General features: G+C 60.9%; 107 protein-coding genes (2 of these 107 cut by a window edge). 60 read left to right on the top strand and 47 right to left on the bottom strand.

Going from position 1 to position 115343, the window contains the following annotated elements; all coding sequences use genetic code 11:
* Positions 1 to 1008, bottom strand: the 5' portion of a protein-coding gene (gene crtB, locus H147_RS0105495; protein WP_019954352.1) for a 15-cis-phytoene synthase. It extends 15 nt beyond the left edge of the window; only the first 1008 of its 1023 coding nucleotides appear in the window; its start codon is at positions 1006 to 1008; its stop codon lies off the left edge, out of view.
* Positions 1005 to 2543 (bottom strand): phytoene desaturase, encoded by a 1539-nt coding sequence (locus H147_RS0105490; RefSeq protein WP_019954351.1) that lies wholly within the window; start codon positions 2541 to 2543, stop codon positions 1005 to 1007. The genes crtB and H147_RS0105490 overlap by 4 nt, the downstream gene beginning before the upstream one ends.
* 107 nt (positions 2544 to 2650) lie before the next feature.
* On the opposite strand from H147_RS0105490, the gene crtA reads away from it, so the two are divergent.
* From crtA to bchO, 4 genes are read left to right on the top strand one after another with little or no spacing between them, the layout of a single operon-like run.
* Positions 2651 to 3352, top strand: coding sequence for a spheroidene monooxygenase (gene crtA, locus H147_RS0105485; RefSeq protein ID WP_019954350.1), 702 nt, complete (start codon positions 2651 to 2653; stop codon positions 3350 to 3352).
* Positions 3349 to 4353: a magnesium chelatase ATPase subunit I gene (bchI, locus tag H147_RS0105480; protein WP_019954349.1), complete on the top strand. Its 1005-nt coding sequence runs from the start codon at positions 3349 to 3351 to the stop codon at positions 4351 to 4353. The genes crtA and bchI overlap by 4 nt, the downstream gene beginning before the upstream one ends.
* On the top strand, positions 4346 to 5995 hold the full coding sequence (locus tag H147_RS0105475; protein WP_026352275.1) for a magnesium chelatase subunit D: 1650 nt from the start codon (positions 4346 to 4348) through the stop codon (positions 5993 to 5995). Before bchI ends, H147_RS0105475 begins: the two co-directional genes overlap by 8 nt.
* Entirely contained in the window at positions 5995 to 6831 is an 837-nt protein-coding gene (bchO, locus tag H147_RS0105470; protein WP_019954347.1) for an alpha/beta fold hydrolase BchO, read from the top strand. The genes H147_RS0105475 and bchO overlap by 1 nt, the downstream gene beginning before the upstream one ends.
* A 54-nt stretch (positions 6832 to 6885) precedes the next feature.
* On the opposite strand, the gene H147_RS0105465 is transcribed toward bchO, so the two are convergent.
* From H147_RS0105465 to bchF, 15 genes are all read right to left on the bottom strand, one after another.
* Entirely contained in the window at positions 6886 to 7362 is a 477-nt protein-coding gene (locus H147_RS0105465; protein ID WP_019954346.1) for a c-type cytochrome, read from the bottom strand.
* Positions 7363 to 7473: 111 nt separating this feature from the next.
* Positions 7474 to 8691, bottom strand: coding sequence for a 5-aminolevulinate synthase (gene hemA / locus H147_RS0105460; RefSeq protein ID WP_019954345.1), 1218 nt, complete (start codon positions 8689 to 8691; stop codon positions 7474 to 7476).
* 5 nt (positions 8692 to 8696) lie between these two features.
* Complete coding sequence (gene puhE / locus H147_RS0105455) at positions 8697 to 9482, bottom strand: putative photosynthetic complex assembly protein PuhE (RefSeq protein WP_019954344.1); 786 nt, start codon at positions 9480 to 9482, stop codon at positions 8697 to 8699.
* Between the two features lie 82 nt (positions 9483 to 9564).
* Positions 9565 to 10683 (bottom strand): magnesium-protoporphyrin IX monomethyl ester (oxidative) cyclase, encoded by a 1119-nt coding sequence (gene acsF / locus H147_RS0105450; RefSeq protein WP_019954343.1) that lies wholly within the window; start codon positions 10681 to 10683, stop codon positions 9565 to 9567.
* Complete coding sequence (locus H147_RS0105445) at positions 10680 to 10976, bottom strand: O2-dependent cyclase accessory protein (protein WP_026352274.1); 297 nt, start codon at positions 10974 to 10976, stop codon at positions 10680 to 10682. Before H147_RS0105445 ends, acsF begins: the two co-directional genes overlap by 4 nt.
* Positions 10977 to 11027: 51 nt before the next feature.
* The gene (gene puhC / locus H147_RS0105440; protein ID WP_019954341.1) at positions 11028 to 11465 is read right to left on the bottom strand and encodes a photosynthetic complex assembly protein PuhC; all 438 of its coding nucleotides are present in this window, start codon (positions 11463 to 11465) and stop codon (positions 11028 to 11030) included.
* A gap of 45 nt (positions 11466 to 11510) precedes the next feature.
* Positions 11511 to 12149 (bottom strand): photosynthetic complex putative assembly protein PuhB, encoded by a 639-nt coding sequence (gene puhB / locus H147_RS0105435; RefSeq protein WP_019954340.1) that lies wholly within the window; start codon positions 12147 to 12149, stop codon positions 11511 to 11513.
* A gap of 53 nt (positions 12150 to 12202) precedes the next feature.
* On the bottom strand, positions 12203 to 12976 hold the full coding sequence (gene puhA, locus H147_RS0105430; protein ID WP_019954339.1) for a photosynthetic reaction center subunit H: 774 nt from the start codon (positions 12974 to 12976) through the stop codon (positions 12203 to 12205).
* A 19-nt stretch (positions 12977 to 12995) separates the two neighbouring features.
* On the bottom strand, positions 12996 to 14426 hold the full coding sequence (locus tag H147_RS0105425) for a PucC family protein (protein WP_019954338.1): 1431 nt from the start codon (positions 14424 to 14426) through the stop codon (positions 12996 to 12998).
* Positions 14423 to 15115 (bottom strand): magnesium protoporphyrin IX methyltransferase, encoded by a 693-nt coding sequence (gene bchM / locus H147_RS0105420; RefSeq protein ID WP_019954337.1) that lies wholly within the window; start codon positions 15113 to 15115, stop codon positions 14423 to 14425. The genes H147_RS0105425 and bchM overlap by 4 nt, the downstream gene beginning before the upstream one ends.
* The gene (bchL, locus tag H147_RS0105415) at positions 15115 to 16011 is read right to left on the bottom strand and encodes a ferredoxin:protochlorophyllide reductase (ATP-dependent) iron-sulfur ATP-binding protein (RefSeq protein WP_019954336.1); all 897 of its coding nucleotides are present in this window, start codon (positions 16009 to 16011) and stop codon (positions 15115 to 15117) included. Before bchL ends, bchM begins: the two co-directional genes overlap by 1 nt.
* A gap of 37 nt (positions 16012 to 16048) precedes the next feature.
* Positions 16049 to 19591, bottom strand: coding sequence for a magnesium chelatase subunit H (locus H147_RS0105410; protein WP_019954335.1), 3543 nt, complete (start codon positions 19589 to 19591; stop codon positions 16049 to 16051).
* Positions 19581 to 21104, bottom strand: a complete 1524-nt coding sequence (bchB, locus tag H147_RS0105405) for a ferredoxin:protochlorophyllide reductase (ATP-dependent) subunit B (RefSeq protein ID WP_019954334.1) — start codon at positions 21102 to 21104, stop codon at positions 19581 to 19583. The genes H147_RS0105410 and bchB overlap by 11 nt, the downstream gene beginning before the upstream one ends.
* Positions 21101 to 22381, bottom strand: a complete 1281-nt coding sequence (locus H147_RS0105400) for a ferredoxin:protochlorophyllide reductase (ATP-dependent) subunit N (protein WP_019954333.1) — start codon at positions 22379 to 22381, stop codon at positions 21101 to 21103. The genes bchB and H147_RS0105400 overlap by 4 nt, the downstream gene beginning before the upstream one ends.
* Entirely contained in the window at positions 22378 to 22890 is a 513-nt protein-coding gene (bchF, locus tag H147_RS0105395; protein ID WP_019954332.1) for a 2-vinyl bacteriochlorophyllide hydratase, read from the bottom strand. The genes H147_RS0105400 and bchF overlap by 4 nt, the downstream gene beginning before the upstream one ends.
* A 268-nt stretch (positions 22891 to 23158) precedes the next feature.
* Between bchF and H147_RS0105390 the strand changes: the two genes are divergently transcribed.
* A complete protein-coding gene (locus H147_RS0105390) occupies positions 23159 to 23959 on the top strand; it encodes a cobalamin-dependent protein (protein ID WP_245541106.1) in 801 nt (266 codons plus the stop codon).
* 35 nt (positions 23960 to 23994) lie between these two features.
* The gene (ppsR, locus tag H147_RS0105385; RefSeq protein ID WP_019954330.1) at positions 23995 to 25419 is read left to right on the top strand and encodes a transcriptional regulator PpsR; all 1425 of its coding nucleotides are present in this window, start codon (positions 23995 to 23997) and stop codon (positions 25417 to 25419) included.
* Here the strand turns inward: ppsR and H147_RS0105380 are convergent, their stop codons facing one another.
* Complete coding sequence (locus H147_RS0105380; RefSeq protein WP_026352273.1) at positions 25420 to 25971, bottom strand: ActR/PrrA/RegA family redox response regulator transcription factor; 552 nt, start codon at positions 25969 to 25971, stop codon at positions 25420 to 25422. It abuts the gene before it with no gap.
* A gap of 143 nt (positions 25972 to 26114) precedes the next feature.
* On the opposite strand from H147_RS0105380, the gene regB reads away from it, so the two are divergent.
* The 8 genes from regB to trxA all read left to right on the top strand — a co-directional run bounded on the left by regB (position 26115) and on the right by trxA (position 37924).
* Entirely contained in the window at positions 26115 to 27518 is a 1404-nt protein-coding gene (gene regB / locus H147_RS0105375) for a sensor histidine kinase RegB (protein WP_026352272.1), read from the top strand.
* Positions 27519 to 27594: 76 nt separating this feature from the next.
* Positions 27595 to 29154 (top strand): PAS-domain containing protein, encoded by a 1560-nt coding sequence (locus H147_RS0105370; protein ID WP_019954327.1) that lies wholly within the window; start codon positions 27595 to 27597, stop codon positions 29152 to 29154.
* A gap of 41 nt (positions 29155 to 29195) precedes the next feature.
* Positions 29196 to 29660: a tRNA (adenosine(37)-N6)-threonylcarbamoyltransferase complex ATPase subunit type 1 TsaE gene (gene tsaE / locus H147_RS0105365; protein ID WP_019954326.1), complete on the top strand. Its 465-nt coding sequence runs from the start codon at positions 29196 to 29198 to the stop codon at positions 29658 to 29660.
* The gene (locus H147_RS0105360; protein WP_019954325.1) at positions 29653 to 30621 is read left to right on the top strand and encodes an aminoglycoside phosphotransferase family protein; all 969 of its coding nucleotides are present in this window, start codon (positions 29653 to 29655) and stop codon (positions 30619 to 30621) included. The genes tsaE and H147_RS0105360 overlap by 8 nt, the downstream gene beginning before the upstream one ends.
* Positions 30618 to 31289: a nucleotidyltransferase family protein gene (locus H147_RS0105355; protein ID WP_019954324.1), complete on the top strand. Its 672-nt coding sequence runs from the start codon at positions 30618 to 30620 to the stop codon at positions 31287 to 31289. Before H147_RS0105360 ends, H147_RS0105355 begins: the two co-directional genes overlap by 4 nt.
* Positions 31282 to 34206 (top strand): double-strand break repair protein AddB, encoded by a 2925-nt coding sequence (gene addB, locus H147_RS0105350; protein WP_019954323.1) that lies wholly within the window; start codon positions 31282 to 31284, stop codon positions 34204 to 34206. Before H147_RS0105355 ends, addB begins: the two co-directional genes overlap by 8 nt.
* Positions 34203 to 37544, top strand: a complete 3342-nt coding sequence (gene addA / locus H147_RS0105345; protein ID WP_019954322.1) for a double-strand break repair helicase AddA — start codon at positions 34203 to 34205, stop codon at positions 37542 to 37544. Before addB ends, addA begins: the two co-directional genes overlap by 4 nt.
* Before the next feature lie 59 nt (positions 37545 to 37603).
* A complete protein-coding gene (gene trxA, locus H147_RS0105340) occupies positions 37604 to 37924 on the top strand; it encodes a thioredoxin (RefSeq protein ID WP_019954321.1) in 321 nt (106 codons plus the stop codon).
* A gap of 3 nt (positions 37925 to 37927) precedes the next feature.
* On the opposite strand, the gene H147_RS0105335 is transcribed toward trxA, so the two are convergent.
* Positions 37928 to 38845 (bottom strand): hypothetical protein, encoded by a 918-nt coding sequence (locus H147_RS0105335; protein WP_019954320.1) that lies wholly within the window; start codon positions 38843 to 38845, stop codon positions 37928 to 37930.
* Positions 38846 to 38947: 102 nt separating this feature from the next.
* Between H147_RS0105335 and hslV the strand changes: the two genes are divergently transcribed.
* The 5 genes from hslV to H147_RS0105310 all read left to right on the top strand — a co-directional run bounded on the left by hslV (position 38948) and on the right by H147_RS0105310 (position 44301).
* A complete protein-coding gene (gene hslV, locus H147_RS0105330) occupies positions 38948 to 39502 on the top strand; it encodes an ATP-dependent protease subunit HslV (protein WP_026352271.1) in 555 nt (184 codons plus the stop codon).
* A complete protein-coding gene (locus tag H147_RS0105325) occupies positions 39499 to 40581 on the top strand; it encodes a hypothetical protein (protein ID WP_019954318.1) in 1083 nt (360 codons plus the stop codon). Before hslV ends, H147_RS0105325 begins: the two co-directional genes overlap by 4 nt.
* Positions 40578 to 41876, top strand: coding sequence for an ATP-dependent protease ATPase subunit HslU (gene hslU / locus H147_RS0105320; protein WP_019954317.1), 1299 nt, complete (start codon positions 40578 to 40580; stop codon positions 41874 to 41876). The genes H147_RS0105325 and hslU overlap by 4 nt, the downstream gene beginning before the upstream one ends.
* 353 nt (positions 41877 to 42229) lie before the next feature.
* Positions 42230 to 43006, top strand: a complete 777-nt coding sequence (locus tag H147_RS0105315) for an SDH family Clp fold serine proteinase (protein WP_162561635.1) — start codon at positions 42230 to 42232, stop codon at positions 43004 to 43006.
* 59 nt (positions 43007 to 43065) lie between these two features.
* Positions 43066 to 44301 carry an MFS transporter gene (locus H147_RS0105310; RefSeq protein ID WP_019954315.1) on the top strand — a complete coding sequence of 412 codons (1236 nt, stop codon included), beginning with the start codon at positions 43066 to 43068 and terminating at the stop codon, positions 44299 to 44301.
* Here H147_RS0105310 and H147_RS0105305 read toward each other — a convergent pair.
* The 3 genes from H147_RS0105305 to H147_RS0105295 are packed head-to-tail and all read right to left on the bottom strand — an operon-like array spanning position 44284 to position 46532.
* Positions 44284 to 44868, bottom strand: a complete 585-nt coding sequence (locus tag H147_RS0105305) for a Smr/MutS family protein (protein ID WP_019954314.1) — start codon at positions 44866 to 44868, stop codon at positions 44284 to 44286. The two genes, H147_RS0105310 and H147_RS0105305, sit on opposite strands and share 18 nt — an antisense overlap.
* Entirely contained in the window at positions 44868 to 45827 is a 960-nt protein-coding gene (mltA, locus tag H147_RS0105300; RefSeq protein ID WP_019954313.1) for a murein transglycosylase A, read from the bottom strand. The genes H147_RS0105305 and mltA overlap by 1 nt, the downstream gene beginning before the upstream one ends.
* Before the next feature lie 45 nt (positions 45828 to 45872).
* Entirely contained in the window at positions 45873 to 46532 is a 660-nt protein-coding gene (locus H147_RS0105295) for a Tim44/TimA family putative adaptor protein (RefSeq protein ID WP_019954312.1), read from the bottom strand.
* A 112-nt stretch (positions 46533 to 46644) separates the two neighbouring features.
* Between H147_RS0105295 and H147_RS0105290 the strand changes: the two genes are divergently transcribed.
* Both H147_RS0105290 and secB read left to right on the top strand, forming a co-directional pair.
* Positions 46645 to 47124, top strand: coding sequence for an FxsA family protein (locus H147_RS0105290; RefSeq protein ID WP_019954311.1), 480 nt, complete (start codon positions 46645 to 46647; stop codon positions 47122 to 47124).
* Between the two features lie 58 nt (positions 47125 to 47182).
* The gene (gene secB / locus H147_RS0105285) at positions 47183 to 47689 is read left to right on the top strand and encodes a protein-export chaperone SecB (RefSeq protein ID WP_019954310.1); all 507 of its coding nucleotides are present in this window, start codon (positions 47183 to 47185) and stop codon (positions 47687 to 47689) included.
* On the opposite strand, the gene dnaQ is transcribed toward secB, so the two are convergent.
* Genes dnaQ through H147_RS0105265 form a run of 4 tightly spaced genes read right to left on the bottom strand, consistent with a single transcriptional unit; the run spans position 47686 to position 50374 of the window.
* The gene (dnaQ, locus tag H147_RS0105280) at positions 47686 to 48372 is read right to left on the bottom strand and encodes a DNA polymerase III subunit epsilon (RefSeq protein WP_019954309.1); all 687 of its coding nucleotides are present in this window, start codon (positions 48370 to 48372) and stop codon (positions 47686 to 47688) included. The genes secB and dnaQ overlap by 4 nt on opposite strands.
* Positions 48373 to 48375: 3 nt before the next feature.
* A complete protein-coding gene (coaE, locus tag H147_RS0105275) occupies positions 48376 to 48954 on the bottom strand; it encodes a dephospho-CoA kinase (protein WP_019954308.1) in 579 nt (192 codons plus the stop codon).
* The gene (locus tag H147_RS0105270) at positions 48951 to 49778 is read right to left on the bottom strand and encodes a shikimate dehydrogenase (protein ID WP_019954307.1); all 828 of its coding nucleotides are present in this window, start codon (positions 49776 to 49778) and stop codon (positions 48951 to 48953) included. The genes coaE and H147_RS0105270 overlap by 4 nt, the downstream gene beginning before the upstream one ends.
* Positions 49775 to 50374, bottom strand: a complete 600-nt coding sequence (locus H147_RS0105265) for a Maf family protein (protein ID WP_019954306.1) — start codon at positions 50372 to 50374, stop codon at positions 49775 to 49777. Before H147_RS0105265 ends, H147_RS0105270 begins: the two co-directional genes overlap by 4 nt.
* Before the next feature lie 408 nt (positions 50375 to 50782).
* On the opposite strand from H147_RS0105265, the gene hemJ reads away from it, so the two are divergent.
* The 7 genes from hemJ (at position 50783) to H147_RS0105230 (ending at position 58113) form a co-directional block, all read left to right on the top strand.
* The gene (gene hemJ, locus H147_RS0105260; protein WP_026352269.1) at positions 50783 to 51232 is read left to right on the top strand and encodes a protoporphyrinogen oxidase HemJ; all 450 of its coding nucleotides are present in this window, start codon (positions 50783 to 50785) and stop codon (positions 51230 to 51232) included.
* A gap of 116 nt (positions 51233 to 51348) precedes the next feature.
* Positions 51349 to 52620, top strand: a complete 1272-nt coding sequence (rho, locus tag H147_RS0105255) for a transcription termination factor Rho (protein WP_019954304.1) — start codon at positions 51349 to 51351, stop codon at positions 52618 to 52620.
* Positions 52621 to 52650: 30 nt separating this feature from the next.
* Positions 52651 to 53931: a tRNA uridine-5-carboxymethylaminomethyl(34) synthesis GTPase MnmE gene (gene mnmE, locus H147_RS0105250; protein ID WP_019954303.1), complete on the top strand. Its 1281-nt coding sequence runs from the start codon at positions 52651 to 52653 to the stop codon at positions 53929 to 53931.
* A gap of 12 nt (positions 53932 to 53943) precedes the next feature.
* Positions 53944 to 55815, top strand: a complete 1872-nt coding sequence (gene mnmG, locus H147_RS0105245; RefSeq protein WP_019954302.1) for a tRNA uridine-5-carboxymethylaminomethyl(34) synthesis enzyme MnmG — start codon at positions 53944 to 53946, stop codon at positions 55813 to 55815.
* Between the two features lie 4 nt (positions 55816 to 55819).
* Positions 55820 to 56434, top strand: coding sequence for a 16S rRNA (guanine(527)-N(7))-methyltransferase RsmG (rsmG, locus tag H147_RS0105240; protein ID WP_026352268.1), 615 nt, complete (start codon positions 55820 to 55822; stop codon positions 56432 to 56434).
* On the top strand, positions 56424 to 57221 hold the full coding sequence (locus H147_RS0105235) for a ParA family protein (protein ID WP_019954300.1): 798 nt from the start codon (positions 56424 to 56426) through the stop codon (positions 57219 to 57221). Before rsmG ends, H147_RS0105235 begins: the two co-directional genes overlap by 11 nt.
* A 4-nt stretch (positions 57222 to 57225) precedes the next feature.
* Positions 57226 to 58113, top strand: a complete 888-nt coding sequence (locus H147_RS0105230) for a ParB/RepB/Spo0J family partition protein (RefSeq protein ID WP_019954299.1) — start codon at positions 57226 to 57228, stop codon at positions 58111 to 58113.
* On the opposite strand, the gene hemW is transcribed toward H147_RS0105230, so the two are convergent.
* The 3 genes from hemW to rph are packed head-to-tail and all read right to left on the bottom strand — an operon-like array spanning position 58110 to position 60566.
* Positions 58110 to 59258 carry a radical SAM family heme chaperone HemW gene (gene hemW, locus H147_RS0105225; protein WP_019954298.1) on the bottom strand — a complete coding sequence of 383 codons (1149 nt, stop codon included), beginning with the start codon at positions 59256 to 59258 and terminating at the stop codon, positions 58110 to 58112. The two genes, H147_RS0105230 and hemW, sit on opposite strands and share 4 nt — an antisense overlap.
* The gene (gene rdgB / locus H147_RS0105220) at positions 59251 to 59859 is read right to left on the bottom strand and encodes an RdgB/HAM1 family non-canonical purine NTP pyrophosphatase (protein ID WP_019954297.1); all 609 of its coding nucleotides are present in this window, start codon (positions 59857 to 59859) and stop codon (positions 59251 to 59253) included. Before rdgB ends, hemW begins: the two co-directional genes overlap by 8 nt.
* Positions 59859 to 60566, bottom strand: coding sequence for a ribonuclease PH (gene rph, locus H147_RS0105215; protein WP_019954296.1), 708 nt, complete (start codon positions 60564 to 60566; stop codon positions 59859 to 59861). Before rph ends, rdgB begins: the two co-directional genes overlap by 1 nt.
* A 115-nt stretch (positions 60567 to 60681) precedes the next feature.
* On the opposite strand from rph, the gene hrcA reads away from it, so the two are divergent.
* Together hrcA and H147_RS0105205 are read left to right on the top strand one after the other, a co-directional pair.
* On the top strand, positions 60682 to 61746 hold the full coding sequence (gene hrcA / locus H147_RS0105210) for a heat-inducible transcriptional repressor HrcA (RefSeq protein ID WP_026352267.1): 1065 nt from the start codon (positions 60682 to 60684) through the stop codon (positions 61744 to 61746).
* Positions 61747 to 61758: 12 nt separating this feature from the next.
* Positions 61759 to 62313, top strand: coding sequence for a nucleotide exchange factor GrpE (locus H147_RS0105205; RefSeq protein ID WP_019954294.1), 555 nt, complete (start codon positions 61759 to 61761; stop codon positions 62311 to 62313).
* Between the two features lie 9 nt (positions 62314 to 62322).
* On the opposite strand, the gene mutS is transcribed toward H147_RS0105205, so the two are convergent.
* Positions 62323 to 64938, bottom strand: coding sequence for a DNA mismatch repair protein MutS (gene mutS, locus H147_RS0105200; protein ID WP_026352266.1), 2616 nt, complete (start codon positions 64936 to 64938; stop codon positions 62323 to 62325).
* A gap of 121 nt (positions 64939 to 65059) precedes the next feature.
* Between mutS and H147_RS0105195 the strand changes: the two genes are divergently transcribed.
* The 4 genes from H147_RS0105195 to H147_RS0105180 are packed head-to-tail and all read left to right on the top strand — an operon-like array spanning position 65060 to position 69785.
* The gene (locus H147_RS0105195) at positions 65060 to 67315 is read left to right on the top strand and encodes an NADP-dependent malic enzyme (protein WP_019954292.1); all 2256 of its coding nucleotides are present in this window, start codon (positions 65060 to 65062) and stop codon (positions 67313 to 67315) included.
* Complete coding sequence (locus tag H147_RS0105190; protein WP_019954291.1) at positions 67315 to 68187, top strand: ribokinase; 873 nt, start codon at positions 67315 to 67317, stop codon at positions 68185 to 68187. The genes H147_RS0105195 and H147_RS0105190 overlap by 1 nt, the downstream gene beginning before the upstream one ends.
* A 3-nt stretch (positions 68188 to 68190) precedes the next feature.
* On the top strand, positions 68191 to 69090 hold the full coding sequence (locus H147_RS0105185) for a D-amino acid aminotransferase (RefSeq protein WP_019954290.1): 900 nt from the start codon (positions 68191 to 68193) through the stop codon (positions 69088 to 69090).
* Positions 69087 to 69785 (top strand): sulfotransferase-like domain-containing protein, encoded by a 699-nt coding sequence (locus tag H147_RS0105180; protein WP_019954289.1) that lies wholly within the window; start codon positions 69087 to 69089, stop codon positions 69783 to 69785. Before H147_RS0105185 ends, H147_RS0105180 begins: the two co-directional genes overlap by 4 nt.
* On the opposite strand, the gene H147_RS0105175 is transcribed toward H147_RS0105180, so the two are convergent.
* The 3 genes from H147_RS0105175 to H147_RS0105160 all read right to left on the bottom strand — a co-directional run bounded on the left by H147_RS0105175 (position 69782) and on the right by H147_RS0105160 (position 71978).
* Complete coding sequence (locus tag H147_RS0105175) at positions 69782 to 70069, bottom strand: SCP2 sterol-binding domain-containing protein (protein WP_019954288.1); 288 nt, start codon at positions 70067 to 70069, stop codon at positions 69782 to 69784. The two genes, H147_RS0105180 and H147_RS0105175, sit on opposite strands and share 4 nt — an antisense overlap.
* Positions 70066 to 71325 (bottom strand): argininosuccinate synthase, encoded by a 1260-nt coding sequence (locus H147_RS0105170; RefSeq protein WP_375342049.1) that lies wholly within the window; start codon positions 71323 to 71325, stop codon positions 70066 to 70068. Before H147_RS0105170 ends, H147_RS0105175 begins: the two co-directional genes overlap by 4 nt.
* A gap of 218 nt (positions 71326 to 71543) precedes the next feature.
* Entirely contained in the window at positions 71544 to 71978 is a 435-nt protein-coding gene (locus H147_RS0105160; RefSeq protein WP_019954285.1) for an NUDIX hydrolase, read from the bottom strand.
* A 76-nt stretch (positions 71979 to 72054) separates the two neighbouring features.
* Between H147_RS0105160 and hslO the strand changes: the two genes are divergently transcribed.
* The 7 genes from hslO to H147_RS0105125 all read left to right on the top strand — a co-directional run bounded on the left by hslO (position 72055) and on the right by H147_RS0105125 (position 80277).
* On the top strand, positions 72055 to 73047 hold the full coding sequence (gene hslO / locus H147_RS0105155) for an Hsp33 family molecular chaperone HslO (protein WP_019954284.1): 993 nt from the start codon (positions 72055 to 72057) through the stop codon (positions 73045 to 73047).
* The gene (locus tag H147_RS0105150; RefSeq protein WP_019954283.1) at positions 73040 to 73624 is read left to right on the top strand and encodes a CoA pyrophosphatase; all 585 of its coding nucleotides are present in this window, start codon (positions 73040 to 73042) and stop codon (positions 73622 to 73624) included. Before hslO ends, H147_RS0105150 begins: the two co-directional genes overlap by 8 nt.
* On the top strand, positions 73621 to 74763 hold the full coding sequence (locus H147_RS0105145) for a CCA tRNA nucleotidyltransferase (protein ID WP_019954282.1): 1143 nt from the start codon (positions 73621 to 73623) through the stop codon (positions 74761 to 74763). Before H147_RS0105150 ends, H147_RS0105145 begins: the two co-directional genes overlap by 4 nt.
* 56 nt (positions 74764 to 74819) lie before the next feature.
* Positions 74820 to 76655, top strand: a complete 1836-nt coding sequence (locus H147_RS0105140) for an ABC transporter ATP-binding protein (RefSeq protein ID WP_019954281.1) — start codon at positions 74820 to 74822, stop codon at positions 76653 to 76655.
* Positions 76652 to 78484, top strand: coding sequence for an ABC transporter ATP-binding protein (locus tag H147_RS0105135; RefSeq protein WP_019954280.1), 1833 nt, complete (start codon positions 76652 to 76654; stop codon positions 78482 to 78484). Before H147_RS0105140 ends, H147_RS0105135 begins: the two co-directional genes overlap by 4 nt.
* Positions 78485 to 79687, top strand: a complete 1203-nt coding sequence (locus H147_RS0105130) for a class I SAM-dependent RNA methyltransferase (protein ID WP_019954279.1) — start codon at positions 78485 to 78487, stop codon at positions 79685 to 79687.
* A 107-nt stretch (positions 79688 to 79794) separates the two neighbouring features.
* Positions 79795 to 80277 carry a L,D-transpeptidase family protein gene (locus H147_RS0105125; protein WP_019954278.1) on the top strand — a complete coding sequence of 161 codons (483 nt, stop codon included), beginning with the start codon at positions 79795 to 79797 and terminating at the stop codon, positions 80275 to 80277.
* An 18-nt stretch (positions 80278 to 80295) separates the two neighbouring features.
* Here H147_RS0105125 and dalA read toward each other — a convergent pair whose 3' ends face one another.
* The 5 genes from dalA to H147_RS0105100 all read right to left on the bottom strand — a co-directional run bounded on the left by dalA (position 80296) and on the right by H147_RS0105100 (position 84754).
* Entirely contained in the window at positions 80296 to 80835 is a 540-nt protein-coding gene (gene dalA / locus H147_RS0105120; RefSeq protein WP_019954277.1) for a divisome-associated lipoprotein DalA, read from the bottom strand.
* 110 nt (positions 80836 to 80945) lie between these two features.
* On the bottom strand, positions 80946 to 81947 hold the full coding sequence (locus H147_RS19365) for a serine/threonine protein kinase (RefSeq protein WP_245541110.1): 1002 nt from the start codon (positions 81945 to 81947) through the stop codon (positions 80946 to 80948).
* Between the two features lie 532 nt (positions 81948 to 82479).
* Positions 82480 to 82764 (bottom strand): DUF6522 family protein, encoded by a 285-nt coding sequence (locus tag H147_RS0105110; protein ID WP_019954275.1) that lies wholly within the window; start codon positions 82762 to 82764, stop codon positions 82480 to 82482.
* A 12-nt stretch (positions 82765 to 82776) separates the two neighbouring features.
* On the bottom strand, positions 82777 to 83865 hold the full coding sequence (hemH, locus tag H147_RS0105105) for a ferrochelatase (RefSeq protein ID WP_019954274.1): 1089 nt from the start codon (positions 83863 to 83865) through the stop codon (positions 82777 to 82779).
* A gap of 52 nt (positions 83866 to 83917) precedes the next feature.
* Complete coding sequence (locus tag H147_RS0105100) at positions 83918 to 84754, bottom strand: methyltransferase domain-containing protein (RefSeq protein WP_019954273.1); 837 nt, start codon at positions 84752 to 84754, stop codon at positions 83918 to 83920.
* Between the two features lie 10 nt (positions 84755 to 84764).
* Here H147_RS0105100 and H147_RS0105095 point away from each other — a divergent pair, with 10 nt between their 5' ends.
* The 4 genes from H147_RS0105095 to H147_RS0105080 are packed head-to-tail and all read left to right on the top strand — an operon-like array spanning position 84765 to position 87050.
* The gene (locus tag H147_RS0105095) at positions 84765 to 85490 is read left to right on the top strand and encodes a ComF family protein (RefSeq protein WP_019954272.1); all 726 of its coding nucleotides are present in this window, start codon (positions 84765 to 84767) and stop codon (positions 85488 to 85490) included.
* 32 nt (positions 85491 to 85522) lie between these two features.
* Positions 85523 to 85780 carry a glutaredoxin 3 gene (grxC, locus tag H147_RS0105090; protein ID WP_019954271.1) on the top strand — a complete coding sequence of 86 codons (258 nt, stop codon included), beginning with the start codon at positions 85523 to 85525 and terminating at the stop codon, positions 85778 to 85780.
* A complete protein-coding gene (locus H147_RS0105085; protein ID WP_019954270.1) occupies positions 85777 to 86607 on the top strand; it encodes a carbon-nitrogen hydrolase family protein in 831 nt (276 codons plus the stop codon). The genes grxC and H147_RS0105085 overlap by 4 nt, the downstream gene beginning before the upstream one ends.
* Positions 86607 to 87050, top strand: coding sequence for a MarR family winged helix-turn-helix transcriptional regulator (locus H147_RS0105080; protein ID WP_019954269.1), 444 nt, complete (start codon positions 86607 to 86609; stop codon positions 87048 to 87050). The genes H147_RS0105085 and H147_RS0105080 overlap by 1 nt, the downstream gene beginning before the upstream one ends.
* 49 nt (positions 87051 to 87099) lie before the next feature.
* Here the strand turns inward: H147_RS0105080 and ubiG are convergent, their stop codons facing one another.
* Positions 87100 to 87885 carry a bifunctional 2-polyprenyl-6-hydroxyphenol methylase/3-demethylubiquinol 3-O-methyltransferase UbiG gene (gene ubiG / locus H147_RS0105075; protein ID WP_019954268.1) on the bottom strand — a complete coding sequence of 262 codons (786 nt, stop codon included), beginning with the start codon at positions 87883 to 87885 and terminating at the stop codon, positions 87100 to 87102.
* Positions 87886 to 87904: 19 nt separating this feature from the next.
* On the opposite strand from ubiG, the gene pip reads away from it, so the two are divergent.
* The 9 genes from pip (at position 87905) to infB (ending at position 99901) form a co-directional block, all read left to right on the top strand.
* The gene (gene pip / locus H147_RS0105070) at positions 87905 to 88900 is read left to right on the top strand and encodes a prolyl aminopeptidase (RefSeq protein ID WP_019954267.1); all 996 of its coding nucleotides are present in this window, start codon (positions 87905 to 87907) and stop codon (positions 88898 to 88900) included.
* A 58-nt stretch (positions 88901 to 88958) separates the two neighbouring features.
* The gene (locus tag H147_RS0105065; protein WP_019954266.1) at positions 88959 to 89951 is read left to right on the top strand and encodes an ABC transporter permease; all 993 of its coding nucleotides are present in this window, start codon (positions 88959 to 88961) and stop codon (positions 89949 to 89951) included.
* Positions 89948 to 91144: an ABC transporter permease gene (locus H147_RS0105060; protein ID WP_019954265.1), complete on the top strand. Its 1197-nt coding sequence runs from the start codon at positions 89948 to 89950 to the stop codon at positions 91142 to 91144. Before H147_RS0105065 ends, H147_RS0105060 begins: the two co-directional genes overlap by 4 nt.
* Before the next feature lies 1 nt (position 91145).
* The gene (locus H147_RS0105055) at positions 91146 to 92807 is read left to right on the top strand and encodes an ABC transporter ATP-binding protein (protein WP_019954264.1); all 1662 of its coding nucleotides are present in this window, start codon (positions 91146 to 91148) and stop codon (positions 92805 to 92807) included.
* A gap of 49 nt (positions 92808 to 92856) precedes the next feature.
* Positions 92857 to 94398: an ABC transporter substrate-binding protein gene (locus H147_RS0105050; RefSeq protein WP_026352262.1), complete on the top strand. Its 1542-nt coding sequence runs from the start codon at positions 92857 to 92859 to the stop codon at positions 94396 to 94398.
* 180 nt (positions 94399 to 94578) lie between these two features.
* The gene (rimP, locus tag H147_RS0105045; RefSeq protein ID WP_019954262.1) at positions 94579 to 95154 is read left to right on the top strand and encodes a ribosome maturation factor RimP; all 576 of its coding nucleotides are present in this window, start codon (positions 94579 to 94581) and stop codon (positions 95152 to 95154) included.
* Entirely contained in the window at positions 95154 to 96758 is a 1605-nt protein-coding gene (gene nusA, locus H147_RS0105040; protein ID WP_019954261.1) for a transcription termination factor NusA, read from the top strand. Before rimP ends, nusA begins: the two co-directional genes overlap by 1 nt.
* A gap of 21 nt (positions 96759 to 96779) precedes the next feature.
* Entirely contained in the window at positions 96780 to 97412 is a 633-nt protein-coding gene (locus tag H147_RS0105035) for an RNA-binding protein (protein WP_019954260.1), read from the top strand.
* The gene (infB, locus tag H147_RS0105030; protein ID WP_026352261.1) at positions 97409 to 99901 is read left to right on the top strand and encodes a translation initiation factor IF-2; all 2493 of its coding nucleotides are present in this window, start codon (positions 97409 to 97411) and stop codon (positions 99899 to 99901) included. The genes H147_RS0105035 and infB overlap by 4 nt, the downstream gene beginning before the upstream one ends.
* Before the next feature lie 46 nt (positions 99902 to 99947).
* On the opposite strand, the gene mutT is transcribed toward infB, so the two are convergent.
* Genes mutT through H147_RS0105015 form a run of 3 tightly spaced genes read right to left on the bottom strand, consistent with a single transcriptional unit; the run spans position 99948 to position 102406 of the window.
* Complete coding sequence (gene mutT, locus H147_RS0105025; protein ID WP_019954258.1) at positions 99948 to 100346, bottom strand: 8-oxo-dGTP diphosphatase MutT; 399 nt, start codon at positions 100344 to 100346, stop codon at positions 99948 to 99950.
* Complete coding sequence (gene argJ / locus H147_RS0105020; RefSeq protein WP_019954257.1) at positions 100343 to 101557, bottom strand: bifunctional glutamate N-acetyltransferase/amino-acid acetyltransferase ArgJ; 1215 nt, start codon at positions 101555 to 101557, stop codon at positions 100343 to 100345. The genes mutT and argJ overlap by 4 nt, the downstream gene beginning before the upstream one ends.
* A gap of 6 nt (positions 101558 to 101563) precedes the next feature.
* Entirely contained in the window at positions 101564 to 102406 is an 843-nt protein-coding gene (locus tag H147_RS0105015; protein WP_019954256.1) for a peptidylprolyl isomerase, read from the bottom strand.
* A gap of 195 nt (positions 102407 to 102601) precedes the next feature.
* Between H147_RS0105015 and secA the strand changes: the two genes are divergently transcribed.
* Together secA and H147_RS20270 are read left to right on the top strand one after the other, a co-directional pair.
* The gene (gene secA / locus H147_RS0105010) at positions 102602 to 105295 is read left to right on the top strand and encodes a preprotein translocase subunit SecA (RefSeq protein WP_019954255.1); all 2694 of its coding nucleotides are present in this window, start codon (positions 102602 to 102604) and stop codon (positions 105293 to 105295) included.
* Between the two features lie 106 nt (positions 105296 to 105401).
* Positions 105402 to 106373, top strand: coding sequence for a hypothetical protein (locus tag H147_RS20270; protein WP_162561634.1), 972 nt, complete (start codon positions 105402 to 105404; stop codon positions 106371 to 106373).
* Between the two features lie 2 nt (positions 106374 to 106375).
* Here H147_RS20270 and radC read toward each other — a convergent pair whose 3' ends face one another.
* The 4 genes from radC to H147_RS20930 all read right to left on the bottom strand — a co-directional run bounded on the left by radC (position 106376) and on the right by H147_RS20930 (position 110606).
* The gene (gene radC, locus H147_RS0105000) at positions 106376 to 107113 is read right to left on the bottom strand and encodes a RadC family protein (RefSeq protein WP_019954253.1); all 738 of its coding nucleotides are present in this window, start codon (positions 107111 to 107113) and stop codon (positions 106376 to 106378) included.
* A gap of 34 nt (positions 107114 to 107147) precedes the next feature.
* Positions 107148 to 108296, bottom strand: coding sequence for a molecular chaperone DnaJ (gene dnaJ / locus H147_RS0104995; RefSeq protein ID WP_019954252.1), 1149 nt, complete (start codon positions 108294 to 108296; stop codon positions 107148 to 107150).
* 72 nt (positions 108297 to 108368) lie between these two features.
* Positions 108369 to 110273, bottom strand: a complete 1905-nt coding sequence (dnaK, locus tag H147_RS0104990; protein ID WP_019954251.1) for a molecular chaperone DnaK — start codon at positions 110271 to 110273, stop codon at positions 108369 to 108371.
* Between the two features lie 18 nt (positions 110274 to 110291).
* Positions 110292 to 110606, bottom strand: a complete 315-nt coding sequence (locus H147_RS20930) for a hypothetical protein (protein ID WP_162561633.1) — start codon at positions 110604 to 110606, stop codon at positions 110292 to 110294.
* 13 nt (positions 110607 to 110619) lie between these two features.
* Between H147_RS20930 and H147_RS0104985 the strand changes: the two genes are divergently transcribed.
* Together H147_RS0104985 and H147_RS0104980 are read left to right on the top strand one after the other, a co-directional pair.
* The gene (locus H147_RS0104985) at positions 110620 to 112215 is read left to right on the top strand and encodes a phosphate ABC transporter substrate-binding/OmpA family protein (protein ID WP_019954250.1); all 1596 of its coding nucleotides are present in this window, start codon (positions 110620 to 110622) and stop codon (positions 112213 to 112215) included.
* A 31-nt stretch (positions 112216 to 112246) separates the two neighbouring features.
* Positions 112247 to 113293, top strand: coding sequence for a hypothetical protein (locus H147_RS0104980; protein WP_019954249.1), 1047 nt, complete (start codon positions 112247 to 112249; stop codon positions 113291 to 113293).
* 46 nt (positions 113294 to 113339) lie between these two features.
* On the opposite strand, the gene H147_RS0104975 is transcribed toward H147_RS0104980, so the two are convergent.
* The gene (locus H147_RS0104975; RefSeq protein WP_019954248.1) at positions 113340 to 114161 is read right to left on the bottom strand and encodes an ABC transporter permease; all 822 of its coding nucleotides are present in this window, start codon (positions 114159 to 114161) and stop codon (positions 113340 to 113342) included.
* Positions 114162 to 114263: 102 nt separating this feature from the next.
* On the opposite strand from H147_RS0104975, the gene cysQ reads away from it, so the two are divergent.
* A complete protein-coding gene (gene cysQ / locus H147_RS0104970) occupies positions 114264 to 115061 on the top strand; it encodes a 3'(2'),5'-bisphosphate nucleotidase CysQ (protein ID WP_019954247.1) in 798 nt (265 codons plus the stop codon).
* Positions 115061 to 115343: the start of a 3-deoxy-manno-octulosonate cytidylyltransferase gene (locus tag H147_RS0104965; protein ID WP_019954246.1), read on the top strand. It continues 518 nt past the right edge of the window; 283 of the gene's 801 nt are visible here — the first part of the coding sequence; its start codon is at positions 115061 to 115063; its stop codon lies beyond the right edge, outside the window. The genes cysQ and H147_RS0104965 overlap by 1 nt, the downstream gene beginning before the upstream one ends.

Raw genomic sequence — 115343 nt, 5'->3', positions numbered from 1 at the left:
GGTGTTTCCAACCCCTCCCTCGCGGGTGCGCAATTCGGCAAGAATATCGAGCACGGCGAGCGACCGGCTTTGGCTGGGTTTGTTGCGGCTGGCGGCATCGACCAGAAAGGCGACCTCTGGCAGTGGTTTGGCATAAACGATGGGGGATCTCGGCGTCAGGCCGGACCATGCGGTGCGCATGGCGGATTGTCCGACCCAGCCCAGTTTCTGCGTGACCGACGTATGCGCGCGCATTGTGATGCTGTCATAGCCATTCTGCCGGACCTGTTTGCCGATGCCCGCATAGATCAACCGCGCAGCCCATATCCCCGTCCGCGCCTTGAGAGGCAGGACGTTGATGCCGGATTCAGACCGCAGATAGAGCCTGTCAGCCTCGGCCAGCAGGCGCTTGACCATGCTGCGCACGGCGTCGCTGGGCAGTGGGTCGCGGACAAAGTTCAAGGGGTCGATGCCTGCCTCTGCCAGCCAATCAAGCGGCAGATAAATCCGGCCCATGCGGGCATCTTCGCCAACATCGCGCGCGATATTGGTCAGCTGCATCGCAACACCCAGATCGCAGGCGCGCGCCAGCGCATCGGGGTCGCGCACGCGCATCAGCACGCACATCATCGCACCGACTGTACTGGCGACACGTGCGGAATAATCGCGCACACCGGACAACGTGGTATAGCGATATTCGGCTGCGTCCCATGCCAGCCCTTCCAGCAGCGCCTCTGGCAAGGCGCGTGGCATGTCGAATTCCTCGATGATTGCGGCAAAGGCGCGGTCTTCGGGCGCGTTGCGGGGACGGCCTGCATAGGCAAGGTCCAGCCGTTCCTGCAGGCGCAGCACGGCGCCCGCCTGATGCGTGCCTTCGTCCACCTCGTCATCGGCCAGACGACAAAAGGCGTAAAGTGCCAGCGCCGGATCGCGGATAGAGGCGGGCAGCAATTTCGATGCAGCGTGGAAAGACAGTGATCCGTGGCGGATCATGTCATGACAATGCGCGAGATCGTCCGGCCGGATCATTCTGCCGCCACCTTCAATGCGACGCGCGGGGCGGCGTCAGGAACCAGTTTCGCAAGCACTTCGGCGCTGGAAATCACGCCCGGCACGCCTGCGCCGGGATGGGTGCCCGCACCCACCAGAAACAGGCCCTTGGCCTCTTCGCTGATGTTGTGGGGGCGGAAATAGGCGGATTGAAGGATGCGCGGTTCAATGGAAAACCCCGATCCGTTGGGCGACAGATACCGGTCGCGGAAATCCTCGGGCGTCAGGATCATTTCGGTGCTGATGCGTTCGGCGAAACCCGGGATGGTCTTTTCCACCTCGGCCATGACCTTGGCCTTGTAGATATCACGCTCTTTCTGCCAATCGACGGCATGGTCGAACCCAAGGTGCGGCACGGGTGAGAGGACATAGAAGGTATCGTCCCCCTTGGGAGCCACGCTGGGGTCGGTGACACCGGGGCGATGGATATAAAGGCTCATGTCGTCGGACAGTTTGCCCTTGATGAAAATGTCGCGCAGCAGGCCTTCGTAGCGGGGGGCGTTGGTGATCGTGTGATGGCCCACGTCGGGCCACATCTGCGCGGTGCCTTTCGTGCCGAAATACCACACGAACAGGCCCATGGACCAGCGACGCGACTTCAGCTTGGCATCGGTCCAGCGCTTGCGGGGATGGTTGCGCAGCAATCGTTGATAGGTATGGCCTGCATCGGCGTTGCTGACGACCAGAGGGGCATGGATGACAGTGCCATCGGTCAGGCTGACGCCTTTGGCGGCCCCGTTTTCGATCAGCACCTCATCGACTTCGACATTCTGCCGGACGGTGCCACCTTGGCCATGGATCACCTTGACCATCGCGTTCGCAATCGCCTGCACGCCGCCCATCGCGTAATGCACGCCATAGGTCTTTTCCAAGTAAGCCACGAGCGAATAGATCGACGTCACCTTGCGCGGATCACCCCCGATGAACAGGGGATGGAACGACAGCGCCATGCGCAGGCGGGCATCCTTGACCCGCGCCTTGGCCAAGCCAAGGATCGAACGGTCCGCGCGCAGACGCGCGAATTCGGGCAGCACCTTGACCGTGTCCATGATGCGGTTCATCGGCTTGGCGACCATGCCTTCGAAACCGACCTTGTAGCAGGCTTCGCTGTCTTTCAGGAAACGTTTGTAGCCAGCCAGATCACCGGGGCTAAGGCGGGCGACCTCTGCCAGCATCGCATCGGTGTCCTGCCGTGCGGTGAATTTCGATCCGTCCGGCCAGCGCACCTCATAGAAGGGGTCCATCGGGCGCAGGCTGATATCCTTGTGGAAATCACGCCCACAGGCGCGCCAAAGGTTTTCATAGACCTGCGGCACCGTGATGATCGTCGGCCCCAGATCGAACCGATGCCCGTCTTGGGTAATCGACGACCCGCGTCCGCCGGGGCTGTCGAGCCGGTCCAGAACGGTGACGGCATAGCCTTTTGCGCCCAGTCGCATCGCAGCGGCCAGGCCGCCAAGCCCAGCGCCGATGACAATGGCCGCGTTTGAATCGGGGTGATCATTTGTAAACATGACGCCACCCTAAATGTGTAAACGAAAGTTGACAAATAGTATTCGCACTCCCTTTTCAAAAGATGGTTGCTATGTCAGACTAAGTTTACACTGCCGCAGGTAAACCTTTGACCCAGATTGTCACATTATCGTTCTTTCGCTTTGCCGGGCCTTTGGCGCGGGCATGGGCGCTGACGATGATGGGCGGTGCGCGGTGGCCACTGTCGCGGACGCGGGACATCGGGTTCTGGAAACTTTGCGGGTCCGGCACCGGCGAAGGGTTCACACCTGTCCCCAACACCGCCGTCTATGCGATCCTTGCCACATGGCCCGATATCGAAACCGCCAGAACACGGACGAATTCAGGCATTTTCGCACGTTACATATCGCGTGCAACAGAACATTGGACAGTTTTCCTGCAAACGCAGACCGCGCGTGGGCAATGGTCCGGTCAGGAACCTTTCGCGCCGCGCGCGACAACAGCGCCCGGTCCTTTGGCGGCACTGACCCGCGCCACAATCAAGCCGCGGATCCTCGCGCGGTTCTGGGGGCGGGTGCCCAACATTTCCGCAAGGATCGGCGCAGACAGCAACGTCATGTTCAAGATCGGCATCGGCGAAGTCCCGATGCTGCATCAGATCACCTTTTCAATCTGGCCGTCCGAGGCTGCCATGGCCGCTTTCGCCCGGACCGGCCCGCATGCCGACGCGATCCGCGCCGTGCGGGACGAAGGCTGGTTCAGCGAAGAGCTTTATGCCCGCTTTGCGGTGCATTCCGATGCCGGCACATGGAACGGCACCTCACCCCTTCTCAGATCAGAGGCCGCATGAAACACCCTTTTCCATTTTCCGCCATCGTCGGTCAGGACGAGATGAAGCAAGCCATGATCCTGACGGCGATCGACCCGTCGATCGGCGGCGTTCTCGTCTTCGGTGATCGCGGCACCGGCAAATCCACCGCCGTGCGCGCGCTGGCCGCGTTGCTGCCGCCGATCATGGCTGTGGATGGCTGTCCCGTGAACAGTGCAAAAGCGGCGGATGTCCCCGATTGGGCCATGTTAGAGACCAAAAAACTGGTCGAGATGCCCACGCCCGTGATCGACCTGCCGTTGGGCGCGACCGAGGACCGTGTCACAGGCGCGCTCGATATCGAAAAGGCGCTGACCAAGGGCGAGAAGGCGTTTCAACCCGGTCTGCTGGCACGCGCCAATCGCGGCTATCTCTATATTGACGAGGTCAACCTGCTCGAGGATCACATCGTCGATCTGCTGTTGGACGTCGCGCAATCGGGTGAAAACGTGGTGGAACGTGAGGGGCTTTCGATCCGCCACGCCGCGCGCTTTGTGCTGGTCGGGTCCGGCAACCCGGAAGAAGGCGAATTGCGTCCGCAATTGCTTGACCGATTCGGCCTGTCGGTCGAAGTCACGTCGCCCAAAGACATCGCCACGCGGGTCGAGGTCATCAAACGCCGCGATGCGTTTGAGAATGACAACACCGCGTTCATGCTGCGCTGGCAGGCCGAGGATGCCGCGATCCGTGACGGAATCCTGACTGCGCGCAAGGCGCTGGCCCAGTTGAAAACACCCGAAAAGACCCTGCATGACGTCGCAGAGCTTTGTCTTGCGCTGGGCTCGGACGGTTTGCGCGGAGAGTTGACGCTGCTGAAGGCCGCCCGCGCCTATGCCGCATGGCGCAATGACACGGCGCTGACCCGCGGACATGTAAAGGATATGGCACCCATGGCCCTGCGCCACCGCCTGCGCCGCGATCCCTTGGACGAGGCCGGCAGCGGCACGCGTGTCGCGCGAATCGTGGAAGAAACTCTTGGCTGAGGCCGTCTGGCACCGCGCCGTTCTGGCAATGCAGCTGCTGGCGATCGATCCCGCGCTGGGGGGGGTGTCAGTGCGGGCCAGATCCGGTCCTGTGCGCGACAGGCTGGTCAGCCTGCTGACATGGCTGCCGGAACCGCATCATCGCATCCATCCCGCGATCTCGGACGAGGCGCTTTTCGGTGGGCTGGACCTGTCCGCAACATTGGCAACAGGCCATTTTGTGCAGGAACAGGGTCTGCTTTCGCGGTCTGGTACGGTCATCCTGACGATGGCGGAACGCGCGGCGACGCAGCTTGCCGCGCGGCTTGCAGTGGTGCTGGATGCAGGGGCAACGCACCGGCTGATCGCGCTTGACGAAGGGGCGGAACCGGACGAGGCGCTGAACCCGAAACTGGCCGAACGGCTGGCCTTTGCCGTCGATCTTTCGGGGGTGAGCGTCACCGAAGCCGCCCTGCCCGATTCGGTCGACCTCGCCGCAGCCATCACCCATCTGCGGCAGGTCGCTGTCCCAGATGACATTTGCGAACAACTGACGCGGATCGCCGCGCAATTCGGTATCGACAGCCTGCGCGCGCCGCTGTTCGCCTTGCGTGCAGCAAAGGCGCATGCCGCCTTGTGCGGAAAGATGACGGTCGATGCCGATGATGTGGAAATTGCCTGCGTGCTGACGCTTGCCCATCGCGCGACACAGATGCCGAGCAGCGATGAAGAAGAACAGGACGCCCCCGAACCCGACCAGACCGACAGCGACGATCAGGATCAGACCGACACGCTTGATCTGCCCGACGAATTGCTGCTGGAGGCGATCAAGGCACTGTTGCCTGACAATCTGCTCGACCGGATCGCGGCGCAAAAGGCGCGGCAAGGTAAGGGCAGCGGCAGCGGCGCTGCCCGCAAAGGCAACCGGCGCGGCAGGCCGATGCCCCCCCGGCCCGGACGGTTGGGCGATGGCGCGCGGTTGGATATCGTTGCCACGTTGCGCGCCGCCGCACCTTGGCAGACGATCCGCAAACAGGCGACCGGGCGCGACGGGCTGCAAGTGCGCAGCGACGATATCCGCGTCAAACGGTTCGAGGAAAAATCCGACCGTTTGCTGGTGTTCACCGTCGATGCCTCCGGTTCCTCGGCGCTGTCGCGACTGGCCGAGGCGAAAGGTGCGATCGAACTGCTGCTGGCCCAAGCCTATGCGCGGCGCGATCACGTCGCTCTTGTGTCGTTTCGCGGAACAGAGGCCGAGGTTCTGCTGCCGCCCACACGGTCACTGGTGCAGACCAAACGCCGCCTTGCCGCCTTACCCGGCGGGGGTGGCACGCCACTGGCCGCAGGGATCGTCGCGGCGCTGGAACAGGCCGTCACGGCCACGCGCAAGGGTCTGACGCCGACCATCGTGATCCTGACGGACGGGCGCGCGAATGTCGCCCTTGATGGCGCAGGCAACCGCGTGCAGGCCGCTGCCGATGCACAGCGCATGGCGCAGGTCGTCCGCGCCCAAAGGATCGACGCGCTGGTCATCGACACCGGCAACCGCCCGGAACCGGCTCTATCAGCGCTGGCGCAAACCTTGGGTGCGATCTATCTGCCCCTGCCGCGCGCAGATGCGGCGCGCCTTTCCGCCAGCGTCGCGACCGCCTTGGGCGACTGATGCGCTGGCCTCCGCACGACTGGCCGCTGTCAGACCATTCCCGCCAGATCCTGCACCGCCCGCATCGCTGGCATGTGCAAGAGGCCGGAACCGGCCCGCTGATCCTGCTGATCCACGGAGCCGGTGGCGCCACGCAAAGTTTCCGGCACCTTTTCCCGATCCTGATGCAGACGCATCGCGTCGTGGCAATCGACCTTCCCGGCCAGGGGTTCACGCAGATGGGCGCGCGCCAACGCTGCGGCCTGGATCACATGGCCGAGGATATCCTGTCGCTGTGTCGTGCCGAAGGCTGGAACCCCGCGATCATCCTAGGCCATTCGGCGGGTGGCGCGATTGCCCTGCGGCTTTGGGAACTGGGATTACGGCCCGCCGAGATCGTCTTGGTCAACGCAGCGCTCAGCAATTTCAAGGGCGTCGCGGGCCTGTTGTTTCCTGTCATGGCCAAGGCACTGGCTGCCACACCTTTCAGCGCCAGCATCGTGACGGCCACCAGCAGCCGCACCACGATCCGCAACCTGATCAAGGGAACGGGTTCAACGCTCGACGATGCCGGGATCGACCTGTATTATCGGCTGATCACCGACCGGGCCCATATTGACGGGACGCTTTCGATGATGGCGCAATGGACGCTGGACGCGTTGCTGGCCCGCCTGCCGCAGATCACCGTGCCCGTTCATCTGATCACCGGATCTGACGACAAGGCTGTGCCGCCATCCGTAAGCCGTACAGCCGCCGCGCGCCTGCCACAGGCGCGCCTGACCGAACTGGCGGGTCTCGGTCATCTGGCCCATGAAGAAGACGCAGCCCTGATCGCGGGTCTGACCAGAGCAAACTGAAAAAGGCTGCCAGCTTTCGCTGACAGCCTTTTGTGATCAGTCAAGTGCCCGGTGTTACTGGGTCACTGTCTCTTCTGCGCTTGCTTCCAGGTCAGAGAACGTCGCGAGGTAGGCGTAGAGGTCATAAGCATCCTCTTCTGCGCGGACCTGATACGCCATCCGGCCACGGGCGCGGCGATCCTCGAGCTTTTCGCGGATCCAGCCTGTCGGGTCCTGTACGTAGCCGACAAAGTTTTCCTCGTTCCAGATTTCGCCGGCCTCACCAAGCGCGACAAGCCCGTCGCTGTAGTTGCCGAATTCGGGATCAGTGCCAATCAGCCTGCCGATCAGACCATACTGGTTCGGCCCTGTGCGAGAGTTGCGGCCGGCAAGAACATTGCCGTCAGCGTCAGCGACGATGTGGCAAGCCACGCACTGACGGTTGAATTGCTCTTCGCCCCTGGCGACATCACCAAGTGTTGGCGTGAGATCTTGCGCGAAAGCCGGCGCGGCCAGAACGGCGAACGCTGCGGCGATTGTGAACTTTTTCATGATCGTATTCCTTTTCGATCTGATTCTGTGACCGTTGCCCCAGTCGAGGTGCAAGGTAATGCATCCTGTGCATCGGTCTACCCCCGCATACAAAAGAATGTGTGAAGATTTTCAGGCGACGGCATGGGCCAATGCACATTGTTTCCATAACACCCGCAGCGCATTGATCAGGTGGTCGATATCTTCGTCAGAATGCAACGGCGATGGCGTAAAACGCAGTCTTTCCGTGCCCTTAGGCACCGTGGGATAGTTGATCGGCTGCACGTAGATATCCCATTCCCGCATCAGGTAATCGGCCAGCATCCGGGTCTTGACCGGGTCCTTGATCAGAACCGGCACGATATGGCTGTCGTTATGCATGTGCGGAATGCCTTCGCGGTCCAGTGCAGCGCGCAGACGCGCGACCTGCCGGCGCTGGCGGGCACGTTCCATCTCTGATTCCTTGAGATAGGCGATCGACGTCCGCGCCGCCGCCGCGACGGCTGGCGGCAATGCGGTGGTAAAGATGAACCCGGACGCAAAGCTGCGGATGAAATCGCACAGGGCGGCTGATCCGGTGATATAGCCACCGACCACGCCAAAGGCCTTGCCCAGCGTGCCTTCGATCAGGGTGATCCTGTCGGCCAGACCCTCGCGTTCGCTCACACCGCCGCCGCGCGGACCATACATGCCGACGGCATGGACTTCGTCCAGATAGGTCATGGCGCCGTATTTCTCGGCAACTTCGACGATCTGCCGGATGGGGGCGATATCGCCGTCCATCGAATAGACGCTTTCAAAGGCGACGATCTTGGGGACATCTGCGGGCAAGGCGCGCAGCTTCATTTCCAGATCGCGATAGTCGTTGTGTTTCCAGATCACCTTTTGCGCGCGCGAATGACGGATGCCTTCGATCATCGACGCATGGTTGCCCGCATCCGACAGGATCACGCAGTTTTCCAACCGACTGCCCAGGGTCGACAGCGCCGCCCAGTTGGACACATAGCCCGATGTGAACAACAACGCCGCTTCCTTTCCGTGCAGATCGGCCAGTTCGCGTTCCAGCAACAGATGATCGTGGTTGGTGCCGCTGATGTTGCGGGTGCCACCCGATCCGGTGCCGGTGCGCTGCACCGCTTCGCACATCGCACCGATCACCGCAGGATGCTGCCCCATGCCAAGGTAATCGTTCGAACACCAGACCGTCACATCCCGCACGGCACCATCGGCTGCGTGGTTGGCCGCGCGCGGAAACTTGCCGCACTGGCGTTCCAGTTCGGCAAAGTAACGATAGTTGCCATCGGCCTTGAGCTGGTCGAGCTGCACATTGAAAAGGGCGTCAAAATCCATCGGTCTTATCTTTCTTCTTTGGGCATCGTTTTGGGCGCGGGCAACATCCAACGCCAGAGTTTCGCATCAGGCAGAGGGATCACCATCAACCAGTGTTCGAGAAGGGCAAGTGCTGCCAGCGCGGTCAACAGACCATAGCCCACGATGGTCGCATCAGACCCTGCGAACCAAAGCCGCTCTGTGCAGACCGCAAGCAACGCCGTCAGCGCGGTGATGGCAACCGGAAAGGCCAGTGTCACCGGACCACGCCGGAAATAGCTTTTGAGATGCGCCAGGCGTTGCGGCACGAATTCCATATTGATCCGTGGCACCCCGAAGAAGAGGTTCAGCTTGGCAAAGATACGGGCAAGATACAGGATCAGATAGGTCGCCACCGCCATCCGGTTGTCCGCCCCGCCAGAGGCCAGAACCAGCCCCAAAAGCCCCACAGTCAACAGCAACTCGTGGTGGGCAACCGTCCCAAAGGCGCGAAAGAAACGCGGCTTGCCCGACAGGCCAGGAAGGCAGGCATCGCGCACCGGGCCTGTCACGATACCCGCGAGAAACGCAAGCTCGATCCAGCCCCAGATGGCCAGCGCCCCGAGAAACCCCATATAGACGCCCGCCACGTCGGTCCGTGTCAAGGACATCGCGACGGCCCAAACACCCACGATCAGCAGCGGCAGACCCGCCAGAACGGTCTCCAGATGAAACCCGCTGCGGTCGGCTTTGCGCACCGCAAGCAGGATTATCCCGGTGGAAAACCACCAAAGAAAGATCGCCGCGATGATGGCTATCACCGCGCCGGTCATGTTTCATCTTCCGAGCACAAATATCCCGGAGGTGTGGAGGCAGCGCCTCCACCGGTTTTCAGGATGGAAACCGTCCACGCCATCAGTAGGCCGGGGCCATGATGGGGCTTTCCGGAACGTCGCTTTTCACGACCGGGATGGTAAGCAGCGCGACAAAGGCCGTCGCCGCCTTGGCCGATCCGGCCATCCGTTTCATCCACCCGCCGACACCGCCCTGCTTGCGCCCTGCCGCGATCTGCACATTGGCGTCCTGCATCCGGTTCAGCGCAGGAATCCAGCGCGGGTGGTCGATATCCAGCACCATCGGGAACACCTGACGCGAAATGTCGGATGTCTTGCGGAACACTTCCTGCCCGTACCAGGCGGGGTCGACGCCCAGCGCCTTGTGGAATTCAGGGCGCTGGTGGTCGCGCACCCACATGGTGGAAAACACCGCCGTCAGGAAGAATTTGATCCACAGCTTGTTCATGCGGCTTTCGGTCAACTTCGGGTCGGTTTTCAGCAGCAGGGCAAACGCCTCGCCATGCGAAAACTCGTCGTTGCACCATTCACGGAACCATTTGAAGATCGGATGGAACCTGTATTCGGGATGCGCCTCAAGGTGGCGATAGATCGTGATATAGCGCGCATAGCCGATCTTTTCTGACAGATATGTCGCGTAATAGATGAATTTGGGCCGGAAATAGGTATATTTCTTGGCTTGCGTCAAAAACCCGAGGTTCACGGCGATCCCGGCCTCGCGCAGGGCATCATTGATGAAACCGGCATGGCGGGCCTCGTCCCGCGCCATCAGCTGGAACAATTCGGTGATGTCCTTGTTCGACCCGCGGCGTTTCATTTCCTTATAGAGCACGCAGCCCGAGAATTCAGCCGTGCAGGACGAGATCAGGAAATCGATGAATTCCTTTTTCAGCTTGGGCTCCATGCCGTCCCAATCGACGTGATCCCAGTCTTCATTCTTGCGAAAATGCCCCTTGTTGGGGTCGGCCTTCATCTGACCGATCAGCGCGTCCCAATCCTTGCGCACGGGCGTCACGTCGATCGCATCCATTTCGGCGAAATCGGTGGTGTAGAACCGTGGTGTCAGCAGCGTATTGGACATCGCGACCTTGGTCGCTTCTTCGTTGGTCAGCGGTGGCAGGGCCTCTTGTGCGGCAATCGCCTCTTCGGCGGTGGCGGCAGTGGATGAATGCATGTTCATGACAGCACCTCGTCGCTAAAGGAAAACTCGCAGAGTTCCATGAATTCGAAATCGCCCGTCGCGCGGGTCCAGAGCTGTTCGATCTTGCTGGCACGTGTGATGACAGCGGTGCGCTTTTCCTCGATCAGTTCACCGAAGGCGGCCATGATTTCCGGCCCCTGCACCTGCACGGTATCCCCCGGATAGATCACAGCGCCGTTGTCCAGCCGGACATGCGCCGACAGTTCCTCGAAGCGGTGCGAAATGGTCACCGTGCAAGGCGCGGTTTCCGTCTCTCTCAAAAATAGTCCCATGTGAGTTCCCTTTCACATCATCGCGCGCAGGGGGCTAGCCTGCCCGCAGTTTCAGTCCAGCAGCTTGGCAAAAGCTGCAACGTTGTCTTTGCCATAACCGATCAGTTCGACGGTCAGACCGACGCTGTCGTCGATGATCGAAATGTTGCCGTTGTCGCGGCGCACGACCATCATTGACGGGTTGCCCGTGACGCCACTGACCTTTCTGTCGCGTTCGATCACGCGCCCGATGACGCCGATAAATCCGGCCAGATGATCCGATGACGTCACTAACAGGTTTCCGTCGGTGTCATGCACAGTATAGACGCCAACACGGTCGCCGGTCACGACAATCTCGAGCTGATCGACAATCGGTGCCTCGACAAGAACGCCGACTTTCGGCACGTCGTTTTCCTTTGCATAAGCGACCAGCGCCACACAAAGAAACATCAGTGCAAACATCGTGAACGCGAGGCGCTTTGGCACCATCTCGCCGGGATCGGCGCGCATTTGCCGCTGAAGTTTCGCAAATTGAACGAGCTCTGACATTGTCGATTACTCCGCTGCGACGGCGTTGCCGCCATCTGGTTGAACACGCGCGACAATCGGCTGGGAAATGCGTGTTTCCGCCGCCGTTGCAAACATGCGCGCGACGTTTTCAGCATCGGGAATGCAGCGCAGGGCAGGTTGGGTCCGCGACATGTACCAAGGCCGGACATGCGGCCAGGTCATCAGATAGGATACCCGTGTATCACCGATAAGTTCAAAGGCCAGCGTGCCCGTGCCCCCGGAGCGCAGGTCAAGCTTGGCAGTGCCGATCCATGTATAGGGCAGGTTCAGCGTCATGGTCAGCGCCGCACCGATGCGCATCGCCACGCGCTTGTTCGTCAGCGTGTAGATCGTGGCACGCGCCTGCACATAGGCGATCAGATACAGCAGACCGCAAGCGACAAGACCCGCGATCACGAAGGGGACGCCATGCATCACCGACACACCCAGCGGATAATCCGCCGAAGATGCGCCGACGCGCCAGATCGTCAGCAGGACAAAGTAGCCTGCCACCCAGCGCAGCGACAAAGCCTCGCGCGCGAGGGCGTTGTGGTCGGGCGATCCCTGCCAGATGATGTATTCGTCGGCGGGCAGCTTTTCAGGCAGCCCTGGGATAGGTTCAACTGCGAAATCGTCGTGGCTCATTTTATGTTCCCTCAGGTTGGTGGACCCCGGTGGCGAGCCGGGGCCGGACTTGTTTACAGAGCAGGTTCCAGACGCTCGGCCGACGCGTAAAGCGTGCCACCGGCGAAGTAGCCCATGATCTTTTCTTCTTCGAGCAGGGTGACCAGATCAGGTGACTTGGTCACGGGAATGCTGTCCCAGTTATGCGCATAAAGCGACCGGACGACGACGCGATCCCCCTTGATCCGTGCCATGTTGATCGGGATCAGGCGGGTTTTGCCGCTGCCTTCGGGGTTCAAATCGACAGTCAGGAAACGCACCAGCGATTCAGGCACGTCGACCCACATGTCGGTCACCCGTCCGACGATTTCACCATCACCGCCCACGACAACCTTGCCGCGCGGATCGCGCCCTGCGGACAGGATGAAGTCGGACAATTGCGACATTGGTTTGATCTTGGCATGGCCATGAGCATCGAGTTCGGGTGTGTCGCGCCGTGGAGCCCAGGACGCCGGGCCGACACCGTCCATCATCGGGTCACCGGTCGGAATATAGGGCGAACCCGCCGCGCGGGACGATTGCACCAGCGCCAGATCGGGACGATCACCGCGCTGACCGCTTGGCACTGCAAGCTCGCCACGACCATCGCGCAGGTGGAATGTCTTGTCGGAAGGGACCGGGAACAACCCCTGGTTCGGCGCGGCTTTTCCTTCTTCATCGACCAGCGGATAGCCTTCGCGCATGTTCTCGGTCTGAAGGTAGTAGATCAGTCCGGCAAAGAAGATCCAGAAAAGCCAGATTGCTGCGCTCGCCAGATCGAAGTTTCCAAAGAATGTGTTGCCAACCATGGTGTGGTCCTTTCGGCTTTCAGGTCGGGAAGTCTGACAATTCCAGCTTGGCAGACCCCCGTGAGGTTATCGGCTGCAACCGCACAAGCGGCCCCAGCACAATCAGGGTGATGAACAAAAGGGCGATTTCGGTATGATAGACGACCGAATACCCCGTGGCAGGCGTGGCGAGCGCCTCTCCCAAGGTGCCGTTCCCGGCGGCATGGTTTACAAGGTCACGCAGGGTGCCCCCGATAAAGATGGACAGCCCGGCACCGGTGGCTTGTGCAGCCCCCCAGGCGCCAAGGGCCAGACCGCGACCGGCGCGACCAATGGTCGGCATGGTCATCGCGGCGGTCAGGGTGGACACTCCGAACAGGCCGGAACCGAAACCGATCAGACCGGCACCCAGATAGAACAAGGCGGACGAACCGACGGGCGCGGCAAAGATCACAGCGCAGAAGGCCACGACACCGGCCAAGATGCCGCGCGCGCACATCCGGAACGGATCATCGCCCCGCGCAAGCCAGCGCGCGGCGACCGCGAAACCGACCAGTGCGCCGCAGGCCCACATCGCCGTCAGCAACGTCGTGGCAGAGACAGACAGGCCAAGGATCTCGCCGCCATAGGGTTCGAGCAGCACGTCCTGCATGTTGAAGGCCATCGTCCCAAGAAACACGACCGCGAGCAGACGGCCGGCATCACCGCCTTTGGCCAGATCAGCCCATGCATCGCGGAAGGTCGGGCCGGGTTCTTCGCGTTGGGCCTTGGTCATGGGGGTGACGCGTTCCTGTTTCCAGAGCGCGATCAGGTTCAGCAGCAGCGTGATGACGGCCGTGCCCTGCACGACCTGCACCAACCGCAAGGCGCTGTAATCGCGCAACAGCGCGCCGATGATCAGCGCGGCAAAGGCCATGCCCACAAGGTTCATGACGTAAAGCAGGGCGACGACCTTGGGCCGCGTTTCCTCGGTCGCGCGGTCGGCGGCCAGCGCCAGACCGGCGGTCTGCGTCATATGCATCCCGATGCCGGTCAACAAAAACGCAAGGCCCGCACCGACATAGCCGGCCCAATCGACATCAAGCGTCCGATCGCCGGACAATACCAGCAACGCCATCGGCATGATGGCAAGGCCACCGAACTGCCACATCGTCCCGAACCAGAGGTAGGGAATACGCTTCCAGCCAATGGCGGAACGGTAATTGTCGGACCGGAACCCCACCAGTGCGCGGAAGGGTGCGACCAGCACCGGAATGGCGATCATCATCGCCACAAGCGTCGAGGCGATGTTCAGTTCAACGATCATGACACGGTTCAGCGTGCCCAGCAGCATCACGGCCGCCATGCCCACCGACACCTGGAACAGCGACAGGCGCAACAGCTGGCCCAGCGGCAGGTCATCGCTGACCGCGTCGCTGAAGGGGAGCAGGTTGACCGAAATACGCTTGAGTGCCGACGCCTTGAAAATCATTTGCGTGCCCTTTCAAAGACCAACGCGGTTGAGATGTAAAAACCCGATTTGACCCGCTCGACATCGCGCAAGGCACCTTTGACGCCCGCCATGCGCAAGGCGTCGGCGACGCCTGCGGTCGTGTGCGGGATCATCACAGGGCTGCGGTCGGCGGCCGGGAACAACTTTCCCGCGCGCCACATCAGCATCAGCGCGGGCGTCCGCGGCGCAAGGGTGAACACGAATTTGCCGTTGATCCGGGGCGCGGCGCGGTCCAGCAGCGCCGCGATATCGGGGGCGGTGTAGTAGATCAGCGAATCCATCGCCAAGGCATGGTCGAAACTGCCCTGGGTCGCATCCAGCATATCGCCCGCGACCCAGGTGATCGTGCCTGGCAAATCCTTTGGCATCCGCTTTGCGCCAATCTCCACGAGCGCAGGCGAGATATCGACCGCCACCACATCGGCCCCGCGTTGCGCCAGTTCCACCGCCATCGCCCCCGTGCCGCAACCGGCATCGAGGATCCGCGCGCCGCGCAGATCGCCCGGTAATTGCGCCAGCATCAGCGCGCGCATCCGGTCGCGGCCTGCGCGCACGGTCGCCCGCACGCCCGACACCGGCGCGTCGGACGTCAGCCGTTCCCAGACCTTGGTCGCGGTGCGGTCGAAATAGTGTTCGACCCGGTCACGTGTGGCGGCGTATTCGGTCATCAATCGAACCCAAGCAATTCAAAGATTTCACGATCAGGCAACGGTGCCGGGGCCAGCGCCTCTGTCCCGTTCCAGAGCGTTTCGGCAAGGCGGATGTATTCCGCACGCACCATCACGACGTCCTGGTCGTCGGGCATTTCGAACAATGTTTTCTTTTTCAGGCGGCTGCGGCGGATCGCATCCAGATCGGGCATATGCGCGATGCGGTTGAAACCGACGGTGGCGCAATAGCGGTCCACCTCGTCCGTGGCCTTGGAGCGGTTGGCGACACAACCGGCCAGACGCACCTTGTAGTTGGTCGATTTCGCCTGCACCGCTGCGATGATCCGGTTCATCGCATAGATGCTGTCGAAATCATTGGCAGTGACGATCAGCGCACGGTCGGCATGTTGCAGCGGGGCGGCAAAGCCACCGCAGACCACATCGCCCAGCACGTCAAAGATCACGACATCGGTGTCTTCCAGCAGGTGATGCTGTTTCAGCAGTTTCACCGTCTGGCCAACGACATAACCGCCGCAACCGGTGCCTGCGGGGGGGCCGCCGGCCTCCACGCATTTCACGCCGTTATAGCCTTCAAAGATGAAATCTTCGGGGCGCAATTCCTCGGCGTGGAAATCGACCTCTTTGAGGATGTCGATCACCGTGGGGACCAGGGTGCCGGTCAGCGTGAACGTGCTGTCATGTTTGGGGTCGCAACCGATCTGCAGCACGCGCTTGCCCAGCTTGGAAAAGGCCGCCGACAGGTTCGATGATGTCGTCGATTTGCCGATGCCACCTTTGCCATAGACGGCAAAGACCTTTGCGCCTTCGATCTTGGTGTCGTCGTCCTGATGGACCTGCACCGATCCTTCGCCGTCTTGACCGCGCAGGTTGGGGATTTCGTCTCTGGGGCTCATAGGAGCCTCCTTTCCGTTACATTCATTGCGAAAGGGGTCATTCTGCTGCGATCCCTTCCATACGATCTTCGAGCGCGTCGGCGGCGTTTTGCAGCGCTGCCAGCGTTGCGGCATCCGGCGCCCAGTATTTGCGGTCCGAGGCTTCGAGAAGGCGGTTGGCCATCCGCATCGACGCCTGCGGGTTCAACGCCGCCAGCCGTTCGCGCATGACATCGTCCAGCACAAAGGTTTCCGACAGGCGCTGGTAGACCCAAGGCTCCACTTCGCCCGTTGTCGCCGACCAGCCCATCGTGTTGGTGACCTGCGCCTCGATTTGGCGGACACCTTCGTGGCCATGCTTGAGCAGGCCTTCGTAGAATTTAGGGTTCAGGCTGCGGCTCCGGGTTTCCAGTGCAACCTGATCCTGCAAGGTACGGACCTTGGCCGATCCGCGCGTCTGGTCGCCGATATATACGGGGGCAGACACGCCGCCCTTGGCACGTTTCACGGCGCGGGAGATGCCGCCAAGCGTGTCGAAGTAATGGTCAACGGTTGTCACACCCAATTCGACGGATTCAAGGTTCTGATAGGCCAGATCAACGTCTTTCAGCGCCTTTTGCAGCAGACCGGGGTTTTGCGTGGCCTTGCCGTTGACGCCGTAGGCAAAGGATTTGCGGGCCTCGTAGGCATCGGCCAGCTCGTCCTCGTCGCCAAAGGCGGAACTGTCGACCAACTGGTTGACGTTGGAGCCGTAGGCACCTTCAGCGTTGGAAAACACGCGCAAGGCGGCGGTTTCCAGATCGCAATTCATGTCGCGGGCATAGGTTAGCGCATGGGCGCGGATGAAATTCTGGTCAAGCGGTTCGTCGGCCTGCGCGCATTTCAACGCAGCCTCTGCCAGCATGCGGGTTTGCAGGGGCAGCAGGTCGCGGAAGATGCCCGACAGCGTCATGACGACGTCGATGCGCGGACGGCCCAGTTTTTCCAAGGGCACAAGATCGGCCCCGGCCAGACGGCCAAAGCTGTCAAAGCGCGGAACTGTCCCCATCAAGGCCATCGCCTGACCAATCGGTCCGCCGTCGGATTTGATATTGTCGGACCCCCACAGCACCAGCGCAACAGTGCGCGGGAAGGTGGGGTGGGTTTCCAGCAGCAGATCAGCCTGCTTGCGGCCTTCGGAAATCGCAAAGGCGGTGGGCATGCGGAACGGGTCAAAGGCGTGGATGTTGCGCCCCGTGGGCACAATCTGCGGCGACCGGATCAGGTCACCACCCGGCACGGGGGCGATGTAGTGGCCGGACAGCGCCCGCATCAAGGCAGGCAATTCGTGGTCTTCTTTCAGCAGTTCGGCAGCACGATTGGCAGCCTGGCCCTTTGGCATCAGGCGGATCATGTCGGCGCGCGCAGCATCCGACATCGGCTTGCCTACGACGTGGAAGCCTTCGGTGATCAGCGACCCTTCGGTTTCCAGCAGCTTCAACCAGAGCGTGCCGATATCGCGTGCGTTCATATCGACCGCATTGGCCTGATCACGGATCAGTTGTTCCAGATCGCCGCGCTGATGGTCCTCGGCGGGCATTTCGCGCCAGCGGGTCAGGCTGTCTTTCAGCTCTGCCAGACCTTTGTAAAGGCCCGCGGTGGTCAAAGGCGGTGTCAGATGGGTGATCGTGATCGCATTGGACCGACGCTTGGCCAAGGACGCCTCGGACGGGTTGTTGGCGGCGTAAAGATAAACATTCGGCATCTCGCCGATCAGGCGGTCCGGCCAGTCGCGCGCTCCAAGGCCTGCCTGTTTGCCGGGCATGAATTCCAGCGCACCATGCATGCCGAAATGCAGCACGACATCGGCCTCGAACGTGTTGCGCAGCCACATATAGAAGGTCACGAACGCATGGGTCGGTGCAAAGCCGCGCTCGAACAGCAGGCGCATCGGGTCGCCTTCATAGCCGAAGGCAGGTTGGACCCCAACAAAGACGTTGCCAAAATTATAGCCCAGAACGAACACACCGCGCCCGTCGGACTGGATCTTGCCGGGGGCGGGGCCCCATGCCGCCTCGATCACCTTCAGCGGTGGCGTCGTGCGCACGATCGTATCGACATCGACATGGGCAGCGACGTTGGCTTCCTGGCCATATTGCTGCGCATTGCCTTTCAGGATCAAGGCACGCAGATGATCCACGCTGTCAGGGACATCAACCTTGTACCCGTCCGTTTTCATCCGCGTCAGCGTGTTGAACAGACTTTCAAACACAGCCAAGTACGCCGCCGTGCCAACGGCACCGGCATTCGGCGGAAAGCCGAAAAGGACGACAGCAACCTTTTTGTCGGCATTTGCCTTGCGGCGCAACTTTGCCAGACGCAAGGTTTTCTCGGTCAGACTTGTGATCCGTTCCAGACATGGCGCCATTGCTTTGCAGTCAGACTGGCCAGGACACATATGCGAACAGCCCTGACATCCATCGCCACCGTGACGACCAGCAAAAACAGTCGGATTGGTAGCGCCGTCGATTTCCGGCAAGGCCACCAGCATGGTGGTTTCAATCGGACCCAAGCCCTGCGCGTTGCTGGCCCATTGGCCCAGCGTCTGGAATTCAAGTGGCTGCGCTGCAATATAGGGGACGTTTATTTCGCTCAGAAGAGAGACCGCAGCATCGCTGTCATTATAGGCAGGCCCGCCAACAAGCGAGAAACCGGTGAGAGAGACCATGGCGTCAACGCGCCCGGCAAAATACGCCTCGATCGCGGGACGACCGTCAAGGCCACCTGCAAAGGCGGGGATGACGCGCATCCCTTTTTCCTCGAAAGAACGGATCACCGCATCGTAATGCGCGCAATCCGACGACAGGATATAGGACCGCAGCATCAGGATGCCGACTGTGGCAACCGGCGCGGCAGGGCTGGGCAAATCAGCGATATCGGTGCTGATGTGATGGCCGGGCAGATCGGGATGATAGACGCCGACATCGGGATATTCGATGGGGGCTTTGACCTTGACGGGTTTCCAGTTCTGCCCTTTGGCATACCGTGACACCAGCATGCGGATCATCTGTTCGATATTGTCGTCCGACCCACCCAGCCAATATTGCATCGACAGGAACCAGTTGCGCAGATCCTGGCTTTTGCCGGGGATCAGGCGCAGGATCTTTGGCAGGCGGCGCAGGGTTTTCATCTGGCTTTCGCCGGATTTGCTGGCCTTGGCAGTGGGTTTCAGCCGCTTGAGCAGACCCATCAACCCGCTGGCGGGCTTGGACATGTCCAGATCGCCCATTTTCGTCAGTTTGACGATATCGCTATCGGCAATGACATTGATCATCGCGTCGCAGGCGTCACGACGCGCAACAAGCGATGGGATGATCGCGGCGGTATGTTCTTCAAGGAACAGCAGGTTCGTGACGATGATGTTGGCATGCGCTACCGAGTATTGCGCATCAAGCAAGGCTGCGGGGTTCTCGCCCCATTCGGCAGCGGCATGGATCGAGATTTCAAGACCGGGAAAGTCATCGACCAACCGCTGTCTGACCCGCGTTGCAGGACCGGCGGAATGCGAATCCAAGGTCAGGATCACGAACCGGAAGGTGTTATTGTCTGTACTATCGCGCATAATGGGCCTTTGCCTCATAAAGCGTATCGAGGCTGATCTGGCTAAGACCTTTCTCCGCCGCATAGTTTTCAGTGTTTCTCCGCGCCTTCCCACGCACGAAAAATGGAATTTTCTTTAGTTCCTTTTCGGCATCGGACAGCCAGATGATGTTGTCTTCCTGCGGCGCGGGGGCTTCTTCTGCGACCGCTTCGACCTTGGCTTTGGCCTTGCCGCCGTGGTGGCTGGCACCCGCGTCGTCGTGAAATTCGAAATCGTCGCGGAACATGGTCAGCAGGTGTTCTTCCAGACCCATGACTAACGGATGAATAAGCGTGTCGAAGATGACGTTGGCACCTTCGAACCCGACTTGCGGGGAATAGCGGGCGGGGAAATCCTGCACATGGACGGGCGCGGAAATGACGGCACAAGGGATGCCCAGACGCTTGCCGATATGACGTTCCATCTGGGTGCCAAGGATCATTTCGGGGCTGAGCGCCTCGATCGCGGCCTCGACCTCCAGATAATCGTCGGTGATGAGCGCTTCGAGGCCATAAGCCTTGGCCAATGCACGCACAGGCCGCGCCATTTCGCGGTTGTAGCAGCCGATGCCGACCACCTCGAACCCCATTTCATCGCGCGCGATGCGGGCGTGGGCAGCGACATGGGTGCCGTCGCCAAAGATGAAGACGCGCTTGCCGGTCAGATAGGTGCTGTCCACCGACCGCGACCACCACGGCATCCGCAGGCGGGATTCGTCGATCAGGACGGGTTTGCCGATGATGTCGCCGACTTCGGCAATGAAATCGCGGGTGGCACCGACACCGATGGGCACGATTTTCGTGAACGGCTGGGCATAGGTCTTTTCCAGCCAGCGCGCGGCGGCTTCGCCCGTTTCAGGCGACAACAATACGTTGAAATGCGCGGCAGGCAGGCGGGCAATATCGGATGGCGTCGCACCCAAGGGGGCCACGACATTCACCTGCACGCCAAGGTCGGACAGAAGGCCGGTGAGTTCTTCGACATCGTCGCGCGCGCGAAAGCCGAGTGCGGTGGGGCCCAGAATATTACAGGTCACCCGCCCTGTCCGGTCCTGCGGTTTGGCCAGCGCCTTGACGATCTGGTAGAATGTTTCGTCCGCGCCGAAGTTTTCCTTGCGGCTGTAGCTGGGCAGTTCCAGCGGGATGACGGGAATGGACAGGCCCATCGTTTCCGACAGGCCTGCGGGATCATCCTGAATCAGTTCGGCGGTGCAGGACGCACCCACGATGATCGCCTCGGGCTGGAACCGGTCGACGGCATCCTGACAGGATTTCTTGAACAAGGTGGCAGTATCTGCGCCCAGATCGCGCGCCTGAAAGGTCGTGTAGCTGACAGGCGGGCGGTGGTTGCGCCGTTCGATCATGGTGAACAGAAGATCGGCATAGGTGTCGCCCTGCGGGGCGTGCAGGACGTAATGCAAACCCTTCATCGCCGTGGCGACGCGCATCGCGCCGACATGGGGCGGGCCTTCATATGTCCAGACGGTCAGCTTCATTCGGCGGCCTCCAGATGCAGGACAGCCTTGCGGCGCAGCGGGCGCGAGAAGAGACCGGCCAGATCGCCCGCCTGTTCGTAGAAATGCACCGGCGTGAACACCAGTTCGATGGCCCATTTGGTGGACAGGCCTTCCGCCTCCAGCGGGTTGGCAAGGCCAAGGCCGCAGATTGTCAGATCGGGCCGTGCCGCGCGGGCGCGGTCAAGCTGTTTGTCCACGTCCTGCCCTTCGGAAATCTGCGGACCGGCAGGCAACAGGTCAAGGTCGGGACCGTGCAGCGCGTCGTGGATATAAGGGCTGCCCACCTCGATCGCGGTCATGCCACATTCGCGGGTCAGGAAACGCGCGAGCGGGATTTCCAACTGGCTGTCAGGGAAGAAGAAGACCGATTTGCCGCGCAGCACCTCGGCGGCTTGCGCAATCGCCTTACGGGCGCGTGCACGCGGGGCGGCGGTGACGGCCTCGAACGTTTCGTCGCTGACGCCGAATTCGGTGGCGATGGCACGCAACCAGGCGGTTGTGCCTTCGTCGCCAAAGGGGAAGGGAGCCGCCAGATGGCGTGCGCCGCGCCGCTCCAGCGCGGAATGGGTTTCGCCAAGGAAAGGCTGGACCAGGGCGAAAACAGTATTCGGGCCAACCGCCGTCGTGTCGTCGATGCGGCGGGCAGGCAGCAGGCGGACAGGACCAACGCCCATATCCGACAGCAGCGCCAGCATCTGGTCTTCGACCACATCGGGCAGCGCGCCGACGACCAGCAATTCGCGGGCTTCGGTCGTTTTCAGCACGGGAACCATGCAGGCAAGACAGGCGTCTTCGCCTTCGGTAAACGTTGTCTCGATCCCCGAGCCGGAATAGTTCAGCACCCGCACATGAGGGGCATGGATCTGGCTAAGGCGTTCCGCAGCACGTGACAGGTCGATCTTGATCACTTCGGACGGGCAGGACCCGACAAGGAACAACTGCCGGATGTCGGGACGGCGGGCGAGCAGGCGGGCAACCTCTCGGTCAAGCTCCACATGGGCATCCTTCATCCCCGCCAGATCGGTTTCTTCAAGGATCGCGGTGCCGAATCGGGGTTCGGCGAAAATCATCACGCCAGCCGCCGATTGCAGCAGATGGGCGCAGGTGCGCGAGCCGACGACCAGAAAGAATGCGTCCTGCATCTTGCGATGAAGCCAGATGATTCCCGTCAGGCCGCAGAACACTTCGCGCTGGCCGCGTTCCTTGAGAACGGGTGCGCTCCGGCAACCGCCGTTGGAGGGGGTCAGGTCGTTCATGCGCGGCCCTCTGCATCAAGGCGGGCCATCCGCAGTTTCCACAGGAACTGGCCTGCGTTGATGACGTATGTGGCATAGGCCGCAAGCGCGACATACATCAGCGCGTCAGGTGTCATCGCGCCCGTCAGCAGCGCCACCATGTACCAGGTATGCAGCGCGATCACGACAAAGCTGAACACGTCTTCCCAAAAGAAGGCAGGGGCGAAAAGGTATTGACCGAAAACGACTTTTTCCCAGATCGCGCCGGTAATCATGATCACGATCAGAAAGAATGTCTTGACCACGATGGATATGGTCGCCGCCTCGTATCCTGCGCCGGTGGCCAGATACCGCAACACGAGACCCAGCGAAATCAGGAAGACAAGGAACTGCACCGGCGCAAGAATCCCCTGCACCAAGGTCCAGCGGGTGTTGTCCCGCCGCGCCCGTTCGGCATCGGAATAAAGCCGGACCGCCGCAGGGCGAGCGCGACCAGAGGCGCTTTCTGATGCGGTGACTGACACGGACATGGACGGGGCTCCTGATATTGACTGAACCCAGATTAGGGGCGTTTGGGGGCATGTGTCAACTTTAACTTACACCTTTATCACCCCTTGTGTCAGTTCGTCGCGCCACCCCTCAAAGAGTAATTTATAACATACAAATCAACTATTTATATGAACTTCCCAGCGTAGTTTTTGCTATAGTGTCAATTTACTTTGACATTATGTCTCACAAGACAGACAATGTCGCTATACTTTAGACACGCGCTTTCGCGAGTCAAAAACGGGAGCGGACATGGCTGATCGCCGGAACATAGACGTCTTGGCGGAAAACATTTCTCGCCAGCTTCCGGACCCGATTGCACAAATGCCCGGTGCCGGGCTGACACTGGTGCCCTTCGCAACGCGAAAGCTGGATATGCAGATCATGGCCGCGATGCGCGCCGCCGCCCTGTCGATCAGCCGCGAAGATTGCAGCGCCGTCCTGCAAACGGCGCTTCAAGCAGGCATAGCGCGGGATGATCTGGCCGATTTTTATATTCCCGAACTGGCCCGCGAACTGGGCGAAGATTGGTGCACTGACATGTTGAGCTTTGCCTCGGTCACGATCGGGGTATCACGGCTGCAAGCGATGCTGCGCGACCTCGGTCCCGAATGGGCGGGCGATCAATCAGCGAACCCCGCCGCGCCGTCGATCCTGCTGATCGTCGGTCAGGATGTCCACCACACGCTGGGCGCAATGGTGCTGAGCGGGCAATTGCGCCGCAAGGGTTTGTCGGTGCGGCTCATGCTGGGCGCAGACCTGAAAGACCTTGCTCAGAAATTGTCAAACACCAGCTATGATGCTGTGTTCATTTCATCTTCTTCCGGCGAAAGTCTTGAATCGCTGCGACGTATTGTCTACGTCATTCGCACCGCCTCCAAGACGACTACTCCTATCGTGATAGGTGGAACCATCCTCGAGGTCGAAACTTACTATGACGTCACGGCTTTGACGGGTGCGGATTATGCGACAATTGTGCCAAGCGAGGCGTTAGAGCTTTGCGGGCTGACAACAAAATATCTGACCGCCGCGCCACCGCTGCGCGAGGTCTAGACAATGCAGATCACTTTGCCCGAAGGGACACTGCCATGACTTCGCGTGGTGCGAAATTCTGGAACAGTGGGGCAATCCCGTTGATCGCGCCCGAAATTCTTGGCGATATCATCGCAGATGTGGCCGACCTTGCCATCGTGATTTCCGAAAGCTTCAAGGTGCTTTCTGTCATCGTCAATCCAAATCATCCGTCTTTTCTGGTGCTCGAACATTGGGAAGGCAAGGACATCCGCGACTCGCTTGTCGCAGAGGACCGGGCGAAATTTGAACGCCGTCTCGCGGAATTCCTGGCCGGCAAGGCGGATGTCAGGCCGGTCGAGCTGAACCATTCGCGCGAAGTCAGTGATTGGGATGCGCCTGTCCGCTATAGCTTTCACCGGATCGCCCCGGACGGTTCGGTGCTGATGCTGGGCCGCGACCTGCGTGCGATTTCAGAAATGCAGCAGCAGTTGATCAAGGCGCAGCTTGCGCTGGAACGCGACTATGAGGTGCAGCGCGAATTCGACACACGGTTCCGCGTCCTGTTGGGCAGCATGAGCGAACCCGTGCTGTTCATCTCTGTCCAAAGCGGCGAGATCACCGAGGCCAATGCCGCCGCCGCGACCCTTCTGGACAGATCCCGCGATGATCTGATCGGCAATTCCTTGACCAGTTGTTTCGACAACCGCAAGCGTGGCGATCTGATTGAATCGCTGACGACGCTGGCGATGTCGGAACGCGCGGACGGGTTCAAGATCGAACTGCGCGGCAAATCCAAAACCGTCAGGCTGGCGCCGACGCTGTTTCGCGCCGCCGGCGAACGCCTCTTGCTATGCCGGATCGTCCCGGACGACGACAACAACCTCAAGGCGGACAATCTCGCGCATAACATGCAGGATCTGTATATCAGCGGACCCGAAGCCATCGTCTTTGCATCCGAAAGCGGCGATGTCCTGTCGGCCAATGATGCCTTTCTGAACCTGATCGACGTGGCCCATGACATCAACGTGCGTGGTCATAGCCTGGCCGATTACCTGCAACGCGGCACTGTCGATCTGAAGATCATGACGGAAAACGCGACCCGCGCGGGCCGGATGCGGATCTACGCGACACGGATCGCAGGACAGTACGGCAGCCCCCGGTCGGTCGAGATTTCGGTAACCAAACTGCATGCCGGAACCCATTCCGTCTTTGCCTTCGTGATGCGCGATTCAAACCACGCCGACACAAGCCGTGGCGCGATGCTGCCCAGCAATGACGAAAGCATGCGGTCGGTCGTCGAACTTGTCGGCAGTGCCACTCTCAAGGACATCGTGGCCGAAACCACCAATGTCGTCGAAAAGATGTGCATCGAAACCGCCGTTGCCCTGACCATGAACAACCGCGTCGCCGCGGCCGAGATGTTGGGCCTGTCGCGCCAGTCGCTTTACGTCAAACTGCGCAAATATGATCTGCTGATACGCGAAACCGACGATACCTGATCATTTCGGGCTACGTTTGGCCAATATCCGCTGCAAGGTGCGACGGTGCATCGACAAACGCCGTGCGGTTTCCGACACGTTCCGATCACACAATTCATATACGCGCTGGATATGTTCCCAACGGACACGATCCGCGCTCATCGGGTTTTCAGGCGGCGGCGGCAGCGTGTCCGTCAGGGCGAGCAGCGCATTGGTCACGTCGGTGGCATCGGCAGGCTTGGCAAGGTAATCCGTCGCCCCGATCTTGACTGCGGCGACCGCTGTCGCGATGGCTCCGTAGCCTGTCAACACGACGATCCGGCTTTCAGGGCGCCGCGCACGCAGGACCTCGACTACATCAAGCCCGTTACCATCCTCCAGCCGGAGGTCAACGACGGCATAAGCCGGGGGCCGGGCCGTCGCGATCGCCTTGCCAGCTGCGACAGATCCCGCCATTTCCACCTCGAACCCGCGCTTTTCCATGGCCTTGGCCAATCGTTTGAGAAAAGCGTCGTCGTCATCAACCAAAAGCAGCGATTTGTCGTCGCCAAGGTCCAATGGTTCGGTAGTCATGCGTGCCATCCTTGATCTTTCTGCCCAATAAGTAGGCCGCGGCGACACCCCGTCAACGGCGACCTGCCGATCGCCGATTGGTCGCATTGCTTGCAGCGCAGGCAGGCATTATCACAGCGCTTTCAGGTGCAAGGTCGCTGCCGATGTCGATTTCCGAATTCCAGATGTTCCATGATCAGGAACGCAGCAACTGGGTGCGGTTGCGCACGCTCGTCACGCTGCGCTGGTTCGCCGCACTGGGTCAAGCGGTTGCGGCGATCGTTGCGGCGAATGTCTATCAACTCGAATTCCAGTACGGGCTTGTCGGCATCGTCATCGCGTGTTCCGTTCTTGCCAACCTGATATCGCGCTACAGCAACCCGGAAAACAAGCGGCTGTCGGAACGCGAAGCGCGGCTTTGGCTGTTCTTCGATCTTATCCAACTGGGGCTGCTGCTGTTTCTGACCGGGGGGCTGAACAACCCGTTCGCCTTGCTGCTGCTGGCCCCTGTCACCATTGCCGCGACCGTCCTGCATCTGCGCAGCACGATCTTTCTCGGCGTCGCAGCGATTTGCATGATCACGCTGATCAGCAATTTTCACATGCCCCTTCAAATGACGGACGGCCGTCTTCTGGCGTTGCCTTTGCTGTTCCAGTTCGGGTTCTGGCTGGCGCTTGTCATCGGTGTCGTTTTTCTGGCGATCTATGCCCGGCAGGTCACGACCGAAATGCACGCCATGGGCGAGGCGCTGTTAGCAACGCAGCTTGCTCTGTCACGCGAACAGAAACTGACAGACCTCGGGGGTGTCGTGGCTGCCGCCGCGCATGAGCTTGGCACGCCACTGGCCACGATAAAACTGGTCAGCACGGAACTGATGGAGGAACTTGAAGATTATCCCGAACTGCTGGAGGACGCGAACCTGATCCGGTCACAGGCCGACAGGTGCCGCGACATCCTTCATTCGATGGGACGGGTCGGCAAGGATGACCTTCATCTGCGGCAGGCCCCCTTGGAAACTGTGGTCCGCGAAGCGGCTGAACCGCATCTCAGCCGGGGCAAGATGGTGACGTTCGAAATCGCGCCTGAACAGGGATCGACGCAAACCCAACCCGTCATCAACCGCAGGCCGGAAATCATCCACGGGCTGCGCAACCTGATCCAGAACGCCGTCGATTTTTCGCAAAGCGAAGTCTGGATCGAGATGACATGGTCCGACAGCGCGATCAGCATCCGCATATCCGATGACGGCAGCGGCTTTCCGCAATCCGTCATCGGGCGCATCGGCGACCCTTATGTCCGCCGTCGCAGATTGGCAGAAGACGGCATTCGCCGTCCCGGATACGAAGGCATGGGGCTCGGCCTGTTCATCGCCAAGACCCTTCTGGAACGGTCGGGCGCGCAACTGACCTTTGCCAACAGCCGCAGGCACGGCCACGCAAGCTGGACCGGGCAAGCGACAGGCGGCGCGATCGTCGATGTCGTCTGGCCACGCGAAAAGGTCGTTCCCATCAACAAGGGCAATGCACCGGCGCTGGGCCAGAACGTCCCCATCAGACCATGGCCGTGACCCTGTCTCAGGCTTAACCCTCAGTTAACTTTACTGGGCGAGGGTCGGGGCCTGAACAGGCAAGGACCACTGCACAATGTCGCTGATTCTTTTGACCATCGCCGCAATGGCGATCGCCGCTGGCCTTGGCGCAACGCTGGCGACGCAGTGGCGCAGGAAATCGGCAGATGCGCCACGCGATCAGGCGCATCCGCCGCCGTCAGGGCCGGTTTTCCTGTTTCATGGCGACGACCTGATCGACACGACGCCAGACGCACAACAGTTGATCGCGCCGTTCAGCCTGATGCCGGACCGCGATGCGATGATCCATGTTCTTGATCCGCAGTTTCCAGGCCTTGCCGCGTATTTCGAATCCGCTGCCCAAAAGCCATGCAGGATTGTGCATCGGCACCACGAATCCGTGTGGATCGATGTTGACTGGCCTAACGGCCAGCTCCGTGTCGCGGTCGGTGGCACATGGCCCGACGACGCGGCCAGCACGCCCGGTCAGTTTGCCGCAAGTCAGCAAACTGCCGAACTGGCGATGCTGCGCGATGTCCTGCGCCACGCCCCGCACCTGATCTGGCGGACTGATGTCGAGGGCAAGCTGATCTGGGCCAATCAGGCCTATCTTGATTTCTGGGGGCGGCTTGACCCTGATAAACAGAACGTCATCGCCGGCAAGACATTTTGCACCGCTGATGCCGTGATCCCCGCCATGCGCCGGATTGCGGTGCCGATGCCAAAGACCGGCGCCGAACACTGGTTCGACGTCGTGACTGTTTGCCAAGGCACATCGCGCTTGCACTTTGCGACAGATGCCAACGCAACCGTGCGTGCCGATCAGGAAAGACGTAACTTTGTCCAGACCCTGGGAAAGACCTTCGCAGAACTGTCCATCGGGCTTGCGATATTCGACAAACGTCGCCAGTTGGCGACGTTCAACCCCGCGTTGCTGGACATGACACGGCTGGGGTTCGAATTCCTGAGTACACGTCCGACGATTGATACCGTGCTGGACCGCCTGCGCGAAACCCGCATTTTGCCCGAGCCCAAGAACTATGCGTCATGGCGGGATCAGTTCACCGCCGTCGAAACCGCCGCCAAGAACGGCACCTACAGCGAGGTATGGAACCTCCCCGACGGGCAGGCTTTTCGGGTCACAGGACGACCGCATCCCGATGGCGCATTCGCCTTTCTGTTCGAAGATATCACAGCAGAGCTTTCCCTGACCCGCCGTTTCCGTTCGGATATCGAAACCGGGCAGGCGGTCCTTGACGCCCTGCCCGATGCGATTGCGGTATTCACCACTGCCGGTACGTTGGTGATGTACAACCGCGCCTATGCATCGCTTTGGGACATGCCGACGGATCTGGGCCTCGAACACCGTGCCTTTGCTGCGGAAATGGCGGTGTGGCACACTTGCTGTACCGCGGCGACCGACTGGACCGACCTGCAGCATTTCATTCATCAGCCCGGCCCGCGCACACCATGGTCAGATGATGCCCTGCTCGCCGATGGGCGGATGCTGCGCTGTCAGGCAACACCGATTTCGGGGGGGATGACGATGGTGCGGTTCACTCTTGCACCGCGCAACCTGCCGGTCCTGCGCAAGCTGGCACAAAACGATCCAGCAATCCGCGCGGTGAAGCGCTGATTTCGACTTGCAGGTGATCATACAGACCATAAGGTCTTGGCATGATTTCCACCACACGCCAGATCAGCCTTGTTGACGAAGCAGCGACCAACCGGTTTGCCGCGGCGATGGCCGCATTGCTGCGCCCTGGCGACACCATCCTGCTCCAGGGTCCCATCGGTGCGGGAAAATCCGCCTTTGCCCGCGGCGTGATCCGCGCCCGTCTGAACCGGATGGAGGATGTGCCATCGCCCACCTTCACGCTGGTCCAAACCTATGACGCGCCAGATGGCGACATCTGGCACTGCGATCTTTACCGGCTGACCGACCCATCCGAAGTGCTGGAACTCGGCCTTGAAGACGCGTTCCAGACCGCAATCTGCCTGATCGAATGGCCTGACAGGCTGGGCCCTGATGCACCCGGTACCGCGCTGACGCTGACTTTTGCCGCACGCGCGGATGATCACATTGTCACCTTTGACGCGCCACCCGCGTGGCAGGATCGCCTGACTGGCCTGCATGTCTGACCGGGACCGCGCCATCGCCGCTTTTCTGGGACGTTCGGGCCATGACCGCTGGACGCAACAGCCTATCGCCGCCGATGCATCCGGCCGCCGGTACCTGCGGCTGACGGATGGTGCGGACACCCTCATCCTGATGGACGCGCCACCCGAGGCAGGCGAGAACGTCACCCCCTTTGTCGACATCGCCACATTTCTGGCGGATGCCGGGCTGCACCCGCCCGCGATACTGGCGCAGGACAGGCAGGCGGGCCTGCTTTTGCTGTCCGACCTTGGCCGCAACAGCGTGGCGCAATGGCTGGACCAGCACCCGGGCGAGGCGCTGCCGCTCTACCGCGCCAGTGTCGAAGTGCTGGTCCATCTGGCCACGGTGGCGCCTCCCGCGCTGGCACGGCTCACACCCGCCGTCGCAGGCGAAATGGTCGCGATCACCGGCCCCCATTACGCGCAACGCCCGGTGCCTGAACTCGTCATCGCCGTGACCCGCGCGATGGCGGCGTTGGTACCCACCCCCGACACGCTCGCGCTGCGGGATTATCACGCAGAAAACTTGATCTGGCGGCCCGATCTGACGGGCCTCGCACGGGTCGGCCTGCTGGATTTTCAGGACGCCTTTGTCGCGCCATTGGGCTATGATCTGGCGTCGCTGCTGCGCGACGCACGGCGCGATGTGCCCGACGATATCTGCACCGCGATGGTCGCGCATTTCAGCGCAGCGACCGGGGCAGGCCGTGATTTTCCGGCGCAACTGGCCTGTCTGGGGGCGCAGCGCAACTTGCGTATTCTTGGCGTTTTCGCGAGACTCGCGAAGGACATGAAAAAAACCCGCTATATCCCGATGATCCCGCGCGTCTGGGCGCAGTTGCATAAGGACCTCGCACATCCGGCGCTGGCCGATCTGCGCGACGTGGTGGCTGACCTGCTGCCACCACCGGACGCAGCCTTGCTGGCAAGGTTGCAGCGATGAGGTTTCCGGCGCTTTTGTTCGCGGCGGGGCTGGGCACGCGCATGGGTGATCTGGTCAAGGACCGGCCCAAGCCGCTGGTGCAGGTCGCAGGCAAACCGTTGATCGACCATGCGCTGGCGCTGACGGACGTGCCAGAGGTCGGCACAAAGGTCGCGAACCTGCATTACCACGCCGACATGTTGCGCCATCATCTGGCGGGGCAGGATATCCTGTTTTCCGATGAAACAGATATGTTGCGCGAAACCGGCGGCGGCTTGCGCCACGCGCTGCCGCTTTTGGGTGCTGGTCCCGTCATCACGCTGAACACCGACGCGGTCTGGCGCGGGCGAAACCCCATTGTGCAACTGGCCGCCGCGTGGCGCGACGGGATGGAGGCGCTTTTGCTGATCGTACCGCGCGACCGCGTCCACGGGCACAAAGGCGCGGGCGATTTCACCCGCGATGCGGAAGGCCGCCTGCACCGCGCAGCGGATGCGATCTATACCGGCGTGCAGATCATCCGTACCGAAACGCTGGCCGATGTGGCGCGGGACGCCTTTTCACTGAACCTGATCTGGGACGCCATGGCAGCGCGTGGCGGGCTTTATGGCGTGGTTTATGACGAGCAATGGTGCGATGTGGGGCAACCATCCAGTATTCCGCTGGCCGAGGCCATGCTGCATGTTTGACCCGACCACCAGCCCGCGCATTTTCGTCGAACCCTGCGGGGTCGATTACGCCAAGGGCCTTGTCGCGGGGCTGATGGCGCGGGCGGAAGGTATGCCACCCGAGGATTTCGCGCGGGTCGAAATCTACGTCAACACAGCCCGCATGCAGCGGCGCATCCGCGCGATGTTCGATGAAGGGCCGGCGCTGCTGTTGCCGCGCATACGGCTGGTGACGGACCTTGCCCGCGACCCGATATCAAAGGACGTGCCCCCTGCCGTGGCCCCTTTGCAGCGCCGTCTGGAACTGTCGCAACTGGTGGCCCAACTGCTGGAAAGCGAACCCGATCTGGCCCCGCGTGCAGCACTTTACGATCTGTCCGACAGTCTGGCCAGCCTGATGGATGAAATGCAGGGCGAAGGCGTCAGCCCCGATGCCATCGCCGCGCTTGACGTCAGCGACCAGTCCGGCCATTGGGCGCGCGCGCAGAAATTTCTGACGATCATCGCGCAGTTTTTCGACACCACCGGCCAGCCCGATACCGAGGCCCGCCAAAGGCTGGTGATCGAAACGCTGGCCGCGCGCTGGGCGGATGTGCCCCCCGATCATCCGGTGATCGTGGCGGGGTCCACGGGGTCGCGCGGGGCGACCGCGCTGTTCATGCAGGCGGTGGCGAAACTGCCGCAAGGGGCGATCGTGCTGCCGGGCTATGACACCGACCTGCCCGATACCGTCTGGTCCGCGATGGATGACGGGCTGACACATGAGGATCATCCGCAATACCGCTTCAAACGGCTGATGGACCTGATCGGCTTTGCCCCTGCTGATGTCGCGCGCTGGTCCGACCTTGCGCCGCAGCGCCCCGCGCGCAACCGGCTGGTGTCGCTGTCGCTGCGGCCTGCGCCCGTCACCAGCCAGTGGCTACAAGAAGGCCCCGAATTGGGAGATCTGATCGCCGCAACCGAAGGGCTGACTTTGCTGGAGGCCGCATCCCCCCGGGCCGAGGCAGAGGCCATCGCCCTGCGCCTGCGCCAGGCGGTGGAGGACGGGATCACCGCCGCCCTGATCTCGCCCGACCGGATGCTGACGCGTCAGGTGACCGCCGCCTTGGACCGATGGGACATCAGGCCCGACGACAGCGCCGGCACGCCCTTGCAATTGTCGCCACCGGGGCGGTTGCTGCGCCATGTGGCGGATCTGTTCGGCACGCAACTGACGGGCGAGGCGTTGCTGACATTGCTGAAGCATCCTTTGTGCCATTCGGGCGATGCCCAGCGTGGCGATCACTTGCGCCTGACGCATGATCTGGAACTGCACTTGCGTCGCAAGGGGCCGCCGTTCCCCACGGCCGAAACGTTGCTGCAATGGGCCACTGATCGCCCAGACCGCCAGCCTTGGGCAGAGTGGGTGGCAGGGCTGATTTCGGGCCTTGATGGCGTGGGCGACAAACATCTGGCCGACCATCTGGACGCGCATCTGACGCTGGCGGAATCCTTTTGCGCCGGTCCCGCCCTGTCCGGAGCCGGTGGCCTGTGGGCCGAGGCCGCAGGCCGCGAGGCGCAGCGCATCTGCACCGACCTGCGCATTCATGCGGGTTCCGGTAGCACCATGTCGCCCCGCGATTACGCAGCTTTGTTCGGCAAGATCCTGTCAGGCGGCGTCGTGCGCGACCGCGATGCAGGCCATCCGCAAATCCTGATCTGGGGCACGCTCGAGGCGCGGGTGCAAGGCGCCGATCTGACCATCCTTGGCGGCATGAACGACGGTGTTTGGCCAGAAGCCCCCGCACCCGACCCGTGGCTGAACCGGATGATGCGCGCACAGGCGGGGCTGCTTTTGCCCGAACGCCGCGTGGGTCTGTCGGCGCATGATTACCAGCAGGCCGTGGCAGGGCGCGAGGTCTGGATCACCCGCGCCAAACGGTCATCGGACGCGGAAACCATCCCGTCGCGCTGGGTCAACCGGCTGACGAACCTGCTGGGCGGCTTGCCCGCCCAAGGCGGTGACACCGCCCTGAAAGCCGTGCGCGCGCGCGGCGATGACTGGCTTGCAAAAGCAGCCAAGCTTGCCGCACCCACACGTGAAACGCCAAAGGCGAAACGCCCCGCGCCTTGCCCGCCGGTCGCGTCACGGCCCGACCAGTTTTCCGTCACGCAGATCAAGACGCTGATCCGCGACCCCTATGCGATCTATGCGCGCAAGGTGTTGCGGCTGGACCCTCTCGATCCGCTGACGCCCAGCGCGGATGCGCCGCTGCGCGGGGTGATCATCCACGGGATACTCGAGGATTTCATCAGGCAGAACCATGCGCCTGACGATCTGGACGCCTTGCTGGATATCGCGGCACAGCAGTTCGCCGAAAAATGCCCGTGGCCCACAAACCGCGCGCAATGGATGGCGCGGTTCGCACAGGCGGCGGTGGCGTTCTGCGCCGCCGAGGTGGACCGGCACGCCCTGTCCGACACGCGTCTGGTCGAGGAAAAAGGCAAGCTTCTGATCCCTGCCGTGGGCGTGACGCTGACCTGCAAGGCCGACCGGATCGACTTGACGCCAGACGGCACGGCGATCCTTTACGACTACAAGACCGGCACGATGCCCAGCCAGCCGCAGCAGGAAAAATTCGACAAGCAATTGCTGCTTGAGGTGGCGATAGTCGAAAACGGTGGCTTTGAAGGTGTCGGCCCCGTGCAGGTCGCGGATGCGCTGTTTGTCAGCATCAAGCCCGATGCAGCAACCAAGCAGGCACCGATGAAAGACAGTCCGACGGACGTGACCATGGCGGGAATGATTGCACTTTTGCAACATTGGCAGCAGCCTGACAGTGGATACACCGCCCGTTATGCGCTGTTTTCCAAGAACGACAGCGGAAGCTATGACCATCTGTCCCGCTTTGGCGAATGGGACACCAGTGACCCCGCACACCCCGAGGTGCTGACGTGAACCGCGACGCCGCCACCCAGCGGCAGGTCGATGCGGCCAATCCGCGGATCTCGACATGGCTTACGGCCAATGCGGGGTCGGGCAAGACCCGCGTACTGACCGACCGCGTGGCGCGCCTGCTGCTGGAGGATGTATCGCCGCAGAACATCCTGTGCCTGACCTATACCAAGGCCGCCGCCGCCGAAATGCAGAACCGGCTGTTCAAGCGTCTGGGCGCTTGGGCGATGATGCCCGACAATGCGTTGCGCGACGATCTGCGTGGCCTGGGCGTGGACCGGTCCATCGACGCGGATCAGCTGCGCGCCGCGCGCACCTTGTTCGCGCGGGCGATCGAAACGCCGGGTGGCCTGAAAATCCAGACGATCCATTCCTTTTGCGCCGGTGTGCTGCGCCGCTTTCCGCTGGAGGCGGGCGTCAGCCCCCAGTTCCGCGAAATGGAAGACCGCGCCGCGCAACTTTTGCGCGCCGATGTGATGGACCAGTTGGTGCAGGGCGACGCGGCGGATGCCGTCCAAGGGATGCTGCGGCATTTCACCGGCGATGATCTGGCGAAACTGACCGCCGAGGTGGCGCGCCACAAGGCGGCGTTTGAACAAACCACCCAGCGCGCCGACATTTGCCGCACGCTTGCCATCGATCCGGCCATCACGGCGGAAAGCCTCGTTTCGCGTGTGCTCGATGCCGATGCCATCGCGGCCATCCGCCAGTTCCAGCAGATCTGCGCCACAGGCAGCGTGACGGACCAGAAGGCCGCGCACAAATTGCGCGCTGTCGCTGCCGATGGCACGGCACGGTTGTCGGACCTGCAGCTGCTGGAAGGGATTTTCCTGTTCGGGGATTCCGCAAAAGACCCTTTTGGCCCCAAGATCGGCAGTTTCCCGACCAAGGCGGTGCGCGCAGCCCACCCCGAGCTGATTGCGGATATCGACATCCTGATGGAACTGGTCGCCGAGGCGCGTCAGGACCGGATGGCGCTTGCCGCTTTGGACCGCACCCTCGCCCTTTACGCCTTTGGCCGCGCGTTCGTCCCCGCCTATGAGGCGCGCAAGCTGGCCATGGGGGCGCTGGATTTCGACGATCTGATCAGCAAGGCGCGCGCGCTTTTGACCGATCCGGCGGTCGCGCAATGGGTGTTGTTCCGGCTTGATGGCGGGATCGACCATGTGCTGGTGGACGAAGCGCAGGATACCAGCCCCGCGCAATGGGACGTGGTCGAAACGCTGACGCAGGAATTTGCCACCGGCGCGGGGTCGCGGCCCAACCGCGAACGCACGGTGTTCGTCGTCGGCGACAAGAAACAGTCGATCTATTCCTTCCAGGGGGCCGATCCCGCCGCCTTTGACAAGATGAAGGCGCATTTCCGTGCGGCACACAAAGCAATCGGCAAGCCTTTCGAGGCCACATCGCTCGACCATTCGTTCCGGTCGTCGCAGGCGATCCTGTCGGTTGTCGATGCCACGTTTACGGGCGAACAGGCGGCGGGGATGGACGACAGCCTGACCCATATCGCGTTCAAGGACCGGATGCCGGGGCGCGTCGATCTGTGGCCCGTGATCGAAGCCGCCAAGACCGAGGATAACCGCCCCTGGTATCAGCCTGTCGACCAACCGGGCGAGGCTGACCACAATGTCCAGATGGCCCAGCGCATCGCGGACCAGATCAGCCATATGATCGCAAATGAAACCATCCCTGTGGAGGACGGCAATTCCGGCACCTACAAGCGCCGCAGGGTGACGGCGGGGGATTTCCTGATCCTTGTGCAGCGCCGGTCCGACCTGTTCGCCGAGATCATCCGCGCCTGCAAGGCGGCGGGACTGAACGTCGCCGGTGCCGACCGTTTGCGCGTGGGGGCGGAACTGGCGGTCAAGGATCTGGCGGCGCTGCTGTCCTTTCTCGCGCTGGCCGAGGATGATCTGTCACTGGCGGCTGCCCTGCGGTCGCCGCTGTTCGGCTGGTCGGAACAGGACCTGTTCACGCTGGCGCATCATCGCGGCGACAAGGAATTCCTGTGGGAAGCTCTGCGCAAGGCGCCGCATCCCGACACACTGGCCGTGCTGGACGACCTGCGCGGCAAGGCCGATTTCCTGCGCCCCTACGACCTGATCGCCCGCATCCTGACCCGCCACGACGGGCGGCGCAAACTGCTCGCGCGGCTGGGGCCAGAGGCCGAAGACGGGATCGACGCGCTGTTGTCGCAGGCGCTGGCCTATGAACAGACCGGCGTGCCCAGCCTGACGGGGTTTCTGACATGGATGCAGACCGACGATCTGGAGGTCAAACGCCAGATGGACAGCCAGGGCGACAAGATCAGGGTGATGACCGTCCATGGCGCCAAGGGGCTGGAAGCGCCCATCGTGATCCTGCCCGAAACCATGAAGCGCAAGAACGATTTCAAGGGCGACATCCTGTCCGCCCCCGATTGCGTGATCTGGAAAACGCCAAGTGCGGCAACGCCCGCTGCGGTGGTCGCCCTGCGCGAGGCCGTGCTGGCCAAGCAGGACGAGGAACGCCTGCGCCTGCTGTATGTCGCGATGACGCGGGCGGAAAAATGGCTGATCGTGGGGGCGTCGGGCGATGTGGGCGATGGTATGGACAGCTGGTACAACATCGTTGCCGCCGGGATGAAGGAACGTCAGGCCGAAACCGCGATGTCGGGCGATCTGGAGGTGCAGCGCGTCGCTTATCTCGATTGGGACGGGCTGGATCTCGTGGAAAAGCCAGCAGTCACAGCACCCGAAGTGGTCGTGCCGGAATTCGGCACGCTGCCCGATATCGCGCGCAGCAAGACGATTTCCCCGTCGGATTTACCGGGGGCCAAGGTCCTGCCCCGCGATGTGACGGAAGATGACGAAGACGCCACGGAACGCGGCACGCTGATCCACCTGTTGCTGGAACATCTGCCGCGCACTGCCCCTGCCGACAGGGCGGGGCTAGGCTATGCGCTGGTGCCGACCGACCCCAGCCTGACGGACAGCGTGATCCGGCTGCTGGACCAACCCGCGCTTGGCCATCTGTGGACAGATGACGCGCTGACCGAGGTGCCGGTCACCGCCGATCTGCCGCCTTTGGGCCGTATCCACGGCACGATCGACCGGCTGATCCTGACACCGACGACCGTGCTGGCGGTCGATTACAAGACCAACCGCATCGTGCCCGACAGCCCCGCGCAAACACCGCTGGGCGTGTTGCGCCAGCAGGCGGTCTATGATGCGGCGCTGCGGCAGGTGTTTGCAGACCGGCAAATCACGGTCGCGATCCTTTGGACGGCGACGGCGGAACTGATGGTCTTGCCTGAAACGCTGCTTCACGAAACGATGGCGGGTCTTGCCACGGCTTGACCATTGCGCCGCACGTTCCTACGTTCGCGGTCCAGTGAATGACGCCAAGGAGCATCCCAATGGCCACCGTAGCAGTAACAGACGCAACCTTTGACGCCGAAGTGCGCCAGTCCGATATCCCCGTCGTCGTGGATTTCTGGGCGGAATGGTGCGGCCCTTGCAAACAGATCGGCCCCGCTTTGGAAGAACTGTCCAACGAGATGGCCGGCAAGGTGAAAATCGTCAAGGTCAACGTCGACGACAACCCGAATTCGCCGGCACAGATGGGCGTGCGCGGCATCCCCGCGCTGTTCGTGTTCAAGAACGGCCAGGTCGTCGCCAATAAGGCCGGTGCAGCCCCCAAGGCCGCGATCCAGGGCTGGATCGAAGCCTCGATCTGATCGTCACACAGGCCAGCCATGGCCGCGCAAGACCCGTGCAATCTGGTCTTGCGCGTCCGGTCTGCCTGCGTTGATCGCCTGCGTTTGCAGGAACCAGTAAAGATAGGCCGCGTAATCGGGTGTGTGGCGCATGACAGCGCCGAACGTAGCCTGCGCGCCGATATCGCCGACGTTCAGCGCGATGTGGTGAAAATCCGATTTTGCGAACAGGATCGCGGGTTTGTTGAAAAAGAACCCTTGAAGCGCCACGCCTGAATTCTGCGTCACGATGTAATCGCAGGTCCGCAGATACCGCGCAGGTTCGCCGGTGCGGATGTAAAGCCGGTCATTTTCGGCCATCAGGGTTTCCAGCGCCTGATGATCCTCTGGTCCATAGACCTCGGAGGGATGCAGCGTCGCCATGACCGGCCGTTTCGGATCGTGGCGCAGGATCGTGCGGATCATATTGATCGGGCTACAGTGCTGAAAAGACCGCTGCACCGTCAGACGCCCTTGCAGCGGGACATAGACGAACCCGTCGTTGCGCGTTTCGCGCACAGCATCGTCAAACAGGCGCTTTTGCCACAAGAAGCAAAAGTTTGCGGCCTTGCGGTCATCGACAAGCCCGGGGTCGAACGCGATTTCCGCAACGGGCCAATCCCAACGCTCTGCCTGCTTTTCGATGTGCCAGAATGGAAAAATGTAGGTCTTGCGCATTGTCAGGCTGCGATCATTGACGGGCCGGTCCATCAGGAAAACCCCGCGACCGGGTCGCGCCAGGGCGCGCAGCCGCGCAATGTCATCGTCGTTGTCAAAAGCGACCGACAATCCCGCACCAGTCAGCACCTTGCAGATCAGCGCAATAAAGTTATGCCGTCCCTCCTCTGCCTGCTTGCGCAGCTTGGGATGCAGGTAAAACGTGACAATGCTGGCGGCGCTCATCCGATCACGCTAGCCTTGCGTTTGGTCAGCGGCAAGGTAGCGGGGTTGTTTGCCCTGCACGCTGCCGCCATATAAACCGCAGGCAAAACGGAGATGGTGACGATGGCGCAAGACAACTTTCCCGGCTGGCACGGCACCACGATCATCGGGGTGCGCAAAGGCGGCAAGGTCGTGATCGCAGGTGACGGGCAGGTGTCGCTGGGCCAGACGGTCATCAAGGGCACCGCGCGCAAGGTGCGCCGCCTGTCACCGGGCGGGCAGGATGTGATCTGCGGTTTCGCAGGGTCCACCGCCGATGCCTTTACCCTGCTGGAACGGCTGGAGAAAAAGCTGGAGGCGACGCCGGGCCAGTTGGCCCGCGCAAGCGTCGAGCTGGCCAAGGACTGGCGCACCGACAAATACCTGCAAAAGCTGGAAGCGATGCTGATCGTCAGCGACGGCAAGGAAATGTTCGTCATCACCGGCGCAGGCGACGTGCTGGAACCCGAACATGACGTGACCGCGATCGGATCGGGCGGCAATTACGCGCTGGCCGCCGGACGCGCGTTGATGGACAGCGACCTGTCCGCCGAAGACATCGCGCGCAAGGCCATGGCGATTGCCGCAGATATCTGCGTTTACACCAACGGCAAACTGACGGTGGAGAGTATCGGATGATCAACCGCGACGACCTGAAAGCGGCCGTCGGCAGCGGGCTTTTGACGGAGAGGCAGGCCGCCAATCTGATCAGCCTTGCCGACAGCCGCCGTGGCGCGCGCGAGGCGCTGAGCGAAGGTGACGAACCGTTCGAGCTGTTCAAAGGCTTCAACGAGATTTTCATCGTGATCGGTCTGCTGATCCTGTCGTCAGGCTGGTGGGGTGTTGTCACGCTTTTTCTTGGCGGAAACCAGATCTTCAACTTGCAGGACTATGCCTTGGGCGTGTCTTTGGCGGGGGCAGGATTTCTCTGGTTGCTGTCGGAATACTTTATCCGCAAACGACGCATGGTGGCACCTGCCATCGCGCTGTCGGTCATGTTCGCGGCAAATGCCGCGTTCGGTTTTATCGCCGTGATGTCGGAACCGTTCATGATCGCGCAAGGCGATTATTCCAGCGTGCCGTTTCCACTATTCATCGCGACGCTTGCCCTTGCGGTCTATTGGTGGCGGTTTCGCGTGCCATTCGCGATGGCGATGATCGCGGTCGGGCTGTTCGTGGTGGCGATCATCTTTACCGCCAGCCGGGGGGGCCGGATCGAAGGGATGAGCGACTTGTTCCTGTTGTCGGCGGGCGGGCCTTTTGCCTGGATCACGCTGGGGCTGGGCCTGCTGGTGTTCGCAGTCGCAATGGCCTTTGACATGAGCGACCCGCACCGCGTCACGCGGCGGTCGGCCAACGGGTTCTGGCTGCATGTCGTGGCCGCACCTGCATTGGTGAACACGGTTGCCCTGTCGTTGCTGGATCAGCAGAGCGGCGGGTCGAACCTGATCCTTCTGGGCTTCCTTGCGCTGTTCGCCATCGTCGCCATCGTCATCGACCGGCGATCGTTCCTGATCGCTGCCATCGGTTACATCGTCGTGCTGGCAGGCACCGTGCTGGACGGTGGCGGTGCGGCCTATACCGTGCTGGTGCTGGGAATCGTGCTGTTGCTGCTGGGTGCGTTCTGGGAACGGATCCGTGCCCGCATCCTGCGTCTGATGCCTGGCTTCGTGCCGCTACACAGACTTCCTCCTTCTCATAGCCAAGGACTGACATGACAGACCTGACCCCCCGCGAAATCGTCTCCGAACTCGACCGTTTCATCATCGGACAGGCCGAGGCCAAGCGCGCCGTCGCCGTCGCCCTGCGCAACCGCTGGCGGCGCAAGCAGCTGGGCGACGACCTGCGCGACGAGGTGTATCCCAAGAATATCCTGATGATCGGGCCCACCGGCGTGGGCAAAACCGAAATTTCGCGCCGCTTGGCGAAACTGGCGCGCGCGCCCTTCATCAAGGTCGAAGCGACGAAGTTTACCGAGGTCGGCTATGTCGGCCGCGACGTGGAACAGATCATCCGCGATCTGATGGATACCGCCATTCTGGATACCCGCGAACATATGCGCGAGGACGTGCGCACCAAGGCCCGCGAAGCCGCCGAGGAACGCGTCATCACCGCGGTCGCCGGCACGGACGCCCGCGAAGCCACGCGCGAGATGTTCCGCCGCAAGCTGAAATCAGGTGAACTGGACGACACGATCATCGAATTGGAACTGACCGACACTTCCAACCCGATGGGCGGCTTTGAAATCCCCGGACAACAGGGCGGCATGATGAATCTCGGCGATCTGTTCGGCAAGGCGATGGGCGGGCGCACGGTCAAAAAACGCATGACGGTTTCCGAAAGCTATGATGCGTTGATCGCGGACGAGGCGGACAAGCTCTTGGACGATGAAACCGTCACCAAGGCCGCATTGGAAGCGGTGGAACAATCCGGCATCGTGTTTCTGGACGAGATCGACAAGGTCTGCGCCCGTGCCGACGCGCGCGGTGCCGATGTGTCGCGCGAAGGCGTGCAGCGCGACCTGCTGCCCCTGATCGAAGGCACGACCGTGTCCACCAAACACGGGCCGATCAAGACCGACCATATCCTGTTCATCGCCTCCGGTGCGTTCCACGTCGCCAAACCGTCCGACCTGTTGCCCGAATTGCAGGGGCGTCTGCCGATCCGGGTGGAACTGCGCGCCCTGAACGAAGGCGACTTTGTCCGCATCCTGACCGAAACCGATAACGCGCTGACGCTGCAATATTCCGCGCTGATGCAGACGGAACAGGTAACCGTCACCTTCACCGAGGACGGGATCAAGGCATTGGCCAAGATCGCCGCCGACGTGAACGAAGCGGTGGAAAACATCGGCGCCCGCAGGCTTTATACCGTAATGGAACGGGTGTTCGAGGATCTGTCCTTCAACGCGCCCGACCGTGGCGGCGAGGAAATCGCCGTCGATGCTGATTTCGTGGAAAAGCATCTGGGAGAATTGTCCCGCTCGGTGGATGTCAGCCGCTACGTGCTGTGATCTTCGGTTGGTGCTTGTTAGGTTGACTCAAGTGTGTGATTATGACTCATCGTGTAGGAGTGATTCGATGTCAGATCTAATCAACAGGCTCAACCAGTCTGGTTTGCTAAGGCGCAATGAGGGTGCTGCATTGCGCACTGAAAATGTGAGCTTCCACGAAGTCAATTTTTCGATGTATGGTCAGTTCACGCCAATCACAGTTAGATCGAGTTCAATCACCAAAGATGCCTACATGGAACGAGATAGATCGGGAAATTCAAAGCAGAGAGCTTAACTGAGAAGATATAGTCGAAGTCTGTGACAAGCTTCGGTCCAGCTATCTTAGCAAGCTATCGGACCATGTTGGGCGACCCGTGATCGCTTACTACTCCGGTTATCTGCAGCAACCCCCACATCCATCGTCATCTATTGATGATTTTGACATGAATGGCTTTATGGCTGTAATCCATAACTTGGATCGCAGCCGCGGCCTTGATCTTCTTATCCAGACTCCCGGTGGAAGTATCGAAGCAACCCGAGCACTTGTAGAATACCTGTACAGCATGTTCGGCAAAGATATTCGTGTCATTGTTCCGCACTGTGCATTCTCGGCGGGCACGATGATTGCTTGTGCTAGCAAGACTATCATCATGGGGAAGCATTCAAGCTTAGGCCCTACTGACCCACAAGTTCGCGGCGTACCTGCGATGGGTGTTATTGAAGAAATAAAGACCGCTTTAGAAGAAGTTAGGGCAGATCCCTTGCGTCAAATCGTTTGGCAGGAAGTGTTCAGACAGTTTCCTCCAGCTTTCATCTCAAATTGCGAAAGAGCAATCGAGGGAACCAAGCAAATGGTAATGACTTGGCTCGCCGAGAATATGTTCGCCGGTGAAGAAGATTCTAACGCAAAGGCTGCAGCGACTATAGCTCACTTGATGAGCTTCAAAGAAACCACCGAGCATGGTCACCATTTTCTACGGAGAAAATGCTCAGACATTGGACTAAACATTGTTGGACTTGAAGATGACCAAAAGCTGCAGGAGTTGGTTTTGTCGGTTCATCATTCCTATGTGGCATCGTTCGCTCGTGTGAAGACTATCAAGTTTATCGAAAATTCGTCAGGCGCGAGTTGGAATGTTTCCGCAGACTAATTTTTGATTTTGTTTGGTGTATACTTTTAACTTCCACTTAACCGGATCATGACTACGGCATGACCGGTTTGCGCAGCTACCTGACCTTTATCGGAGACAACGCGCCCTTCCTTGCGACGGGTGCGCTGTTGTCGTTTCTGTCCAGCTTCGGGCAGACCTTTTTCATCTCGATCTTCGGAGGTGAAATCCGGGCCGATTACGGCCTGACCAACGGCGAATGGGGCCTGATCTATATGGTCGGCACCGGGGCTTCGGCCTTGCTGATGGTGTTCGCAGGTGGGTTGGCCGACCGTTTTCGCGTGCGCAGCCTTGGTATCGTCGTGGTCTGGATGCTGGCGCTGGCTTGTCTGGCGATGGCGTTCAATCCGGCGGTGGCGCTGTTGCCTTTCGTCATCTTCGCACTGCGGTTCACCGGACAGGGCATGACCAGCCATGTGGCCGTCGTGTCGATGGCGCGCTGGTTCGTCGCCACACGCGGGCGGGCTCTGGCTATCGCCGCGTTCGGCTTCATGCTGGGCGAAGCGACATTGCCGCTGACGATGGTCTGGCTGAAATCCTTTATCGACTGGCGGATGCTGTTCGTCGGCAGTGCCGTGTTCTGCGTGCTGGCAAGTGCGGTGCTGTTCCGTCTTCTCCGTCTGGAACGCACGCCGCAATCCGTGGCGGAAAGCAACCAGTCCACCGGCATGGACGGCCGCTACTGGACCCGAGCCGAGGCGCTGCGCCATCCGTTGTTCTGGGTACTTGTGCCTGCGGTCATGTCGTTTTCCGGTTTCGGCACCGCGTTCTGGTTCCATCAGGCCCATTTCGCAGAAATCAAGGGCTGGTCGCACCTGTCACTGGTCGCGGTCTTTCCGCTGGGCACGGCCGCGCTGCTGTTTTCCACCATCGTCTATGGCTGGGCCGTCGACAGGTTCGGCGCAGTGCGGCTGTTGCCAATCTACCTGTTGCCGCTGGTCGTGGCCTTCGTGCTGCATTGGTATGCGCCCTCGCTTTGGTGGACGGCGATTGCTATCATCCTGATGGGGCTGGCGGGCGGCGGGCAGGCGACGATCCTGAACGCCTGCTGGGCAGAGCTTTACGGCACGCGGCATATCGGGGCGATCAAATCGGTGGCGACGGCGCTGATGGTGCTTGGCTCCGCCATCGGGCCGGGGTTCAGTGGCTGGCTGATCGACGCGGGCGTCGGGTTCGAGGTGCAGCAATTGGGCTATGCCGCGCTGTTCGCTTTTGCCTCGCTTATCATGATCGTGCCAGTCAGACAGGCGCGGATCGCGCTAACGCCTGCGGCGTAAATAGACGTAATAGGCCCCGTGCCCGCCGTGTTTCAGATGCGCGGGTGTGACTTGCAGGATCGCCTGCGCCAAGGGCGGCATGGCCATCCATTGTGGCACCTGATGGCGCAATACGCCGTTGCGGGTGGGGATCGGGCCGCCATCGTCGCGGTCCTTGCCTTTGCCGGTGATGACCAGAACCAGCCTGCGCCCGATCGCCTGCGACCCAAGGATGAAGGCCAGCAATTCGGGATGCGCCTCGGCCATCGTCATCCCGTGCAGGTCGATCCGCGCCTCTGGTACCAGCTTGCCGCGCTTCATCTTGCCAAAAGATTTGTTATCCATGTTGACGGGCGCATTGGCCAAGCGGTGCGTGATGCTGGGCAGCAGGTCGTTGGGCCGGTGCGCATTGGCCTTTTGACCAACGCGAAAATCGGGCAAGGGGTCGCGCGGCGCGACGGTCTTCTTGTGCACGGGTGATAGCGGGGCGGGGTCGGGTTTTGCCTCGGGGGACATCGGCTTGGTCGTGCCCTTGACGCGATCCCACAGCGCGCGTTCTTCGGGGGACAGATGGCGTGGCTTGCGCATCAGATAACCCCCGCGACCATGCGGTCCGCAACCGCGATTGGGAGCAGCACGATCATCCGGCCACCATGTTTCACGCCGCCCGCAATAGCGCCTGCCGCATCACCCGTCCCGAAGAAAATATCCGCGCGCTGCGCACCCTTGATCGCTGATCCTGTATCCTGCGCGACCATCAGCCGCGTGATCGGGTCGGGCGCGTCCTTTTCGATCCAGACCGGCGCGCCCAGCGGCACATGATCGGGATCAACCGCAATCGTCCGCCCTGCCGTGACAGCGCGTTTCATCGCGCCAACAGGGCCATCATCATCCGCCAGATGGGTCAGTTCGCGAAAGAACACATAGCTTTCGTTCATCCACAGCAGATTGCGCCCGGCAACAGGGTTCTGGCTGACCCAATCCCGGATGAAGGCAGCCGATACCCTGTCCGGCGACACAACACCGCGCGCGACCAGTTCCTTGCCGACCGACGTATAGGGCAGCCCGTTTTTGGCCGCGAAACCCAAGCGCAGGACGGACCCGTCCGGCAGACGGATGCGCCCCGACCCTTGCACCTGCAGGAAAAACGCATCGACCGGATCGGCAAGCCATGCGATCTCGTGGCCCTTGGCAAGGTCATCTTCCGCGATCTGGCGACGTGTCGCCCCTGTGGGCAGATCCGGCGGCACGGCGTGAACAGGATAGCGGAACCTGTCATCAGGCACGCGCGCACCCACGATTTCAGGCTCATAATAGCCGGTGAATAGCATGGGCGCGCCATCGGTGATCATCACAGGGCGGAAATACAATTCGAAAAAACCGCGTGGGTCGGTGCTGGTTGGCGCCAGATGGCAAGCGGCCTGCCACCAAGGGTCGGTGATGCGGTCGGTTGTCTTGCAGAAAACGTCAAGGGCGGCGCGATGATTATCGGCCGCCCATCCGTTCAAGTCATTGAAACTACAAATCTGATATGCCGCATTGGCCATCGTGCTGCCTGTTTTTCCGATAGGCTGCCAACAGCTGCCGCCGGATCATTCGCCCGTGGCGACCAGTTTCCAGTTCGGATCACCGCCATCCATCTTGCGCGCAAAGGTCCACGTATCCTTGAGCCGCTTGATTTCTTTCTCGCTGCCTTCGACGACTTCGCCTTCGGCATTGCGGACCACAGATGTCATCTCGCTTTTGAAGCGGACGGAAACCTCGCCTTCCTTGGTCATCTCGTCAAATTCCGCGTGGGCGAGCGTCATGTCGCTGATACCGATAAAGTTTGCGGTGACGGTCAGACCCTGGCGCTGGCGTTCATCAACGACGCTGGCGAAAGCTTCGTAGACGTCCTGCGAAATGAACGGCACGATACTGTCCAGATCGCTGTTCTCGAACGCCATCAGGATCATTTCATAGGCACCCCGCGCGCCACCCAGAAATTCGCTGACATTGAAATCGGGGTCGACCCGCTTCATCGCGGCAAGTGCCTTGGCCGCAGCCGAGCTTTCTTCGACGTGATCCGTGATGTCGAGATCGGGCCCGCCTTCGATCACATCGAAATCAGGCTTGCGGCGTGTGGTCGTTTCCTGCCGTGTCACGGCAGGTTTTTCAAAACCTTCGCGCGTGCCCAGAACGCCACGCAAGCGCAGGATCAGGAAAACAGCGATGCCCGCAAGCACCAAAAGCTGGATAATCGGAGAGTTCATCAGGACCTCGTGTCAGAACAAGGCATGGAAACATGCCCTTTGGTTTCTTATGTAGGTCACGGGTCCGGTCAAGTCCACCGTGCCCACCAACAAGTTATGAAAGGCCCACGCCATGTGGCTTTTGTTTGCATTCATCGCTGTGCCGATGATTGAAATCGCGCTCTTCATTCAGGTCGGCGGCCTGATCGGGGTCTGGTGGACCTTGCTGATCGTGCTGGCCACGGCATTGGCCGGATCGTATCTGGTCCGGCATCAGGGCCTGCACGAGCTTGGTAAGCTGCAACGCTCGTTTTCGGATCTGAAGGACCCGACCGAACCCTTGGCGAACGGGGCAATGATCCTTTTCGCGGGGGCCTTGTTGTTAACGCCCGGTTTTTTCACGGATGCGGTGGGTCTTTCACTGCTTGTGCCCGCTGTACGGCGCGCAGCCTTTCTCTGGATCAAGGCGCGTGTGCGGTTTGCTAAGTTCGAGGCCCGTCAAGATCCAACAGAACCCCGGCGCCCCGCCGACACGGTCATCGATGGCGAGTTCGAGGAGATATCACCCGAGAAACGCCCGACACATCCACCGTCCAAATGGACCCGGCATTGAGCCTGCGGACGTGGGCTGCTAGGAACAGGCAACCAAATAGCAACCACAGCAGGTTTTCATGACTGATACACCCGATAACGCCGCCCCAACCACAGGTGCCGCACCGCAACAGCAACAGATCACCAGCCGCGTTCTGGCGCAGTATATCCGCGACATGTCGTTCGAAAACATCCTGGCCCAGAAGGGCGTGAAGGGTGACGCGCAGCCGGAAATTCAGGTGCAGGTCAATCTGGACGCCCGCAAACGCACGGCGGACCAGCAGTTCGAGGTGATCACCAAGCTGAACATCACCAGCAAGACCAAGACGGCAGGCGAACCCCTCTTCGTGCTGGAAATCGAATATGCCGGCGTGTTCCACGTCGAAGGCGTCCCCGAAGAACAGATGCACCCATATCTGCTGATCGAATGCCCGCGCATCACCTTCCCGTTCCTGCGCAGGATCGTCAGCGACGTCACACGTGACGGCGGTTTCCCCGCGCTGAACCTTGAGACGATTGATTTTCTTGCACTTTACCGTGCTGAATTGGCACGTCGTGCCGAGGCTGACAAGAAAGTCGTCAACTAGCCACGTTTCCAAAGCGCCGCGTCGCCCATCGCCTCGACAAAGGCTGTATGGGCGGCGGTTTCTTCGGGTGTGATGCGTGGTGCCAACGGCACAGGGCGCGGCCCGGCGCGCCATGCCGTGCCGTCCTGTTTCGTGCTGCCTGCGCCGCCTTGGGCCAGCGCGAAATCGGGCTGACGACCGCCGATCAGCTCCAGATAGACTTCTGCCAGAATTTCACTATCGAGCAGCGCGCCGTGCAAGGTGCGTGACGAATTGTCGATACCAAAGCGACGGCAAAGCGCGTCGAGAGAGGCCGGAGAGCCGGGAAATTTGCGCCGTGCGATGGCCAGCGTATCAACCGCGCGATCCATCGGCAGGGCAGATTTGTACAGCCAGCCGAGTTCGGCATTCAGGAATTTCATGTCGAACGCGGCATTGTGAATCACCAGCTTTGCATCACCGATGAAGGCCAGAAAATCGTCGGCGATATCCTTGAACAGCGGTTTGTCGGCCAGAAAGTCATCACCCAAGCCGTGAACGGCAAAGGCTTCGGCAGGCATGCTGCGCTGGGGGTTGATGTATTGGTGATAGGTGCGGCCCGTCGGCACATGGCGGATCAGTTCAACCGCACCGATTTCGACGATCCGGTCGCCTTCGCCGGGTTCAAAGCCGGTGGTTTCGGTGTCCAGAACGATTTCGCGCATGTCTTACCCCGTCAGCTTTGTGATCAGTTCTTGCACGGCGGCGCGGGTGTCGTCCAGCGTCAGCGTCTCGATCAGATAATCGGCGCGGGCCCGTTTTTCGGCGTCGGGGATCTGGCGTTGCAGGATCTGGTCGAGGTGCGGAGACGTCATGCCGGGCCGGGCAAGGACACGGTTGCGCTGGACATCCGCGGGCGCAGTGACGACAAGAACGGATGAAAGCCAGTCGTCCGCCCCCGTTTCGAACAAGAGCGGAATGTCAAAAACCAGAAGGGGCACTAAATGATCCGCGATAAAAGCCTGCCGGTCGGCCGCCACCAGCGGGTGCACGATCTGTTCTATCTTGCCCAAGGCGGTCGGATCAGCGGCGATGATGTCCTTCAATTTGTCGCGTGACACGGCGCCATCAACGATGGCATCTGGATAGACGAGGCGCAGCGCGGGGACGGCAGCGCCACCTTGGGCATAAAGCCGATGCACCACGGCATCGGCATCCCAGACCGGCACGCCCGCATCGCGGAACATTTGGGCGGTCGTGGATTTGCCCATACCGATCGACCCGGTCAGGCCCAGATAATGCGTCATGACAAGACAGCGCGGCGCAGTTTGTCGTCAACCTCTGGCCGTTTGCCAAACCAGCGTTCGAAACCGGGTACGCCTTGATGCAACAACATGCCAAGACCATCGACCGTGACGCAGCCTTTTTCAGCAGCGGCATCAAGGAACTTGGTGCGCAGCGGCGTGTAGACGATATCCGTCACCACGGTCCCTGAACGGAGCCCGTCAAGCGGCACGCGGAATTCCTGCCCCCCGGTCATGCCAAGCGAGGTCGTGTTCACCACAGTCGCGGCATCGGGCAACACGGTCCCCGCCTGCACCCAATCGACGATACGGATACGGGCACCGAAATCAGCGCGCAAGGCTTCGGCCTTGGGACGGGTGCGGTTGGTGAGGATGATTTCGGGCGCGCCAGCCTCGATCAAGGACACGATGACGGCGCGCGCGGCACCGCCTGCGCCAAAGACGACGGCAGGGCCGGTCTTGGCATCCCAGCCGGGCGCGCCCTGGCGGAGGTTTTCCAGAAATCCGTAACCGTCTGTATTATCTGCGAATACTCGACCGTCTTCCTTGAACGTCAACGTGTTGGCCGCCCCGATCAGCGTCGCGCGGTCGGTCAATTGATCGGCGATCTGAAGGACCGCAACCTTGTGCGGCAGGGTCACGTTCACACCGACATACCCCTGATCCGGCAAGGACCGGAGCGTGCGGTGCAGCGCGTCCTCGGTCACCTGCAAGGCGTCATAGCTGCCTTCGATGCCATAGCGCTGCAACCAATGCCCGTGCAGTTTGGGCGATAGCGAATGGCTGACCGGGTTGCCGATCACACCGGCGCGGGGAAAGTCTGTCATGATGGCAATGTTCCGCGAAGCGTCAGATATGACAAGAGTTCAAGCAGGGGCAGGCCAAGAACATTGAAATAATCTCCTTCGATGCGTGTAAAAAGTCGCACGCCTTCTTCCTCGAGCTTGTAGGCACCGACAGCGTGGCGGATGCTGTCCCAGTTCCGGTCCACATAGGCAGCAAGATAGTCGTCGGATGCGTCACGCATATGAAGGCGGACGACACCGACATGCCGCCAAAGCGGCCTGCCTTCACCATAGATGACGGCGGCCGAGAGTAGTTGGTGTTTCCGACCGCGCAGGGCGCGCAACTGGGCGAGCGCGGCGGCGGGCGTTTCCGGTTTGGCGAAGATGTCCTGATCGACGGCAAGGATCTGGTCGCAGCCGATCACCAGCGCGTCGGGATGTTTCGCGGCGACGCGTTGAGCCTTGAGTTCAGCAAGCGTGTCCGCAATGTCGCGCGGCGACGCATTTTCGGATTGCAACGACGCACGCACGGCGTCCTCGTCGATCCGGGCGACGTGGACGTCAAAGACGACGCCTGCGTTGCGCAGCAGCTGCGCCCGGATGTCAGAACCGGACGCGAGGATGATCTTTTCTTGCATGTGGATAACCTGATGGAAAAATCCGTGGCAACTGGCCGGGAAACGAACCCTAAGATGGGTGTTACCGCCTGACTGTGTAGAAACCTAGACTTGTTGGTGGCGATGACCGCCTTTTTCCACCGTGGGAAAGGATAAGTCAGGGGTGTGGAAGAATCGGACACCGTTGGCCTGTCAAGGCAGGTAATCAGGGCGAATGGTGATTCTTTGTGTCACTTAAATATATGATATTAAATACTTTTGACAGTAAACTGATCTGTAATTGACCGTCCGTGACCAAGATACCACCTGTTGATAACTCTGCGGATGAAAAAAGGAACCACAGGAAAAAGGTGCTCTAAAATCAACATCATCTTTTCTTTCTCTATATATAATTATTAAAGAAGCCTGACCCTCACATGCGAGTAGCTTATGTCTGATCTAGTCTTCGCTCTGTCTCCTTGGATCAAGTCCTTGCACGTCATGGCGGTGATCGCCTGGATGGCGGGGCTGTTCTATTTGCCGCGGCTCTACGTCTACCACGCAGAACGCGCGACGGTGGGGTCAGAGCTTGATCAGACGTTCCAGATCATGGAAGAAAAGTTGCTGCGCCTGATCATGAACCCGTCGATGATTGTCGCTTGGGTGGCGGGTCTTCTTTTGTTGTCCACGGGTGTGTTCGATTGGGGTGCGGCTTGGTCATGGATCAAGATCGCCGCTGTTCTGGCGATGACGGGCGCACATGGCTGGATGGCCAAGCGCCGCAAGGAATTCGCGGCTGGCCAAAATACGCGGACCGGGCGGACGTACCGGCTGTTCAACGAGGTGCCGACGGTTCTGATGGTCGTGATCGTGATCGCTGTGATCGTGCGGCCATTCTGAAGATACGTTGACTCGGCTGGCGAGCGCGCTTATCAGACGCAGGTGGTCCGTCCGGAGCATTTATTTCCCCATCCGTCCCTCTATCGTCGGCGCAGCTGTCGGCACTGGATTTTCTTATGCAACAAGACCGTTTGAACCTTGCCGATCTGAAGGCGCAAAGCCCCAAGGATCTTTTGTCGATGGCAGAAGAGCTTGAGATCGAAAACGCATCGACGATGCGCAAGGGCGACATGATGTTCGCGATCCTCAAGGAACGCGCGGATGACGAATGGGTCATCGGCGGCGACGGCGTGCTGGAGGTTTTGCAGGACGGGTTCGGTTTTTTGCGGTCACCAGAGGCGAACTATCTGCCGGGACCGGACGACATTTATGTTTCGCCCGACATGATCCGGCAATATTCGCTACGCACCGGCGATACGGTCGAAGGCGTGATGAAGGAACCCAACGACAACGAGCGGTATTTTGCGCTGACGTCGGTAGAGCGGATCAATTTCGAGGATCCTGAAAAAGCGCGCCATAAGGTCGCGTTCGACAACCTGACGCCGCTTTATCCTGATGAGCGGTTGAAGATGGAAATCGACGATCCGACAGTCAAGGACAGGTCGGCCCGGATCATCGACCTCGTCGCACCAATCGGGAAAGGGCAGCGGTCCTTGATCGTGGCGCCGCCGCGGACAGGCAAGACCGTGCTGTTGCAGAACATCGCCAATTCCATCGGAAAGAACCATCCTGAATGTTACCTGATCGTCCTGCTGATCGACGAGCGGCCCGAAGAGGTGACCGACATGCAGCGGTCGGTGAAGGGTGAGGTTGTGTCGTCGACATTCGACGAACCGGCGACGCGGCACGTGGCAGTGGCCGAGATGGTCATCGAAAAGGCAAAACGTCTGGTCGAGCATAAGCGTGACGTGGTGATCCTGCTGGATTCGATCACGCGTCTGGGGCGCGCGTTCAACACTACCGTGCCGTCGTCGGGCAAGGTGCTGACGGGCGGTGTCGATGCTAATGCGCTGCAGCGGCCCAAGCGGTTCTTTGGTGCCGCACGCAACATCGAGGAGGGTGGATCGCTGACCATCATCGCGACGGCGCTGATCGATACCGGCAGCCGGATGGACGAGGTGATTTTCGAAGAATTCAAAGGTACCGGCAACAGCGAGATCGTTCTGGACCGCAAGGTCGCCGACAAGCGTGTGTTCCCTGCGATGGACATACTCAAGTCCGGGACGCGGAAAGAGGAATTGCTGGTAGATAAATCCGACCTTGCCAAGACTTATGTCTTGCGCCGAATCCTGAATCCGATGGGAACAACCGATGCGATCGAATTCCTGATCGGGAAGTTGAAGCAGACCAAGACAAATTCTGATTTCTTCGATTCGATGAATACTTAACTTATTGTTTTATAATAATGAGTTAGAGATATGGACACGATATTTGCACTTGCCACCGCCCGGGGACGGGCGGGTGTTGCGGTTGTCCGCATCTCTGGTGTGGCCGCTGTTGCTGCTGCGGCACGGCTGATGGGTCATGTACCGGCAGCGCGTGGTCTGCGCGCTTTGCGTGATTGCACCGGCAATCTGATCGACGAGGCGCTGGTGCTGCGGTTTGATGCGGGTAAAAGCTTTACCGGCGAGGACGTTGTCGAACTGCATCTGCACGGCAGCCCGGCCGTTGTCGCGGCGGTCTTGCGTATCCTGGGCGATGACCCGGTGTTGCGTCCTGCTGAAGCAGGCGAATTCACGCGCCGTGCCCTGGCCAACGGGCGGCTTGACCTTGCGCAGGTCGAAGGGTTGGCCGACCTGATCGATGCAGAAACGGAAAGCCAGCGCAGGCAGGCGGTGCGGGTGTTCTCGGGGGCATTGGGAGCGATCGCGGATAATTGGCGCAAAAAGTTGATTCGCGCTGCAGCCTTGCTTGAGGCGACGATTGACTTTGTCGATGAAGACGTGCCGGTCGATGTCGTGCCCGAAGTGCGTGACTTGCTCATGGATGTTCGGGCAGAAATGGCACGCGAGGCGGCGGGCGTGCGGATGGCGGAACGGCTGCGGGACGGGTTCGAAGTTGCCATTATCGGTGCACCGAACGTCGGTAAGTCTACCTTGCTGAACAGGTTGGCGCAGCGTGATGTGGCGATTACGTCGGACATCGCCGGGACGACACGGGATGTTATCGAAGTGCGATTGGACTTTGATGGTATTCCGGTCACGTTGCTGGACACAGCAGGGTTACGCGAAACCGATGACCTTGTCGAAAGTCTGGGCGTCGCACGGGCGCGGGCGCGGGCAGAACAAGCCGACTTGCGGATACATATGTTGTTGGACACAAACATTCCGCCACATGATCTTGAAGCAGGTGAGATTTACGTCAAAGCCAAGGGCGATGTGGGCAACAGCGGCGATCTTGCCGTGTCGGGGCTGACGGGCGCAGGTGTTGATGATCTGATTGCGTTGATCGCAGCAGAATTGACCAAACGCGTCGCGTCTGTCGGTTTGGCGATGCGGGAACGGCACAGATTGGCCTTGCTGCGGGCGGTGTCATCTCTGGATGCGGCGGGTGCGGGGCTTGATCTGGACCACGGCATGCTTGATCTGATCGCAGAAGATCTGCGCACAGCCCTCCGCGCGGTGGATAGCCTTGTCGGTCGGGTTGATGTAGAACATGTCCTCGACGAGATTTTTTCCAGCTTTTGCATTGGCAAATGAGGAGTGTTTCACGTGAAACATCATGACTACGACGTCATCGTCATTGGTGGTGGCCACGCTGGCAGCGAAGCCGCGCATGCGGCTGCCCGCATGGGCGCGCGCACCGCATTGGTAACGCTGACGCGCAGATCGATTGGCGTAATGTCGTGTAATCCTGCAATCGGTGGATTGGGCAAGGGCCATCTTGTCCGAGAGATTGATGCGCTTGATGGCGTCATGGGCCATGTGGCGGACCGTGCGGGTATCCAGTTCAGGTTGCTGAACCGCAAGAAAGGTCCTGCCGTGCAAGGACCGCGGGCACAGGCCGATCGCGCGATCTATCGCGACACGATGCAAGCGGTGTTGGTTGCGCAGCTGGGTCTGTCCATCCTCGAGGGTGAGGCGACAGATCTTGTGATGGACGGTGATCGGGTGGCTGGTGTGCAGTTGCGTGGCGGAATCGTCCTGTCGGCGCAAAGCGTCATTTTGACGACAGGTACTTTTCTGCGCGGCGTCATCCATATCGGCGATGTGTCGCGGCCCGGTGGACGCATGGGTGATGATCCCTCGGTTCGGATGGCCGAACGTCTGGACAGTTTTGGGCTGCCGATGGGGCGGCTAAAGACCGGCACGCCGCCGCGTCTGGATGGACGCAAGATCCGTTGGGATGTTCTGGAAACCCAGCCGACGGATGATGATCCGGTCCTGTTTTCATTCATGTCCAAGGCGGTTTTTGCGCGGCAGGTCAACTGCGGCATCACGCATACAAACGAGAAAACACACGACATCATCCGCGCGAACCTGGGACGCTCTGCCATGTATGGCGGCCATATCGAGGGGGTCGGGCCGCGCTATTGCCCATCGATCGAAGACAAGGTGGTGCGTTTCGCTGACAAGACATCGCATCAGATATTTCTGGAACCCGAAGGGCTGAACGATCATACGATCTATCCGAACGGCATTTCGACATCCTTGCCCGAAGATGTGCAGCTTGACTATGTTCGGTCGATTCATGGCCTTGAAAATGCGATCATCCTGCAGCCGGGATATGCGATCGAATATGACTACGTTGATCCGCGTGCCCTCCGGCCAACGCTTGAACTTCGCGATGTACCTGGCCTTTATCTGGCCGGCCAGATCAATGGGACAACAGGTTACGAAGAAGCGGCAGCGCAGGGGCTGGTTGCCGGGTTGAACGCGGCGGCATATGCGCTGGAAAAGGACTCGGTTCTCTTCAGCCGACGGGAATCCTATATCGGGGTCATGATTGACGACCTGATTACCCGTGGTGTGTCAGAACCTTATCGCATGTTTACATCACGGGCAGAGTTTCGGTTGTCTCTGCGCGCGGACAATGCCGACCAACGCCTGACAGCGCGCGGTCGTGACATTGGATGCGTCGGCGATTCGCGTTGGATAGCCTTCAGCGGCAAGATGGACCAAATCATGACGGCCAAGAGCAGGCTTGCGCAGATCAGCCTGTCGGCCCGCGATATTGCGGCGGCAGGGGTGCAGTTAAACCCCGACGGACCGCGCAAATCGGCATTGGAGGCTTTGGCTCTGGCTGATTTCGGTTTTGATCAGCTGCATGTCCTTGCGCCTGAAACATCCTGTTTCGCGGTTGAAATCCGGGATCAGGTCAAAAAGGACGCCTTGTATGCTCACTACATCACCCGACAGGAACGGGACGTTTCGGCGATGGAACGTGATGAACAGCAAATCATCCCCGATGACCTTGACTACGCGGCCGTGCGCGGCCTGTCCTTTGAACTTGTCACCAAGCTTCAAAAAGTACGTCCCGTTTCAATCGCGCAGGCTGGGCGAATCGAGGGGATGACGCCAGCCGCTTTGATGCTGCTGATCGGCGCGATCAAGCGCCATACGCTGGCTGCGACCGGAACCTGACAGCATGACGGAACTGGGTGGGGTCGATGTTTCACGTGAAACAATGGCGGATTTACAGGCGTTTGCTGTGCTTGTCCTGAAGTGGACCCCAAAGATAAACCTCATTAGCGCCAACTCAGAATCTGTTATCTGGGACCGTCACATCGTTGATTCGGTGCAGATTTATCGGCACACACCCGTCGGCTTTAGGATTTGGCTGGATATTGGCAGCGGCGGCGGATTTCCCGGTATCGTCGCGGCGATTCTCGGCAAAACCCACCATCCCGATGCGCGGTTCATCCTCATCGAAAGCGACCAACGCAAAGCAACCTTCCTGCGCACAGCCATCAGAGAGCTGAATTTGACCGCATCTGTCCTTGCCGACCGGATCGAGGATTTGCCACCGACAGGCGCTGATGTTGTGTCCGCACGTGCCTTGGGTACTGTATCTATGCTTCTGCCGCTAATCGCACATCATATGCGGCTCGAAGGAACCGCGATTTTACACAAGGGAAAACTTGTCAGTTCAGAAATCGCGGATGCCCGCAAGAACTGGCGCTTTGACCTTGAAGAAGTGCCCAGTTTGACTGATCCTGACGGACGACTGCTCATGATCCAAAGGATACACCGTGCCACTTGATAGCCCCAAAGCTGGCCCAAAAATCATCGCAATCGCCAATCAAAAGGGCGGGGTAGGCAAAACGACGACGACGATCAACCTGGGTGCAGCGCTTGCAGAGCTGAAAAAGCGTGTGCTTTTGATCGATCTTGATCCGCAGGGCAATGCCTCGACTGGTCTCGGGGTGGGCGCGGAACAACGGAATCTGACAACCTACGACGTTTTATCGGGCGATTCGACCGTGCTCGAGGCGACGCAATCCACCAACGTGCCTGGGCTGATGATCGTCCCTGCAACGACCGACCTCAGCTCTGCCGATCTGGAATTGTTCGACAACAAAAAGCGCAGCTTTCTGCTACGGGATGTGCTGGAAAATGTCACCGGATACGACTACATATTGATAGATTGTCCACCGTCGCTCAACATATTGACGGTCAATGCGATGGTTGCCGCGCAATCGATTCTGGTGCCTTTGCAAAGCGAATTCTTTGCGCTCGAAGGATTGTCGCAGTTGATCCTGACTGTCCGCGATGTCCGTCAGTCGGCAAATCCCGACCTTCGGATCGAGGGGATTGTGTTGACGATGTATGACAGCCGCAACAACCTGTCGCTTCAGGTCGAACAGGATGCCCGCGAAAACATGGGTGACATGGTCTTCAAGACCGTGATCCCCCGCAATGTCCGCCTGAGTGAGGCCCCGTCGTTCGCCATGCCCGTTCTCGCCTATGACAGCGCCTCCAAGGGTAGCCTTGCCTATCGCGCTCTGGCACGCGAGATCATCAAGAAATCAAGAAAACTGAAGGCTTAGCATTATGGCACGCAGCATTAAAAACCCGCGCGGTTTGGGGCGTGGCTTGTCCGCCCTGATGTCCGATGTCGGCCAGTCCGACCCGTCTCAGCCGGCCGCAAAGAAGCGAGACATGATTGTCCCGGTAGAGCGTGTCCGACCGAACCCAGATCAGCCGCGCCGCACGTTTTCCGAGGATGCTCTTCAGGAATTGGCAGCCTCCATTGCCGAAAAGGGCATCATTCAGCCCCTTATCGTGCGCGTGTCTCCGCAAGACTCGTCCAGTTACGAAATTGTCGCAGGCGAACGCCGCTGGCGCGCCGCGCAAATGGCGAAATTGCACGAAATTCCCGTGTTGGTCCGCGAATATACCGATACCGAAGTCCTCGAAGTCGCCATCATCGAAAACATCCAGCGCGCTGACCTTAACGCCGTGGACGAGGCCGCCAGCTATCGCCAGTTGATGGACAAGTTCGGCCATACGCAAGATCAGATGGCGACGGCACTGGGCAAAAGCCGAAGCCATATTGCCAATCTTCTCAGGCTGTTATCCTTGCCGGAAGAGGTGCAGGGCTATCTCGTCTCCGGTGCTCTGACGGCAGGGCACGCCCGCACCCTTGTCGGCCATCCGCAGGCCGTGACCCTGGCGCGCGAATTCATCCAGCGCAAACTTTCGGTCCGAGAGGCAGAGAGCCTCGCCAAAAAAGGCCCCGCGATCAAACGCCGCTCCGTTCCCGGTGCGCCAGTGCCAAAGGACCCCGACACGATCCAGATCGAAAACGAATTGTCGGCAACCCTGCACATGAAGGTCACGATCGACCACAAGGCAGGCGAAGAAGGCGGCAAGATCTCGATCAGCTACAAATCTCTCGATCAGCTCGACGATCTTCTGCGCGCCCTTGCGGGGAATTAATCTTCCAGCAACATCCGTAACACCGCGTTCAGCACCGGCCGGCCCGCCGCCGTAGTGCGCAGCCGGTCCTCTGCAATCTCGACCATGCCCATATCAGTTAAATCACTGATTTTGCTGGACAAAGCCGCCATATCCAGCCGGTCCAGCAAAACACCTTCGGTCAGCCGCATCCCCATCAACAGCCGCTCCGTCTCTTGCGCAGCATCGTCCAACACGCTGCGTCCCAGATCGCCATTGCCCGTCTTGCGCACCTGCGACAGCCACCCGACGGGCGCCGGCCCCGCCTCGGTTGCATAGCGTTGGCCACCCAGCGTCAGCCGCCCATGCGCGCCGGGCCCGATCCCCGCATAATCGCCATACCGCCAGTAAATCTGGTTGTGGATGCTTTCACACCCCGGCCGCGCGTGGTTCGACACTTCATAGCCTGCAAACCCATGCGCCGCGCAAACCTCTTGCGTCAGCGCATACATATCCGCAGCCGCATCATCATCCGGAAGTCCCCGCAGCTTTCCCGCGGCATAGCGATCACCAAAGGCCGTCCCGTCCTCGATCGTCAGCTGGTAGAGCGACAGGTGATCCACGGCAAGGCTCAGGGCCTCGCGCAATTCTGCTTCCCACGCCGCCACACTCTGCCCTTGGCGCGCATAGATCAGATCGAAACTCACCCTGTCGAACACGCCGCGCGCAATCTCGAAGGCCCGCAGCGCTTCGTCCCGCCCATGCAACCGCCCCAGCGCCTTGAGGTCGGGATCGTTGAGCGCCTGAATGCCCATCGACACCCGATTGACGCCCGCCGCGCGATAGCCCGCGAACCTGTCCGCCTCGACCGAAGTGGGGTTCGCCTCCAGTGTGATCTCGATATCATTGGCCATCGGCCATGTCGCGCGCACCCGCGTCAGCACCGCATCGACAACCGCAGGGTCCATCATGCTGGGCGTCCCGCCGCCAAAGAAAACCGACCGCAGGACACGCCCTTCGGTCTCTTCCCCCAAGCGGCTGATTTCACTCAGATATGCCGCTTCCCACGCTTTGTGGTCGATTTGCGCCACGACATGCGAATTGAAGTCGCAATAGGGGCATTTGGCCTGACAGAATGGCCAATGGATATAAAGGCCAAAGCCCCCGTGTTCCCAATCCTCAGCCAAAGCAGCCCGCGATCAGCTTGCGGAACGCGTCAGCGCGATGGCTGATCTTGTTCTTTTCCCAGCGGTCCATTTCCCCAAAGGTCTGTGTATACCTTTCGGGCTGGAAAATCGGGTCATAGCCATGCCCCTGATCGCCCCGCATCGGCCAGACGATTTGGCCCGGCATCACGCCTTCGAACACCTCGTCATGCCCATCCGGCCAGGCCAGCACCAAAGTGCAGCGAAACTGCGCCAGACGTGGGAAAGGGGCGTTTGCCGCTTCCAACTCGGCCCAGGACCGTTCCATCGCCATCATGAAATCCCGCCCTTGCGGTGTTTCGGCCCAATCCGCCGTATAGACCCCCGGCGCACCACCCAACCCGTCAATCGTGATCCCGCTGTCATCCGCTAGGGCGGGCAGGCCGGTCGCCAGCGCTGCCGCATGCGCCTTGATCCGCGCGTTGCCAACAAAGGTTGTTTCGGTCTCTTCCGGCTCCGGCAAGCCGTGATCCGCATTGCTGGACAGCGTCACGCCAAAGGGTGCCAGCAAATCGGCCATCTCTTCCAGCTTGCCCGTGTTATGGGTCGCCACCAGCAGATGATCGCCAGCAAACTTTCGCATCAGCGCACCGCGGCCAGTTGCAAGGCCGTCAGTTCCGCCACGCCTTTTTCCGCCAACCCCAGCAAACCGTCCATCTGCGCACGGCTGAAGGTCGCGCCTTCAGCCGACATCTGCACCTCGACCAGCCGCCCGCCGGTCATGACGAAATTGCCGTCGACACCTGCTTCGCTGTCCTCGGGATAATCCAGATCCAGCACTTCCTGCCCTGCATAGATCCCGCAGGAAATCGCCGCGACCGGATCGACTAGCGGATCGCTGATGATCTGGCCCGTTTTCATCAGCTTCAGCACCGCCAGTTTCAGCGCGACCCAGCCACCGGCGATCGACGCGCAGCGCGTCCCACCATCCGCCTGAATGACATCGCAATCCACGATGATCTGCCGCTCGCCCAGCGCCACACGGTCCACCCCTGCGCGCAGGGAACGCCCGATCAGTCGCTGAATCTCTTGCGTGCGGCCAGATTGGCCTTCTTTCGCTTCGCGCCGCATCCGCGTGTTGGTGGCGCGCGGCAGCATCCCGTATTCCGCCGTGACCCAGCCAAGGCCCGTATTCTTCATGAATGGCGGCACACGTTCGTCGATAGAGGCGGTGCAAAGCACATGGGTATTCCCGCATTTGATCAGGCAGGACCCTTCGGCATGCATCGTGACATTGGTCTCGATCGTCACGTTGCGCATTTCGTCGATCTGGCGGCCGGATGGGCGCATGGGAATACTCCTGTTGCTTGCCTTGCGGGCATAGTATGCCCACATCTGAAATCCAACCCCGATTGACGTGCTGCGCAACTTGGCATTAACTGCCTTCGCCCTGAAAGAGGACAACGTGCCGGACCAGACCCCAAATATCGCCGAGATGAACGACCGTTCGCGCGAAGTTTTTCGCCGCGTCGTCGAAGGCTATCTGGAAAGCGGCGCACCTGTCGGGTCCCGCAGCCTGACCCGCACCCTGTCGGAAAAGGTCAGCGCTGCGACGATCCGCAACGTAATGCAAGACCTTGAATATCTTGGCCTTCTGGGCAGCCCGCATGTCAGCGCAGGCCGTGTTCCTACCCAGCTTGGCCTGCGGATGTTCGTCGATGGGTTGCTGGAAATCGGCGATCTCGATGGCAAGGACCGCCAAACTATCGACCAGACGATGCAATCCAATGATACTGACGTGGCAACGATGCTGGATCAGGTCGGGCAGGCGCTGTCGGGTGTGACACATGGTGCCAGCCTCGTGCTGACCCCCAAACATGAGGCGGCGATCAAGCATATCGAATTCGTCTCGCTCAATAAGGACCGCGCGCTGGTGGTGCTGGTCTTTGCTGACGGCCATGTCGAAAACCGAATTTTCACGCCACCCCCCGGCCAGACCCCGTCCTCCATGCGAGAGGCTGCGAATTTCCTCAACGCGATCGCCGAAGGGCATACTCTGTCCGAACTGGGGCAGGTGATCGCGCGTGAAATCAAGGCCCGCCGCCGCGAGATTGACAGTCTGGCCGCCGACCTTGTCCAAAGCGGCCTTGCCCTGTGGGAAAACGAAGGCGAGGCGACCGAACGCCTGATCGTCCGCGGGCGCGGCAATCTGTTGACCGATAAGGAAAACGACGGCGATCTGGACCGCATCCGCAGCCTGTTCGATGATCTGGAACGCAAGCGCGACATCGCGCAGTTTCTTGATCTTGCCCAGGATGGCGACGGCGTGCGGATTTTTATCGGGTCAGAGAACAAATTGTTCTCTTTGACGGGTTCATCTCTGGTCGTTTCCCCTTATATGAACGCCGACCGCAAGATCATTGGCGCCGTGGGCGTCATTGGCCCGACCCGGCTGAACTATGGCCGTATCGTGCCGATCGTGAATTACACTGCACAGCTGGTGGGCAAGATGATTGCCGACCGCTCCTGAAGGAAGACAGACATGGCCGACAAAGACGCCGCATTCCAAAGTCTTGATGAAATGGCCGCCGAAGGCGATGCGATGGATCAGGCCGCCGAGGCCGGATTAGAAGAGCTCGACGCCCTGCGCGCCGAGCGTGACGAATTCCGTGACAAGTTCATGCGCGCCTTGGCCGATGCGGAAAACACCCGCAAACGCGCCGACCGCGACCGGCGGGAGGCTGAAAACTACGGCAGCGCCCGTTTCGCCCGCGACATGCTGCCGATCTACGACAACCTCCGCCGCGCCCTGCAATCTGCCGACGAGGCAGAGCAGGACGTGAACAAGGCCCTGCTGGAAGGCGTCGAGCTGACGATGCGCGAATTGATTTCCGTGTTTAAGAAACACGGCATCGACCCGATCGTGCCGCAGGTCGGGGACCGTTTCGATCCGCAACTGCATCAGGCGATGTTCGAAGCACCGCTGCCCGGCACCAAGGCTGGCGACATCATTCAGGTTGCGGCCGAAGGCTTCATGTTGCACGACCGTCTGCTGCGCCCCGCGCAGGTTGGCGTGTCATCGACACCGGCATCGTAAGTCGGGGTTTTACCCCGGCTCCACCATCCCGCGCAGCTCGTAAATCAGCGCCAGCGCCTCTTTCGGGGTCAGTTCATCCGGTAGCACGGCCTTCAACCGCGCCTCCACCTCGGATGCTTGGTGTTTCACGGGCGGCGGGGCGGGCATTGCAGCTAATAACGGCAGATCGTCCACAAACGCCTTGCGCCCTCCTTCGCGTTCGCCTTTTTCCAGCGCTTCCAGCACCACCTTGGCGCGGTCCACCACCACCTGCGGCAGCCCTGCCAGCCGTGCCACCTGCACGCCATAGCTACGGTCTGCCGTGCCGCGTTTCACCTCGTGCAGGAAGATCACGTCGCCGTCCCATTCCTTGACCGTCACGGTGGAGTTTTCTACGCCCTCCAGCTTGGCCGATAGCGCCGACATTTCGTGATAATGGGTGGCGAACAACGCGCGGCAGCGGTTCACATCATGCAGATGTTCCAGCGTTGCCCAAGCAATCGACAACCCGTCATAGGTCGCCGTGCCGCGCCCGATTTCATCGAGGATCACCAGCGCGCGGTCATCGGCCTGATTGAGGATCGCTGCCGTTTCCACCATTTCGACCATGAACGTCGACCGCCCGCGTGCCAGATCATCCGACGCGCCGACGCGGCTGAAAATCTGGCTGACGATCCCGATATGCGCCGCCGTCGCTGGCACAAATCCCCCCATCTGTGCCAAAATCGCCATCAGCGCGTTCTGCCGCAGAAAGGTGGATTTGCCCGCCATGTTCGGCCCTGTCAGCAACCAGATCGGGGCCTCGGTCAGCGCGCAATCATTGGCGACAAAGGGTGCGCCCTGCTTTTGCAGGGCCATTTCCACGACCGGATGGCGCCCGCCGATAATCTCGAACGCGCGGCTGTCGTCCAGCTTTGGCCGCACCCAGTTTTCGGTGCGCGCCAGATGCGCCAGCGCTGTGGCCAGATCAACCTCGGCCAAGGCGCGCGCCAAGGCACCCAATTGTGCGGCCTGCGCCAGAATGGCGTCTTTCAGGCTGGAATAGAGCCGCTTTTCAATCTCGAGCGCATGCCCGCCCGCGTTCAGGATACGGGTTTCGATCTCGGACAGGTCCACCGTTGTGAAACGCACCTGGTTGGCGGTGGTCTGGCGGTGGATGAAGGTGTCGCTCAGCGGCGGGGCCAGCATCTTTTCGGCATGGGTCGCGGTGGTTTCGATGAAATAGCCCAGCACATTGTTGTGCTTGATCTTCAGCGAGGTGATCCCCGTCTGCGCGATGAAATCGGCCTGCATCCCCGCGATCACCGACCGGCCTTCGTCACGCAATTTGCGCGCCTCGTCGAGGTCGGCGTCATAGCCCGCCGCGATGAACCCGCCGTCGCGGGCCAGCAGCGGCGGTTCGGCAACCAGGGCGGCATCGAGCAAGGCCAGCAAATCATCATGCCCCGCCAGATTGCGCGCCACATCGGCCAGCAGCGGCGGCATGTCAGGATGCACCGGCAACCGAGCCGCCTGCGCAATCGTGTTGCGGATCGCGGTCATGTCGCGCGGCCCGCCACGGTCCAGCGCCAGCCGCGACAACGCGCGGTCCAGATCATGCGTACCGCGCAAAGCGTCGCGGATATCATCGCACAGCCGCGATTGATCTGCCATAAACGCGACAGCATCCTGCCGCGCCGTGATGACGGCCAGATCGCAGCTGGGCGATGCCAGCCGTCGTTCCAACAGCCGCGCGCCGCCCGCCGTCACCGTCCGGTCGATGCAAGCCAGCAGCGATCCCTGCCGTCCGCCCGCAAGTGCATGCGTCAGTTCCAGCGACCGCCGTGTCGCGGCGTCAATCTGCATCGCGGATTTCTGGGTTTCGCGCACCGGCGGGCGCAGCAGGGGCAGGTTGCCGCGCTGGGTGATCTCAAGGTATTCGGCCACAGCGGACATGGCGGCAATCTCGGCCCGTTCGAACGCGCCGAAAGCATCCAGTGATCCGACCTTGAACAGCGCGCACAGCCGTTTTTCCCCCGCCGTGCTGTCAAAGGCCGCCGCGCCCAGTGTCGTCAGCGTCGCACCTGATTCAGACACTAATCCTGCCCAATCACCCTGCGCACTGTCTACCACGATCACCTCGCGCGGGGTCAGGCGGGCCAGTTCCGGCCCCAATTTCGCCCCCGCGCAAGGCATCACATGAAACGCCCCCGTCGAGATATCGACCCAGGCGAGCGCCCCTTGGTCGCGCACCACGTGAAACGCCGCGAGATAGTTGTGCCGCCGTGCATCGAGCAGCGAATCCTCGGTCAGCGTGCCGGGGGTGACCAAGCGCACAACCTCGCGCCGGACCACGGATTTGGAACCGCGCTTCTTGGCCTCGGCGGGGCTTTCCATCTGTTCACAGACGGCCACGCGAAACCCCTTGCGGATCAGGGTCAGGAAATAGCTTTCGGCGGCGTGATGGGGCACACCGCACATCGGGATGTCGTCGTCGTCATGTTTGCCGCGTTTGGTCAGCGCGATATCCAGCGCCTCGGCTGCGGCGACGGCATCGTCAAAGAACATCTCGTAGAAATCGCCCATGCGATAGAACAGCAGGGCATCGGGATGCTGCGCCTTGATCTCCAGATATTGGGCCATCATGGGTGTGGCTGTCGTGTTCATCTTGCCCCCGCAAACATTGGTCGCACACTATCCAGCGGACCCTTGTGGCGAAACCCCGAAATGTATCCGTTGCGGGCGTCCGGCCGAACCCGCTATGAATGGCGGGCAGAGGGGGGACCACATGGCCAAGAACAAACTGACCCGCGAAGATGCGCTGCAATTCCACATGCAGCCGACACCGGGTAAATGGGAAATTCAGGCCACCGTGCCGATGACCACGCAGCGTGACCTGTCGCTGGCCTATTCCCCCGGTGTCGCGATCCCGTGCGAGGAAATCCACGCCAACCCTGCCACTGCCTATGATTATACCAACAAGGGCAATCTGGTCGCCGTGATCTCGAACGGGACGGCTGTGCTGGGCCTTGGCAACCTAGGCGCGCTGGCGTCCAAGCCGGTGATGGAAGGCAAGTCTGTCCTGTTCAAACGCTTTGCTGACGTCAACTCCATCGATATCGAACTCGATACCGAAGACCCCGATGCCTTTTGCAACGCTGTGCGCCTGATGGGCCCGACCTTTGGCGGGATCAATCTGGAAGACATCAAGGCGCCCGAATGTTTCATCATCGAACAGCGGCTGAAGGAAGAAATGGACATTCCGGTGTTCCACGACGACCAGCACGGCACGGCGGTGATCTGTGCCGCTGGTTTGCTCAACGCGCTGCATCTGTCTGGCAAAAAGATCGAGGATGTGAAGATCGTCCTGAACGGCGCGGGGGCGGCGGGGATTGCCTGTCTGGAACTGCTGAAATCCATGGGCGCGCGGCATGACAACTGCATCATGGCCGACACGAAGGGCGTGATTTACCAAGGCCGCACGGAAGGCATGAACCAGTGGAAATCGGCGCATGCCGTGGTGACCGATGCGCGCAGCCTAGCCGATGCGATGAAGGATGCAGATGTGTTCCTTGGCGTCAGCGCCAAGGGGGCCGTCACGCAGGATATGGTCGCCAGCATGGCCCCGAACCCTGTGATTTTCGCCATGGCGAACCCCGATCCCGAGATCACACCCGAAGAGGCGCATGCCGTCCGACCTGACGCCATCGTCGCCACGGGCCGCAGCGATTACCCCAATCAGGTCAACAACGTGCTGGGCTTTCCCTATCTGTTCCGTGGCGCGCTTGATATCCATGCCCGCGCCATCAACGATGAGATGAAGATCGCCTGTGCCGAAGCGCTTGCCGCGCTCGCGCGCGAGGATGTGCCGGACGAAGTCGCCATGGCCTATGGCAAGAAACTCTCCTTTGGCCGCGATTACATCATCCCCACGCCGTTTGATCCCCGCCTGATCCACCGGATTCCGACCGCCGTGGCGCGGGCTGGCATGAAAACCGGCGTCGCGCGGCGGCCGATCGTGGATATGGACGCTTACGAGGCATCGCTGAAATCGCGCATGGACCCGACCGCGTCGATCCTGCGCAGCCTGAATGCACGTGCGCGTGCGGCGCAATCGACGGTCGTTTTCGCCGAAGGCGACGATCCGCGCGTGTTGCGTGCTGCAGTGCTCTATCAGCGCGCGGGCATGGGCAAGGCGCTGGTCGTGGGCCGGTCCGACGATGTGCGCGCCAAGCTGACCGCCGAAGGTCTGGCCGAAGCCGTGGACGAGATCGAGGTCGTGAACGCGGCCAACACCACCCATCTCGAAACCTACAAGGCGTTTCTTTACAAACGCTTGCAGCGCAACGGGTTCGATGCGCAGGATATCCACCGGCTTGCCGCGCGCGACCGGCATGTGTTTGCCGCGCTGATGCTGGCACATGGCCATGCCGATGGGATGGTCACTGGGGCGACCCGCAAATCCGCGCATGTGCTGGAACTGATCAACCATGTTTTCGACGCGCAGCCACATGATGGTGCCGTCGGGGTGACTGCCGTTCTGCACAAGGGGCGGATCGTGCTGATTACTGATACGCTGGTGCATGAATGGCCAGACGAAAATGACCTCGCGGATATTGCCGAACGCGGCGCATCTGTCGCGCGCGATCTGGGGCTGGAACCGCGCGTTGCGTTCCTGTCCTTCTCGACCTTCGGGTCGCCCGTGTCGGAACGCGCGGAAAAGATGCGCAAGGCCCCTGTCGTGCTGGACGGCCGCCGCGTCGATTTCGAATACGAGGGCGAAATGACGGTGGATGTCGCCCTGAACCCGCGCGCGCAGGAAAACTATCCCTTCTCGCGGCTGACCGGGCCTGCAAATGTGCTGGTCGTGCCTGCCCGCCATTCGGCGTCGATTTCTGTGAAACTGATGCAGGAAATGGCGGGCGCCACCGTCATCGGCCCGATCCTGTCCGGTGTGGGCAAGCCGATGCAGATCTGTTCCACGGTGTCGACCGTCAACGACATCCTCAACATGGCGGTGATCGCCGCTTGCGGGATCGACTGATGGCGATCTGGAATCTTGGCTCGATCAACGCGGATTTTGTCTATGCCGTGCCGCATATTCCCGCCCCCGGCGAAACGCTGAGCACCGCGGGCCGCCAGATGTTCCTTGGCGGCAAGGGGGCGAATATGTCCGTCGCCGCCGCCCGTGCCGCCGCGCGTGTGCACCACATCGGGGCTGTCGGGAATGATGGGCTTTGGGCGGTCGAACGCCTGCTGGAATATGGCGTCGATACCCGCAATATCGCCGTTTTAGACACTGAAACCGCGCAGGCGATCATCATGGTCGACCCCCATGGCGAAAATGCGATCCTGCTGCATCCGGGGGCGAATGCCGAAATTCCTCAGACCATTTTGCAGACTGCGATGGCCGAGGCGCAGACAGGCGACTGGCTGGTGATCCAGAACGAAACGAACCTGCAACGCACCGCCGCCAGCCTTGGTCGCAAGATGGGGCTGCGCGTCGCCTATGCCGCCGCCCCCTTTGATGCGGACAGGGTGATGGCGGTGCTGCCCTACCTTGATTTTCTGATCCTGAACGCGGTCGAGGCGGACCAGCTGCGCCAAGCCACCGGCAAGACCCCTGTCGATCTGGGCGTGGCCGATGTGATCGTGACCTTGGGCGCGGATGGCGCGGATTGGTACGGTGCCAACGGCCACCAGCATTTCCCCGCGATCAAGGTCGATCCCGTCGATACCACCGGCGCGGGCGATACCTTTACCGGCTATGTTCTGGCGGGGCTCGACCGCGGCATGCCGATGGCGCAGGCGATCGGGCAGGCGACACGCGCCGCCGCCTTGATGGTCATGCGGCACGGCACGGCGGACGTGATCCCCGATCTGTCCGAAGTACAGGAATTCCAGTCCAGAGGTTGAACCATGTCCGACGTCACCACCCATCAGGCCGAGGAAGACGCCCGTAACGACGCGATCCTGATCTATGTCGATGGCCGCATCGTTCCCAAGGCGCAGGCCGTCGTCAGCGTCTATGACAGCGGCTTCATGCTGGGCGATGGTGTCTGGGAAGGGCTGCGGCTGTATGACGGCAAATGGGCCTTTCTGGACGACCATATCGACCGCCTGTTTGAGGCCGCCAAAGCCATTGATCTGGATATCGGGCTGGACAGGAAGGGCGTGATTTCCGCCTTGTTAGAGACGCAAAAGGCCAATGGCATGACCACCGACGCCCATGCGCGGCTGATGGTGACACGCGGCGTGAAAACGCGGCCTTTCCAGCATCCGAACCTGTCGCAGCAGGGGCCGACCTTTGTCATCATAATGGAACATTCCAAGCCCAAGATCCCGCGCCCCATCACCCTGGCCACCGTCCCGCATATGCGCGGCCTGCCAATGACGCAGGACCCGAAGCTGAACAGCCATTCCAAGCTGAACTGCATCCTTGCCTGTATCGCCGCGCAAAAGGCCGGCGCGGACGAGGCGTTGATGCTGGACGTGCATGGCTTTGTGAACACGACCAACGCTTGCAATTTCTTTATCGTGAAAAAGGGGCAAGTCTGGACCAGCACGGGTGATTACTGCATGAACGGCATCACCCGCCAAAAGGTCATCCACCTGTGCCGCGCCAACGATATCCCCGTTTTTGAACGCAATTTCAGCCTTGTCGACACCTATAGCGCGGATGAGGCATTCCTGACCGGCACTTTCGGCGCCCAAACCCCCGTCAGCACCATCGACGGGCGTGTCATCGGCACGGGCGAACTTGGCCCCGTCACGACCCGCCTGCGCGCGCTTTACAAAGACTTGGTCGCCGCATCATGAGGATCGCGATGTGGTCCGGACCACGGAATCTGTCCACCGCGATGATGTATGCCTTTGGCAATCGCGCCGATTGCGCGATCTGGGATGAACCGTTCTATGCGCCCTATCTGGCGGCGACGGCGGCTGACCATCCGCTGCGCGCAGAGATCATCGCGGCGCACGAAACCGACCCGGTAGTGGTGGCGCGGCGGTGTTTAGACACTATTCCTGCCCAAAAGCCGCATTTCTATATGAAACACATGCCGCATCACATGATCGCAGGCTTTCCGCTGGACTGGGCGACGGAGTGTGTGAACGTGCATCTGATCCGCCATCCCGCCCGCGTGATCGCAAGCTATGGTGCCAAGATGGATCACATGACGCTGGAGGATATCGGCTACCCTCAGCAAGCCGCGCTTTATGACCGACTGGGCGGCGTTGTGATCGACAGCGCCGATATCCGCGCCGATCCCGAAGGCATGCTGCGTAAACTCTGTGCCGCGATTGATCTGGATTTCGACCCTGCCATGCTGCACTGGCCCGCAGGTCCAAGGGCCGAAGACGGGATATGGGCCAGCCACTGGTATAACGCCGTGCACCAAAGCACAGGTTTTGCCGGGGCAGAGGGGGATTTCCCGGAACTGGCCGGCGACGCGGCGCAGCTGTGCCGCGATGCCATGCCATTTTATGAAAAACTGGCGGCTGTAAAGGTTTAGCCCTTCAGCAACTCGCCCAGTTTCAGCGCGATCCGTGCATCGCCGGACACTTTCAGCTTGCCGGTGACGACCCCTGTCATCGGGTTCAGCTTGCCTTTGACAAGCTTGGCCAGATTGTCCAGCGTGATGCGGATGGTGCAATCGGCGGGGCGGTCGGTGTTAGATGTCGTGTTGTTTTCCAGCACGACGACCCCGTCAGCCCCGCAATCGAATTTCAGCGACCCCTGCAACGGCGCATGATCGACGCCCCGTTGCAGCAAGGCAGTAATTTCCGCCAGTGTCATTTCAGACGCCGTGCGCGCGATGCCAGCAGCTTCAGCCGCAACGCGTTCAACTGGATGAAGCCTTGCGCGTCTTTCTGGTCATAGGCACCCGCGTCATCCTCGAACGTCACATGCGCCTCGGAATACAGCGACCGGTCGGACCAGCGCGCCACGGTGCTGGCGGAACCTTTGTAAAGCTTCACCCGCACGGTGCCCGACACATGTTCCTGGCTCTTGTCGATCAGGGCCTGCAGCATCTCGCGTTCGGGGCTGAACCAGAAGCCGTTATAGATCAGTTCGGCATAGCGCGGCATGATGCTGTCTTTCAGATGGCCTGCACCGGAATCCAGCGTGATCTGTTCGATGCCGCGATGCGCCTCGAGCAGGATGGTGCCGCCCGGCGTTTCATAGATGCCGCGCGATTTCATGCCGACAAAGCGGTTTTCCACCAGATCAAGGCGGCCCACACCGTGCTTGCCGCCCAACTCGTTCAGCTTGGTCAGGATCGTGGCGGGCGACATCGCCTCGCCGTTGATCGCCACGGCATCGCCACGTTCGAACGTGATTTCCACCATTTCGGGCGTATCGGGCGCGTCTTCGGGGGCGACGGTGCGCTGATAGACGTAATCGGGCGCTTCCTCACCGGGGTTTTCCAGCACTTTGCCTTCGGACGACGTGTGCAGCAGGTTCGCATCCACGCTGAACGGCGCATCGCCGCGCTTGTCCTTGGCGACGGGGATCTGGTTGGCTTCGGCAAATTCCAGCAGTTTCGTGCGGCTGGTCAGATCCCATTCGCGCCAAGGGGCGATCACCTTGATATCGGGGTTCAGCGCATAGGCGGCCAATTCGAACCGCACCTGATCGTTGCCTTTGCCCGTCGCACCGTGGGCGACGGCATCAGCGCCTTCGATGGCGGCGATTTCGACCAGACGCTTGGAGATCAGCGGCCGCGCGATGGAGGTGCCGAGCAGGTAAAGCCCTTCATACAGCGCATTGGCGCGGAACATCGGGAACACGAAATCACGTACGAATTCTTCGCGCAGGTCTTCGATATAGATGGATTTGGCACCCATCATTTCGGCCTTGGCGCGGGCCGGTTCCAGTTCTTCGCCCTGACCCAGATCGGCGGTGAAGGTCACGACCTCGCAGCCATATTCGGTCTGGAGCCATTTCAGGATGATCGAGGTATCAAGGCCACCGGAATAGGCCAGAACAACTTTTTTAGGGGCGGTCATGCGGGATGCCTTTGCGTCAAAATCTGTTGTTTCGCGCGATATCGGGTTTTACGGCAAGGGGCAAGGATGTGCCCGATCCTCCTGCGTCTGCGACGCAGAAGGGCCTCCGGCGGGGATATTTGGGCTCGGAAGAAATGCATCCCGCTGCATTTGAATAAAAGTTGCGCGATTTTCGGGCCACTTCCTCCATCTTCTGAGAAGAAAATATCCTCGCCGGAGGCTCCAAGTTATCCGGCGCCACGGTGTCTTGGGCAGCGTGGCTAGGCGTGTCGCGCCACAAACGCAGCATCGCCGTCGTTATAAAGCTCCGCCAGCGCCTCTGTCGGTGACATCCAGATCGCCATATGCCCCGGTTCGCGCGGGGGGCCGTGGGGGCGGACGGGCTTGGCCAGATAGATGTGGCACAGCTTTTCGGCCCAAAGATCGTATTCCGGCATGAAGGTGAACCGCCGGAACGTGCCCAGCTTGCGGGGGGCGGCGATGCGGTATCCGGTTTCCTCGAACACCTCGCGGTGCAGGGCGCGCAGCGGGCTTTCGCCGGGGTCGATGCCGCCGCCGGGCAGTTGCACCTCGAAATGCGGGTCGCCCTGATAGGTCAGCAACAGCTTGCCGCCGCGCGGCAGGATCGCGTAAACTCCTGCGCGTGTTTTGTAGCGCTGACCGCTTTTCGGGACCGTGCCATACCGTCTGATCATAGCTTGCCTCTTGGACGCCGGGTTGCCCCGCCTATATAGGCGCGGTATGCCAATTCCTGACATGTAAGGAAAGCCCATGAGCCTCAGCGCCAAAATCGCTTGGGACGATACCGTCCTGCCGTTCCAACTTGACGCATCCGACATCCGCGGTCGGGTCGCGCGCCTTGATGGCGTGCTGGAACAGGTCTTGAAGCAGCATGACTATCCCCCCGTGATCGAAGCCTTGGTCGCGGAAATGGCGTTGCTGACCGCGCTGATCGGGCAGACGATGAAACTGCGCTGGAAACTGTCCTTGCAGGTGCGCGGGTCTGGCGCGGCACGGTTGATCGCGACCGACTACTATGGCCCGACCGATGATGGCCAGCCCGCGCGCATCCGTGCCTATGCGTCCTATGACGCCGACAGGCTGGATCATGATGCCGAACCGTTCAGCCATGTCGGCAACGGCTATTTCGCGATCCTGATCGATCAGGGCGAAGGCACGGCACCCTATCAGGGGATCACGCCCTTGGCGGGCGGGTCGCTGTCGGCCTGCGCGCAGACCTATTTCGCGCAATCCGAACAGATCCCGACCCGTTTCGCGCTGACCTATGGCCGCAGCCAGACGCCTGGCGAGGCCGCGCATTGGCGTGCCGGTGGTGTGATGCTGCAGCACATGCCCAAGGCGTCGCCTTTTGCCACGGGTGACGGTGGTTCGGGCGAGCAGGGCTTGCTCGAAGCGGTTGATCTATTGTCCGACGACGAAGGCGAAAACTGGACCCGCGCCAATGTGCTGCTGGATACAGTCGATGATCTGGAACTGATCGGGCCTAGCGTCACGCCGACCGACCTGCTGGTGCGCCTGTTCCACGAGGAAGGGCCGCGTGTCTATGATGCCCAGCCCATCACCTTCGGCTGCACCTGTTCGGAAGAACGCGTGCGGCAAAGCCTGTCGATCTATTCGGCCAAGGACATCGCGACGATGATCACGGACGAAGGCACAGTCACCGCAGACTGCCAGTTCTGCGGGGCGCATTACGTGTTCGCGCCGGAAACGCTTGGCTTTGAAGCCAAGGATAAGCGTGCCTGATCTGTATCAGCGCCTACAGGACGCGCTCGCCCGTGAGGGCCGCGCATCCAGCGACTTCGACCTCAATCAGGACATCACGCTGCCGCAGGTGCAATTGACCTCTGCGGCGGTGTTGTTCGCCGTCAAGGCCGAGACGGAAACCGTGATCCTGACCAAACGGTCGGCGCGGTTGAAACATCACCCGGGCCAGATCGCCTTTGCCGGTGGCAAGCAGGATGCGGGCGACGTGTCCCTGACCGCCGCTGCATTGCGCGAAGCGCACGAGGAAATCGGCCTGCTGTCCGATCAGGTCGATGTGCTGGGCGTGTTGCCGCCGCACCAGACGGTGACGGGCTATCTCGTCACGCCCATTCTGGCAGTCGTGCATGGCCCCTTCGATGCCAAGCCAGAAGCAAACGAGGTCACCGAAGTCTTCGAGGTTCCCTTTGCCTATCTGACCAACCCCGCGCATTATCGGACCGAGGGCCGCCATTGGCGGGGGCGCAAGCGGTTGTATTATACCGTGCCTTACGGCCCATATTACATCTGGGGTGCGACCGCGCGTATCTTGCGTGCTTTCGCGGACCGCGTGTCATGACGCGTGTCACGGGCGCATGGTTGAACGATCCTGCCGCGCAAGAGGTGTGCCGCTTGCTGACGAACTCGGGACATCAGGCCTGGTTCGTCGGCGGTTGCGTGCGCAACGCGCTGCTAGGCGCGCCTGTCAGTGATCTGGACCTGACGACGGATGCCACACCTGATGTCGTGACCCGGCTCGCCACGGCGGCGGGGTTGAAGGTCGTTCCGACCGGGATCGACCACGGAACAGTCACTATCATTGCCCAGAATACTCCGTTCGAAGTCACGACTTTCCGCCGCGATGTGGCGACGGATGGGAGGCGCGCGGTCGTCGCCTTTGCCGACGACATGGCAGACGATGCCCGCAGGCGCGATTTCACGATGAACGCGCTTTATGCCGGACCTGACGGTGTGGTCGTCGATCCTTTGGGCGGGTTGCCTGATCTCGTCGCCCGCCGCGTTCGGTTCATCGAGGACGCTGACATGCGCATCAAGGAAGACTACCTGCGCATCCTGCGGTTCTTCCGGTTTCACGCCTTTTATGGCGCGGACGATCTTGATCCTGACGCGCTTGCCGCCTGTGCCGCCAATCTCGACGGTCTTGCCAGCTTGTCGCGCGAAAGGGTCACGGCAGAGATGTTCAAACTGCTGTCCGCCCCCGATCCCGCGCCCGCTGTCGCGTCAATGGCCGCAACGGGGGTTCTGTCGCAGATCCTGCCGGGCGCGGATGCCGCCCCGCTTGCCGTTCTGATCCATATCGAAGGCGCGGCAGGCCTGCCGCCATCGGCTGTTCGCCGTTTGGGTGCGCTGGGCGGTGATGCTGCGGGCGCGCTGAAGTTGTCCAAGCGGGATGCGCTGGCGCTTGAACATATGCGATCAGATCTGCCTTTGCTAGAGCTTGCCTATCGCCACGGCGCCGAGGCCGCGATCAACAAAGCGGCGGTCGCGGCGGCGGTGCTGGGGCAAGAAATAGACACTAACATGGCCAAAAACGCGCAATTCGCAGCCAGCCAGACCTTTCCCCTGCAAGCGGCTGACCTGATGCCTGACCTGCACGGGCCAGCCTTGGGGCAAGCGTTGAAAAAGGCCGAGGCAGTCTGGATCGCTTCTGGTTTCGCGCTGACAAAGGCAGATTTGCTCCGGCAGTTGCGCGGGTAGTTTTCCTTTCGCGGAAACATCTGTATCAGGGACGTCTACATCCCAAGGCTGAAATCATGTTCCGGTTTTTCGAAGAACTGGTCGATCCCTATACCCCGTATCAGGAGACCGACACGCCGCCAAAGCGGCTTTATCCGTTCCTGCGCGCCTATGCAGAACCGTTCCGTGCGGTTTTCTGGGTGACAGGGGCGCTGTCGGTCACCGTGGCGGCGGTGGAAATCTGGCTGATCTCCTATCTGGGCCGGCTGATCGACATCCTGCAAAGCGGCACCCCGTCCAAGGTTTGGGCGCAAAGTGGCACCGAACTGATCCTAGTCGCACTGTTCATCCTGACGCTGCGGCCTGCGGTGCATGTGTTGCAGGTGATGCTGCTGAACAACACGATCCTGCCCAATTTCGGCACCTTGGTCCGCTGGCGCGCGCATCGCCATGTGCTGCGCCAGTCCGTCGGCTGGTTCGAGGATGATTTCGCGGGCCGCATCGCCAACCGGATCATGCAGACACCGCCCGCCGTGGGCGAGGTCGTGTTCCAGCTGTTCGACGCGATCACCTTTGCCATCGCCTATATCATCGGGGCGATCATCCTTTTGGGTGATGCCGATATGCGGCTGATCCTGCCCCTGATGGTCTGGCTGATCCCGTATCTGTTCCTGCTGCGTTGGGTCGTTCGCCGGATCGGTCCCGCGTCCGAGGCATCGTCGAACGCGCGCAGCGTGGTCACGGGCCGTGTCGTGGACAGCTATACCAATATCCATTCGGTCAAGATGTTTGCGCATCACGACAGCGAAATCGCCTATGCGAAAGAAGCGATCGAAAACGCGCGCCGCACGTTCCAGCATGAAATGCGGCTTTATACGCTGATGGATGTGGTGCTGATGCTGCTGAACGGTCTGTTGATCGTGGGCGTCGTCGGCTGGGCGATCTGGCTGTGGGGCGGGGGCTTGGCAACGCTGGGTGTGGTTGCAGTGGCGACATCGCTGACGCTGCGGCTCAATGCGATGTCGGGCTGGATCATGTGGGCGATCAGCAACTTCTTCCGCGAACTCGGCGTCGTGTCCGAAGGGATGCAGACCATCGCGCAGCCGATCACCCTGCTGGACCGCTCGCGCGATGACCTGCGCGTGACGGCGGGGGCGGTGACCCTCAACGACCTGTCGCATCATTACGGGCGCGAAAAGGGCGGGCTGGACCGGATCACTTTGCACATCAATCCGGGCGAAAAGGTCGGGCTTGTGGGCCAGTCGGGCGCGGGAAAATCCACTTTGGTCAAGCTGCTGTTGCGGTTCTATGACATCGAACACGGCAGCATCGCCATCGACGGGCAGAACATCGCGAATGTCACGCAGGACAGCCTGCGCCGCGCCATCGGGATGGTACAGCAGGATTCGTCGCTACTGCATCGGTCGGTGCGGGAAAACATCCTTTACGGCAATCCGGGCGCGACCGAGGACCAGATGATCGCCGCCGCAAAACAGGCCGAGGCGCATGATTTCATCCTCGGGCTGGAAGATAGCGAAGGGAACCGTGGCTATGCCGCGCGCGTTGGCGAACGGGGCGTCAAGCTGTCGGGTGGACAACGGCAGCGGATCGCCCTTGCACGCGTAATGTTGAAGGATGCACCAATCTTGCTGTTGGACGAAGCGACCAGTGCGCTAGATAGCGAGGTAGAGGCCGCCATTCAGCAAACCCTGTACGGCATGATGGCCGGCAAGACGGTGATCGCGATTGCGCACCGCCTTTCGACAATCGCGCAGATGGACAGGATCATCGTCATGGACCAAGGCCGCATCATCGAGGATGGCACGCATGACGCGCTGCTGGCGCAGGGCGGGCAATATGCGCGGTTCTGGGCGCGGCAATCGGGTGGGTTTCTGGGGCAGGATGCATCTTGAAACCTGAACGCTGGATAGACCCTTTCGAGCGCGCCGAAGGTCCGCCGCCGCAGACGCTGATGGCGTTCCTGCGCTGGTGTCTGGGTGGCGCTTTGCCCGTGATCGGCCTTGGCGCGTTCGTGTCGGCGCTGGCGGGTTTGCTGGAGGTCGCGACCGCGCTGATGTTGGGCTGGGTCATCGATGCTGCGGTGACCAGTGATAAGCAATCCTATTTCAGCACGAACCTGTGGCTTCTGATTGGTGTCGGCGCGTTCTTCGTGCTTCTGCGCCCGATCATTCTTGGCTTGTCGGGGATGTTCCAAGGCGTTGTTCTCGGGCCTGCGCTAAACAACCTCGTGCTGTCGCGGCTGCACCGCCATTCGCTGGGCCAGTCGGTCACGTTCTTCGACAACGATTTCGCAGGGCGGATCGCGCAGAAACAGATGCAAGGCGCACGGGCGACGACAGATTTCGTGGTCGATATGATCCAGACCGTCGCCTATGCGCTCGCCTCGCTTGTGGGGTCGGTCGTGCTGCTGCTGACGATCGATTACCGCACGGCGGGTGTGCTGGCGGTATGGGTGCTGGGCTATATCTGGCTGATCACGTTCTACATGCCGCGAATCCGCATACGGTCGCAGGCGCGCGCCGCCAAACGGGCGATGGTGACGGGGCAGGTCGTCGATACGATCACCAACATCAAGACGGTCAAGCTGTTTGCCCATGACGCCCATGAAGACCGCGCCGCCACCGATGCGATGGAGACCTATTGGGGGTCTGCCGTGCATTTCGGCTGGCTGTCCACGTCCTTCCGGTTCTGGCTGATGGGGCTGGGCGGGCTTCTGCCCGTGTTGCTGGTCGGCACGACACTTTATTTCTGGTCTGTCGGCGCGGCGACAGCAGGTGATATCGCGGCTGCGGGGGCTATTTCGCTGCGGCTTGCGCAGATGACAGGCTGGGTCAGTTTCACGCTGATGGGCATCTACGCCAATGTGGGCGAGATCGAGGATGCGATGCAAACCCTGTCGCCTGCACACCAGCTGACCGATGCGCCAAACGCGGTCGAGCTGACACCGCAGGGCGGCGCGATCGAATTGCGCGCCGTGACGTTCAGCTATGGCGGCGGGCCGGGGGGTCTTGACCATGTCAGCCTGTCGATTGCTTCGGGTGAAAAGCTGGGGATCGTGGGCGCGTCAGGGGCGGGGAAATCCACGCTCGTCGCCCTCCTACTGCGGCTTTACGATACCGAAGAGGGGCAGGTCCTGATCGACGGCCATGATATCCGCGACGTGACGCAGGAAAGCCTGCGCCGCCAGATCGCGATGGTCACGCAGGAAACGGCGATGTTCAACCGGTCCGCCCGCGACAATATCCGCTATGGCAAACCCGATGCCACGCAGCAAGAGGTCGAGGCGGCGGCGATCAAGGCCGAGGCGCATGGATTCATCCAAGGCCTGCGCGATTTCAAAGGGCGCAAGGGGTACGATTCCCACTTGGGCGAACGGGGCGTGAAACTGTCCGGCGGCCAGCGCCAGCGCATCGCGATCGCCCGCGCCATCCTGAAAGACGCGCCGATCCTTGTGCTGGACGAAGCGACCAGCGCGCTCGATTCCGAGGTCGAGGCGGCCATTCAGGACTCGCTCGACATCATCATGGAGGGCAAGACCGTCATCGCTATCGCGCACCGCCTGTCGACCTTGGCGGCGATGGACCGGATCGTCGTGCTTGACGGCGGGCGTATTGTGGAACAAGGCACCCATGACGAATTGCTGGCCAAGGCCGGGCTTTATGCCCGCTATTGGAACCGGCAGTCGGGTGGTTTCATCAATGTGCAGGATGCTGCGGAATAAATGCTGACAATCGAAAGCCTGACCCATCTGGGGCTTGGCCGCGCCTCTGACGGGCGGTCGCTGATCCCGCGCGTGCTGCCGGGCGAGGAAATCGACGTGGCCCAGGACGGGACCGTGCGGATCGTCACGCCATCGCCGGACCGCGTTGCAGCGCCGTGCCGCCATTTCAAAAGCTGCGGCGGCTGTGCCATGCAACATGCCAGCGATGAATTTGTGGCCGGCTGGAAACAGGACATTGTCGCGCGTGCGCTAGCGGCCCACGGGCTGCACCCCGCGTTTCGCGCCATCGCCACATCGCCGGTGCAGTCGCGCCGCAGGGCCAAGTTTGCAGGGCGACGCACCAAAAAGGGCGCGCTGGTCGGCTTTCACGGCAAGGCATCGCATACGCTGATCGACGTGCCGGATTGTCAGCTGGTTACGCCTGCGTTGCTGGCGACCATGCCCGCGCTTCAGGAACTGACGCTGCTCGCCGCGTCGCGCAAGGGCGAGGCTGATCTGACCGTCACTGAAACGGCGCTGGGCGCGGATGTGCTGGTCGGCACCGACAAGGACCTGACGCCTGATCTGCGCGTGACCTTGGCGGCGCTGGCCAATGCACACGGGCTGTCGCGGCTGGTGTGGAACGACGAACCTGTCGTCACGATCAACCCGCCCGATCAGGATTTCGGCGGCACCAAGGTGACACCGCCCCCCGGTGCGTTCCTGCAAGCGACCAAGGCGGGCGAGACGGCCTTGCTCGCCGCCGTGGACGAGATCACGCAAGGCGCGGCCCGCATCGTTGATCTTTTCGCAGGCTGCGGCACCTTCACCCTGCCGCTGGCCGCGCGGGCCGAGCTGCACGCGGTGGAATCAGAATCCGCCATGCTGACAGCGCTTGACCGTGGTTGGCGCGCCGGCCGCAACCTGCGCAAGGTCACGACGGAGACGCGCGACCTGTTCCGCCGCCCGCTCGAACCCGATGAATTCGCGAAATATGACGCCGTCGTCATCGACCCGCCCCGCGCAGGGGCCGAGGCGCAGATCGAGGCGCTGGCAAGGTCCGACATCAAGACAATCGCTATGGTGTCCTGCAATCCGGTGACGTTCGCGCGGGATGCGAAGGTTCTGATCGACGCTGGTTTCGCGATGCCGTGGGTGCAGGTCGTCGATCAATTCCGTTGGTCGCCACATGTGGAAATCGTGTCACCGTTCACACGAAAATGAACCCTGCGACATAAATGCTGCTAGGTTAAGCGGAATCTTTACCCTAATCATGAAAACAGGCGGCGCAGACCGCAGTTTTGGGCAGTGACATGATAACAAGACGTACAATGATGATCGGCGCCGCAGCAGGCGCCGCTGGATGCTCCTCATCGACAGCACCAGAAGTTCCGACGTATTTCGGGCCGGACGTGACCCGTATTCAGGTGTTCAAAGAGCAGCGCACGATGCAACTGTTGCACAACAACAGCCTGTTGCGGCAGTACCGTATCGATCTTGGGTTCGACCCCAAGGACCACAAACAACAGGAAGGCGACGGGCGCACGCCCGAGGGCGCGTATCTGATCGACCGTCAGAACCCCAATAGCCGCTTTCATCTTTCGATCGGCATTTCCTATCCGAATGCTGACGATGTGGCGCGTGCACGTGCAATGGGTGTCAAACCCGGCGGTGACATCTTTATTCATGGGACCCCGACCCAATGGGTTGGCGTGCCCGACTGGACCTGGGGCTGCATCGCTGTGACGAATACGGAAATGGAAGAGGTTTATTCCATGGTCCGCGTTGGTACGAAGATCTTCATCTACGCCTGACGGGTCAGTTCCGTTTGATCAGGATAATCCGCTTGCAAAGCCGGGCGCTGTCCCCATGTTCAGCGTCCACCAAAGTTTCCCTGCCGGTTCCTGAAACCACGAAAATCCCATCAGCTGTGCGTTCGGGTCCATGATAACGGCGCGCGTACGCTCGTCGTTCATCCAGGCGGTCAGTGTGGCCAGTTCGGATTCGTATGATTCTGAAATCGTCTCGCCCAGAAACCTGCCGGTGAAACCTGCGCGGCGGGCGCGCTGGACCGGGCTGGATCCGTCGGCACCGAACAGCCAAGGCCGGTTCTGTATCGACATGTCGCGCGCATGCGTCGCAGCAGCGGCATTCAGTTGGGGATCAAGTGCGACCGGACCGACGCGCGCTGCCTGACGCAATGCGTTCACGCTGTCCAGCATCCGGAATTTGACAGCCGCTTCTTCGCCGGGCGCGATGATATAGGCCGTCGGCAAGGGCAACCCGTCAGGACCCAACGCCCGGTTCGGGCCACCGACGCAAGCCGACACGCCAGCGGTAACGAGGCCGAGGATCAGTGCGCGTCTGTACATGGGCATACTCTTAATTGCGGTTCAGCGTCGTTTAGCGGGATTGATGCGGAAGTTCAAACACACTTCAGCGTGAGACGACGAACTTCGCCTGCGACCGTATGACCGCCCTGTCAGCGCCGTGATCCGGCAAATCGCTGGACGAACCGGCTGAACACAGCGGAAAAACCGCTTGGCGGTGTCGGCACAGCGACCTGCTGGCGCGCGGCCTCTTCAGCAAGTTGTTGCTGCCTGATCCGTTGACGCGACGCACCCTCGCGCGCCTCAGAGGTTTCAGCGTTGAATTCGTTGATCCATTCCGGCGGCTTTCGCGGTTCTGACACCGGCTGCGACACGACGGGACGCGGCTCGCGCGGTTCGGAGTTCAACACATAGTTGTTGGTTTCGCTCACCAGCTTTGTCAGCGTCTGACCCAGTTCCTTGGGCGGCTTGGTCTTGCGCGCGACCTTGGCTGTCCGCAAAGGCGCGATGATATCGGCCCAGGCGCGTGCGGTCTGAATCCGGTCCTTGGGCAGGATCTTCATCGCCTTGTCGATCGCGGCCAGAAATTCGGGTTCATAGGCGTCGAAGCGGCCCGCAAGCGGTTGGCACGGATCAGGGTTCCGGCTGGCGAATTCCTGCATCCGTGTCTGGCTGTTCGGCGGCGCTTCGCCGCTGATCACGTGATAGAACGTGGCCGCCAGCGCATAAAGGTCGCTCGACGGCGACTGCTTGCCCCCCGCAAAATAGAATTCCTGCGGCGAATAGCCGTCCTTCACGATCAGCACGGTCGACAGCGCGCGGGTCTCGCGGCTTGCTTCTTCGCGGGCGGCGCCGAAATCGATTAGCACGGGGCTGCCCCATTTATCCAGAAGGATGTTGTCGGGCGAAATGTCGCGATGCAAAAGATCCTGTGCATGCACCAGATCGACCGCATCGAGCACCTTGATCAGGATATCCTTGACCTGGTCGGGCGACAGGTCGTCGCGTTCATTGTTGATGACGTAAAGCAGGTCGCGACCGTCGATCAGGTCCAGCACCATGTAGGCGGTGTCGTTGTCCTCAAAGATCCGATGCACGCCCACAATATTGGGGTGCCGCATCTTGGCGATGCTGCGCGCCTCGCGCATGAACATTTCCACGATCGCGCGATATTTTTCAAAATGCGTATGCGACCGGACAAGCACACGCTTACCTTCCCGGCAGCAAAAAACCTCCGGAAAACATTCCTTTATCACAACTTTCCGTTCCAGGTAATTATCCTGGGCCAGATACGTGATGCCAAACCCACCGTTGCTGAGCGGTCTCAAGATCGTAAATTGATCACCGAGGAGTGTCGTTCCCCGGACAAGAGCCTCCGTACGTTCCGGCCGAGCTGCATCATTGCCAGAAGGCGCCGCAGCATTCATAATTCACCAAATATCGCGTCGCACATGACGCGCCCTTATACACAACCAACGCAAACATCATAACCTTACAATATGTTGTCTTTTGGGCACCAATCCGAAATCTTCATGTCCATCCACCCAACGGCAGCTTTGGCCCGACGCGACAAGAGCACGTTTTTAGTATATTTGCAAAGGATTGCTGCATCCTGCTCATGCTACGCCTGAAGGCGACCTGTGCAGACAATTTCAAAATGTGGCGCTCAGATGAAATATTGCTGCGTCACGAAACATCAACAGCAAGCGAAGACCGCGCATTTCGGCGGACGGGTACGCGACTTGTCGTCAGCACATTGCCTTCGGTATCGCAGACAAGGCGCACGCGCTGCCCGTCATACCAGAACGTCAGCCTGATCTTGCCCTCGTCTTCACCTATGCCGGTTTCGGATTGGCTGGTGATGTCACCCGCCCTCATCAGGACGGGCACGTCGGCGGGTGAAAGTCCCAGCAAGGGTCCAAGGTCGGCAGCGTCCACAGTCAGCCCGTGTTCGGTCCTGCGCAATTTCACCTTGGGTCCTTTTCAATCAAGCCAGCCCTTTAGGTTCTTGTCGATCACACCACAGAGCGCGTCAATATGCGCGGCATCGTCGTTGAGGCAGGGAATATAGGTGAAATGCTCGCCACCGGCTTCTTCAAAGCTTTCCTTGATCTCTTCGTTGATCTCTTCCAGCGTTTCGATGCAATCGGCGGAAAACGCGGGCGCGCAGACGGCGATATGCTTGATGCCATCCTCTTCGGCCAGCCGCGCGACTTCTTTCACGGTGTAGGGTTTCAGCCATTCTTCAGGGCCAAAGCGCGACTGGAACGTCGTCTTGATCTGGGTGTTGTCCCAGCCCAGCCGTTCTTTCAGCAGGCGCGTCGTTTTCTGGCACTGGCAATGATAAGGATCGCCCTCGCGCAGGTAGCGTTCCGGCACGCCGTGATAGGAACAGATCAGCATCTCGGGCTTGGTCTCTGCCTCGGCATAGGCCTTTTCGATGGATTGCGCGAGCGCCTCGATATAGGCGGGTTCCGCGAAATAGGGTTCTACCACCCGTGCGATCGGCTGCCATTTTTCATCCATCAGGGCGCGAAAGAACTGGTCGTTGGCGGTTGCCGATGTCGCACCGGCGTAATGCGGATAAAGCGGGAAGAACAGGATCTTGGTGCAGCCTGCCTCGACCATCTCGCGGACTTTGGATTTGGTGGACGGGTTGCCGTAACGCATGCAGAAATCGACGCGCACGTCGTCGCCGTACCGGTCTACCATCTGTTGCTTGATCGCTGCCGTCTGCGCCTTGGTGATCGTCATCAGGGGGCTTTCGTTCGCCTCTTCGTTCCAGATGGATTTATAGGCAGCGCCCGATGAGAACGGCCGCTTGGTCAGGATCACAAGCTGCAAAAGCGGCTGCCAGAGCCATGCGGAATAGTCGATCACCCGCTTGTCGGACAGAAATTCGTTCAGATAGCGCCGCATCGACCAGTAATCCGTCGCATCCGGCGTGCCGAGGTTGGCAACAAGAATACCGACCCGCGCGGGTTTGATCGCGGGGTGGTCCTTGCCTGCGTGGACAGGACAGGTCGCAGGGCGTTCCGTGTCAGCGGAGGAATGGGCGTCGAACATGGTCATGACCCTTTGGTTATCGTCATTTCAGCGGCAGTTAAATAGTATACGCGCCAAATCAATCCTTGGACCTTTCAAGCGGCATTTCTTTCGCGCCCAGCGCATCCGCCAGCCTGTTTTTTGCGCTGCCGGGGCGCAGGGGTTGCGGTTGGGTATCGGCGGGGGCCCAGCCTGTCAGCATGATGATCTCGAACGTCGCATCCACACGGTTGGCGGCATTGCGGTAATGCTGCGCATAAATGCTGGAGGCTTGCGTCAGCACCTTGCGCCGCGTCATTGACCGTAAACGCTGTGTCAGCGCATTTGTTTCGCCCATCTTGCGCAGGTCGTGCATCAGGTGGAACATGTTGGCATAGCTGACGGTGGTCTTGGCCCCGTCCGCCACCGGCAGCGCCAGTCCAGCGCGTTGCAGCAAGGCCCCCAGATCGCGGATTTCGCCCATCGGGGCGACACGTGGCGACAGGCCACCCGTGACCGCTGCTTCCGCCTCGGCCAGGGCGGTGCGCAATTCATGCAGCGTCTGCCCGCCAAGACAGGCCGCCAGCAACAACCCGTCCGGTTGCAAGGCATGACGGCATTGCACCAACTGCCCGACTGGGTCATTCGCCCAATGCAGCCCCATCACATGCAGCACCAGATCATGTGCACCGGGCGTCAGCGCCAGCGTGTCATCGTCCGGCACGATCACGGCCTGCGGATAGCGCACACGCCAGAAATCGGGGAACCCGGTGACAATCGCCATCGACGTAAACGTCCTGTTAACCTCGATCAGTCTTTCATGCAGTTCATCGGCGATGATCTGGTGCAGGAACAGATGATCCGGCAACGCGCGGGCGCGATGCCGCTGCAAGGCGGTCCGGTCAACAAGAGGGTGCGGCATGGTCATGTCGCCCATGTAGGGTGCAATGATGCGGATGCAAAGCGTGATCAGGGCGATCTATCCGGCGCAATGCGTCGCATGTGAAACCCAGACAGAGGCTGAAAACGGCCTCTGCGGCACCTGCTGGCGCGACACCCAGTTCATCGACGGCACGATCTGCGACACCTGCGGCACCCCCTTGCCCGGCGATAGCGATGGCCAGCGCCTGCAATGCGACGATTGCATGGTGATTGCGCGCCCTTGGGAGCGTGGACGTGCGGCGCTGGTCTACACCGGCATCGGGCGCAAACTGGTGCTGGGGCTGAAACACGGCGACCGCACCGATCTGGCGCAACCTGCGGGCCTGTGGATGGCGCGGCTTGCGCGGGCGCTGATCCATCCTGACACTGTGGTCGTGCCGGTGCCCCTGCATTGGTCCCGCCTGCTGCGGCGGCGCTATAATCAGGCAGGGCTGCTGGCACAGGTCATCGCCCGCGACCTGCAACGCCCCGTCTGTGTCGATGCGCTGCTCCGCCCGCGCAAGACCGCCCCCTTGGAAGGGCACAGCCGCGACGCGCGCTTCGCCGCGCTGACAGGCCAGATCACCGCGAACCCCCGGCAAAAGGCGCAGATCGCGGGCAAACCCGTATTGCTGGTGGATGACGTGATGACCTCCGGCGCGACACTGGCCGCCTGCACCGAGGCACTTTTGCAAGGCGGTGCAACACGGGTTTCGACGATAACACTGGCACGCGTCGTCAAGGATGCCTAAATCATGCGTGACACAGCCAAAGGAGAGCTGTCATGCAAAACGTCGAAATCTATACCAAACCCACCTGCGGCTATTGCCACATGGCCAAACGGGTGCTGACCGCAAAGGGCGTCACCTTTACCGAGGTGAACATCACCGCGCAGCCCGAAAAACGGGCCGAGATGATCCAGCGCGCCAAAGGCGGCAGCACCGTGCCGCAAATCTTCATCGGCGGTAAACACCTGGGCGGCTGCGATGACCTGATGGCGCTGGACCGGCAAGGCAAGCTCGACGCCCTGCTGTCGGCATGAAAGCGGGGCTGGTCCAGCTTTGCTCTGGCGACGATCCCGTCGTCAACCTTGCCACAACGCGCGACCTGATCATTCAGGCGGCGGCACAGGGTGCAGAGTTTATTCTGACGCCCGAAGTCACGAATTGCGTGTCGCAGGACAGGGCGCACCAGCGGGCGGTTCTGCAATCCGAAAGTGACGACAGCACGCTGGCCGGATTGCGCGCCACCGCGCGCGATCTGGGTATCTGGCTGTCGATCGGGTCGCTCGCGCTCAAGACCGAAGGTGACGACGGACGCTTTGCCAACCGGTCCTTTCTGATCGGACCGGACGGCGCCATCGTCGCGCGTTACGACAAGATCCACATGTTCGATGTGGATGTATCTGCCACCGAAACCTTCCGCGAATCGGCGGGGTTTCGCCCTGGAAACAGCGCGGTCGTTGCGCACACGCCTTTCGCGCGGATCGGCCTGACGATCTGCTATGACATCCGTTTCGCCTATCTGCACCGCGCACTGGCACAGGCGGGCGCACACATCCTGCTGGTGCCCGCCGCCTTTTCGCCCGTGACCGGAGCCGCCCATTGGGAACCCCTCCTGCGTGCGCGCGCCATCGAAACAGGCTGCTATGTGCTGGCCGCCGCGCAAACAGGCACACACCCGATCGGCCAAGGCAAACCGCGCCAAACGCACGGGCACAGCATGGCGATTTCGCCCTGGGGCGAGGTTCTGGTGGATATGGGAACCGATACCGGCACAGCGATTGTTGATCTTGACCTAGCGGAAGTGGCAAAGTCACGGCAGCGCATTCCGGCGCTGACCCATGATCGCTCTTTCGAAGGTCCCTGATGCCTGACAGCGCCACCAGCCTTGCCGTTTCGCTATTCAGCGAAATCCTCGCCGTGGATCAGCTTGCGCGCGCGTCCGTGGCCAAGGTGCTGCCCAAAGGCATGGAATTGTCGCATTTTTCCGTGCTGAACCATCTGGCGCATGCCGGTGCCGAACGCTCGCCCGCGCAACTGGCCAAGACCTTCCATCTGACACGCGGCGCGATGACGAACACGCTGCACAAACTGCAATGGGCAGGCTGGGTGCATATCCGCCCCGACTGGGATGATGCGCGCCGCAAGATGGTGTCGATCAGCCCGGCGGGCCTGTCCGCCCGCGACGCCGCCATCGCCGCCATCGCCCCCGTGATCGCCGAGGCAGTGGCCAAAGTAGGCGAGGAAAAAGTCCGCATCGCTCTGCCGGTTCTGCGCGAAATGCGGCTCAAACTGGGTCAGATCGACTAGGCCCCCCATCGTTCGAGCCTGAATATCCCCGCCGGAGGCCAGAAAGTCCTTATTCTTTCGTCGCGGCAGTCACATAGTTCACCGACAGGTCCCGGTCACTGATCGCCCAAGTAAACCGCAGCGGATTGAACACGAACCCCTTGCGGTCCACCGGCGTCAGCCCGGCTTTGTCCAGCAAAGCGAACAATTCGTCGGGCGTGATGAACTTTGCCCATTCATGGGTGCCCTTGGGCAACCAGCGTATCACCCATTCCGCCCCGACGATCGCCATGGCGAATGATTTGGGGTTGCGGTTGATCGTCGAGCAGATGTGCAAACCGCCCGGTTTCAGCAATTGCTGACAGGCCGTCAGATAGCCCAAGGGGTCGGCCACATGTTCCACGACCTCCATGTTCAGCACGACATCGAATTGTTCGCCGGCCGCGGCCATCGCCTCGGCGGTGGTGTGGCGATAGTCGATCTCCAGCCCCGATTGTGCGGCATGGACCTGCGCGACGGGGATATTCCGCTCGGCCGCATCGGCGCCCACAACCGTTGCGCCGAGCCGTGCCATGGGTTCGCACAGCAAACCCCCGCCGCAGCCGATATCCAGCAACCGCAGCCCGGCAAAAGGCGTAGGCCCCTGCAGATCGCGGCCGAATTCTGCGGCAATCTGGCGCGTGATGTAATCGAGCCGGACGGGGTTCATCATGTGCAACGGCTTGAATTTGCCGTTCAGGTCCCACCATTCGGCGGCCATCGCCTCGAACTTGGCGATTTCGGACGGGTCGACGGTGTTGGTTGCGGACATTTTCTTGGCTCCGATGCTTACGGCGGTCATGGTTTCTTGTTTCATTCCGCGATATAGGGTGCCTATGGACAAAGTCGTAGGACAAAAGCGCCAGGGTGCCCACCTTTATCCCCCCGTTGATCCCTTTGATCAGCGGGTTCTGGATGTGGGCGACGGGCACCGGCTTTATGTCGAACAATGCGGCAATCCCAATGGTATTCCCGTCGTCGTGCTGCACGGCGGCCCGGGTGGCGGATGCAGCCCGGCGATGCGCCGCTATTTCGATCCGGCGGTGTTCCGCGTTGTGCTGTTCGACCAGCGCGGCTGCGGCAAGTCGCGGCCCCATGCCAGTGTGACGGCGAATACGACATGGCACCTGGTGGCGGATATCGAACAGATCCGGCAGACCTTAAACATCGACCGCTGGATCATCTTCGGCGGATCATGGGGCGCGACGCTGGCGCTGATCTATGCGCAGGCGCATCCCGATCGTGTCGCGGCGCTGACCCTGCGCGGTGTTTTCCTGATGACCCAACCTGAACTCGACTGGTTCTATGGCGGTGGTGCGGGGAAATTCTGGCCCGATCTCTGGGCGCGGTTCGCTGGCATGATCCCCGAGGATGAAAAGGGCGATCTGATCTCCGCCTATCACCGGCGGCTGTTTTCGGGCGATCTGCCGCTTGAAACCCGCTATGCCCGCGCCTGGGCGTCCTGGGAAAACGCGCTGGCGGCGATGGACAGCGACGGGTTGACCGGCGAAAGCCCGGCCGATTACGCCCGCGCCTTTGCCCGGCTGGAAAACCATTATTTCCACCATGCGGGGTTTTTGTCGGCGGATCAGCAGATCCTGCATCCGTCGCAAATGGCGCGGATTGCGGGCATTCCCGGCATCATCGTCCAAGGGCGCTATGACATGATCTGCCCGCCCGTGTCTGCCTATCAACTGGCGCAGGCCTGGCCCAAGTCGCGGCTTGTGATGATCGGGCGCGCTGGCCATGCCCTGTCCGAACCCGGCATCAGTGCAGAGCTTGTCCGCAGCATGGACAGCCTTGGGGCGCAGCGGGCCATGCTCGGGCTTTAACCTTTACAGATTCGGTTCAGCCGTTACAGTCGCCTGAAATGAACGGAGAACGTCTGGTTTGGGCAATGTCCTGACGATTATCTTGCAACGGCTTGCGCTTGGTTTTCTTACGCTACTCGTTGTGTCCGGCGTCATTTTCGTCGCAGTGAACCTGCTGCCGGGGGATTTCGCGCAATCCATCCTTGGGCAGGGTGCCACCCCCGAAGCGGTCGCATCGATCCGGCGTGATCTCGGGCTGGATCAGCCGATGGTCAGCCGCTATTTCACCTGGCTTGGCGGCGCGTTGCAGGGTGATTTCGGGTCCAGCTTTGCGCAGGCGAGCTTTGCGAATTTCACGGGTTCCGAATCCGGGGCGGGCAGTGTCGCGCAACAGATCGCCCCGCGTTTTGCAAATACGATGTTTCTGGCCGCTGTCAGCGCCGCCATCGCGGTGCCTTTCGCCATCGTGCTGGGCGTGCTGGCCGCCCTTTACCGCAATTCCATCTTTGACCGTGCGACCAATATCTTCACGCTGTCGTCCATCTCCAGCCCCGAATTCTTTCTGGCCTATGTCCTCATCTTGTTTCTGGCGGTGCTGAACCCGATCCTGCCTGCGGTGTCCAATATATTTGCGGATATGTCGTTCAGCGAACGGCTTGAAAAGACGCTGCTGCCCGCGCTGACGCTGACGCTGGTGGTGACCGCGCATATGATGCGGATGACGCGGGCGGCGATCATCAACCTGCTGTCGTCCCCCTATATCGAGATGGCGCGCCTGAAAGGCATGTCGCCCTTGCGGGTAATCGTGCGCCATGCGCTGCCCAATGCGCTGGCGCCGATCATCAACGTCGTGGCGATCAATCTGGCCTATCTGATCACCGGTGTCGTCGTGGTCGAGGTCGTGTTCGTCTATCCCGGCATCGGGCAGTTGTTCGTGGACAGCGTGAAGTTCCGTGACATTCCGGTCGTGCAGGCCTGCTGCCTGATCTTTGCCGCCGCCTATATTCTGCTGAATCTGACGGCGGATATCATGTCGATCCTGTCCAACCCGCGGCTGAGGCATCCGAAATGATCTGGTTCGCCGCTGCATTGTTGGGTTTTGCGGCCTTGGCCTGGGGTTTCCGGGTCGCGGGACAAACGGCGACCGGCCGTGCGCCGTATTTCCGGGACATGCCGTTCGGGGTTGCCTACGGCTACGTGCTGGCAGTGGCCGCATTGATGTGGCTGGTATGGGCCTATACGCAAGGGCGCAGCGCCGATCCGGCAGTCGCCAACAAGTTCTTTTTCCTGCGCATCGCGGTTGAAGGCTTTATCATCTTTTCCATCGCCGCATGGCTGTTCCGCCTGCTGGGGCGCAGCGTCGGGACGAAACAGACCAAACGGCTTTTCCGGTCCATGCCGCTGACCGCGGCTTTCGGGATCATGATGATCCTGATCTATGTGTTTGTGGCGGTCTTCGCGTCTTTTCTTGCCCCTTACGGGCAGGCCGAGATCATTCGTGGCGTGCCCGCGAATATCATGCCGGGGGGCGACATTGCGCTGGGCGGCAACCCCGATTTTCCGCTGGGCACCGACCAGATCGGCCGCGATATCCTGAGCAGGCTGATCTATGGCGCGCAGAACACCGTGGGCATCGCCTTTGTCACCACGGTGATCGCGTTCTTGCTGGGCGGCAGCATGGGCTTTCTGGCGGCGACTTTGGGCGGCTGGCTCGACCAGCTGCTGTCGCGGATCGTCGATGTGCTGATGGCAATCCCGTCGCTGATTTTCGCGCTGCTGTTGATGACCATCGCCAGCGTCTGGGCGCCGCGTCTTGGTATCCCGCAGACCTATTTCATGATCCTGATCATTGCCGTGATCGACAGCACCCGCGTTTACCGGCTGGCACGCGCGGTCGGGCAGAATATCGTGGTGATGGATTATATCGAGGCCGCCAAGCTGCGCGGCGAAGGTCTGGGCTATCTGATGTTCCGGGAAATCCTGCCCAATGCGACCTCGCCCTTGCTGGCCGAATTCGGGCTGCGGTTCTGTTTCGTGTTCCTGACCATCGCGTCGCTGTCTTTCCTTGGGGTGGGCATCCAGCCGCCTTTGGCTGACTGGGGAACGATGGTGCGCGATCTGGGCGGGTTCGTGAATTTCGCGCAATTCGCGCCGATGGTGGCAACGCCGCCGCTGCTGGCTGCGGGCGCGATCGCGCTTCTGGCCGTGGCGGTGAATTTTGTCGTAGACTGGATGCTGCACCGTTCCTCGGGGCTGAAGGACTGACATGACCCAAGCCCCCGACACCACGCCACTGGTCAAGATCCGCGATATCCGGATCGACGGCCGCACAGATGAAACCTGGATCCCCATCATCAAGGGCGTGAACCTGACCCTGCAACGCGGGCAGGTGCTGGGGCTGATCGGGGAATCAGGTGCAGGCAAATCCACGCTGGGGCTGGCCGCGATGGGCTATACCCGCGACGGCGTGCGGATCAGCGGCGGCAGCGTCGAATTCGACGGGATCGACCTGCTGACAGCCTCTGCTGCGGTCAAGCGTGACCTGTTGGGCAAGCGCATCGCCTATGTCGCGCAATCGGCAGCGGCCAGTTTCAACCCCGCCCACCGCCTGATCGACCAGCATGTCGAAGGGCCGGTGCAGCACGGCATCGCCGGTCGCAAGGACAGCGCCGAGGATGGCATCGCGCTTTATCGCAAGCTGCGCCTGCCCAACCCCGAGGAAATCGGCTTTCGCTATCCGCATCAGGTGTCGGGCGGGCAGTTGCAGCGCGCGATGACCGCGATGGCGATGTCCTGCCGCCCTGACCTGATCATCTTTGACGAACCGACCACCGCGCTGGACGTCACCACCCAGATCGAGGTGCTGTCGGCGATCCGCGATATTGTCGCGCAATACAACACCGCCGCGATCTACATCACCCATGATCTGGCGGTCGTCGCGCAGATGGCGGACCGGATCAAGGTGCTGCTGCGCGGAGAAGAGGTTGAGACCGCCGATACCCGCACCATGCTGGACGCGCCGACACAGGATTACACCAAATCGCTTTGGGCTGTGCGCAGCTTTGAGCGGCCTGCGAAACCCGCCGTGCAAACGGGTGCCGTGCCCGTGGTCAGCATGCAGAACGTGGACGCTTCCTATGGCAAGGTGCCGGTGCTGCATGACGTGAGTTTTGATATCCACGCAGGCCGCACCGTCGCCGTCGTCGGCGAAAGCGGGTCCGGCAAATCGACCGCCGCGCGGTGTATCACGGGGCTTTTGCCGCCGACATCGGGGCAGATCCTGTTTGACGGCAAGGTTCTGCCCGCCGACTACCGCAAGCGCAGCAAGGGCCAGCTGCGGCAGGTGCAGATGATTTATCAGATGGCCGATACCGCGCTGAACCCGCGTATGTCGATCGGCCAGATCATCGCGCGGCCTGTGCAATTCTACCTTGGTCTGACCGGCAAGGCGAAACGCCAGCGCGTCGATGCCTTGCTCGAACAGATCGAACTGGACCCTGCGGAATATTACAACCGCCTGACATCCGAACTGTCGGGCGGGCAGAAACAACGCATCGGGATCGCGCGCGCCCTCGCTGCCGAGCCGCGTTTCATCATCTGCGACGAAGTCACGTCTGCACTGGATCAACTTGTCGCCGAAGGGATCCTGCGGCTTTTGGCTAGGTTGCAGGACGAGCTGTCCCTGTCCTATATGTTCATCACGCATGATCTGGCGACGGTGCGGGCCATCGCGGACGAAGTCGTCGTCATGAAGGACGGGCGTGTCGTGGAACAAGGGCCCAAGGCCGAAATGTTCAGTCCGCCGCATCACGCCTACACCGACCTTTTGTTGTCGTCGGTGCCGGAAATGGACCCTGACTGGCTCAGCAATCTGCTGGCGGAACGGGGTGTTGATAATATCGGCGATGCAGCCGTTAATAAAATCTAAGCGAATCGTGGTCCGACGGGCCGACACGGCATAACAGGGAGAAGTCGATATGAGTGGAATTAGCAGACGCGGATTGCTGAAAACGGGTGTCGCCGCTGGCGTGCTCGGGTTGTCGGGGATGCCGCTGCGCGCGCAAAGCCGGGGTGGCAAGTTCACCGCAGGCCTGAGCGGCGCGAACACATCCGACAGCTGGGACGGCCGGACACATTCGGACGTCTTCATGATTTCGGCTGCCCTCGGCGGTGTTTTCGATGCTCTGACCGAAGTGGCCGCTGACGGATCGCTCCAAGGCGAGTTGGCGACAAGCTGGGAAGCCAGCCCCGACGCAAAGGTCTGGACCTTCAACCTCCGGCAAGGTGTGACCTTCCATAATGGCAAGGCGTTCGGTGCGGATGACGTGATCGAATCACTGCAACTGCACGTGGCCGAAGGGTCGAAATCCGCAGCGCAACCGCTGGTCGCCGCGATCACCGAGATGCGCAAGATCACCGACCATCAGGTCCAGTTCACGCTGGAAGCGGGCAATGCCGACTTCCCCTATCTGCTGTCGGATTATCACCTGCTGATGTATCCCGCAGGCCAGATTGAAGAAGCCATCGCACAAGGCATCGGCACGGGCCTTTACGAAGTCGTCGCTTTCGATCCGGGTGTGCGGTTTGTCGGCCGTCGCGTCGCCGACCACTACAAGGGTGACAGCGCCGGTTTCTTTGACGAGGTCGAACTGATCGCCATCAACGACAACACCGCGCGGATGAACGCGCTGTTGACCGGCCAGATCGACGCCGTGAACCGGATCGATTTCCGGCTGGAGCCGCTGTTGCGCGCCAACCCGAATGTCAGCATTCAGGAGGTGACGGGCAACCAGCATTACACATTCCCGATGCTGACCCAGACTGCACCGTTCAACGACGTGAACGTGCGCCGCGCGCTGAAATACGGTGTCGACCGTCAGGACATGGTCGACAAGATCCTGCTGGGTCACGGCAAGGTTGGCAACGACAGCCCGATCGGCCCCGCAAACCAGTATTACCATGCCGAGATGGAACAGCTGGAATACGATCCCGACCGCGCGAAGTTCCACCTCCAGCAGGCGGGTCTCGACAGCCTGAACATCGACCTGTCGGCATCGAACGCAGCGTTCGAAGGTGCGGTTGATGCGGCCCAGCTGTATCAGGCCTCCGCCGCCCCTGCCGGGATCAACATCAACGTGATCCAGGAACCTGCGGACGGCTATTGGTCGAACGTCTGGCTGGTCAAGCCGTTCTCGGCGTCTTACTGGACAGGCCGGTCGACCGAAGACTGGATGTTCTCTTCTGCCTACGAAACAGGCGTGCCGTGGAACGACAGCCAGTGGGACAATGCACGTTTCCAGGAACTGCTGTATTCCGCGCGCGCCGAACTCGACACCGACAAGCGGCGCGAGCAGTATTACGAAATGCAGCAGATCCTGCGTGACGATGGCGGCGTGATCATCCCGATGTTTGCGAATTTCGTGCAGGCCATCAGCAGCCGGGTCGTCACACCCGACGTCGTCGGCAATACCGCGCAGATGGACAACAACCGCATGCTGGAACGCTGGTCGCTGGCGTAACCGCCCGCACCGCCTTGAACGCCCCGCTCTCACCGGCGGGGCGTTTTGCATTGCGCTTGCAGTCCCGTGCAACACCGCCTATATCACCCTCAATAGCGGCGCCTTGGCTTCCACCCCCAAGGCTCCACCGGGAAACATCAACGGGCCGCGCGCCCGTTTTTTTATGCTTGGGACAAACCCATGAATGACCTGATCGCCAAGGCGGCCATCGACCGCAGGATCGCAGAGATCGTCACCCCCGTCGTCGAGGACATGGGGTTCGAGGTCGTGCGCGTCCGGCTGATGACTGGCAAGGAAAGCACCCTGCAAATCATGGTGCAGCGCCCCGATGGCACCATCGAGGTGGATGAATGCGCAAAGATTTCCACCGCCATCAGTGCCGTTCTGGATGTCGAGGACCCGATCGTCGATGTATACACGCTGGAAGTGTCCAGCCCCGGCATCGACCGTCCGCTGACACGGCTCAAGGATTTCGAGCAGTGGCAAGGCTTTGAAGCCAAGGTCGAGACCGAGGAACTGATCGACGGCCGCCGCCGGTTCAAGGGTGAACTGGCCGGCACCGATGGTGACGAGGTGCTGATCACCATCGACGAAGGCACGATCGGCCTGAAATTCGACTGGCTGTCAGACGCCAAACTTGTGCTGACAGATGACCTGATCCGCGATGTGCTGCGTGGGCGCAAGGATGCGGGCCAGATCGACGAAACCCAATTTGACGAAATTGAAACCATCATCGATGGCGAGGAGAACACCTGATGGCCTATACGTCCGCAAACCAGCTCGAGCTTCTGCAAACCGCAGAGGCCGTGGCCCGCGAAAAGAACATCGAACCCGGTCTGGTGGTCGAGGCGATGGAAGAATCGCTCGCCCGTGCGGCCAAGTCGCGTTACGGCGCGGAAATGGACATTCGCGTGTCCATCGACCGCAAGACGGGCCGCGCGACATTCACCCGCGTGCGCACGGTTGTGGCCGATGACGCGGTCGAAAACTATCAGGCAGAATTCACCGTGGCTCAGGCCAAGGATTACATGACCGACCCCCAGATCGGTCAGGAATACAGCGAAGAAGTGCCCCCCGTTGAGTTGGGCCGGATCGCCGCGCAATCGGCCAAGCAGGTGATCCTGCAAAAGGTCCGCGAAGCCGAGCGTGACAAGCAATACGAAGAATTCAAGAATCGCGCCGGCACGATCATCAACGCGCTGGTCAAGCGCGAGGAATACGGCAACGTCATCGTTGACGTTGGGTCGGGCGAGGCTGTGCTGCGTCGCAACGAAAAGATCGGCCGCGAGGCGTACCGCCCCAACGACCGTATCCGTTGCTACATCAAGGAAGTCCGCCGCGAACAGCGCGGGCCGCAGATTTTCCTGTCGCGGACAGCGCCTGAATTCATGGCTGAACTGTTCAAGATGGAAGTGCCGGAAATCTACGAAGGCGTCATCGAGATCAAGGCCGTCGCCCGTGACCCCGGTTCGCGCGCCAAGATCGCGGTCATCAGCTATGACAGCTCGATCGACCCTGTTGGCGCTTGCGTCGGGATGCGCGGCAGCCGTGTGCAGGCCGTCGTGAACGAATTGCAGGGCGAAAAGATCGACATCATTCCGTGGAACGAGGACATGCCGACCTTCCTTGTGAACGCGCTTCAGCCTGCCGAGGTGACCAAGGTCGTGCTCGACGAAGAAGCCGGCAAGATCGAAGTCGTGGTGCCCGATGAACAGCTTTCACTGGCCATCGGCCGCCGCGGCCAGAACGTGCGTCTTGCCAGCCAGCTGACCGGTCTCGACATCGACATCCTGACCGAGGAAGAAGAATCCAAGCGCCGTCAGGCCGAATTTGAATCCCGCACCAAATTGTTCATGGACACGCTGGATCTGGATGAATTCTTTGCCCAGCTGCTGGTCGCCGAAGGCTTTACCAACCTCGAAGAGGTCGCCTATGTCGAACAGGACGAATTGCTGGTGATCGAAGGCGTCGACGAAGGCACAGCAGGCGAATTGCAGGCCCGCGCCCGCGACTATCTTGATGCGCAGGCGAAAAAGGCGATGGATGCGGCGCTCGCTGCCGGTGTCGAGCAAAGCCTGATTGATTTCGAGGGCCTGACACCCCAGATGCTGGAAGCGCTGGGCAAGGATGGCGTCAAGACGCTTGAAGATTTCGCCACCTGCGCGGATTGGGAACTGGCCGGTGGCTGGACCACCGTCAACGGCGAACGCGTCAAGGACGAAGGCGTGCTGGAACCGTTCGATGTGTCCCTGGAAGAAGCGCAGACCATGGTCATGACCGCACGCGTCATGCTGGGCTGGGTCGATCCGGACGAATTGAACAAAGACGACACCGACGAAACCGAAGAAGAGGAGGCCTGATCGGGCCTTCGGAGTAACTGAATGACGCGTGGCGGGCATAAAGATGAAAACGGCGATGCAGAACGCAAATGCATCGTCACCGGAGAGGTCCAGCCAAAAGCGGGACTGATCCGGTTCGTCATCGGACCGGACAATCAGGTCGTGCCGGACATTTTGGGCAAGTTACCCGGACGGGGCATGTATGTCACTGCCGACCTCGCCATTCTGGAACAGGCTCGCAAGGGCCAGTTTTCACGCTCGGCCAAGCAGGCCTTGACGGTGCCGGACGGTCTGGTGGACGAGGTGGAACGCCAGATTGCGCGCCGCACCGTCGATCTGATCGCCTTGACGCGCAAGGCTGGCCGTGCTGTTTGCGGCTTTGAAAAGGTCAAGGCATGGCTGGCGGGCGGCGAACGTGTCCGCGTGCTGGTGCAAGCCTCTGATGGATCAGAGCGCGGCAAGACCAAGCTTTGGACGCCCGAAGGTGCGCGATACTTCGGTTGCCTGACGTCAGCCGAATTGGGTTTGGCATTTGGGCGTCAAAGTGTGATACATGGCGCGCTTGCGACTGGTGGACTCAGCGATCGTGTTGTAGAGGAAGCCACAAAGCTACGCGGATTACGCGAAGGGAACGGCGGCGATGGGGCCTCCGGGAAGGATAAAGAAGCTAGATGAGCGATAACGACGGAAAAAAGCCACTCGGCCTTGGTGGGTCACGTCCAAGCAACGTGAAGCAAAGTTTTAGCCATGGGCGGACCAAGAACGTCGTGGTGGAAACCAAACGCAAACGCGTTGTGGTGCCCAAACCCGGTGCGGCCAAGCCCGCCGGATCGACTGGTGTGCAGATGGGCGGCGACCCGACCAAGCGGCCCGCTGGCATTTCGGATGTCGAACTCGAACGCCGGATGAAGGCGCTTGCCATGGCCCGCGCGCGTGAAAGCGAAGAAGCCGCCAAGCGCGAAGCCGAAGAAAAGGAACGCGCCGCTGACCGCGAGGCCCGCCGCGCCGAAATGGAAGCCAAAGAGGCCGAAGACCGCGAACGTGAAGAACGCGCCAAAGCCAAGGCCGAAGAAGAAAAGCGCAAGGCAGAACGCGCCGCCGCCAAGGTCAAGGCCGACACCGCACCCGCTGGTGCCGATGCCAGCGCCCTGCCCGGTGAAAACGCTGTTGATCGTCCGTCTGCCGCTGGTCCCCGCAAGGTCGACCGCGAACGCGACGCCCGTGAAAAGGCCGCGAAGGTCAAGCCTGGCCGCGAAGACGATGGTCGCCGCGCTGGCAAGCTGACATTGAACGACGCGCTGACCGGCCGCGAAGGTGGCCGCCAACGGTCGATGGCCGCGATGAAACGCAAGCAGGACCGTGCCCGCGCCAAGGCGATGGGTGGATCGGCAGAGCGTGAAAAGGTGTTCCGGGATGTGGCCCTGCCGCCCGCGATCACCGTGTCGGAACTGGCCAACCGGATGGCGGAACGTGTCGCCGATGTGGTCAAGGCGCTGATGAACAACGGGATCATGGCGACGCAGAACCAGTCGATCGATGCCGATACCGCTGAGCTGATCATCGAGGAATTCGGCCACACCGTTGTTCGTGTGTCTGATGCTGACGTCGAAGACGTGATCAAGGCGATCCCGGACGATCCAAAGAGCCTTGTCTCGCGTCCGCCCATCGTCACGATCATGGGCCACGTCGATCACGGCAAGACATCGCTGCTCGACGCGATCCGCCATGCAAAGGTCGTCGCTGGCGAAGCCGGCGGGATCACCCAGCACATCGGCGCCTATCAGGTGAAAACCGATTCCGGGTCGCTGCTGACCTTCCTTGATACGCCCGGCCACGCCGCCTTTACTTCGATGCGGTCGCGCGGGGCACAGGTCACGGATATCGTGGTGCTGGTGGTTGCTGCCGATGACGCCGTGATGCCGCAGACGATCGAGGCGATTGCCCATGCGAAAGCGGCAAAAGTGCCGATGATCGTGGCGATCAACAAGATCGACAAGCCATCTGCCAACCCCGACAAGGTCCGCACGGACCTGTTGATGCACGAAGTCGTCGTCGAAAAGATGTCGGGCGATGTGCAGGATGTCGAAGTGTCGGCGCTGACGGGCAAAGGGCTCGACAGCCTGCTGGAAGCAATCGCGCTGCAGGCAGAAATCCTTGAACTGAAGGCCAACCCCGATCGCTCTGCGGTCGGTGCCGTGATCGAGGCGCAGCTTGATATCGGGCGTGGTCCGGTCGCGACCGTGCTGATCCAGAACGGCACCTTGCGGCAGGGCGACATCTTTGTCGTCGGCGAACAATACGGCAAGGTCCGTGCACTGATCAACGACAAGGGCGAACGCGTCACCGAGGCTGGCCCCGCCGTCCCTGTCGAGGTGCTGGGTCTGAATGGTACGCCAGAAGCAGGCGATGTGCTCAACGTCGTATCGACAGAGGCGCAGGCGCGCGAGATCGCGGAATACCGTGAAAAGGCGTCCAAGGAAAAACGCGCCGCTGCCGGTGCTGCCACCACGCTGGAACAGCTGATGGCCAATGCCAAGGCGAACCAGAACGTCAGCGAATTGCCCATCGTGGTGAAGGCCGACGTGCAGGGCTCTGCCGAGGCGATCGTTCAGGCGATGGAAAAGATCGGCAACGACGAAGTCCGCGTGCGCGTGCTGCATTCGGGTGTCGGCGCGATCACCGAAACCGATATCGGCCTGGCCGAGGCTTCGGGGGCGCCGGTGTTCGGCTTCAACGTCCGCGCCAACGCAACCGCCCGCAATTCGGCCAACCAAAAGGGCGTGGAGATCCGCTATTATTCGGTGATCTATGATCTTGTGGATGACGTGAAAAAGGCGGCGTCGGGCCTGCTGTCCGCCGAGATCCGCGAAAAGTTCATCGGCTACGCGGCGATCAAGGACGTGTTCAAGGTGTCCAATGTCGGCAAGGTTGCGGGCTGTCTGGTCACCGAAGGTGTGGCGCGCCGCTCTGCCGGTGTGCGCCTGCTGCGCGACGATGTCGTGATCCACGAAGGTACGCTGAAGACCCTGAAACGCTTCAAGGACGAAGTGGCCGAGGTTCAGTCGGGTCAGGAATGTGGCATGGCGTTTGAAAACTACGATGATGTCCGCCCCGGCGACGTGATCGAGATTTTCGAGCGGGAATCGGTCGAACGGAACCTGTAAAGGCTTCTGCCATAATAGAAAAAGGCGGCCCCTTGGGCCGCCTTTTTTATAGCCAGTCCCGCAGGATCGGGATCAGAGGGATGTCCGCCGCTGGCATCGGATAATCCCGCAACTCATTGACCCGCACCCATTTCAGCGCCTGCCCTTCGCGCGATTGCGGCGTACCTTCCCATTTGCGGCAGGCGAACAGCGGCATCAGCAGGTGAAAATCGGCATAGGCGTGGCTGGCGAATGTCAGCGGCGCAAGGCAGGACGCCCATGTGCCGATCCCCAGTTCCTCGTGCAATTCGCGGATCAGCGCGGCCTCGGGCGTTTCGCCCTGTTCGACCTTGCCGCCCGGGAATTCCCACAGACCGGCCATCGCCTTGCCTGCAGGGCGCTGCGCCAGCAGCACCCGCCCGTCCGCGTCGATCAGGGCGACCGCAGAAACAAGAACCAGTTTCACGACCGGTAATCGGCGTTGATGTCGATATATCCGTGCGTCAGATCGCAGGTCCAGACGGTGCTTTCCCCCGCTCCTAGCCCAAGATAAACGCCGATGACCAGCTCGGCGTTCTTCATATAGGCGCTCGTCGCATCCTCGGAATAATCCGGTGCGCGCCAGCCGTTTTCAGCGACGGTGATGTCTCCGAACCGGATCGACAGCTTGTCCCGGTCGGCCTTCGCACCGGACTTGCCGACGGCCATCACGATCCGGCCCCAGTTCGCATCCTCGCCCGCGATGGCGGTCTTGACCAGCGGGCTGTTCGCGATCGCCATCGCGACCTTGCGTGCGTCCGCGTCATCGGTGGCACCCGTCACGGCGACGGTGACGAATTTGGTCGCGCCTTCGCCGTCGCGCACGACCTGATGGGCAAGGTCGAGCATCACGCGATGCAGCGCCGCCGCGAAATCGGCATTGCCGGTGACATCGACACCCGACGCACCCGTCGCCACGGCGATCAGGCTGTCGGATGTCGATGTGTCGCTGTCCACCGTGATGCAGTTGAACGTCTGGTCGTTGTGCCGCGAGACGAGCGTTTGCAGCGGTTCCTGCCCGATCAGCGCATCGGTGAAGATATAGACCAGCATCGTCGCCATATCGGGCGCGATCATGCCGGAGCCTTTGGCGATCCCTGCGATCTGAACGGTCTTGCCGCCGACCGTGATGGGGGCGCTGGCCCCTTTGGGGAACGTGTCGGTCGTCATGATCGCTCGTGCGGCGTCCTTGATCGCAGCCTCGGTCTGGCCTTCGTGCAGTTCGGCGAGCTTCCCTATGATGCGGTCATGCGGCAGCGGTTCGCCGATGACACCGGTGGACGCGGTGAAAACACGTCCGACAGGCACACCTGTCTGATCCGCGACGGCCTTTGTCAACGCTGCGACGCTGGCGACACCATTCTTGCCGGTAAAGGCGTTCGAATTGCCCGAGTTGACAAGGATCGCCGCAGCACCGGACGGATCACCGCCCAGCTTGGCTTGACAATCCAGCACCGGGGCAGACCGTGTCGCAGACCGGGTGAATACCCCCGCGACCGACGACCCGGGCGCTGCGATGGCCAGCATCACGTCGGTACGGTTCTTGTATTTGACCCCCGCCGCAGCGCTGGCAAAAGTCACTCCCGCGATGACAGGCAGGTCGGGAAATTGCGCTGGCGCAAGCGGCGAGGTTTTCATGTCGGATCAATCCAGCAATTCGACCTGATTGATCACGCTTGGATCAAAGGCGCCTTCTTCGGGGCGTTCGACGGTCGTCGCGGCGGACAATTCATCAAGATAAGCCATCACGGCAGCTTCTTGCAATTCGGCTGTCAATTGCTGGACGACCTGTTCAAACGGTGGCGTGGGGCGCGCGCGCTGGTCAAGCAGCGTGACGATGTGCCAGCCGAATTGGGTCTCGAACGGGTCGGATACGCCGCCAACCTCCAGTGCAAGGACCGCGTTCTCGAACTCGGTGACCATCGCGCCTTCGCCGAACCAGCCCAGATCGCCGCCGTTCGCGCTTGTCACATCCAGCGACACCGCGCTTGCGACCTCGGCAAAGGGTTCGCCTGCATCAAGCTGTGCCTTGGCGGCGTTTGCTTCTTCTTCGGTCTCGACCAGCACGTGCGCCGCGCGGAATTCGGGGATCTCGGGCGCGTCGGCAAAGCGTTCCTGATAAGCCTCTTGCAATAATTCAGGGGTGATCGAGGTTTCGGCGATATCGGTGATCACCTGCGCGGCCAGCAAGGACCGCCGTTCATTTTCAATGGTGTAACGGACACTGGGGGGGGTATCTTCTACCACATCGGCCAAAAGCTGCTGTTGTACCAGCTGGTCAATCAAGCCGGTGAACAGGATATCGTCAGGAAACTGCGCATATTGTGGCGGCAACATGGACCGTGCGATGATCAGCTCGCCCACGGTGATTTCTGTGTCGCCAACCTTGGCAACAACGGTATCGGCGGTCACGTCCTGCGCGAAAGCACCCGTTGCCACGGACAGCGAAACAGCCGCTGCCCCCAAAAATGTTACATGTTTCAGCATTAAACGATCCCTTGATAGGCGGCGCAACCGCGCGGCGTTGACACTCTATACACGGCCCCTTACATCCGATGAAAGCCTCGAGGAGGCCCGACGTAGAGCAATTTCGGCCCCTTTGTATGTGGCTGGCGGCCTGCCTACAAGCAACCTCCTCTCAAATAGATGTCAGACAGGCGCCACAGCGCCGGCGGAGAGAATATGCTCGGTATCGGATCGATTGCCAAAAAGGTGTTTGGCTCTGCAAATGATCGTAAAGTCAAATCCGCCCGGCCGCTTGTCGCGCAGATCAACGCGTTGGAGCCGCAATTTCAGGCGCTGAGCGATGACGACCTGAAAGCCAAGACACAGGAATTCCGCGACCGTGCGCTGAAAGGCGAAAGCCTTGATGCGCTGTTGCCCGAAGCTTTTGCCAACTGCCGCGAGGCTGCGCGCCGCGCGCTGGGTCTGAGGGCCTTTGACACGCAGTTGATGGGTGGCATTTTTCTGCATCAGGGCAATATCGCCGAAATGAAGACCGGCGAAGGCAAGACCCTTGTCGCGACCTTTCCGGCCTATCTGAACGCGCTGACCGGCAAGGGCGTGCACATCGTCACGGTCAACGACTATCTTGCCCGCCGCGATGCCGAATGGATGAGCAAGGTTTACGGCGCTTTGGGCATGACCACCGGCGTTGTCGTGCCCGAACAGGGCGAGGCGGACAAAAAGGTCGCCTATGCCTGTGACGTGACCTATGCCACCAACAATGAACTTGGGTTCGACTACCTGCGCGACAACATGAAGTCCGAACTGGACCAGATGTACCAGCGCTACCACAATTTCGCGATCGTGGACGAGGTGGACAGTATCCTGATCGACGAGGCGCGCACGCCGCTGATCATTTCCGGCCCCGCGCAGGACCGCAGCGAAATGTATGCCGCCATCGACAAGGTGATCCCAGATGTCACCCCCGAGCATTACACGGTGGACGAAAAAGCACGGCAAGCGACCTTTACCGAAGAAGGCAACGATTTCCTTGAAGAAAAGCTGTCGACGCTTGGGTTGCTGCCCGAAGGTCAGACGCTTTATGACCCCGAAAGCGCGACACTGGTCCATCACGTCAACCAGGCTCTGCGCGCGCATGTCCTGTTCACCCGTGAAAAGGACTATATCGTGCGCGACGATCAGGTCGTGCTGATCGACGAATTCACGGGGCGCATGATGATCGGTCGGCGTCTGTCCGACGGTCTGCATCAGGCGATCGAGGCCAAGGAAGGTGTGTCGATCAAACCCGAAAACGTGACGCTCGCCTCTGTCACTTTCCAGAACTATTTCCGTCTCTATGACAAACTTGGTGGCATGACCGGCACCGCTGCGACCGAAGCTGACGAATTTCGCGAGATTTACGACCTTGGCGTCGTCGAGGTGCCGACGAACCGCCCTGTTGCGCGGGTTGATGAACACGATCAGGTCTATCGCACCGCCAAGGAAAAATTCGACGGCGTTGTGACGGAAATCAAGGAAGCCCATGCCAAGGGTCAGCCGATCCTTGTGGGCACGACGTCGATTGAAAAATCCGAATTCCTGGCGAATCTGCTACGTGCCGAGAGCATCAAGTTCAACATCCTCAACGCCCGCCAGCATGAACAAGAGGCGCAGATCGTCGCCGACGCCGGCAAGCTGAACGCGGTGACCATTGCGACCAACATGGCTGGGCGCGGCACTGACATCCAGCTGGGCGGCAACGTGGAAATGCGCGTCTTGCAGGCGATGGCGGCTGATCCCGACATCGACCCCGAGGCGCTGCGCGCCCGGATCGAGGCCGAAGTCGCCGACGAAAAGGAAAAGGTGAAAGCCGCGGGCGGATTGTTCGTGCTTGCCACCGAACGCCACGAAAGCCGCCGGATCGACAACCAGTTGCGCGGCCGGTCGGGCCGTCAGGGCGACCCGGGGCGGTCGACGTTCTTTCTCTCACTCGAAGACGATCTGATGCGCATTTTCGGGTCGGAACGGTTGGAAAAGGTGCTGTCCGGTCTGGGCATGAAAGAAGGCGAAGCCATCGTTCACCCTTGGGTCAACAAATCGCTGGAACGTGCGCAGGCCAAGGTCGAGGGGCGCAACTTTGACATCCGCAAGCAGTTGCTGAAATTCGACGACGTGATGAACGAACAGCGCAAGGTCGTGTTTTCCCAGCGCCGCGAAATCATGGAAGCCACCGATCTTGCCGATGTCGCCAAGGACATGCGCGATCAGGTGATCGATGATCTGGTCACGACATATATGCCGCCAAAATCCTATGCAGATCAATGGGATGCCGAGGGTTTGCAGGCTGACGTCGCCGCGCATCTGGGGCTTTCCCTGCCCGTTGTCGACTGGGCAGCGGAGGAAGGTGTCGATGACGACGTCATGCGCGAACGGCTGGAAGAGGCGGCCGACAGGTATATGGGTGAAAAGGCGGACGCCTTTGGCGCCGAAACAATGCGCAGTGTCGAAAAGCAGATCTTGCTGAAAACGATCGACGAAAAATGGCGTGAACATCTGCTGACGCTGGAACATCTGCGGTCCGTCGTCGGGATGCGTGGCTATGCCCAGCGTGATCCGCTGAACGAATACAAGACCGAAGGTTTCCAGCTGTTCGAAAAGCTTCTTGATGGCTTGCGCACAGATGTGACCAAGAAACTATCGCAGATCCGGCCAATGTCGAAAGAAGAACAGGAACGCATGATCGCGCAGTTCCGTGAACAGCAAGCGGCGGCTGCCGCCGCGATCGCGACACCTGCGGTCGCGACGGCGGCCGGCGCGCGCGAAGGTTTTGACGAAAACGATCCGGCGACATGGGGCAATCCGGGGCGGAACGATCTTTGCCCCTGCGGGTCGGGCAAGAAGTTCAAGCATTGTCACGGGCGTCTTGCCTGATCGCAGACATGGATTTGACACATTAGCGCCTGCTTTGGGTCCTTCTGAGACCATCGTTTCAGGGCAGCCTCTTTCCTAACGGTAGGGGGTGCGCATGTTCGGTATCATGACGGTCAGATCCGCGTCTGTCGTTCTCGCGCTGGCGGTAGCGGCTGGATACTTTGTGCAAAGCGATGTCGAGGGTGCGGCACCGGGTCGGACCGCGCCACTGCCTGCGGCGGTTTCTCTACAGCCGCAATCGATCATGTTGGTGGCGAATGCGCAGGGGGTGCCGGTGTTCGGTCTGCCGGATGTCGTGACGCGCCCTGTCCGTCATGACTTGTCGACCAGATCGACCGTCCCGGTTTCCGCAGTCTATGTCGAGGCGAATGTCCCCCGGCTTGGCACGATCATGGCGGTGCCGACTGCCGATTGCCCGGTCGATCTGTCTGCACGGCGTGCGGCGGATGCGATGGTGACCTTGTCGGGGTCGCTGCCTTGCATGCCTGACAAGGACGTCCTCATACAGCATGGATTGATACAGTTCTCTGCTACGACCGGTGCCGATGGTCACCTCGCGCTTGATGTTCCGGCGCTGGCGGTTGACGCGGAATTCACGCTGTTGATCGACAATGTCGAACATGCGCGTATCAGCATCCCGGTTCCTGCGGTGCGGAATTACCATCGCGCCGTGCTGCAATGGCGCGGCACTGGCAATCTGCAGCTCCACGCCTTCGCGGCAGGTGCGCAGATCGGCGATGCGGGGCACGTCTGGTCCGCGTCGGTGCAAGATACGACCGGATCGCGCGGATTTGTGCAGCGTGTTGGTACGACGCAGGCGGATTTCCCTTATCTGGCCGAAATCTTCACCTATCCGCGGGGCGGCTGGCAGGACGAAAGCGATATGTCGCTCAAGATCGGTGTCGCCCTGACACCCGAGAACTGTGGCCGTGCTGCGCACGTGACGACGTTTCAGATCAATCGCGGGGATCTTGTGATGCGGCAGAACCTGGCGCTTGTCTTGCCAGGATGCGCTGCCGCAGGGACAGTCGTTTTGTTGGAAGATCAGTTCAGCCCGCCGATGCCAGCCTTGCACTAGCGTTAGAACAATCCCTGCGCCCGAAAGCTGATTTCGCAGGATTTTCCGATGATCAGATGGTCGTGCACCGTCATGCCCAATGTGCCCGCCGCATCGCTGATCTGGCGGGTCATGGCGATATCGGCCTGTGATGGCGTCGGGTCACCGGACGGGTGGTTATGCACAAGGATCATGGAGGCCGCGTTCAGTTCCAGCGCGCGTTTCACAACCTCGCGCGGGTAGACGGGCACATGGTCCAGCGTGCCCTTGGCCTGTTCTTCGTCGGCGATCAGGACATTTTTCGTGTCGAGAAACAGGATGCGGAACTGTTCGGTGTCCCGGTGCGCCATGACGGTGTGGCAATAGGTCAGCAGGGCGTCCCAGCTAGACACCACATGCCGCTGCATCACCCGCGCGCGCGCCAGCCTGTGGGCTGCGGCTTCGACGATCTTCAGCTCCAGCGCGACGGCGGGTCCGGCACCCGGTACCTGCCCAATCTGCGCGACACTGGCCGACAAGACCCTGTTGAAATCGCCAAAATGGTCGATCAATGCCCGCGCAAGTGGTTTGACATCCTGCCGCGGGATGGCGCGGAACAGCACGAGTTCCAGCAATTCGTAATCGGGGATCGCCGTCGGACCGCCCGACAGGAACCTGTCGCGCAGCCGTTGGCGGTGGTCGCGCAGGTAGGACGGCAGTTTTCCCGCTGGCGGGCTATCGGTTTCAGGGAACAGGCTGCGCGATTCGGCAAAATGGGTCATGCCCCATCATGCCGGATCGCCGATTACTGCTTGGTTAACTCTTCATCGAATCCCAGAAGGATTTGACGCTGTCAAAGAAACTGGACCCTTGCGGGTTGTTATCCTCGCTCAGCTTGTCGAATTCCTTGAGGATTTCGCGTTGCCGCGCAGTCAGTTTTACCGGCGTTTCGACCGCGAGTTCGATCATCATGTCGCCACTGCCACCCCCGCGTAGCGCCGGCATCCCCTTGCCGCGCAGGCGCATCTGGCGACCGGATTGCGACCCTTCGGGCACTTTCACGCGGCTGCGGCCACCGTCGATCGTCGGCACCTCGATTTCGCCGCCAAGGGCTGCGGTCGCGATCGACACCGGCACGCGGCAATAAAGGTTCAACCCCTCGCGTTCGAACAAGGGATGGCTGTTCACTTCGATGAAGATATAAAGATCGCCCGGCGGGCCGCCGCGCACGCCAGCCTCGCCTTCGCCGCTCAGGCGGATGCGGGTGCCGGTTTCGACGCCTGCGGGGATATTGACCGACAGTGACTTTTCCTTTTCGACACGGCCTGCACCGTGGCAGACCTTGCACTTGTCTTTGATGGTCTGGCCCATGCCGCTGCATGTCGGGCAGGTGCGTTCGACGGTAAAGAATCCCTGTTGCGCACGGACTTTGCCCATGCCGTTGCAGGTCGGACAAACCTGCGGTTCAGAACTGCCTTCAGCCCCGGTGCCCGAACAGGCACCGCAAGAAACGGCGGTCGTGACGCTGATTGTCTTTTGCAGACCGGCATAGGCGTCTTCGAGGTTGATGCGCAGGTTGTAGCGCAGGTCGCTGCCGCGCTGGGCACCGCTGCGCCGACCGCCACCGCGCCCGCCCATGAAATCACCGAAAAGATCGTCGAACACGTCGGAAAAGGCGCTGGCAAAGTCGCCCTGTCCGGCACCACGCGGCCCGCCACCAGCGCTGGCCCCCATGCCATTTTCAAACGCGGCATGGCCATAACGGTCATAGGCCGCTTTTTTATTGGCGTCCTTCAGGACCTCATAGGCTTCGTTCGCTTCCTTGAACTGCGCCTCTGCCTTGGGATTGTCGGCGTTGCGGTCGGGGTGCAATTCCTTGGCCTTCTGACGATAGGCCTTTTTGATGGCGTCGGCGTCAGCACCCTTGGCGATACCCAGCACATCGTAATAATCGCGTTTTGCCATGATCAGTTTCCCCTTTGGGAACAGAAAAAGACCGGCCCGGTGTGGGGCCGGTCCATTTCCTGCACCGCCAAATTAATTGCGGCGCTTGTCGTCATCCAGGTCTTCGAAATCTGCGTCGAGGATGTCGTCATCGGCACCGCGGCGCTCAGGCTCTGCATCGCCGGATTCTTCCTGGCTGGCCTTGTAGATCGCCTCGCCAAGCTTCATCGCGGCTTCGGTCACGTTCTGCACGCCGGATTTGATCTTGCCGGCGTTGTCGCCTTCCAGATCGTCCTTGAGTGCTGCAATCGCCAGTTCGATGGCTTCGATCGTGGTGGGATCGACCTTGTCGGCATGTTCTTCCATCGACTTTTCGGTCGAGTGGATCAGGCTTTCGGCCTGGTTTTTCGCTTCGACCAGCTCGCGACGGGCTTTGTCAGCCTCGGCATTCGCCTCGGCGTCCTTGACCATTGCCTCGATATCGTCGTCCGACAGACCACCAGAGGCCTGGATCGTGATCTTCTGTTCCTTGCCGGTGCCTTTGTCCTTGGCGCCGACTTCCACGATGCCGTTGGCGTCGATGTCGAAGGTCACCTCGATCTGGGGCATGCCGCGGGGGGCTGGCGGAATGTTTTCAAGGTTGAACTGGCCCAACATCTTGTTGTCGGCGGCCATTTCACGTTCGCCCTGAAACACCCGCAAGGTCACGGCATTCTGGTTGTCTTCGGCGGTCGAGAAGACCTGAGACTTTTTGGTAGGGATCGTCGTGTTACGGTCGATCAGGCGGGTGAACACGCCACCCAGCGTTTCGATCCCGAGCGACAAAGGCGTCACGTCGAGCAGGACCACGTCCTTGACGTCGCCTTGCAGAACGCCGGCCTGAATGGCGGCACCCATGGCGACGACTTCGTCAGGGTTCACACCCTGATGCGGTTCCTTGCCAAAGAACTTGGACACTTCTTCCTTGACCTTGGGCATGCGGGTCATGCCGCCGACCAGAACGACCTCGTCGATGTCGGATGTGGACAGGCCCGCATCCTTGATCGCGGCCTGGCAAGGCTTCAGCGACGCCTTGATCAGATCGCCGACAAGGCTTTCCAGCTTGGCACGGGTCAGTTTCATGACCATATGCAGCGGCTGGCCGTTCGACCCCATCGAGATGAATGGCTGGTTGATTTCGGTGCTGGACGACGAGGACAGTTCGATCTTGGCTTTTTCAGCAGCTTCCTTCAGACGCTGAAGGGCCATCTTGTCCTTGGTCAGATCGACGGCGTTCTCTTTCTTGAACTCGTCGGCAAGGTAGTTGACGATCCGCATGTCGAAATCTTCACCGCCAAGGAAAGTGTCGCCGTTGGTGGATTTCACTTCGAACAGGCCGTCGTCGATTTCCAGAATGGTCACGTCGAAAGTACCGCCGCCAAGGTCATAGACCGCGATGGTTTTGCTTTCTTTCTTGTCGAGACCATAGGCCAGCGCCGCAGCTGTCGGTTCGTTGATGATGCGCAGCACTTCCAGACCGGCAATTTTACCGGCGTCCTTGGTGGCCTGACGCTGGGCGTCGTTGAAATAGGCGGGCACGGTGATGACGGCTTGCGTCACTTCTTCGCCAAGATAGCTTTCGGCGGTTTCTTTCATCTTGCCGAGGATGAACGCGGAAATCTGGCTGGGCGAATATTTCTCGCCACGCGCCTGCACCCAAGCGTCGCCATTGCCACCGTCAACGACGGTGAATGGCATGTTCTTTTTGTCCTTGGCAAGATCGGCGTCGTCAAAGCGGCGCCCGATCAGGCGCTTGACGGCGAAAATCGTGTTTTCGGGGTTGGTTACGGCCTGGCGTTTCGCAGGCTGACCGACAAGGCGTTCGTCGTCGGTGAAGGCGACGATCGACGGCGTCGTGCGCGCGCCTTCGGCGTTTTCGATCACGCGGGGCTTAGACCCGTCCATGATCGCGATACAGGAGTTGGTCGTCCCAAGGTCGATACCAATCACTTTGGCCATTTTTCAAATCCCTCTACTTTAGGCGGTTTGAGCAGCGCGAACCCATTTCGGCACCCGCGCCAGTTTCATGCGTGTCACAGCGTCGATCACTGACCCGACGTTGGCGTGTATATAGGTGCGCCATATGGGGGCTGCAACAGTAACGGACGCGGCAAAAGCGTAAAAACTATACTTTCGAAGACCCGAGGGCCCGATCCAGTGGTCCTGGTGCAGCGGCGGAACGGTGGCCTTCGTGCACCATTTGGAAACAAAGAGCGTGCTGCCGCAGAAACGAACGATTTTAGGCTCAATTGAGGCGTTTTTCGTGCCCCAATCAGAGACAAAGTTTTCCAAGGAGTACGACCATATGACAAAGCAATCTCTATTTCGCTGGCCTGCGACGCTCGCGCTCGGGACGGGGGTCTGTCTGTCACTTGCGACAGCCGTTGCCGCACAAGACGTGACGCTGAACAGTCTTGACGGCGAACTGACCCTGCGCGGAGAATTGTTGTCGTATGACGGATCGGTCTACGTTCTCGGCACTGTTTTCGGATCGCTTGAAGTGAACGCCTTTCTGGTGACCTGCGACGGTGAAGCCTGCCCCGAGATCGACACCACTGCCGAAAGCTTTGCGATCGCCGGTTCGGCGGGGCTCATCTCTGGCGTGTTCAGCGACCTGATCACCGCGTTCAGCGCAGACTTTGGCGGTGCTGCGAATGTCACCGGGCAGTCAGGCAATACAACGACGATCAGCCTGCTGGACGAAGCCGAAAGAGAAGCCGCGTCAATCACGCTGGCGGCTGTCGGGTCGGCGCAAGGCATCGCCGATGTCATTGCTGGCAATGCGGCTTTGGCCGTTTCGACCCGCGCCGTATCAGAGGCGGAAGGACGCGCTTTTGCGAGCGCCGGAAAGGGCGATCCGACCACAGAAGAACAGCAGACGATTTTCGCGCTGGATGCGCTGGTCGCGATCACATCGCAGTCAAACCCGGTCCGTGCCATTTCCGAGGCCGACCTGGCCCGTATCTTTGCCGGTGAGGTTACGAATTGGGCCGATGTCGGCGGTCCGTCCGCGCGGATCAACGTCTATGGCCGCGACCCCGAAAGCGGTACGGGCGTGGTTTTCGATCAATTGGTCATGGAACCGGCCGGACTGCGCGTCTCTGATACCACCCTGCGCACCGAAACAGATGCTGCCCTCGCAGAGGCCGTTGCGTCCGACCCGCTTGGCATCGGCGTGACCAGCCTTGCCGATGCCGGTGATGCCAAGATTCTGGCTGTCCGCGGCGTTTGCGGCATTCAGGTGCAGGCCACGCCGTTCACCATCAAGACCGAAGAATACCCGTTGAGCCGCCGGCTTTATGCCTACAGCGACAACGCGACGGCACCGGCGCAATTGACCCGGTTGATGCAGTTCCTTGAAACGCCAGCCGCACAAGCCGTGGTCAGCGATGCGGGATATGTCGATCTGGGCATTTCGTTCCAGTCCAACAACGAACAGGGCCTGCGGTATCTTGCGTCGATCCTGACCGATGATGTCGAAGTCACCCTGCCGCAGCTGCGCGAAATGACACAATCTCTGACGGCGGCTGACCGTTCGTCGATCACTTTCCGCTTTGCGTTGGGGTCGTCGCAGCTTGATGCGCGTGCGCAGGATGACATCGTGCGCCTTGCCAACCTGCTTGCCACCAGCGACATCACCAACAAAGAGCTTTTGTTGATCGGCTACACGGATTCCATCGGTGACGGTGACTCCAACCTCGCTCTCAGCCAGCAGCGCGCCGAGGAGGTCCGTCAGGCACTGTTCGCTGTTGCACCGTCGCTTGCGTCCGATGACCTGCCTGTACGCGCCGTGGGCTTTGGGGAAATCTCTCCTCTCAGCTGCAACGAAACGGCCAATGGCCGCCGCATCAACCGGCGTGTCGAAGTCTGGTTGCGTGATGTCGTCACCGAATCCCGCTGAACCCGGCCAGACAACGTACAGGAGCTTGACGATGACAAAGAACTTGATCGCGGCCGGAGCCATCTTGGTTGCAATGATGCATCCAGCGGCGGCACAGCAGACCGGATTTTCGGATGCTGTCAACTTGTGGCTGTCCGGTGATGACGCCAACGGCCTGCCCGCCCTTGCCGTAGAGGCCCGCAATGGCGACACAACGGCCCAGTTGATCCTGGGTCAGGTGGACCGTGACACCATCCCCGGCGGCTATTCCGATTTCCTTCTGGGCCTGACGCGCGAGGAACGGGCCGAACTGCTGCGTTTCGTCAGTGATGACGGCTCGACCGTCAACTGGTTGCTGACGCTGGAAGGCACTTCCAATGCGGCACTGGGCGATGCCTTGTTCTGGTACGAGGCCAACCTCGACCCGATCGATTCGGCAGCGGATCTGCAATCCGTCGACGAAAAGTCGAAGGCCGAGTGGATTTTGTGGCGCACGCTGAACAACGGGTATTTCAACCTGATCCAGTCGCTTCCTGCCGAGAACGCGGAACTGGCGCAGGTCGGTTTCATGACCTGGCTGACCGATTACTTTGCCAGCGAAAACCGCACGATCAGCATGAGCCGCTTTCTGGCGGACGAAAGCCCTGAAAAGGTGCCGGGTCTGCTGGCTTTGAAGCGGCTGGAACGCGTTCTGGGGCTGAGCGGCAACTTTTCCGTGGGCCTGAACGAGTTGATCGAGGTTGTTCGCGGACGCGGCAACAGGCTTCCTGCCACTGCTGACCTTGTGACGCTGGACGCGAGCCTTACCCGGCTGGGAGAGGTCGATCCAAGGGTCGGCGTCATCAACCGCATGTGCGATATCTGCCCCGACGCGGCTGCCGATTACCAGTGCAAGATCCAGACCTTCGAGATCATCGGCGGCTATGAGACCCTGTTGGCCGTGCGATCCCCGGCCGAAGCCGCCGTTCCTGCGGATGTGTATCTTGCATCCGATCGGGCAGTCACGTCGCTGACCGACCTTGTCCGGGGACGCGCGCCGTCCGACCTGACGCGGGTGCGCTCGACCTGCCTGCAATCTCTGATCAGCGCCGGTCAGTGAACGAAGATTCGACATGCCCCGCGTCCGGGGCATGTCGGCCATCATCCTAGCGTGCGGCGAACCAGCTGATCGACACGCTTTTGCGGGTGTAGAATTCGCCCATCAGCCCGATCATGATCAGCGCCAGCGACACATAGATCGGATATGTGACGGATGTCACATGCGGATTGTAATGCAGAAACACATGGCCGCGCGACTGGTCGATGATGTGAAACAACGGGTTCCAGTCGAACAGCGCGACAGTGGTCGCAGGCAGCGTATTCACGACGAACATCTTGCCCGAAGCGATCATGTTCATCCGGATGTAAAGGTTCCGCAAAAGCCCGGCGAAATCGGGAATCCACGGGTTCAGCGCCAGAAACACCATGCCCACCGCAATGCCAAAGAACCAAGCCAGGAGCAGCATACCCAAGGCGCCGATCGGTTCATGGATCGAAATGGGCGTGATCACGATATGATAAAACGACAGGATCACCGTCATCGCGAAGATCTGCTGATACAGCGTCGACAAGGCCGAGGCGACGATGGAGATCAGCGTATTCATGGGCGTGTGCAACATCATCGGACCAAGCGGATTGCCCCCGCCTGCGACCGCTGCGACGGTCTTGATGTGGGTCATGTACATAAAGATGCCCGACATGATGAACAGCAGAAAATCGCCCCTGATCGGCGCGGTACGCACGCCAAGCAGCGTGAACATAAGCAAGAAAACCCCTACCATGACAAGGCTTTGCAGGGTGGTCAGCACCATCCCTACGACTGCATTCCGGTGGCTCGACCGCAGATTGCGCACGATCGAATGATACGTCACCTCTGCCATGGCAAAGATGGTGCGGGTGTTTGACTTTGTATCGGGGGCGCGAAACATGCGGGACTTTCACAAAGGATCAGCAAACTGTCGCAAGACAGCCCATTGCCTAACGTGGAACCATAAGGCAGTGATGTTCCCAATTCAACAAGAGGCCTGACAATGGATTTTGAACTGCTGATCACCGTGATGCGCCGCGCAGCGCTGGAGGCGGGCGATGCGATCATGCAGGTCTATGCCGCCGATGATTTCGACGTGCGCGCCAAAAGCGATGACAGCCCTGTGACCGCCGCTGACGAGGCTGCCGATGCGATCATCAGCGGCGCTTTGCGTGCCGCCTTTCCGGATGTCGCTCTGGTGACGGAAGAACAGGCCGCGACCCATGCCGAACAGGCAAGCACGTTCTTCATCGTCGATCCGTTGGACGGCACCAAGGAATTCGTCCAGCGGCGTGGCGATTTCACTGTCAATATCGCCTATGTCGTGGACGGCGTGCCCTTGCGTGGCATTGTCTATGCCCCCGCGCGCGACCGCTTGTTCTATACCGACGCCTCTGGCCGATCGGTCGAGGAGACGGGGGCCTTTGCCAAGGACTCCGCAGGGGAGCTGCGCCCGATTTCAGTGTCTAAACCGGACAATTCCGCGCTGATGGTGGTCGCGTCGAAATCGCACCGCGATCAGGCGACGGATGATTACATCGGCAAATATCGGGTCCGCGACATGACCAGCGCGGGATCGTCGCTGAAATTCTGCCTTGTCGCCACGGGCGAGGCCGATCTTTACCCCCGCCTTGGCCGCACGATGGAATGGGACACGGCTGCGGGTCATGCCGTGCTGTCGGGTGCAGGCGGGTTCGTCGTGCGCTTTGACGACCATCAGCCATTAACCTATGGGAAACCGGGTTTTGATAACCCGTTCTTCATCGCCGCAGCCCCCGGCGTGAAACTGGAAACTGCCTGATGCCCGTCCTGATCGTCATTCCTGCGCGCTATGCCTCGACACGTTACCCCGGCAAGCCGCTGGTCGCGCTGACCGGTGCGACCGGTGTCGCCAAGACGCTGATCCGCCGGTCATGGGATGCGGCAATGGCGGTGGATGGTATCGACCGCGTGGTCGTCGCCACCGACGATGACCGGATCGCCGATGCCGCGCGCGGTTTCGGGGCAGAGGTCGTGATGACCGCTGCAACCTGCGCCAATGGCACCGAACGCTGCGCCGAAGCGGTGGAAACCCTGGGCGGCG

It is taken from the genome of Yoonia vestfoldensis DSM 16212 (genome assembly GCF_000382265.1).
Taxonomy (GTDB): Bacteria; Pseudomonadota; Alphaproteobacteria; order Rhodobacterales; family Rhodobacteraceae; genus Yoonia; species Yoonia vestfoldensis.
This window is presented reverse-complemented; position numbering and strand designations above follow the sequence as displayed.

Coding starts and splice junctions, on each gene's coding strand:
- ppsR (WP_019954330.1), top strand. CDS start 23,995: ATGACTTCGCGTGGTGCGAAATTCTGGAACAGTGGGGCAATCCCGTTG.
- rph (WP_019954296.1), bottom strand. CDS start 60,566: ATGCGCCCATCCGGCCGCCAGATCGACGAAATGCGCAACGTGACGATC.
- H147_RS0105295 (WP_019954312.1), bottom strand. CDS start 46,532: ATGAACTCTCCGATTATCCAGCTTTTGGTGCTTGCGGGCATCGCTGTT.
- H147_RS0105270 (WP_019954307.1), bottom strand. CDS start 49,778: ATGACAGACTTTCCCCGCGCCGGTGTGATCGGCAACCCGGTCAGCCAT.
- dalA (WP_019954277.1), bottom strand. CDS start 80,835: ATGTACAGACGCGCACTGATCCTCGGCCTCGTTACCGCTGGCGTGTCG.
- H147_RS0105185 (WP_019954290.1), top strand. CDS start 68,191: ATGTCCGACGTCACCACCCATCAGGCCGAGGAAGACGCCCGTAACGAC.
- H147_RS0105195 (WP_019954292.1), top strand. CDS start 65,060: ATGGCCAAGAACAAACTGACCCGCGAAGATGCGCTGCAATTCCACATG.
- H147_RS0105055 (WP_019954264.1), top strand. CDS start 91,146: ATGACCCAAGCCCCCGACACCACGCCACTGGTCAAGATCCGCGATATC.
- H147_RS0104985 (WP_019954250.1), top strand. CDS start 110,620: ATGACAAAGCAATCTCTATTTCGCTGGCCTGCGACGCTCGCGCTCGGG.
- acsF (WP_019954343.1), bottom strand. CDS start 10,683: ATGAACATGCATTCATCCACTGCCGCCACCGCCGAAGAGGCGATTGCC.
- H147_RS0105180 (WP_019954289.1), top strand. CDS start 69,087: ATGAGGATCGCGATGTGGTCCGGACCACGGAATCTGTCCACCGCGATG.
- coaE (WP_019954308.1), bottom strand. CDS start 48,954: ATGACGCATTATCTGGGCCTGACCGGGTCGATCGGTATGGGCAAATCC.
- H147_RS0105140 (WP_019954281.1), top strand. CDS start 74,820: ATGTTCCGGTTTTTCGAAGAACTGGTCGATCCCTATACCCCGTATCAG.
- bchO (WP_019954347.1), top strand. CDS start 5,995: ATGCGCTGGCCTCCGCACGACTGGCCGCTGTCAGACCATTCCCGCCAG.
- H147_RS0105080 (WP_019954269.1), top strand. CDS start 86,607: ATGCCTGACAGCGCCACCAGCCTTGCCGTTTCGCTATTCAGCGAAATC.
- H147_RS0105355 (WP_019954324.1), top strand. CDS start 30,618: ATGAGGTTTCCGGCGCTTTTGTTCGCGGCGGGGCTGGGCACGCGCATG.
- puhB (WP_019954340.1), bottom strand. CDS start 12,149: ATGAGCCACGACGATTTCGCAGTTGAACCTATCCCAGGGCTGCCTGAA.
- H147_RS0105145 (WP_019954282.1), top strand. CDS start 73,621: ATGACGCGTGTCACGGGCGCATGGTTGAACGATCCTGCCGCGCAAGAG.
- mnmE (WP_019954303.1), top strand. CDS start 52,651: ATGGACACGATATTTGCACTTGCCACCGCCCGGGGACGGGCGGGTGTT.
- puhC (WP_019954341.1), bottom strand. CDS start 11,465: ATGCGCGCCGATCCCGGCGAGATGGTGCCAAAGCGCCTCGCGTTCACG.
- H147_RS0105290 (WP_019954311.1), top strand. CDS start 46,645: ATGTGGCTTTTGTTTGCATTCATCGCTGTGCCGATGATTGAAATCGCG.
- bchL (WP_019954336.1), bottom strand. CDS start 16,011: ATGAGCCCCAGAGACGAAATCCCCAACCTGCGCGGTCAAGACGGCGAA.
- regB (WP_026352272.1), top strand. CDS start 26,115: ATGTCGATTTCCGAATTCCAGATGTTCCATGATCAGGAACGCAGCAAC.
- H147_RS0105230 (WP_019954299.1), top strand. CDS start 57,226: ATGGCACGCAGCATTAAAAACCCGCGCGGTTTGGGGCGTGGCTTGTCC.
- H147_RS0105060 (WP_019954265.1), top strand. CDS start 89,948: ATGATCTGGTTCGCCGCTGCATTGTTGGGTTTTGCGGCCTTGGCCTGG.
- hslO (WP_019954284.1), top strand. CDS start 72,055: ATGAGCCTCAGCGCCAAAATCGCTTGGGACGATACCGTCCTGCCGTTC.
- H147_RS0105425 (WP_019954338.1), bottom strand. CDS start 14,426: ATGATTTTCAAGGCGTCGGCACTCAAGCGTATTTCGGTCAACCTGCTC.
- rdgB (WP_019954297.1), bottom strand. CDS start 59,859: ATGCGAAAGTTTGCTGGCGATCATCTGCTGGTGGCGACCCATAACACG.
- H147_RS0105390 (WP_245541106.1), top strand. CDS start 23,159: ATGGCTGATCGCCGGAACATAGACGTCTTGGCGGAAAACATTTCTCGC.
- rimP (WP_019954262.1), top strand. CDS start 94,579: ATGAATGACCTGATCGCCAAGGCGGCCATCGACCGCAGGATCGCAGAG.
- hemH (WP_019954274.1), bottom strand. CDS start 83,865: ATGACCATGTTCGACGCCCATTCCTCCGCTGACACGGAACGCCCTGCG.
- hemA (WP_019954345.1), bottom strand. CDS start 8,691: ATGGATTTTGACGCCCTTTTCAATGTGCAGCTCGACCAGCTCAAGGCC.
- H147_RS0105130 (WP_019954279.1), top strand. CDS start 78,485: ATGCTGACAATCGAAAGCCTGACCCATCTGGGGCTTGGCCGCGCCTCT.
- infB (WP_026352261.1), top strand. CDS start 97,409: ATGAGCGATAACGACGGAAAAAAGCCACTCGGCCTTGGTGGGTCACGT.
- H147_RS0105445 (WP_026352274.1), bottom strand. CDS start 10,976: ATGGGACTATTTTTGAGAGAGACGGAAACCGCGCCTTGCACGGTGACC.
- H147_RS0105205 (WP_019954294.1), top strand. CDS start 61,759: ATGGCCGACAAAGACGCCGCATTCCAAAGTCTTGATGAAATGGCCGCC.
- H147_RS0104975 (WP_019954248.1), bottom strand. CDS start 114,161: ATGTTTCGCGCCCCCGATACAAAGTCAAACACCCGCACCATCTTTGCC.
- trxA (WP_019954321.1), top strand. CDS start 37,604: ATGGCCACCGTAGCAGTAACAGACGCAACCTTTGACGCCGAAGTGCGC.
- rho (WP_019954304.1), top strand. CDS start 51,349: ATGCAACAAGACCGTTTGAACCTTGCCGATCTGAAGGCGCAAAGCCCC.
- H147_RS0105175 (WP_019954288.1), bottom strand. CDS start 70,069: ATGACACTGGCGGAAATTACTGCCTTGCTGCAACGGGGCGTCGATCAT.
- H147_RS20270 (WP_162561634.1), top strand. CDS start 105,402: ATGACGGTCAGATCCGCGTCTGTCGTTCTCGCGCTGGCGGTAGCGGCT.
- dnaJ (WP_019954252.1), bottom strand. CDS start 108,296: ATGGCAAAACGCGATTATTACGATGTGCTGGGTATCGCCAAGGGTGCT.
- hslV (WP_026352271.1), top strand. CDS start 38,948: ATGGCGCAAGACAACTTTCCCGGCTGGCACGGCACCACGATCATCGGG.
- nusA (WP_019954261.1), top strand. CDS start 95,154: ATGGCCTATACGTCCGCAAACCAGCTCGAGCTTCTGCAAACCGCAGAG.
- H147_RS0105190 (WP_019954291.1), top strand. CDS start 67,315: ATGGCGATCTGGAATCTTGGCTCGATCAACGCGGATTTTGTCTATGCC.
- mltA (WP_019954313.1), bottom strand. CDS start 45,827: ATGGCCAATGCGGCATATCAGATTTGTAGTTTCAATGACTTGAACGGA.
- secA (WP_019954255.1), top strand. CDS start 102,602: ATGCTCGGTATCGGATCGATTGCCAAAAAGGTGTTTGGCTCTGCAAAT.
- puhE (WP_019954344.1), bottom strand. CDS start 9,482: ATGACCGGCGCGGTGATAGCCATCATCGCGGCGATCTTTCTTTGGTGG.
- hslU (WP_019954317.1), top strand. CDS start 40,578: ATGACAGACCTGACCCCCCGCGAAATCGTCTCCGAACTCGACCGTTTC.
- dnaQ (WP_019954309.1), bottom strand. CDS start 48,372: ATGCGCGAAATCGTTCTGGACACCGAAACCACCGGCTTTGAACCCGGC.
- H147_RS0105160 (WP_019954285.1), bottom strand. CDS start 71,978: ATGATCAGACGGTATGGCACGGTCCCGAAAAGCGGTCAGCGCTACAAA.
- H147_RS0105085 (WP_019954270.1), top strand. CDS start 85,777: ATGAAAGCGGGGCTGGTCCAGCTTTGCTCTGGCGACGATCCCGTCGTC.
- bchM (WP_019954337.1), bottom strand. CDS start 15,115: ATGACCGAATACGCCGCCACACGTGACCGGGTCGAACACTATTTCGAC.
- H147_RS0104980 (WP_019954249.1), top strand. CDS start 112,247: ATGACAAAGAACTTGATCGCGGCCGGAGCCATCTTGGTTGCAATGATG.
- H147_RS0105380 (WP_026352273.1), bottom strand. CDS start 25,971: ATGACTACCGAACCATTGGACCTTGGCGACGACAAATCGCTGCTTTTG.
- H147_RS0105125 (WP_019954278.1), top strand. CDS start 79,795: ATGATGATCGGCGCCGCAGCAGGCGCCGCTGGATGCTCCTCATCGACA.
- dnaK (WP_019954251.1), bottom strand. CDS start 110,273: ATGGCCAAAGTGATTGGTATCGACCTTGGGACGACCAACTCCTGTATC.
- rsmG (WP_026352268.1), top strand. CDS start 55,820: ATGACGGAACTGGGTGGGGTCGATGTTTCACGTGAAACAATGGCGGAT.
- H147_RS0105465 (WP_019954346.1), bottom strand. CDS start 7,362: ATGAAAAAGTTCACAATCGCCGCAGCGTTCGCCGTTCTGGCCGCGCCG.
- H147_RS0105410 (WP_019954335.1), bottom strand. CDS start 19,591: ATGCGCGATAGTACAGACAATAACACCTTCCGGTTCGTGATCCTGACC.
- H147_RS0105490 (WP_019954351.1), bottom strand. CDS start 2,543: ATGTTTACAAATGATCACCCCGATTCAAACGCGGCCATTGTCATCGGC.
- H147_RS0105265 (WP_019954306.1), bottom strand. CDS start 50,374: ATGCAAGAAAAGATCATCCTCGCGTCCGGTTCTGACATCCGGGCGCAG.
- H147_RS0105095 (WP_019954272.1), top strand. CDS start 84,765: ATGATGCGGATGCAAAGCGTGATCAGGGCGATCTATCCGGCGCAATGC.
- cysQ (WP_019954247.1), top strand. CDS start 114,264: ATGGATTTTGAACTGCTGATCACCGTGATGCGCCGCGCAGCGCTGGAG.
- bchI (WP_019954349.1), top strand. CDS start 3,349: ATGAAACACCCTTTTCCATTTTCCGCCATCGTCGGTCAGGACGAGATG.
- H147_RS0105015 (WP_019954256.1), bottom strand. CDS start 102,406: ATGCTGAAACATGTAACATTTTTGGGGGCAGCGGCTGTTTCGCTGTCC.
- H147_RS0105050 (WP_026352262.1), top strand. CDS start 92,857: ATGAGTGGAATTAGCAGACGCGGATTGCTGAAAACGGGTGTCGCCGCT.
- ubiG (WP_019954268.1), bottom strand. CDS start 87,885: ATGAAACAAGAAACCATGACCGCCGTAAGCATCGGAGCCAAGAAAATG.
- bchF (WP_019954332.1), bottom strand. CDS start 22,890: ATGTCCGTGTCAGTCACCGCATCAGAAAGCGCCTCTGGTCGCGCTCGC.
- H147_RS0105335 (WP_019954320.1), bottom strand. CDS start 38,845: ATGAGCGCCGCCAGCATTGTCACGTTTTACCTGCATCCCAAGCTGCGC.
- radC (WP_019954253.1), bottom strand. CDS start 107,113: ATGACCCATTTTGCCGAATCGCGCAGCCTGTTCCCTGAAACCGATAGC.
- grxC (WP_019954271.1), top strand. CDS start 85,523: ATGCAAAACGTCGAAATCTATACCAAACCCACCTGCGGCTATTGCCAC.
- mutS (WP_026352266.1), bottom strand. CDS start 64,938: ATGAACACGACAGCCACACCCATGATGGCCCAATATCTGGAGATCAAG.
- H147_RS0105325 (WP_019954318.1), top strand. CDS start 39,499: ATGATCAACCGCGACGACCTGAAAGCGGCCGTCGGCAGCGGGCTTTTG.
- H147_RS0105035 (WP_019954260.1), top strand. CDS start 96,780: ATGACGCGTGGCGGGCATAAAGATGAAAACGGCGATGCAGAACGCAAA.
- puhA (WP_019954339.1), bottom strand. CDS start 12,976: ATGGTTGGCAACACATTCTTTGGAAACTTCGATCTGGCGAGCGCAGCA.
- pip (WP_019954267.1), top strand. CDS start 87,905: ATGGACAAAGTCGTAGGACAAAAGCGCCAGGGTGCCCACCTTTATCCC.
- argJ (WP_019954257.1), bottom strand. CDS start 101,557: ATGAAAACCTCGCCGCTTGCGCCAGCGCAATTTCCCGACCTGCCTGTC.
- H147_RS19365 (WP_245541110.1), bottom strand. CDS start 81,947: ATGTTCATGCGCGAGGCGCGCAGCATCGCCAAGATGCGGCACCCCAAT.
- secB (WP_019954310.1), top strand. CDS start 47,183: ATGACTGATACACCCGATAACGCCGCCCCAACCACAGGTGCCGCACCG.
- hemJ (WP_026352269.1), top strand. CDS start 50,783: ATGTCTGATCTAGTCTTCGCTCTGTCTCCTTGGATCAAGTCCTTGCAC.
- H147_RS0105100 (WP_019954273.1), bottom strand. CDS start 84,754: ATGGGCGACATGACCATGCCGCACCCTCTTGTTGACCGGACCGCCTTG.
- addB (WP_019954323.1), top strand. CDS start 31,282: ATGTTTGACCCGACCACCAGCCCGCGCATTTTCGTCGAACCCTGCGGG.
- H147_RS0105400 (WP_019954333.1), bottom strand. CDS start 22,381: ATGAACGACCTGACCCCCTCCAACGGCGGTTGCCGGAGCGCACCCGTT.
- H147_RS0105370 (WP_019954327.1), top strand. CDS start 27,595: ATGTCGCTGATTCTTTTGACCATCGCCGCAATGGCGATCGCCGCTGGC.
- H147_RS0105305 (WP_019954314.1), bottom strand. CDS start 44,868: ATGCGCAAGCCACGCCATCTGTCCCCCGAAGAACGCGCGCTGTGGGAT.
- bchB (WP_019954334.1), bottom strand. CDS start 21,104: ATGAAGCTGACCGTCTGGACATATGAAGGCCCGCCCCATGTCGGCGCG.
- tsaE (WP_019954326.1), top strand. CDS start 29,196: ATGATTTCCACCACACGCCAGATCAGCCTTGTTGACGAAGCAGCGACC.
- H147_RS0105310 (WP_019954315.1), top strand. CDS start 43,066: ATGACCGGTTTGCGCAGCTACCTGACCTTTATCGGAGACAACGCGCCC.
- H147_RS0105360 (WP_019954325.1), top strand. CDS start 29,653: ATGTCTGACCGGGACCGCGCCATCGCCGCTTTTCTGGGACGTTCGGGC.